This window comes from Streptomyces sp. NPDC004126 (assembly GCF_050275515.1).
GTDB lineage: Bacteria > Actinomycetota > Actinomycetes > Streptomycetales > Streptomycetaceae > Streptomyces.
In genome coordinates this window covers 1-110,484 of the sequence record NZ_JBNNPF010000022.1, presented here as the reverse complement: position 1 = coordinate 110,484, position 110,484 = coordinate 1, and the positions used below count along the sequence as shown (strand labels likewise).

Here is a 110,484-nt window from a genome sequence, read left to right as displayed (position 1 = left end):
ATGTGGTTCGGGATGTACGGGCGGGTGGGCAGCGCCCTGCCGCACGACAATCCGTACTGGCGCGCCCGCCACCCCGAACAGGCGGCGCGCGAGACGCGGGTCCGCGAGGGATTCCGGACCGGCCGCGGGACTGCGTAGCCTGTGCGCATGCCTCGTTACGAATACCGCTGCCGGACCTGCGACGACACCTTTGAGGTCAGCCGGCCGATGGCCGAGTCGTCCGCGCCCGCCGACTGCCCCGCGGGGCACGCCGACACCGTCAAGCTGCTCTCCGCCGTCGCCGTCGGCGGGACCAGCAGTGCCCCCGCGGCCATGCCCGCCGGCGGGGGCGGCTGCTGCGGCGGGGGCGGCTGCGGCTGAGCGGGCGGGCCGGACGGCTCAGCGCTTGCGCGAGAGGGTCAGGCCGTCCGAGATCGCCAGCAGGACGGAGTCCATGCGGGTGTCGGCCTTGGCGTGCTCGTTGAACGCGCGGACGCTCGCGCCCCGGCTCTGCGGCGACTCGTCGAGGACGGTGCCGTGGTACAGGGTGTTGTCGGTGACGATCAGCCCGCCCGGCCGCAGCCTCGGCACCAGCTCCTCCCAGTAGAGGATCTGGTTCTCCTTGTCCGCGTCGACGTACGCCATGTCGATGTGCGGCTCCGCCGGCATGGCGCGCAGGGTTTCCAGCGCCGGGGCGATGCGCAGGTCGATGCGGTCCGCGACGCCGGCCGCCGCCCAGGCCTCGCGGCCGTACGCGGTCCACTCCTGCGAGACGTCGCAGGCGATCAGGCGGCCGTCGGCGGGGAGGGCCTGGGCCATGGACAGGGTCGAGAAGCCGGTGAAGGTGCCGATCTCCACGATGTGGCGGGCGCCGGTCAGCCGGACCAGGAAGGCCAGCAGGGGGCCCTGTTCCTCCGCGGACTGCATGCCGGCCGATTCGGGGAACTTCTCCCAGGTGGTCCGCACGAGCCCCCGCTGGATCTCGTCCAGCGGGGGGTTGTGGGCCAGGACGTACTGGTAGAGCTCGTCGGTGATCTTGGTGCTGTTGCCCTTGGTCATGCGGCCAGTGTGCCAACCGCCCGCGGCGGCCCGGGGGTCATGCGGCGGGCGTGCCGACCGCCCGGACGAACTCCCGGACGATCTCCTCGCCCGCCAGGACGCCCGTCTCGTTCAGGGCGGTCACCGTGGGGGCGGTCCAGCCCGCGTCGGCCAGCTCCCCGTGCCCCGGCCGCCAGGCCCGGTCGGCGGCGAGCAGCAGGTCGGCGTCGAGCAGGGAGTCGCCGGCGGCGAGGGTGGTGGCAGCTCCCGTGCGGCGGGCGACCTCGCGCATCGCGGCGCTCTTGGTCAGCGGGCGCGGGACGGCGTAGATCTTGCGGCCCTGGAGGGAGACCGTCCAGCCCCGGGCCCCGGCCCACTCGGTCAGGGCCTTGAGCCATTCGTCGGGCACCAGCGCCCGTTCGACGACGAGGTACGCGAAGAGGTCCTCGGCGAGGCGCGCCTTGCGCAGCCACACGGGGTCGGACACGGCGAGCAGGTGCTGGTGCACCTCCTCCAGTGGGGCGCACTCCGCCGCGAGGCGTCCGGCCACCGCGCGCCGCCAGTCCCGGTCCGGGACGCCGTCCACCAGCAGCTGGCCGCCGTTGGCGCAGATGGCGTACGGGGCCGGGGGGCCGGGGAAGCGGATCCGCTGGTACTGCTTGCGGGTGCGGGTGGTGGTGGGGACGAAGACCGCCGACGGGTCTGCGGCCAGTCCGGCGAGCAGCGCCGCGGCCGTCTCCGTCATGTAGGACAGCGGCTTGCCCTCGTGCACCTCGACGCACAGCAGCCGGGGGGCCTCGGGATCGGGCATGGTCAGGCCGAGGGCGGCCGAGGAGTAGATGAGGGTCCGGTCGAGGTCACTGGCTACGAGGACGGTCTCTTGGCGGGTCACTGGGAGGCCACTGCCTTTCCGTCGGCGCCCGTGGCGCCGCGCGTGAAGCGGGGGTGGATGAGTCCTACACAGGTGTACGGGAGGTCGTCGACCTCCTCGACCGGCACTCCGCGCTGCTCGGCGAGCAGGCGTACGTGGTCCAGGTCGGAGCCGGCCCCGCGCTGGGCCAGGATCTTCCACGGCACGCGGCGCAGCAGCACGCGCGTGGTCTCGCCGACGCCGGGCTTGACGAGGTTCACGTCGTGGATGCCGTACTCCTCGCTGATCCGTTCCACCGCCGCCCAGCCCACCCAGGTCGGGGTGCGGTCGGCGGCGAGGAGTTCCTTGACCTCGGCGGCGACGGTGTCGGCGACCTCGTCGAAGCGGGCGGCGACGGTGTCGACGAAGGCGGCGGAGACGTCGGCTCCGGCCAGCTCGCGGTAGAACTTCGCGCCGTGGAAGTCGTGCGGGCCGACCAGGTCGGACCTGAGCACCGTACGCGAGACGAGTCCGGAAACGGTGGAGTTGAGGCAGGCAGAGGGGATCAGGAAGTCCTCGCGGGTGCCGTAGGTCTTGACGCAGGAGCCGGGGTCGGCGAGGACGACGATCTCCGGGTCGAAGCCCGGGCCCCCTTCTTCCCGCTGATGGGCGGCCAGGGCCTCGCGCAGCTCGCGGGTGATGGCGCCCTTGCCGGTCCAGCCGTCGACGAAGACGACGTCGGCGGGGTCGTGGTGGGCGGCGAGCCAGCGCAGGGCGTTGGCGTCGATGCCGCGGCCGCGGACGATGGAGACGGCGTAGTGCGGCAGGTCCAGGCCGTGCCGGGCGCGGGCCCAGCGGCGCATCAGTACGCCGACGGGCGTGCCGGCGCGGGCCAGGGAGACCAGTACGGGCGAGGGGGAGCGTTCGGCGAGCACGGTCTCGGTGACGGTGCCGACGGCGCGGGCGATCCGGGCGGCCGAGGCCTCCAGGGCGTCGCGGTAGAGCTCCTGGTACTGCGGTGAGGGCTGGTACTCGACGGGCAGGGACTCGGCGTAGTGGGCGCCGCCCGCCTGGATGGCCTCCTCGCGCTCCTCGGTCGGGGCCTCCAGCCGCACCTGGGAGAGGTCCTGGAGGAGCCAGCCGACGTCCTCGGGGGCGTACGAGGAGAAGGCCGGCCCCCGCAGCGGTTCGGGCAGCGGCGGCTGGGTCACGGTCGGCTCCTGCCGGTGGTCGGGTACGTAGGACGGAACGACGGCCAGGACGACCCGGCCGGTGTGCGGGGCGAGCCGGGCCAGCAGTCCGGCGTGCAGCTCGGGGGTGTCCCCGGCGGAGTCGACGACGGCGACGACGGTGTCGAAGCCGGCGCCGGCGACGTTGTAGGCGTAGCGGTCGCCGGGCCCGTCGGCGGGAGCGTCGTGGGCGGGGAAGACCAGCCGGGTGCGGATGGCGTAGCCGGGGTCGTCGACGGCGAGGACGGGCGAGCGGGTGGTGGTGGAGAACCGCACCTCGCGGGCCGTCCCGGACTCCTCCAGGGCCCGCGCGAGGCGCAGCGGCGCGTACATCAGCTCCTCGTTGCCGAGGACGAGGACCCTCCCCCCGGGCTCCGTCCGGGGGGACCCCCAGGGCCGCGTGCCGATCGCGTCGGCGAGACGCGCGGCCATGGCGGGGAGGGCGGCCTCCAGTTCCTCGCGGTGGGCGGCGGTGAAGCCGTGGCGGCCGCCGTCGGGCAGCCCGGCGGGCCACCCGAGCGCCACCCGGGTGACCACCGGAGCCGCGCCGTCCGCGCTGCCGCCGCCCGCGCCGCCCGCGGTGGGGGCCGTCGTCGGGTCGTGCTCCTCGACCAGGGCCCGCCCCTTCTCCAGGACCCCGTCCGGGAGGGAGACCGTCCCGGACGCCAGGGCGATCAGGTCCACCCGTGCGCCCAGCTCGGCGGCGAAGGCGGTGAGCCGGTCCCGGTCGGCGGCGGAACGCATGTCCACGAGGGCGACGACCACGTAGTGCGTGCGCGGGTGGCGGGCGTGCAGGTCGCGGATGGTGTTCAGGACGGTGTTTCCGGTGGAGAACTCGTCGTCGACGAGGACCAGCGGCCCCTCCCCCGCCAGCAGCGCGGGGTCCTCGGGCAGCAGGAGGTGCGAGGTGGCGTGCGAGTGGGCCTCCTCGAACCCGCCCGCGGGTCGCAGCCCGGGCACCGGGCGGCGCGTGGAGTGCAGGTAGGGGGCCGAGCCCAGGCCGTCGGCGACGCAGTGGCCGAGGCCGGTGGCGGTCTCCGCGTAGCCGAGGACGACCGCGTCGGCGGCCCGGTCGCCGAGCAGCTCGCGGACCCGGACGCCGAGCCCGTGCCCGGCCGCGTACACGGTCGCGGGCGACTGCGGGACGTGCTTGCCCAGCACCTGGGAGACCAGCAGGTGGGCCCGCTTCGGGTTGCGCCGCAGGGCCAGCCCGAGCAGCTCCTTCAGCCCGGGCGAGGGCGACGCATCGCCGTCGGCTCCGCTCAGGTCCACGCCCAGCCGCTCGGCGACCCAGGTTCCCGACCACACCGTGTCGATCGTCTTGCCCTTCCTCGTCATGGCCGGCCCGCTCACACCTGGAGCCCGGCCGTCAGGAGGTCGACGAAGCCGACCTCCTCCTTCGCCACACCGAAGACCTCGGCGCGCAGCATGGTGCGCTCGGCCCAGGCCCGGTGGGGCTTCACCTCGTTCATCTTGTTCGTGTAGGCGGAGCGCATCACTCCGCCGCCGCCGCGCTCGGGGCGCAGGATGTCCTGGGCGTCGCTGAACTCCTCGTGGGAGACCACCGACAGCGCGTGCACCGGCGTGACGTGGGCCGGGTGGATGCAGGTCTTGCCGGTCAGCCCGTTGGCGCGGTCGAGTTCGATCTCGCGCAGCAGGCCGTCCAGGTCGTGTTCGATCAGCGCGGTGCGCAGCTCCTCCACGCCCTCCTCCAGGAAGGGGCTGCGGCGCAGCTGCGGCTTGAAGAGGCGCTGCTGGCTGCGGAAGTACTCCCAGACGGGGCCGGTGACGGTGAAGCCGGTGCCGTCGGCGCGGCTGAGGACGTTGACCACGTCGGCGATGACGCCGGCGACGATCTGGACGTCGTAGGCGGTCATGTCGGGGGTGCGGCGCAGTCCGTAGACGGAGCAGAAGTCGGTGACGCCCAGGCGCAGGGCGAGGACCCGCTCGCGGTAGCGGTTGACGGTGCGCTTGATCCCGGCGAGTGCCTCGACGCGGGTCTCCAGGTGGAGGAGGTCGGGGGTCTCCAGGACGGGCATGGCATACAGGCGGGGCAGTCCGGCGGCGGCCTCGGCGTGGGCGACGGCGTCCAGGAAGGCCGTTCCGCGGCTTTCGGTGAACTTCGGTAGTACGAATCCGGCCAGGTTCCGGACCGAGGGTCCGAGCCGCCGGACGAGGTCCGGTATCTGCTCGGGGGTGCGCACGCGGATGAAGAGGAGCGGGAGCCCCTGGGGGCCGGGGTCCTCGGCGTCGAGGGCCGCGAACTGCCGGACGAGGTTCTCCTCGCCGTCCACGACCTCGGCGTCGCTGATGGAATCCTCCAGGCAGAGGACCATGGAGACGACGCCCCGCCCGGCCTGCTTGCGGATGTCCTCGGCCAGCCGGGGGCGGACGGCGGGGCTGTAGAGGGTGGCTCCGAGCGCGGCCGCGAGGGTGCGGGCCGGGGAGGCCAGGTCGAACTCCGCCGGCTCCTGGTGGAAGAGGTCCTTGCGGACGGTGGGCGATATGTGCCCGAAGTGACGCATGTGCTTCCCCCGTACTGCCTCGGCGGCCCAACTGGCGTGGCCGGTAATAGTACGTACGAACGTGAGTCAAGAGTTCCTCAAGCACATGAAGTTCAGGTAACCCTCTTGCACCATGCCCAGCTCTCGCCTTCGGGACAAGGCCCTACGGGGGGCCGCATTGTCCCGGTCGGCCCCGGGAGGGCAGGATGACGGGCATGACGCACGCGATGCAGAAGGGCTCCAACATCCCGGTGACCGCCACGGCGGTCCGGGCGGTGCTGCGCTGGACCACCGGACCGGAGGTGCCGGACGTGGACGCCTCCGCGCTGCTCGTGGGGGCGGACGGGCGCGTGCGCTCGGACGAGGACTTCGTCTTCTACAACCAGCCCCGGCACCCCTCGGGGTCCGTGTGGCGGCTGGGCAAGAAGCAGGTCGGCGACGCGGTCACCGACGCGGTCCAGGCGGACCTGCGGGCCGTGCCGCCGGTCGTGGACCGGGTCCTGGTGGTGGCCTCCGCCGAGGACGTGCCGTTCGAGCAGGTCCGCGACCTGCGGATCCAGCTGTACGACGCCACGCCGGGCGGCGCTCCCGAGCCGCTGGCCCACTTCGACGTCCGCCCGGAGACCGGCGCCGAGACGGCGCTGATCTGCGGGGAGCTGTACCGCCGGGGCGAGGGGTGGAAGTTCCGCGCCCTGGGCGAGGGCTACTCGGACGGCCTGGTGGGGCTGGCCACCGACCACGGGATCTCCGTCGACGAGAACGCCGCCGAGGCCGCGGAGCCGGCCCCGGCCGCCCCTGCCGCCCCCGCCGCCCCGGGGGACGACCGGACCGCCGCGATGCGGCCGCCGGCGCAGACCCCGGTCACCCAGGCCCCGCCGGCCGCCCAGCCCGCGTACGGGTACCCGCAGCCGGTGTCCCCGGTGCCGGTGCCGGCTCCGGGCGGGGACCCGTCCTTCCGGCTGCCGGTGCAGGGTCCGCAGTTCATCCGCCGCTGAGGCCGCCGACGGGAAGGGGGCTCAGGCCTTGGTGCTCTTGTAGCCCCGGCCCCACTGGAGCCCCCAGCCGTACAGCCGGTCCAGCTCGGCCTGGAACCCGTACACGAACTTCACCTCGCGGCGCACGATCAGCTCGCCCCTGACCTTCTCCATGGACAGCACCGCGCAGGAGCGGGCCTGCGGGTGCCGCTCGTCCAGCGGGATCTCGATCCGGGGCCCGGCGGTCGGGTAGAGGGTGACCAGGGCGTGGGTCCGGTCGAAGGCCGGGGTCTGGTCGTAGATGTAGACGAAGACCAGCAGCCGTTTGATCTCGTCGGCGTGGTCGAGGTTGATGTAGAGGGTCTCCCCCGAGGCCGAACCGAACCGGTCGTCGCCGCTGAGCTTCACGTACGGCGGGTCGTTGAGGTCGCCGAGCAGGTTGCCCAGGGGCTGGACGGCGCCGCGGGTGCCGTCGGTCAGCTCGTAGAGGCAGCCCATGTCCAGGTCCACGTTGACCATGCCCTGGGTGTGGGCCTGCACCATGTCGGGTTTGAAGAGTTTGAACGGGTGCCGGAAGAGCTGCCCGCTCTGGCCGGAGCGGCCGCCGAAGTCGGAGGTGCGCATCCGCCAGGAGAGGTTCACGCGCATGTTGCCGTGGACGGCCTGCTGTTTGGTGAGCGACACCGTCGGCTGCCGCCTGGTGAGCTCGATGGCGTTCGACGAGGCGTTGCCCGAGTCGAAGCCCATGGCGCGAGCGCCCCTGATCCCGTCGAAGAACCCCATGTTCCAACCCCCCAGGTCGGTCCGTGCAGCGGAGAATGCGGCGGGGCGGCCGCGCGGTCCAGTGGATCCGCGCGGCCGCCCCGTCGTTACTGGAAGCGTTCCGCAATCAGCGCCGGGTCACACCCCGGCACCGACCTCCGCGGGGCTGGGGCCGCCCTCGGCCTCCAGCCGCTTGTTGCGGCGCACGGAGGACCAGAAGGACCAGGCGATGAGCAGGACGCCGACGAGGCCGGTGATGACCTCGTGGATCTCGTACTGGATGGTGACGAGCAGGATCACGGCGAGGGCGCCGATCGCGTAGTGCGCGCCGTGTTCCAGGTAGACGTAGTCGTCGAGGGTGCCCTGGCGGACCAGGTAGACCGTGAGCGACCGGACGTACATGGCGCCGATGCCGAGGCCGAGGGCCATCAGCACGATGTCGTTGGTGATGGCGAAGGCGCCGATGACGCCGTCGAAGGAGAAGGAGGCGTCGAGGACCTCCAGGTAGAGGAACATGAAGAACGCGGCCTTGCCGGCCATGGCGACGGCCGAGACGGGCTTGCCGCTCTTCTTGGCCGCTTCCTCCGCCTCGTGCTCGGCCTCTTCCTCCTCTTCGAGCTTGTTCTCGAAGTAGCCGGAGAGACCGCCGACGATCATGTAGGTGATCAGGCCGAGGACGCCGGAGATCAGGACGGTCTGCGCCTTGTCCACGTGGAGGCCGCCGTGCTGGTGGGCGTTGGCGCCGACGGTCATCGAGGCGATGACCAGGACGATCAGCGCGATGCACGCGGACAGCATGTCGATCTTGCCGAGCTTGGCGAGCGGGCGCTCCAGCCAGGCGAGCCACTTGATGTCGCGGTCCTCGAAGATGAAGTCGAGGAAGATCATCAGCAGGAACATGCCGCCGAAGGCGGCGATGGACGGGTGGGCGTCCGTCACCAGCTGCTTGTACATGTCCTTGTCGGTCATCGCCAGGTCGACGGCCTCGATGGGCCCGATCTTGGCGCTGATCGCCACGATGACGACGGGGAAGACCAGGCGCATGCCGAACACCGCGATGAGCACGCCGACCGTGAGGAAGATCTTCTGCCAGAAGGCATTCATCTTCTTCAGGATTCCGGCGTTGACCACCGCGTTGTCGAAGGACAGCGAGATTTCGAGGATCGACAGGATCGCGACGATCCCAAAACCGGTCCATCCCCCGTAGAACACCGCTGCGACCAGACCGAGCGCAGTGACTGCGAACGACCAGCCGAAGGTTTTGAGAACCACTGGCACCCCATCGTCTTGTACGGCTTTACGAAACGTTGACCCCGAAGTCTAGAGCGATGCCCCGCAGCCCCGACGCGTACCCCTGCCCTACCGCACGGAACTTCCATTCACCCCCGTACCGGTAGACCTCGCCGAAGATCATCGCGGTCTCGCTGGAGGCGTCCTCGGTCAGGTCGTAGCGGGCGAGTTCCTGGTCGTCGGCCATGTTCACCACGCGAATGAAGGCGTTGCTCACCTGGCCGAAGCTCTGCCGGCGGGAGTCCGCCTCGTGGATCGAGACCGGGAAGACGATCTTGTCGACCTGGGCGGGGACCTTCGTGAGGTCGATGATGATCGACTCGTCGTCGCCTTCACCCTCGCCGGTGAGGTTGTCCCCGGTGTGTTCGACGGAGCCCTCGGGGCTCTTGAGGTTGTTGTAGAAGACGAAGTACTCGTCCCCCAGCACCCGGCCGCTGTTGCACAGCAGTGCGCTGGCGTCGAGGTCGAAGTCCGCCCCCGTGGTCGAGCGCGCGTCCCATCCGAGACCGATCAGAACCCGGGTGAGGTTCGGTGCGGCCTTGGACAGGGAGACGTTGCCCCCCTTGGCGAGTGTGACGCCCATGATGTGGTCCTCCCCGGACGACGTGATGGTGGTGGCCGAGCCACCCGCTGCTCATGGTGGCAAAGCCGGTCCGGCGCCGTACACAGGGGTGCACGGCGCCGGACGGACGAACTGCTCTGGGGTTTCGGCTCAGACGTTGACGCCGAAGTCCTGCGCGATGCCGCGCAGACCCGAGGCGTAGCCCTGGCCGATGGCGCGGAACTTCCACTCGGCGCCGTTGCGGTACAGCTCGCCGAAGACCATGGCGGTCTCGGTCGAGGCGTCCTCGGAGAGGTCGTAGCGGGCGAGCTCGGTGTTGTCGGCCTGGTTCACGACGCGGATGTAGGCGTTGCGGACCTGGCCGAAGCTCTGCTGGCGGCTCTCGGCCTCGTAGATCGAGACGGGGAAGACGATCTTGGCGACGTCGCCCGGGACGCCGGCGAGGTTGACCTTGATGGCCTCGTCGTCGCCCTCGCCCTCACCGGTGGTGTTGTCACCGGTGTGCTCGACCGACCCGTCCGGGCTCTTCAGGTTGTTGAAGAACACGAAGTTCGAGTCGTTGGCCACCTTGCCCTGGTCGTTGGTCAGGATCGCGCTGGCGTCGAGGTCGAAGTCGACACCGGTGGTGGTGCGAGCGTCCCAGCCCAGACCGACGATGACCGCCGTCAGGTTAGGCGCGGCCTTGGTCAGCGAGACGTTGCCGCCCTTGCTGAGGCTGACTCCCACGGGTCCTCCATTGGTATTCGTTGGGGCGGGGCCCCGTCGTGCGTTGCTACCGGATCAACGGTTCGATCCTAGTGACGGGTTCCCGCCCACAGGCGGTTTTCGTGCGGAAGCCGCGGACGGCTCCGGCTCAGAGGCTGTCGAGGGCCTTGATGTACTCGTTCAGGTCACGCGCGTCGGGCAGCCCGTTGACGACGGTCCAGCGCACGATGCCGTCCTTGTCGATGACGAAGGTGCCGCGGACGGCGCAGCCCTTGTCCTCGTCGAAGACGCCGTAGGCGCGGGAGGTCTCGCCGTGCGGCCAGAAGTCGGACAGCAGCGGGTACTCCAGGCCCTCCTGGTCCGCGAAGACGCGCAGGGTCGGCACCGAGTCGTTGGAGACGGCCAGCAGCTGCACGTCGTCGTTCTGGAAGCGGGGCAGCTGGTCGCGCAGCTCGCACAGCTCGCCCGTGCAGACGCCGGTGAAGGCGAAGGGGTAGAAGAGCAGCACCACGGCCTTCTCGCCGCGGAAGTCGGAGAGCCTCACGGTGGCGCCGTGATTGTCCTTCAGCTCGAAGTCCGGGGCCTTGTGTCCGACCTCGATCGCCATCTCTCGCATCCCTTCGTTTCCTGCGTCCCCGCACGGGGCCGTTCGGGTGAGACCCAGCCTACGGCCCGCCCCCGACGACCGGACCGGACCGGCGCGCCGGAAGCGCTCCCCGCGCCGCGGGCGGCGCGCGCGCCGGCGCGGGCACCGGCCCCGGAACGCGCACACCCCGCCGCCCGGGGAGTCCCGGTCGGCGGGGTGTGCTTTCCGCTTGGCTGCGGGGCGCAGATCAGCGCTTGGACTTGGCCGCCTTCGGCGTCACCAGCTTGGTGGAGACCCACTCCTTGCCGACGGGCCCGCCCTTGGCGAGCGACAGCCCGGCCGTCTCGGCGGCCTCGCTGATGTCGCTGGCGACGACGTAGCCGTCACGGCCCGTCTTGGGCGTCAGCAGCAGGATCAGTGCGCCGTCCTCGACCAGCTCGGTCGCGTCGACCAGGACGTCCGTCAGATCGCCGTCCTCGTCGCGGAACCACAACAGCACCGCGTCGGCGCCCTCGTCGTAGTCCTCGTCGACGAGCTCGCTGACGAGCGTCTCGACGACGTCACGGAATTCCTGATCGACGTCCTCGTCGTAGCCGATCTCCTGGACCACCTGTTCGGACTGGAAACCCAGCCGGGTGGCCAGGCTCTCCGCGTGGTCCGCGGTCGCGCTCACGGGGTGCCTCCTGCTCATGTTCGGTGAATGTCTTTCGGCGGCGCGCGTACGCGCAGCATTGGGCGTAGTCCACACGGGCGCGGCGGATCGCGCAAGTACCCGGCCGCCGAGACCGTCGAAACGGTGACGATTACGGCCGTCTCGCCGCAACTTTCAGGCTTCCCCGATGGACCACCGGTGATTCATCCCACACCATTCCAGCTCATTCGGCATCGCATGAGGACTTTCCTACCTGTTTGAGGGACGAACGTCCTTACGAACCGACTGATCGCCTTGGGCGTAAGGTTGCGATTTGGCCCGGCAACCGGCCGGGGCACACCGGTCGCTCCTACGCCGCTCCAGGTGTTACCCAGTGGTAGAGGTGAAGATTCGGGCCGGGCGTAAGACCATGGGAGGCGGCGACCCAGGGCACGACTCCCCCGACAGCGAAGGAACAGCGTGGCTTCCGCATCCGATCGCAACCCGATCATCATTGGCGGTCTTCCGAGCCAGGTCCCGGACTTCGATCCGGAGGAGACGAAGGAGTGGCTCGACTCCCTCGACGCCGCGGTCGACGAGCGGGGCCGCGAGCGCGCCCGCTACCTGATGCTGCGGCTGATCGAGCGGGCCCGCGAGAAGCGCGTGGCCGTGCCGGAGATGCGCAGCACGGACTACGTCAACACCATCGCCACCAAGGACGAGCCGTTCTTCCCCGGGAACGAGGAGATCGAGCGCAAGGTCCTCAACGCGACCCGCTGGAACGCCGCGGTCATGGTCTCCCGCGCCCAGCGCCCGGGGATCGGCGTCGGCGGCCACATCGCCACGTTCGCCTCCTCCGCCTCCCTCTACGACGTGGGCTTCAACCACTTCTTCCGGGGCAAGGACGAGGGCGACGGCGGCGACCAGATCTTCTTCCAGGGCCACGCCTCCCCGGGCATCTACGCCCGCGCCTACCTCCTGGACCGGCTCACCGAGCAGCAGCTCGACTCGTTCCGGCAGGAGAAGTCGAAGGCCCCGTACGGCCTGTCCAGCTACCCGCACCCGCGGCTCATGCCGGACTTCTGGGAGTTCCCGACGGTCTCGATGGGCCTCGGCCCGCTCGGGGCGATCTACCAGGCGCGGATGAACCGGTACATGGAGGCGCGCGGGATCGCGGACACCTCCAAGTCCCACGTTTGGGCGTACCTCGGCGACGGCGAGATGGACGAGCCGGAGTCGCTCGGCCAGCTCTCGCTGGCGGCGCGCGAGGGCCTGGACAACCTGACCTTCGTCGTGAACTGCAACCTCCAGCGCCTCGACGGCCCGGTGCGCGGCAACGGCAAGATCATCCAGGAGCTGGAGTCGATCTTCCGCGGGGCCGGCTGGAACGTCATCAAGCTGATCTGGGACCGCTCCTGGGACCCGCTGCTGGCGCAGGACCGCGACGGCATCCTGGTCAACAAGATGAACTCGACCCCCGACGGGCAGTTCCAGACGTACGCCACCGAGTCGGGCGCGTACATCCGCGAGCACTTCTTCGGCGGCGACCAGCGGCTGCGCGCCATGGTCGAGGGCATGTCCGACTACCAGATCCAGCACCTGGGCCGCGGCGGCCACGACCACAAGAAGGTCTACGCCGCGTACGCGGCGGCCAAGGCCCACAAGGGCCAGCCGACGGTGATCCTGGCGCAGACGGTCAAGGGCTGGACGCTCGGCCCGAACTTCGAGGGCCGCAACGCCACGCACCAGATGAAGAAGCTGACGGTCGACGACCTCAAGCGCTTCCGCGACCGCCTGCACATCCCCGTCACGGACGCCCAGCTGGAGAGCGGCGCGCCGCCGTACTACCACCCGGGCCGCAACTCGCCCGAGATCCAGTACATGCACGACCAGCGCAGCGCCCACGGCGGCTACGTGCCGACGCGCGTGGTGCGGGCCAAGCCGCTGCAGCTGCCGGACGACAAGGCGTACGCGACCGCCAAGAAGGGCTCCGGCCAGCAGTCGATCGCCACCACGATGGCCTTCGTCCGCGTCCTGAAGGACCTGATGCGGGACAAGGAGATCGGCAAGCGCTTCGTGCTGATCGCGCCCGACGAGTACCGCACCTTCGGCATGGACGCGTTCTTCCCGAGCGCCAAGATCTACAACCCGCTGGGTCAGCAGTACGAGGCGGTCGACCGCGACCTGCTCCTGGCGTACAAGGAGTCCCCGACCGGCCAGATGCTGCACGACGGCATCTCGGAGGCGGGCTGCACGGCCTCGCTGATCGCCGCGGGTTCGGCGTACGCGACGCACGGCGAGCCGCTGATCCCGGTCTACGTCTTCTACTCGATGTTCGGTTTCCAGCGCACCGGTGACCAGTTCTGGCAGATGGCCGACCAGCTGGCGCGCGGTTTCGTCCTGGGCGCGACCGCCGGCCGGACCACCCTGACGGGTGAGGGCCTCCAGCACGCCGACGGTCACTCCCTGCTGCTGGCGTCGACGAACCCGGGCTGCGTCGCGTACGACCCGGCCTACGGCTACGAGATCGCGCACATCGTCAAGGACGGTCTGCGGCGCATGTACGGGCCCGACGCCGAGGACGTCTTCTACTACCTGACGGTCTACAACGAGCCGATCCAGCACCCGGCCGAGCCGGCGGGCGTCGACGTGGACGGCATCCTCAAGGGCATCCACCGGGTCGCTCAGGGCACCTCCGGCGCCGTCGCGGCGCAGATCATGGCCTCGGGCGTGGCGGTGCCGTGGGCCCTGGAGGCCCAGCGGATCCTGGCGGCCGAGTGGAACGTCCGGGCGGACGTCTGGTCGGCGACCTCCTGGAACGAGCTGCGCCGCGAGGCCGTCGAGGTGGAGGAGCACAACCTGCTCCACCCGGAGGAGGAGCAGCGCGTCCCGTACGTGACCCGGAAGCTGTCGGGCGCGGAGGGGCCGTTCGTGGCGGTCTCGGACTGGATGCGCGCGGTGCCGGACCAGATCTCGCGCTGGGTGCCGGGTACGTACACCTCGCTGGGCGCGGACGGCTTCGGCTTCGCGGACACGCGCGGCGCGGCGCGGCGGTTCTTCCACATCGACGCCCAGTCGGTGGTCCTGGCCGTGCTCACCGAGCTGGCCCGGGAGGGCAAGGTCGACCGTTCGGTGCTGAAGCAGGCCGTCGACCGGTACCAGCTGCTGGACGTGGCGGCCGCCGACCCGGGCGCGGCGGGCGGCGACGCGTAGCGGTCACTCTTCCGAGGGGGCGTTGGGACACCTGTCCCAGCGCCCCCTCCGGGTTCCCTACGATGCCTGGCATGAAGGAACCCTCACGTCAGGCGCGGTGGGAGCGCCGTACGCAGCTGCCGCTACTGGTGCTCGCCGTGGCTTTCGCCGTCGCCTACGCCGTGCCCATCGTCGCGCCGGACGCGGGGGAGGACGTGCACCGGGCGTGCACCCACCTGGAGTGGGCGGTGTGGGGCGCCTTCGCCGTCGACTACCTCGTGCGGCTGGGTCTGACGCGGGACCGGCTGCACTTCGTGCGGACGCACTGGCTGGACCTGGCGGCGGTGGTGCTGCCGCTGGTGCAGCCGCTGCGGCTGCTGCGGCTGGTGGCGACCCTGCTGCTGGTGGGGCGGCGGGCGCGGATGGCTCCGCAGATCCGGCTGACCACCTATGTGGCCGGGGCCGTGGTGGGTCTGCTGATGTTCGGCTCGCTCGCGGTGCTGAGCGTGGAGCGGGACGCCCCCGACGGGAACATCAAGAACCTGGGCGACGCGGTGTGGTGGTCCTTCACCACGATGACCACGGTCGGGTACGGGGACCACTCCCCCACCACCGGTCTGGGCCGGGTGCTGGCGGTCGGGCTGATGCTGTCGGGGATCGCGCTGCTCGGTGTGGTGACGGCCAACATCGCCGCCTGGTTCATCGCCCGCTTCGAACGGGACGACCAGGCGGAACGGCTCCAGCTGGCGGCGATCCGGGAGCTCCAGGAGGAGGTACGGGCGCTGCGCGCCGAGGTCGCGCAGCTGGGCGGCGGCGGCCAGGGCGCGATGCCCGCCCAGGCCGCCTCCGCCGTGTCCGCTGCCTCCGGAGTCTCGGCCGTCTCGGCCGCCTCCGCCGAGGAGCAGGCCGCGGCTACCGCTCCCAGATCTTGAACGCCTTGATCTGGAAGGCGGACTGCGGCAGCCAGGTGCCGTCGCCCGGGTAGGTCTGGAACTCGCCGGTCTCCGCACACTCGGCCGACTGGTACGTGGTGACCGGGCGCCCGGTCCGGTTGACCAGCGACTGGTAGGCGGGGCCGGCGGGCAGGGCGGTGCAGCTGTTGATGTCGAGGGTGCTCAGGTCGTACACCTGCTTGGTGCCCTTGAAGTCGGGTTTCGCCCACAGGCACAGCTGCCCGGTGGCGCAGGGCGGGCCGGCCGCGTGGGCTTCGCCGGCCGTGCCGGGGACTAGGGTGGCGGCAGCCAGCAGGGCGGCCGCGAGGATGGTGGCGCGTGCGGTGCTCCACGTACGCATGACGGGGTCAACTCCTCCTTGACGGACGGGCTCCGGACTCCTTCCGGTGCTCCGTCGACACCACGCTGACCTGCGGCGACGGTCGGGCGGAAGGGGCTGCGGGCGGGTCCACCCGGATAGGCGACAGCCCCGCCGGAACCGTCCGGCGGGGCTGTGGCGGGCGCGGGGTTGACGTACCCGTAACGCGTGGGCGGGCTGCTCAGATGTGGGCCGCGGCGCCCGCGCCGGCCTCGGCGTTCTGCCCGCGCTTGGTGAAGCAGGCCACGACCGCGGCGAGGACGGCGACGACCGCGGCGCAGGTGAAGGCCGTGTTCATGCCGGACACGAAGGTGTCGTGCGCGACGCCGGCGATGGTCTGCGCCACCGGCTCGGGCACGCCGGGCGGGACGGGGGCGATGCCGACCTGTACGCCCTTCTCCGCGAGTTCGAGCTGCTCGGGGGTGAGCGGGGGAAGGCCCGCGCCCTGCCAGTTGTCCCCGAACGTGTCACTGACCTCGGCCGCCATGACCGCTCCGAGGACGGCGGTGCCGAGGCTGCCGCCGACCTGCATGGCGGCCTGCTGGAGGCCGCCCGCCACACCGGACAGCTCCAGCGGGGCGTTGCCGACGATGACCTCGGTGGCGCCGACCATCACGGGGGCGAGGCCCAGGCCGAGCAGGGCGAACCAGAGCGACATGGTGAGCGTGCCGGTGTCCGGGGTGAGCCGGGCCATGCCGAAGCAGGCGACGGCGGTGGCGACCATGCCGGCGACGAGCGGGATCCGCGGGCCGGCCTTGGTGATGGCGGCGCCGGCCAGCGGCGATCCGACGATCATCATGCCGGTGAGGGGCAGCAGGTGCAGGCCGCTGTCGACCGGGCTCATGCCGTGCACGTTCTGCAGGTAGAAGGTGACGAAGAACAGGCCGCCCATGAAGGCGAACGCCATCAGCACCATCAGCACCGTGCCCGCGGACAGCGGCAGCGAGCGGAACATCCCGAGCGGGATCAGCGGCTCGGAGACCCTGGTCTCCCAGACGGCGAAGAGCGCGAAGCACAGCAGCGAGGCCCCGAGGAAGAGCAGGGTCTTCGTGTCTCCCCAGCCCCACTCGGCGGCCTTGATGAGCGCCCAGATCAGGGAGAACATCGCGGCCGACAGCAGCACGATGCCCGGCAGGTCGAAGGAGCGCGGAGCGTTCTCGGCGCGGTGGTCGAGCAGGATGACCAGGCCGAGGACCAGTGCGATCACGCCGACCGGCACGTTGATGAAGAACACGGACTGCCAGCTGACGTGCTCGACGAGCAGGCCGCCGACGATGGGGCCGGCGGCGGTGGAGGCGCCGATGACCATGCCCCAGATGCCGATGGCCATGTTCAGCTTCTCGGCGGGGAAGGTGGCGCGCAGCAGGCCGAGGGCGGCCGGCATCAGCAGGGCGCCGAAGAGGCCCTGCGCGACGCGGAAGCCGATGACGAGCCCGACGCCGGTGGACAGGCCGATCGCCGCCGAGGACAGCGCGAAGCCGGCGATGCCTATGAGGAAGGTCTGGCGGTGCCCGAAGCGGTCGCCGAGCTTGCCGGCGGTGATCAGGGAGACCGCGAGGGCCAGCAGGTAGCCGTTGGTGATCCACTGCACCTCGGCGAGGCTCGCGCCGAGGTCCTTCTGGATCGCGGGGTTGGCGACGGCGACGATCGTGCCGTCGAGGGTGACCATCATGACGCCGACTGCCACCGCGAACAGGGTGAGCCAGGGGTGGCCGCGCAGACCGGCGCGCGCCGCCGGATCCTGGCCCGTTTCCTTGGCGAGCGTGATCTGACTTGTCATGCGGACAGGCTAGTGACAGTCGCTGACACTTCACAAACGGCTTAACGCGACAGCGGCTGTCAGGTCCGTCACAGGTACCCTGACCGCTTACTCAGCGTCAGATCGAACACGTGCGGTCCAGGGACCCGGCGCGTGCGGTCGCAGGATCAGAGAGGACCCCGCGGCGATGACCGACCAGCGGCCCGCGCCGGCGGCCGGACTGCGCGAGCGCAAGAAGCGCCGCACCCGGGACGCGCTGCTGCGCGCCGCCCTGCTGCTGTTCGTCTCGCAGGGCTACGAGCGGACCACGGTCGACGAGATCACCGACACCGTCGAGGTCTCGCAGCGCACCTTCTTCCGGTACTTCGCCAACAAGGAGGAGGTCGCCTTCGCCGTGCAGGACGTGGTCGAGTCCCACTTCCTCGCGGCCCTGCGGACCCGGCCGGCCTCCGAGGCCCCGCTGGAGGCCATGCGCAACGCCGTGCTCACCTCCTGGGACACCGTCGAGGAAGCCATCTCCGACGTGGTGCCCGTCGACCTCTACATGCGCAGCTACCGGCTGATCGAGTCCACCCCGGCCCTGCTCGCCGTGCACCTGCGGCGCTCCACCGAGCTGGAGGAGGAGATCGCCCGGCTGATCGCCGCCCGGGAGGGGCTCGACCTGGACGCCGACCCGCGGCCCCGGGTGGCGGTGGCGGCGTTCAGCGGCGTGATGCGCGTCACGGGCCGGCTCTGGGGGCAGGGCGAGGACGCCACCGTGGCCGCGATCCGGCGGATGACCGTGGCCTACCTCGACCAGATCGGGCCGGCCCTGGCGGAGGACTGGCGCCGGGCACCCGCGGCGGGCTGACCGGAGCCCGGCCGGCGCGGTCCGGGGCGGCTGCGGACCGGTCCGGAAGGGGCGCCGCGGGAGTGGTTCCGGGGGCGGTTCCGGGAGTGGTTCCGAACACACCCGCCGCACCGCGAGGGCCCCGGAGCCGCAACAGAGCGTGATCGGCGGGGAGATGTGTCCCACGACCGGCCGTGAGCCCGGTCACCCGGCGCGCCGCAGCCTCCACCGGTCTCCTAGTCTGGCTCCAGTGAACCTGCCCGGCCGCCCCGCCCCCACCACCCCGGACGCTCCTGAGCGCCCCGCCGCCCTGCGCATGCTGCTCGCGCTCGGCGTCGTGTTCCTGATGCTGGCGACGACCGGCTGGACCGCCGTGCACCGACCCGACGCCGGGATCCAGGCGCGGGCCGCCGAGCTCGTCGCGTGGGCCTCGGCCCGGGTCGACGGCCGTCCGGTACCGCCCGCCGACGCCCCCGTACGGACGGTCGCCCGCTTCTTCGCCGACCTCGACGGCGCCCAGCGGGGCCACCTCGCCGACGGCTACCCGCTCGTGGTCGGCAACCTCGACGGGGTCCCCGCCGAGCTGCGCTACCGGGCCAACCGCCGCTCCCTGGCGCTGGCCGCGCGGCTGGAGGAGTCCCGGGGACGGGACGTCGCCCTGACCCCCGCCGACCGGAGCACCGCCGTCCGGCGCGCGCACCGCTTCGAGTCCCTCGCCGAGCCCGGCCGGCAGATCCTCGTCTTCGACCCCACCGGCAACGGCCTCGTGGCCGAGGTCTTCGGCGACCTCTCGGCGGCCCGCCGGGTCTCGGTGGTCGTCCCCGGCGTCGACACCGACGCGCTGACCTTCGAGCGCTCCCAGCGCCGCCTCACCGCGCCCGCCGGCATGGGCCGTTCCCTCTACGAGGCCGAGCAGTCGACCGCGCCGGCCGGCCGCACCGCCGTCATCGCCTGGGCCGGCTACACCGCCCCCACCGGCGTCGGCGTGGACGCCGCCACCGGCAGGCTCGCCGTCCAGGGCGCCGCACGGCTGGAGGCCCTGGCCGCGGCCCTGCCCGGGGACGCGAGCGTGGCCCTGTTCTGCCACAGCTACGGCTCGGTGGTGTGCGGCGTGGCCGCGCACCGGCTGCCCGGCCGGGTGACCGACCTGGTGGTCGCCGGCAGCCCCGGCATGCGCACCGAGAACGTCGCCGGGCTGCACACCTCGGCCCGGGTCTGGGCGATGCGCGACGAGGGCGACTGGATCTCCGGCGTACCGCACATGGAGGTCGGCGGGCTGGGCCACGGCGCGGACCCGGTCTCCCCGGCCTTCGGGTCGCGGCTGCTGTCCTCGGAGGGCGCCAGGAGCCACACCGGCTATTTCGAGCCAGGCACGGCCTCCCTGGACAACTTCGCCAAGATCGGAACCGGCACCTTCGGTTCCGTCGCGTGCGCGAACGGGAGCGACGACTGCCGCCTCGGAATTTCCGCCACGGACGGTGACTGACGGGGACATCCCCGCCGCGGACCCGTAGCAAGCTGAAAAATCGGGCCGGGAGACGAGGGGGACGCGCGGGGGCGCCTCCCTTTACCATGTGCCGCATGGGTGACGTACTGGCCGGAAATCATGCCGTCTGGGAGTTCGACTCGGACTCGGTGCTCATCCGCTTCGCACGGGGGATGCGAACTCCACGGCTCTGGCACGCGCTGGGCGAGCGCCGGATCCCCCTGGAAGCGTTGTCCGGGGTGGACGTGAGCGCCGCCGCCGGGGCGATGGGGCGACGGGACACGGTGGTGCTGCGCGCCGTCCCGCGCACGGGCGCCGATCCGCTGATGGAGGCTGCCGCCGGGCAGCTGAAGGAGGTCTGCGACCCGTACCGGCTGGTGCTGCCCGGGGACCGGGCGCCGCAGGCCGCCGCCTTCGCCGACGCCGTGCGCGAGCGGCTGGCGCCCGACCGCGCCGAGCCCGCCAACCGCTTCCTCGTCGAGGTGCCGCAGCCGCCGCTCCAGCTGAAGGCGTACGACGCCCGGCTGGGCTTCGACGGCTCCGCGGTCACCTTCCACTGGTCCCGTACGGGTGCCAGCAGCGCCAAGTGGCGGGCGGGCGACCAGCGTTTCGCGCTGGCCGACCTGTCCGGCGTCGAGTGGGCCTCCCCGGACCGCCCGGGCGGCGGGTACCTGCGGCTGCGGCCCCGGGACGCCGCCGCGGACCCCGCCCCGCCGGACCACGACCTCGCGGCAGCGGTGTTCGGGACGGGGTACGGGGCGGTGCACGAGTCGCTGCCGTTCGCGGCCGCCGTGCTCGCCGCGCTGCGCGAGCGGGCGCCGGTGGCCGCGGTCCCGCGCGCGCGGGCGTCCGACGACCGCCTGACCCACCTGAGCGAGCTGCACAGCACGGGCCTGCTGACGGACGCCGAGTACGCGATGCTCCGCGACCGCTTCGCCGCCGGGGCCTAGCCGGCCGGGCGGCGCGGTGCGGGGGCCCGGGTCGAGCCGGGGCTACACCTCGCGGGAGTCCGAGGTGAAGGCCATGTCCGGGTAGCGGGTGCCGGCCACCTGCCCGGCGAGCGGCTCCAGCAGGGCCAGTTCCGCGTCGGTCAGGGTGATCCGGGTCGCGGCGGTGTTCTCCAGCAGCCGGCCCGGCTTGCGCGTGCCGGGGATCGGGACGACCGTCAGGCCGTGCACCGCCGCCCGCTGCTGCACCCAGGCCAGCGCGACCTGCGCCGCCGTGGCCCCGTGCGCGGCCGCGATCTCCCGGACCGGGGCCAGCAGGGCCGCGTTGGTCCGGGCGTTCTCGCCCGTGAACCGGGGCTGGTACTTCCGGAAGTCGTCGGCCGACAGGTCCGCCGCCGCGTCCGCGAACGCTCCGGTCAGAAAACCCCGCCCGAGCGGGGAGTACGGCACGAAGGCCACGCCCAGCTCCGCCGCCGCGCCCACCGCGCTGCGCTCCACGTCCCGGCTGAACAGGGACCACTCCGACTGGATCGCCGCGATGGGGTGCACGGCGTGCGCCTCGCGCAGCTCGGGCCCGGTGACCTCGCTGAGGCCCAGGTGGCGCACCTTCCCCTCGCGCACCAGCTCGGCCATGGTGCCCACCGACTCGGCGAACGGGACCTGCGGGTCGCGGCGGTGCATGTAGTACAGGTCGATCACGTCGACGCCGAGCCGCCGCAGGCTGTCCTCGACGGCCTGGCGGATGTACGCCCGGTCGTTGCGGATGCCCCGGTACACCGGGTCGTCGTTGCGCTCGATGGCGAACTTCGTGGCGAGGGTGATCTCGTCCCGGTGGGCGGCCACGAAGGGCGCCAGGAACTCCTCGTTCGCACCGCGCCCGTAGACGTCGGCGGTGTCGAAGAGGGTGACCCCGGCGGCCAGGGCCGCGTCCAGGGTCTCGCGGGCGGCCGTCTCGTCGGTCGCCCCGTAGAACTCGCTCATGCCCATGCAGCCGAGGCCCTGGACGCCGACCACCGGTCCGCCCTTGCCCAGTTCGGCCCGCTCGATGGGGGTGGTGCCGTACTCCGTCATAACCGTGCCTTCCCCGCGACCGTTTCGGCGCTGGTCGTCTGTGTGCTGGTCGTGCTGGTCGTGTTCATCGCATACATGTCGATCTTGAAGTCGAGTACGCCGAGCGCGTCCGTCAGCTCCACGAGCCGCGCCCGTACCTCGCGGCGCGTCCGCTCCAGCAGCTCACGGCGCTCGCCGACGGTGTGATCCCCTTCGCGGACGAGCTCGGCGTAGCGGACCATGTCCGCCACCGACATCCCCGTCGCGCGCAGCTTGCCCACGAAGGACAGCCAGCCGAGGTCCTTGTCGGTGAACCTCCGCTGCCCCGAATGGGAGCGGTCCACGTGCGGCATCAGGCCGATCCGCTCGTACCAGCGCAGCGTGTGCTGGGTCAGACCGGTCCGCGCCTCGACCTCGCTGATCGTGTACCGCGTCTCCGTCAGGCTCATGGCCATACGCTAGAACCCTGGAGTGCACTCCAAGCAAGTAGGCTCGGCCGCATGGAGACCATGCACAGCCTGCGGACCATCGAGACCTGGCCGGTACCCGCCGCCGCGGCGGCCGTCGTACGCGCCGACGGGAGCATCGCTGGCTCCCACGGGGACACGGCCCGCCGCTTCCCGCTCGCCTCGGTCACCAAGCCGCTCGCCGCGTACGCCGTCCTCGTCGCGTACGAGGAGGGGGCGCTCGAACTGGACGAGCCGGCCGGCCCCGAGGGGTCGACGGTCCGTCACCTCCTCGCCCACACCAGCGGCCTGGCCTTCGACGAGCACCGCGCCACGGCCCCGCCCGGGCAGCGCCGCCTCTACTCCAACGCCGGTTTCGAGGTGCTCGGCGACCACCTCGCCAAGGCCACCGGGATCCCCTTCGCGGAGTACCTGCACCAGGCCGTCTTCGAGCCGCTCGGCATGACCTCCTCCAGCCTGGAGGGCTCCCCCGCCAAGGACGGCGTCTCCACCGTCGCCGACCTCGTGCGCTTCGCCGCAGAGCTCCAGGCGCCCCGGCTGCTCGACGTGCGCACCGTCGCCGAGGCCACCTCCGTGGTCCACCCCGGCCTCAAGGGCGTCCTGCCGGGCTACGGGCACCAGTCCCCCAACGACTGGGGCCTCGGCCTGGAGATCCGCGACGGGAAGTCCCCGCACTGGACGGGCCTGACCTCCTCCCCGCGCGCCTTCGGCCACTTCGGCCAGTCCGGCACCTTCCTGTGGGTGGACCCCGACGTCCGCGCCGCCTGCGTGGCGCTGACCGACCGCGCCTTCGGGCCCTGGGCCGTCGAGGCCTGGCCCCCCTTCACCGACGCGGTCCTCGCGGAGCTGCGCACGGCGCAGGCCTAGGCGGGCAGCTCCCAGATCAGCAGCTCCCCCGGGGACCCGGCGGTGATCTCCAGGCCCTTCTCGCCGGTGATCCGCGCCGAGTCCCCCGGGCCCAGCTCCTGCCCGTCGATCCGCAGGTCCCCGCGCACCACGTGCAGGTAGACCCGCTCCGCCTCCGGTACCGGGACCCGCTCGCCCGCGCCCGGCCGCCGCACGTGCAGCACCGCGCCCGCCGCCGGGACCTCGTACGGGGTGCCGTCCGCGATGTCCCGCACGACCTCGTACGACGGCTCCCCACCCGCCGTCAGCGGCGCGAGCCACATCTGCACGAACCGCAGTGGAACCCCGGCGTCGTTGCGCTCGACGTGCCGCGCCCCGGATCCGGCGCCCAGCCGCTGGACGTCCCCGGGCCGGACGGCGGCCGTGTGCCCGCCGGTGCTGTCCTCGTGGGTGAGCTCGCCCTCCACCACCCAGGTGACGATCTCGGTGTGGCTGTGCGGGTGCTCGTCGAAGCCCGCGCCGGGCGCGAGGCTCTCCTCGTTGCAGGCCAGAACCGGACCGAACCGGATGTTGTCGGGGTCGTAGAAGGACCCGAAGGAGAAGGCGTGGCGGGTGGTGATCCCGGCGTCCGGATCCCCGCCCGCGTACCGGTCGGCGGCGCGGCGTACATCGATCATGTGGGCCACCGTAGCCGCCGCCCGGGGGCCGCGGCGCGGACCCGAGTCCGAGCCGGGCCGCCGATAAGGCAGTCTTGTCCCGTGCCCCAACCCGAACGTGAGCAGTCCCCCGAGGTGCGTCCCGCGCATCCGGTCCACCCGCACGCCGCGACGCTGCGCCGGCTGGAGAAGTCCTCCGGCAGGCTCGCCGCCAACGCCATCGCGCGGATGGACGAGAACCTGCCCTGGTACCGGGCGATGCCGCCGGAGAACCGGTCGTGGATCGGCCTGGTGGCGCAGGCCGGCATCGCGGCCTTCACGGAGTGGTTCCGGCACCCGGAGACCCCGCAGGCCATCTCCACCGACGTCTTCGGGACGGCTCCGCGCGAGCTGACCCGGGCGATCACGCTGCGCCAGACCGTCGAGATGGTGCGTACGACGATCGAGGTCATGGAGGCCGCGATCGACGAGGTGGCCGCCCCCGGCGACGAGTCGATCCTGCGCGAGGCGCTCCTGGTGTACGCCCGGGAGATCGCCTTCGCGACCGCCCAGGTCTACGCGCAGGCCGCCGAGGCGCGCGGCGCGTGGGACGCCCGGCTGGAGTCCCTGGTCGTGAACGCCGTGCTGTCGGGCGAGGCCGACGAGGGCGCGCTGTCGCGGGCGGCGGCGCTCGGCTGGAACTCCCCGGAGCACGTGTGCGTGGTCCTGGGCACCGCCCCGGAGGGGGACAGCGAGCTGACGGTGGAGGCGATCCGCCGCGCGGCCCGCCACCACAAGCTCCAGGTGCTGACCGGGGTGCTCGGCGACCGCCTGGTGGTGATCGCGGGCGGCAGCGACAACCCGATGCAGGTGGCCAAGTCCCTGATCGGGCCGTTCGCCGCCGGTCCGGTGGTGGCGGGGCCGGTGGTCCCCGACCTGCTGAACGCCACGAAGTCGGCGCAGGCCGCGGCCGCCGGGCTGAAGGCCTGCACGGCCTGGCAGGACGCGCCCCGCCCGGTGCTGGCGGACGATCTCCTGCCGGAGCGCGCGATCGCCTCGGATCCCTCGGCCAGGGAGCAGCTGGTGGAGGAGATCTACAGACCTCTGGAGGAGGCGGGCTCGGCGCTGCTGGAGACGCTGAGCGTCTACCTGGAGCAGGCCAGCAGCCTGGAGGGGGCGGCGCGAATGCTGTTCGTCCACCCCAACACGGTGCGCTACCGGCTCCGACGTGTGACCGACGTCACCGGCTGGTCGCCGTCCGATGTCCGTTCGGCGTTCACGCTGCGGATCGCCCTGATCCTCGGGCGTCTGGCCGACGGAGATCAGCAGCCCTAGACTTTTGTCGGACATCAACAATTAGCCCGACGGTTCTTCGTCCCTGTCCCCACGGGCGGCGGAGACCATCAACAAGAGAGAGTGTGAGGGTGCTCGTACTCGTCGCTCCCGGCCAAGGCGCTCAGACGCCCGGCTTCCTGACTCCCTGGCTCGAACTCCCCGGCGCCGCCGAACGCGTCGCGGGCTGGTCCGACGCCATCGGGCTCGACCTCGCCCACTACGGCACGAACGCCGACGCGGACGAGATCCGCGACACGGCGGTGGCCCAGCCGCTGCTGGTCGCGGCCGGCCTGCTGTCCGCTTCCGCGCTCGGTTCGCCGGCGGCCTTCGGTGCCGTCGCGGGCCACAGCGTGGGTGAGATCACCGCCGCCGCCGTCGCCGGTGTGCTGAGCGAGGGCGACGCCCTGTCCTTCGTCCGCACCCGCGGTCTGGGCATGGCCGAGGCCGCCGCCGTCACCGAGACGGGCATGGCCGCGGTGCTGGGCGGTGACCAGGACGTGGTCGTCGCGCACCTGGAGAAGCTCGGCCTGACCCCGGCCAACATCAACGGCGCGGGCCAGATCGTGGCCGCCGGCACCGCGGAGCAGATCGAGGCCCTGGTCGCCGAGAAGCCCGAGGGCTCGATGAAGGTCGTGCCGCTCAAGGTCGCCGGCGCGTTCCACACGCACCACATGGCCCCGGCGGTCGCCACGCTGGAGAAGGCCGCCGAGGCCCTCGCTCCGGCCGACCCGGCGCTGAAGTACGTTTCGAACAGGGACGGCCTCGTCGTCGCCTCGGGTGCCGACGTCGTCGCCCGCCTGGTCGGCCAGGTCGCGAACCCGGTCCGCTGGGACCTGTGCATGGAGAAGTTCGCCGAGCTGGGCGTCACCGGGATCATCGAGCTGTCCCCGGGCGGCACCCTGACGGGTCTGGCGAAGCGCGCGCTCAAGGGCGTGCCCAGCGTGGCCCTGAAGACGCCGGACGATCTCGACAAGGCCAAGGCGCTCATCGCCGAGCAGACGGCCTGAGAGAAGGAGCCCACACAGCATGTCCAAGATCAAGCCGGCCAAGGGCTCCCCTTACGCCCGCATCCTCGGTGTCGGCGGCTACCGCCCGACCCGGGTGGTGCCCAACGAGGTCATCCTCGAGACGATCGACTCCTCCGACGAGTGGATCCGCTCCCGTTCGGGCATCGCGTCCCGGCACTGGGCCTCGCCGCAGGAGACGGTCGCCGCGATGTCGGTGGAGGCCTCCGGGAAGGCGCTCGCCGACGCCGGCGTGTCCCCCGAGCAGATCGGTGCGGTGATCGTCTCGACGGTCTCGCACTTCAAGCAGACCCCGGCGGTCGCGACGGAGATCGCGCACCGGATCGGCGCGGGCAAGCCCGCCGCGTTCGACATCTCGGCGGGCTGTGCCGGCTTCGGCTACGGCCTGACGCTCGCCAAGGGCATGGTGGTGGAAGGTTCCGCCGAGTACGTGCTCGTCATCGGTGTCGAGCGGCTCTCGGACCTGACCGACCTGGAGGACCGCGCGACGGCCTTCCTGTTCGGCGACGGCGCCGGTGCCGTGGTCGTCGGCCCCTCGGACGAGCCGGCCATCGGCCCCACGGTGTGGGGTTCGGAGGGCGACAAGTCCGAGACCATCAAGCAGACCGTGCCGTGGGACGAGTACCTCGGCAAGGACGGCGGCGAGAAGTTCCCGGCCATCACGCAGGAGGGCCAGGCGGTCTTCCGCTGGGCCGTCTTCGAGATGGCCAAGGTGGCCCAGCAGGCGCTCGACGCCGCCGGGATCACCCCGGACGACCTGGACGTCTTCATCCCGCACCAGGCCAACATGCGGATCATCGACTCGATGGTGAAGACTCTCAAGCTGCCGGAGCACGTCACGGTCGCCCGTGACGTGGAAACCACCGGCAACACGTCGGCCGCCTCGATCCCGCTCGCCATGGAGCGGCTCCTGGCGACCGGAGCGGCGAAGAGCGGCGACACCGCGCTCGTCATCGGCTTCGGGGCGGGGCTCGTCTACGCCGCGACGGTCGTTACCCTCCCCTAGGGCCGGGATCACTTCCCGCCCTGATCCACCAGTTAGCTACAGAAGGAGCGCCACATGGCCGCCACGCAGGAAGAAATCGTCGCGGGTCTCGCGGAGATCGTCAACGAGATCGCGGGCATCCCGGTCGAGGACGTCGAGATCGACAAGTCCTTCACCGATGACCTGGACGTCGACTCGCTGTCCATGGTCGAGGTCGTCGTCGCCGCCGAAGAGCGCTTCGACGTCAAGATCCCGGACGAGGACGTCAAGAACCTCAAGACGGTCGGCGACGCCGCCGACTACATCCTGAAGCACCAGGCCTGAGCCTGACGAGCGTTTGTCGCCACCCGGCGGTGGCGCCGTGACAATTCAGCACCCCCTTAGACGTGGAGAAAGAATTCCTGTGAGCCCGACCAATCGCACCGTGGTCGTCACCGGTATCGGCGCAACCACTCCGCTGGGTGGCGACAGCGCTTCGACCTGGGAAGGTCTGCTCGCCGGCCGGTCCGGCGTCTCGCCCCTGGAGGGCGAGCGCTTCGCCGAACTGCCGGTCCGCATCGCCGCCCAGGCCGCCGTGGACCCGAGCGAGGTACTCCCCCGCCCGCTGGCCCGCAAGCTCGACCGCTCGGCGCAGTTCGCCCTCATCGCGGCCCGCGAGGCCTGGGCCGACGCGGGTTACGAAGGCCCGGCCGGCGAGGACGAGACCGTCGTCCCCGAGCGCCTGGGCACCGTGATCGCCTCCGGCATCGGCGGTGTCACCACCCTGCTCGACCAGTACGACGTACTGAAGGAGAAGGGTGTGCGCCGGGTCTCCCCGCACACCGTTCCCATGCTCATGCCGAACGGCCCCTCCGCCAACGTCGGCCTGGAGGTCAACGCCCGCGCCGGTGTGCACACCCCGGTCAGCGCGTGCGCTTCGGGCGCCGAGGCCATCGGCTACGCCGTCGAGATGATCCGTACCGGCCGTGCCGACGTGGTCGTCGCCGGCGGTACCGAGGCGGCGATCCACCCGCTGCCGATCGCGGCGTTCGCCAACATGATGGCGATGTCCAAGAACAACGAGAGCCCGACCACGGCCTCCCGCCCGTACGACAAGGCCCGCGACGGCTTCGTCCTCGGCGAGGGTGCCGGCGTCGTGGTGCTGGAGTCCGCCGAGCACGCGGCCAAGCGCGGCGCCCGCGTCTACTGCGAGGTGCTGGGCCAGGGCCTGTCCGCGGACAGCCACCACATCGCGCAGCCGGAGCCGACGGGCCGCGGTGTCGCCGCCGCCCTGCAGAACCTGCTCGACAACACGCAGCTGGACCCGGCCGAGCTGGTCCACGTCAACGCGCACGCCACGTCCACCCCGCAGGGTGACACGGCTGAGGTGAAGGCCCTGCGCAAGGTCCTGGGCGACGACCTCGACCACATCGCGATCTCCGCGACCAAGTCGATGACTGGTCACCTGCTGGGCGGCGCGGGCGGCATCGAGACCGTCGCGACCGTGCTGGCGCTGTACCACCGCATCGCCCCGCCGACGATCAACATCGACGAGCTGGACGACGACATCGACGCGGACATCGTGATCGGCGAGCCCCGCAAGCTGCCGGTCGACGGCCCGATCTCCGCGATCAACAACTCCTTCGGCTTCGGCGGCCACAACGTCTCCCTGGCGTTCCGCACTGTTTAGTGCGCCTAAACCGGCGCCGCTCTCGCGGACGTGGTTGCTCGCCGTCTCGGCTGCTCAATTGATGGTTGCGGTGTTCGTCGCCTCGAACACCGCAACCGGTACGACGAAGGCCCACCCGGGATCCGGGTGGGCCTTCGTCGTACCGGGCCGCTAGACGACCTGGTGGAGCCAGCGGACCGGGGCACCCTCGCCGGCGTAGCGGAAGGGCTCCAGTTCGTCGTCCCAGGGCTTGCCGAGCAGCTTGGCGATCTCCGCTTCCAGGTCGGTCTCGCCGCGCGCGGACCGGGCCAGCGCCGCGCGCAGCCGGTCCTCGGGGATCAGGATGTCCCCGTGCATGCCGGTGACGGCGTGGTAGATGCCCAGCTCCGGGGTGGAGCTGTAGCGCTCGCCCTCGGCGGTGGGGCAGGGTTCGGCGGTCACCTCGAAGCGGAGCAGGTGCCAGCCGCGCAGGGCGGAGGCGAGTTTCGAGGCGGTGCCCGCCTCGGCCTGCCAGGAGAACTCGGCTCTCCAGGTACCGGGGGAGGCGGGCTGCCTGATCCAGTCGAGGTTCACCCGCACCCCGAGCACGCCCGCAACAGCCCATTCCACGTGCGGGCAGAGCGCACGCGGTGCGGAATGCACGTACAGAACTCCACGTGTCGTCACCGGGACCTCCAGTGTGGGACGAGGTCGGGAATAAACTCCAGAAAACGGACAGTATGTGACGTGATGTAATGTAACGGAAATTATTTGACATTGCGCTACGGCACCTGCGGCCGAAACGCCACGGGAAAAAGCTACCGTGCGCCAGGGGTCCTGGTGTGACGTACGGTCGCTCAGAGGCCCGTAAACACAGAGCATTCACTCAGCAGGACGCCCCCGGAAGCGCGGGGGCGACGAGGGAGGACCACCCGATGCGCACCACCGCCGTCCGCCGTCGCGCACGCCGGACGTCCGCGGGCCTGGCGGTGGCCCTCCTGGCCGCGACGGTCACGGGCTGCGACTCCCCCGCCCCGCCGGCCGGCGGTGACCGGGGGGCGCAGGCCGCGCCCCGCTGGAACACCGCACCCGCCTCGGTCGCCGCCGTCGGCGACTCCATCACCCGTGGCTTCGACGCCTGTTCCGTGCTGGCCGACTGCCCGGAGGTCTCCTGGGCCACCGGCAGCGACCCCGCCGTCCGCTCGCTGGCCGCCCGGCTGCTGGGCGACGCCGAGGTGCCCGCGCGCAGCTGGAACTACGCGGTGACCGGTTCGCGCATGGCGGACCTCCCGGGGCAGGTGACCACGGCCGCGCAGCACAAGCCCGGCCTGGTCACGGTCATGGTGGGCTCGAACGACGCCTGCCGGCCCACGCCTTCGTCGATGACCCCGGTGGCGGAGTTCCGCACCGATTTCGAGCGCGCCCTGAAGGACCTGCGGAGCACGTCGCCCGAGTCCCAGGTGTACGTGTCCTCCGTGCCGGACCTCCAGCGGCTGTGGCAGCAGGGCAAGGACGACCCGCTCGTCCGGCAGATCTGGAAGCTGGGGATCTGTCAGTCCATGCTGGCCGAACCGCTGTCGGCCGAACCGGGGGCCACCGCCCGCCGGGAGAAGGTGCGGGCGCGCGTGGTCGAGTACAACGAGGTGCTGCGCGAGGTGTGTGCGGCCGACGCGCTGTGCCGCTACGACGGCGGGGCCGTCTTCCAGTACCCGTTCGGGGCGGACCAGCTGAGCCACTGGGACTGGTTCCACCCGGGCCGGGACGGGCAGGCGCGGCTCGCGGAACTCGCGCACCGACAGGTGACGGCGGCGGCGCCGCCGCGTTGACGCGCGGAGACACGGCCTAGGGGCCGGGAGCGGTGTCAGGGGTCGCTCCCGGCCCGGTTCACGGGTTGTTTCCGGCCAATTCCGCGCTACGGCGTGTCGCGGCGGGCCGCCGTCACAGGTCGAGGGTGGCGGTCAGCCGGGTGTCGGCGTGCGAGTGGCTCGCGCGGACCTCGTAGGTGCCGCCGATCCGCCGCCAGCCGTGCGCCTCCTCGTCCCAGATCTCGAAGGCGCGGGCGGGCAGCCCGATCTCCGCCTCGACGCTCTCGCCGGGGCCGGCCTCCACGCCCGCGAAGCCGGCCAGCCAGCTCGCCGGGCGCGCGTCGCGGTCGTCGGCGGGCGCCAGGTAGACCTGGACCACCTCGCGGCCCGGCCGGGTCCCGGTGTTGGTGAGCCGGACCCGCACCCGGTCGGGGCCCGCCTCCAGGGACTCGTACGCCCAGTCCGTGTAGCCGAGGCCGTGCCCGAAGGGGTAGGCGGGCTCGACCCCCCGCGCCTCGTAGGCCCGGTAGCCGATGAACAGCCCCTCGCGGTAGTCCAGCCGCCCCCCTTCGGGGACGACCTCGGTGACGGGCGCGTCGGCGAGCGCGGCGGGCCAGGTGGTGGGCAGCCGCCCGCCCGGCTCCGCCCGGCCCAGGAGCACGTCGGCCAGCGCGGCCCCGCCCTCCTGCCCGGGGAACCAGGTCAGCAGCACGGCGGCGACGTCCCCGCGCCAGGGCAGCTCCACCGGGGAGCCGGCGTTGACGACGACCACCGTGTTCGGGTTGGCGGCGGCGACGGCCCGCACCAGGTCGTCCTGGCGGCCGGGCAGGGCCAGGTCCCCCCGGTCGAAGCCCTCGGACTCCACCCGCTCGGTGGTGGCGACGACCACGACGGCCGTGTCGGCGGCACGCGCGGCCTCCACCGCCTCGGCGATCAGCTCGTCGGCGTCGCGCCGCGGCCCGAGGTGGAGCAGGGAGAACATGACCGCCCGCAGCGGTAGCGCGCTCATGTCGGGGACCTGGTAGGTCAGCGACACCTCGACCGGCTCGCCCGCGGTGAGGACGGCCCGGGCGCGCTCGCTGGGCGCCCCGAAGAAGGCCTCGAAGGGGTCGGCCTCGTCGCCCATCTCCTGGACGCCCTCCCACAGGACGCGGCCGCCGACGGCGAGGGTGAAGGCGCCGAGGCCGCGGGTGCCGAAGGTGTGCTCGCCGCTCTCGCGCGGCACGTACGTCCCGGTGACCTCGATGGACGCCATCGTCTCGTACGAGGCGCCCTCGGGCAGGTCGTCGCCGATCCACTGGACCTGCCCGCTGGGCAGGCCGCCCTCGCCGACGACGGCCCCGGAGGCGTCGCGGCAGACGGCGCGCAGCTCGAAGCCCTGCCCGGCGGGGACGGGTTCGTCGCTCGGGTCGGCGCCGACGGCGAAGGTGAGCGCGCCCTCGGGCAGCGCGGCGGTGAGCCCGTCGAGCGGGGACAGCACCCGCTCGGGGAAGACGGTCGCGGACCCGCCCCCGAGGACGCGGGCGTCGCGGGCGGCGGCGCCGATCAGGGCGACGGTGCGGCCGGGGCCGGCGTCCAGCGGGAGGGCGCCGGCTTCGTTGCGTACGAGGACGAACCCGCGGGCGGCCAGCTCGCGGGCCAGCGCCTGCCCGTCGACCGGGGCGGGCGGCCGCGGGACGGCGGCGGGCGCGCCCTCCAGGAGGCCCACGCGGGCGGCGAGCCGCAGGACGTTGCGCACGGCCGTGTCGACGGCGGACTCGGGGACCTCCCCGGCGCGGACGGCGGCGGCGAGCGCGGGCCCGTAGACGGTCTGCGGGCCGGGCATGGCCACGTCGAGGCCGCCGAGGATGTCGCCGGTGGTGGAGCGGGCGGCCATCCAGTCGGAGACGTTGTAGCCGTCGAAGCCCCACTCGGCGCGCAGGACCTCGTTCACCAGGTGGTGGTGCTCGGTCATGGTCGTGCCGTTGACCCGGTTGTAGGCGGTCATGATGCCCCACGGGCGGGCGTTCTTGACGATGGCCTCGAAGGGGGCGAGGTAGACCTCGCGCAGCGGGCGGGGGGCGATGACGCTGTCGACGGTGAAGCGCTCGGTCTCGGCGTCGTTGCCGACGAAGTGCTTGACGGTGGCGCCGACGCCGCCGTCCTGGACGCCGTTGACGTAGCCGCTGCCGATGGCGCCGGTGAGGTACGGGTCCTCGGAGTAGCACTCGAAGTGGCGGCCGCCGAGCGGGGAGCGGTGCAGGTTGACGGTGGGCGCGAGGAGGACGTGGACGCCCTTGCGGCGGGCTTCCTGGGCGAGCAGCCGGCCGGCGCGGCGGGCGAGGTCCGGGTCCCAGGAGGCGGCGAGGGCGGTCGGGGAGGGCAGGGCGACGGAGGGGTCGTCGGCGGTCCAGCGCACGCCGCGGACCCCGATGGGCCCGTCGGACATGACCAGGGAGCCGAGTCCGATCCCGGGGAGGGCGGGGAGCGTCCACATGTCCTGGCCGGAGAGCAGGCGGGCCTTGGTGTCGAGGTCCAGCTTGCCCAGCGCGGCGTCCACGGCGTCCTCGCGGGCCTGCTCGTCGCTGCCTTCTTCGCGTACCTGATCGGCATCGGTCACGGCCGTGCCTCCTCGTCGATTGCGTGCGGTGCGGTGCGGATGGCCCCCATCGTGGACCCGTTACCTGTAGAGCGGTAGGTCTTGTAATCTTTTCGTGATGTCATCATGCCGTACGGTCCTGCTGGCAGGTGTGAGCGGAAGGGGTGCCGGGCGATGGCCAGAGCGAAGAGCGAGGAGCGGCGCGGCGAGATCGTCCGCGCGGCGGTCGAGGTGATCGCCGAGCGCGGCTACCGGGGCGCCTCCCTGGGCTCCGTCGCCGAACGCGTGGGCCTCACCCAACAGGGGCTGCTGCACTACTTCCCCACCAAGGAGGCCCTGCTCGTCGCCGTCCTGGAGGAACGCGACCGCTGGGACACCGGGGGCGGCTCGCGCGCCGCCGCCGGCACCTGGCGCCTGGACCTGCTGGAGTCGCTGGTCGAGTACAACGCCATGCGCCCCGGCATCGTGCAGACCTTCTCCGCCCTGCTCGGCGAGAGCGTCACCGACGGCCACCCGGCCCGTGAGTTCTTCACCGACCGGTACGCGCAGGTGCGCGCCGAGATGGGGGCGCTGCTGCGCGCCGAGTTCGGCGACCGGCTGCCCTCCGGCCTCACCCCGGAGCAGGCCGCTCCGCTGCTGACGGCGGTGATGGACGGCCTCCAGTACCAGTGGCTGCTCGCCCCGGAATCGGTGGACATGCCCGCCGCGTTCCGCTCGTTCATCACCCTGCTGAGGGGCCCCGGCGCATAGCCGCGCCGCCCGACCGGGCATCCTTTCCCCGAACTTCTAGTGGGGGGACACGAGATGGAGTCACGCGAACCGACCGGACACGCGACGGCCGAGGCGCACGAGCAGCCCGAGAAGAAGGTCGCCTGGTCGGAGCTGTTCTTCGACCTGGTGCTCGTCTTCGCCGTCACCCAGGTGTCCGCCCTGCTGCACCACGACCACGGCTGGGCCGGCACCGGCCGCGCCCTGATCGTCTTCGTGCCCGTCTACTGGGTGTGGGTCGGCAACACCGTCCACGCCAACACCCACGACGCCGACCGGCCGCTGAACCGGATCGCCCTCTTCGCGGCCGGGCTGTGCGGCCTGCTGATGGCCCTCGCCCTGCCGGAGGCCTTCGGGGACCGGGGAATCCTCCTCGCAGGCGCCTACTTCTGCGCCCGCCTGGTCCTCGCCGCGCTCGCCCACGGCCGCAGCCGCCACCTCAGGCTCACCCCGGTGACCCTGTCCGTGCTGATCAGCGGACCGCTGCTGCTGGCCGGCGCCTTCCTCGACGGCGGGCTCCGCATCGGCCTGTGGGCGCTGGCCGCCGCCGTGGACCTGGCCGCGCCCCGGCTGACGCGCGCCAACATGGTCCGGCTGAACTTCGACTCGGGCCACCTCGCCGAGCGGTTCGGCCTGTTCGTGATGATCGCGCTGGGCGAGTCCATCGTCGCGGTCGGCGCCCCCGTCGCCACCGCCCCCGAGCTCGACGCGGGCTCGCTGACGGCCGTCGCCGTGGCCTTCGTCCTCGTCTGCAGCCTGTGGTGGGTGTACTTCCACCTGGCCGCCGGAGCAGTCCGGCACGGTCTGGAGACCGCCGCCGTACGGGCCGACGTGGCCCGGCAGGTCCTGTCGTACGGGCACCTCTCCCTGATCGCCTCGGTCATCGCGGTGGCCGTCGGCATGGCCGAGGCCGTCGCCCACCCCGGGGCCCGGCTCCCGGTCGGCGTCGCCGCCCTGCTGTACGGCGGCTGCGCCCTCTTCCTCGCCACCTTCGGCTACACCCGCTGGCACCTGTTCCGCTCCTGGTCGGTGACCCGGCTGGCGGCCGCGGCGGCCGTGCTGGCCCTGCTGCCCGTCGCCGCGCTGCTGCCCTCCCTCGGGGCGCTCGCGCTGCTGACCCTCGTCGTCACCGCCCTGAACCTGGTGGAGCTGGCCCTGGTGCGCCGGCTGGGGCAGCTTCCCGGAGGCCGGGACGAGGCGGCCGCGCAGGCCTTGGCATCCTGAACCCATGAAGATCGCCGCCGCCCAGCTGACCTGCGTCCCCGCCGACGTCGCCGCCAACTCCGCGAACGCCGCGGCCCTCGCAGCCCGGGCCCGCGGCCAGGGCGCGGAGCTGGTGGTGTTCCCGGAGTTCACGCTCACCGGGTACGAGCTGGAGCCCCTGGCCGCCGACCCCGGCCTGTGGCTGGCCGACGCCGAGGACCCCCGCCTGAACGGGCTGCGCTCCGCCGGCCTCGCCGTGGCCGTCAACGCCGCCCTGCGCACCGACGGGCCGCTGCCCGCCATCGCGACCCTGGTGTACGACGCGGAGGGCGCGCACGTGACCACGTACGCGAAGCAGCACCTCTACCAGCACGAACAGGGCGCCTTCGCCCCGGGCACCGTCGACGGCCGCTTCGAGCTCGGCGGCGTCCGCTTCTCGCTGGGGGTCTGCTTCGACCAGCACTTCCCCGAACTGGCCCGCCGGGCCGCCGCCGACGGCTGCACGGTGCACCTGGCCAGCTCCCTGTACGGCACGGGCGACGGCATCGCCGAGCGGGCGACCGTACACCCCGGGATCGCGAAGGAGCACGGCCTGTACGTGGTCCTCGCCAACCACGTCGGCCCGGCGGGCCCCTGGACGGGCTGCGGCGGCGCGGCGGTCTGGGCCCCGGACGGCACCCTCCTCGCCGAGGCCGGCGCCGACGGCCCGGACGTGGTCACGGCGGACGTCCCCGCGGCCGCCTGAGCCGCCCCTACTCGGAATCCGGGATGAGGTGCTTCCTGCCCCACTCCCCCAGCGCCTCCAGGGCCCCGTTCAGCTCCTCGCCGAGCGGGGTCAGGGAGTACTCGACGCGCGGCGGGACCTCGTCGTACACCTCGCGGTGGACGATGCCGTCCGTCTCCAGCTCGCGCAGCTGCGCCGCGAGCACCTTCTCCGACACCCCCGGGACCAGCCGGCGCAGCTCCCCGAAGCGGCGGTGCGGACTGCGCTCCAGCTCCCACAAGAGGGAGACCTTCCACTTGCCGTCGATCACCGCCATCGCCGCGGCGATCCCGCAGTGATCCGCCCCCGGCCGCCGTGCCACCGCCATCGCGCACACCCCTCCCACCTGCTCGCTCACCTCGGGGTAACCACCCACTCCGAAGTGCGTACTTGAGCGCGTCACCGCCCGCCACCAGGCTAAACGGCATGACCGACACACACGTGACGAACCGTCCGCTCACCCTGCTCGGCCTCGGCGACATGGGCACCGCCCTGGCCCGCACCTGGCTCGCCGCCGGGCACCCCCTGACCGTCTGGAACCGCACCGCCGCCAAGGCCGACGCGCTGGCCGCCGAGGGCGCGGCCGTCGCCGCGAGCCCCGCCGAGGCCGTCGCCGCGAACACCCTCGTCGTGCTCTGCCTGCTCGACGACGCCAGCGTCGGGACCGCCCTCGACGGCATCGACCTGACCGGCAAGGACCTGGTCAACCTCACCACCGGAACCCCCGCCGAGGGCCGCGCCCGGGCCGCCTGGGCCGAGGCCCGCGGAGCCCGCTTCCTGGACTCGGGGATCATGGCCACGCCCGCGATGATCGGCGTCCCCGAAGCCGGCGGGTACGTCTTCCACAGCGGCTCACGCGCCCTCTTCGACGCCCACCGGGCCACCCTGGAGGTCCCGGCGGGGGCCCGCTTCGTCGGCGAGGACCCCGGCCACGCGGCCCTGCACGACGTGGCGCTGCTCAGCGCGATGTACGGGCTGTTCGCCGGGGTCTCGCACGCCTACGCGCTGATCGAGGACGAGGGGATCGCCCCCGGGTCCCTGGCGCCCCTGCTGTCGGAGTGGCTGGGCGCGATGGGCTTCTTCGTCGGCAACGCCGCCGGCCGGCTGGCCTCCCGGGACTTCACCACCGGGGTGGTGTCCAACCTGGCCATGCAGGTCGCGGGCAGCGGCACCCTGCTGCGCGCCTCCGCCGAGCAGGGGGTCAGCGCCGAGCTGCTCCGCCCGTACCTGGACCTGATGCGGGAGCGGCTGGAGGCCGACCCGGCGGCCCACGCGGGCGAGGACACCACCGGGGCGATCACCCTGCTGCGGCGCCGGTAGCCGCGGTCAGCCCTGGCTGTAGGGGTTGGGCGCCTGACCGTAGGGGCCGGGGCCCGGGGCGTACGGGTTGGGGGCCTGGCCGTAGGGGCCCTGCGCCTGGGACTGCCCGTGCTGCTGCTGGCCGTACGGCTGGTGGGCGTACTGCTGCTGTTGCCCGTACTGCTGCTGGCCGTGCTGCTGCCCGTACGGCTGCTGGCCATGCTGCTGGCCGTGGTTCTGTCCGCCGTGCTGGTACCCGTACGGCTGCTGCCCGGGCTGCTGCTGCCCGTACGGACCCTGGGGAGCCGCCGGGACCGCGCCGTGCTGCTGCGGCCCGCCGTCCCCGCCCGCCTCGTCCTCGTCCCCGTCCCCGCCCTCGGAGGAATCCGCTCCGACCAGCTCCCGCGCCATCAGGGTCGCCCCCGCCACCGCGCCGGGCATCAGGAACACCGCGACGAACGGGATCAGGAACGCCAGCACCAGCGGCACGCCGAAGCCCAGCGCCTGCGCCCGCCGCGCGCGCAGCAGGACCAGCTGCTCGGCCAGGTCCACCCGGCGCCGCTGGAGGGCGACGGAGGTGAGCTCCTGGGTGAGGAAGAAGCCGGACACGCAGAACCCGATCGCCGGCACCACGGTCTGCCCGATCACCGGGATGAAGCCGAGGGCGAAGAGCAGGATCCCGTACAGCATCACCCGCACCAGCAGCCGCGCGCTGTCCCGGGCCGAGATCCACAGGTCCTCCCAGAACGAGCGCCCCGACTCGGGGACCTCGCCGCCCTCGCTCCGGTCGACCTGCTCGGAGAGGGACTCGTAGAAGGGCTGCCCGACCAGCAGGGTCACGGCGGTGAAGGTGATCACCGAGAGGAAGAGCCCGAGGGAGACGACCACGGCCGTCAGGAAGCCCCGGAACACCTTCAGCCAGCCCGAGGACCAGTCCGAGGCGAAGGGCGTGGCCCACCGGACGAAGTCGTCGGCCCCGTAGAGGAGGCCGACGAGCGCGGCGGCGTACAGCGCCAGCGCGACGAGGCCCGGCAGCAGGCCGAAGCCCAGCCAGCGGCCGTTCCTGAACACCCATCTCTGTCCGGCCAGCAAGTACCGGAAGCCCCCCGCAAGATCACGCATGGGGCCAGTTTATGGGCCGGGTACGGCGAAGGCCGCACCCCCTGGGGGGTGCGGCCTTCACCAGGCGTGCGACGCGGTCGGACGACGTCAGGCGACGTTGAGCTCGACCGAGATGTTGCCGCGGGTGGCCTTGGAGTACGGGCAGATCTGGTGGGCCTTCTCGACCAGGTCCTTGGCGGTGGCGGCGTCCACGGTCGGGATCGAGGCCGTCAGCTTGACGATGATGCCGAAGCCCTCGTCGTTCTTGCCGATGCCGACCTCGGCGGTCACCGTGGAGCCGGCGACGTCGAGGTTCTCGTTGCGGGCGGCGACGGTGAGGGCGCCCTGGAAGCAGGCGCTGTAGCCGGCCGCGAACAGCTGCTCCGGGTTGGTGCCGGCGCCGCTGCCGCCGAGCTCCTTCGGCGGGTTCACGACGACGTCGAGCTGGCCGTCGTTGGTGGCGACGCGGCCGTCACGGCCGTTCTCGGCGGTGGCGACGGCCGTGTACGCGACGTCGGTCTGCGTGATGGACATGAAGCAGTTCCTCCAGATGAATCGCCGCGATGCGCGCCCACGATCGCGACGGTCGTGGAGTGAGCCTAACCCGAGAAGGAAACGATCATCTTTCCGGTGTTCTCACCGCGCAGCATTCCGAGGAAGGCGGCGGTGGCGTTCTCGACGCCCTCGACGACCGTCTCGTCGTAGCGGAGCTCGCCGGATGCCAGCCAGCCGGCCACGTCCTTGACGAACTGCTGCTGCAGTCCGTAGTGGTCGCCGACGAGGATGCCCTGGAGGCGCAGGCGCTTGCCGATGACCATCATCAGGTTGCGCGGGCCCGGGGCGGGCTCGGTGTCGTTGTATCCGGCGATGGCGCCGCAGAGGGTGGCGCGGCCGTGGACGTTCATGGCGGTGATGGCCGCTTCCAGGTGGTCGCCGCCGACGTTGTCGAAGTAGACGTCGACGCCGCCGGGGGCCGCCGCGGGGAGCTGCTCGGCGACGGGGGCGTTCTTGTAGTTGAAGGCGGCGTCGAAGCCGTACTTCTCCGTGAGGAGCGTCACCTTCTCGTCCGAGCCGGCGGAGCCGATCACCCGGGAGGCGCCCTTGATCTTCGCGAACTGGCCGACGAGGCTGCCGACGGCGCCCGCCGCGCCGGAGACGAAGACGGAGTCGCCCTCCTTGAAGGAGGCCACCTCGAAGAGGCCCGCGTAGGCGGTCAGGCCCGGCATGCCGAGGACGCCGAGGTAGGCGGAGAGCGGGGCGAGGGAGGCGTCGACCTTGGTGGCGTGCTGGGCGTCCACGTCGGCGTACTCGCGCCAGCCCAGCGGGTGCAGGACGTGGTCGCCGGCCTGGAAGCCCTCGGCGGCGGAGGCGACGACCTCGCCGACCGCGCCGCCCTGCATCGGCTGGTCGAGCTCGAAGGGCGGGACGTAGGACTTGCCCTTGTTCATCCGGCCGCGCATGTAGGGGTCCACCGACATGTGCAGGTTGCGCACCAGGATCCGGCCGGGGGCGGGCTCGGCGGAAACGGGTACCTCGCGCAGGGCGAAGTCCTCGGCCACGGGCCAGCCCTGCGGACGGCGGACGAGGTGCCACTCGCGGCTGACGGCGGGGATCTGAGACATGAGGGACTCCTGGGGAACGAAGATTTACTTCAGAACGTGAAACAACCATGCGCCTGGATATTTCATGTTGTCAAGTAACCGGGTACCCTGGAGCCATGCCCAGTCGTCGCGCAGACCCAGTGACCGTCGAGGTCGTCGAGCTCATCGGCGATGTCGTGGCCCGCTACCACATGGAGTACGAGGAGGCGGCCGCCCGCCACCAGCTCACCGGGGCCCAGGCCAAGGTGCTGAACCTGCTCTCCCTGGAACCGCTGCCCATGCGGCGCATCGCGCAGAAGCTGCGCTGCGAGCCCTCGAACGTGACCGGCATCATCGACCGGCTGGAGACCCGCGGCCTGGTCGAACGCCGCCCGGACCCGGCCGACCGCCGGGTGAAGCTGGCCGCCCCCACGGAGGAGGGCGTGGAGACCGCGGAGCGGCTGCGCGAGTCCCTGGATTTCGCGCGCGAGCCGCTGGCCGGGCTCTCGGAGGAGGAGCGCACGGCGCTGCGCGACCTGCTCAGGCGGATGCTGGCCTGAGACGGGGGCTCCCGCCCCTAAGGGATGAAACGTTTCCGCCCGGCAGGAGCCGCGATGCGGCCCCGGCCGGGCGGGATGCTCACCAACAGAACAGCCAGCAGTCGTCGTCCTCGGTCGGCTTCGGCTTGGGCTTCGGCTTGGAGGTGGGCGGCTTGGACGTCCCGGAAGCGCTGGGCGACGGCTTGCCCGATGCCGTCGGACGTACGGACGTCCCCCCGCCGGAACCTTTCTGCGAGGGTGTCGACGCCGAGGCGGAGCCGCTCGCGCTCGGCGAAGGCGTCGCGGAGCCGCTCGGGCTCCCGCTGGGCCGGGCCGTCTTCGTCGCCCCGCCGGAGGCCTTCGGCAGGACCGCCGGCACGGACGGCCCCACCACGCTCGGCACCGCGTCCGGCTGCTTGGGCCCGCTGTCGGTCAGCACCACCTTGTCGGCCCGGTCCACGCCCTCGTCGTCGCCGACGATCCGGGCCACGGCGATCGAGCCCCCGGCCGCCAGCACCACCCCCAGGCCGAGCGCCAGCACCCCCCGGCCGCGCCTGCGGCGGGTGGCGGCCCGCTTGCGGGTGCCCGCGCGGCCCTCGTGGGGGCTCGACAGCACGACGAGCGAATCGGCGAACACCTCGGCCAGCGCGGGCTGCGGCTCGGGGCCCCGGGCCGCCGCGCTGGGCGCGGCGACCACCAGGTGCTCGGCCGGGGTTCCGCACCCGGCGCAGGCGAGCGCGCCGTTGAGGTGCCTCTGACATGCGGGGCAGAAGTAGTTCATGGCGCCCACAAACTATGCGGTCCCCGGCAACATAAGCATTCCGGGATCGTAAGGATCCTGTGTGGAATCGTTACGTCCATGACGGCGACCCCGTATCCGGGACGGCCGGGCCCCTTCGGGCCGGCCGCCTTCCAGCTGGTGCTGCTGCGCAGGATGGCGGACTTCCAGCCCGGCCTCGCCGAGGAGGCCCGGCTGCGCCTGGGCGCCTCGCTCGCGGAGCAGCGGGAGGCGAACCGGCGCTGGCAGGCCATGGTGCGGTCGCCGCGCTCCCGCGGGGCCCTGGCGCGCTACCGGTCGGTGCTCGGCCCGCCGGAGTCCGCGGAGCGGCGCCGGATCGGGGACCTGGAGTGCGAGGCCCTGCTGTGGCCGGTGCCGCTCTGGCCGGAGCTGCGGTTCGAGGTGCTGGCCGCGCCGGACGGGGCGGTGTGGAACGAGTGGCTGGTCCGGGCCCCGGGCGCGCGGGGGCCCGTACTGGAGGCGGCCGGGGACCTGCTGCCCTGGTCGGCGACGGTGGACGAGGTGGCCCGGGCCTTCGCGCCGGCCCGGCCGATGGAGGGCACGGCGCCGACGCGCTGGCGCCTCGCGTTCACCGCGTCGGGCCGGCCGCTGGTCGCGGAGTTCACGTACGGGCTGCTCCAGCGGGTGGAGCCGGGTTAGGCGCGGCCTAGGAGCGCAGGAAGGCCCGGACCCCGGCCGAGGTGGCGTCGTCGCCGAGCAGGTCGTTGTGCTTCAGGCAGCCGACCGGCGTGTTGAGGGCACCGGAGAGCGGGACGCTGCTGTCGGGGTTGACCACCTCGTCGCACTCCGACCAGAAGGTGGCGTACTTGACCGCGCCCGGCGTCTCGTCGCCCGCCGCCAGGTTCTTCACCACGTACGACCCCGGCGTCATGTCGCGGCACGCCTGATCCCACAGGGCGCACGCCCAGGCGGTGGACGTGCCGTGGTTGGGGCCGGCCAGCGAGACCCAGTGGTCCACGGCCGCGGCGCCGCCGCCGTATTTGACGTACCAGCGGCTGACGAGCGATCCGAAGGAGTGCCCCACGACGTCCACGCGCGCGGCGCCGGTCTGCTGCCGCACCTGGTCCACGTAGGCGGCGAGGCGGCCGGAGAGCATCTCGTTGACGGACTGGTGGGTGTCGTAGCCGAAGGAGAAGAGCTGCGAGTCGGCGTACCCGTCGGCCCTCAGGTCCTCGCGCAGGGAACCCCAGACCCCCGGGTCGGCGTTGTAGCCGTGGACGAAGACCACCGGATTGCGGGCGGTCGGCGTGTCGGCCGGCGTGTCGGCCGCCCGGGCGGCGGCCGCCTGGGCCGGGAACGGCGCCAGGAGTGCGAGGCAGAGCGTCAGGAACGCCAGGATTCTCTGGCGGGGCGTCAGCATCGGGTCCCCTTTACCTTGTTACGCGTGAGTAGCGCGGGTGGTCCGCGCATGCTGCTGCCTGTCGGTACAGAAATCCACCCCCGTGCAGCACCCCTCACCCGTACGACACGCCCCACCCGGAGCATTTCAACGGGCGATATGTCCTATTTATCCGAGAAGATATGGAATGCGATCGGCAGCCGCCGGTCTCATCCTTCGTCAGCGCTCTCGGGAGGATCTGCCGTGACCGTCAGTCTTGAGCAGTTGCGCCGTTGCCACGTCGCCGTCGACCTGGGAGCCGCGAGGACCCGCGTCTACGTCAAGGGAGCCGGACTGGTCGTCGACGAGCCCAGCGTCGCCGCGGTCAACACCCGCACCGGCGCCCTCATCGCCGTCGGCACCTTCGCCGAACGGATGACCGGACGCACCCCCGACTACATCCGCGTCGTGCGCCCCGTCTCCGGCGGCACCGTCGTCGACATCGAGATGGCCCAGCGGATGCTGCGTCACCTGCTCGGCGAGAAGCTGCGCCGCGCCCTGCGCCGCAAGCCCCGGCTGCGCGCCGCCTGCTGCACCCCGCACGACGCCGACCCGCTCGCCCAGCGGGCGGCCGTGGAGACCATGGTCGGCCTCGGCGCCCGGCGCGTCGAACTCGTCGACACCCTGATCGCCGCCGCCGTCGGCTGCGGCCTGCCCGTGGAACAGCCGACCGCCACCATGATCATGGTGTGCGGAGCGGCAGCCACCCAGATCGCCGTCCTCTCCCTCGGCTCGATCGTCACCGCCGAACGCATCCCCGTCGGCGGCGAGGCCATCGACCACGCCGTGGTCCAGCACCTGCGCCACACCCACGAGCTGATGCTGCCGAGCCAGGCCGTACGCCCCCTCCAGCTGGCCCTCCACGGCAACGGCATCACCCCCGAGGGACCCCCCTCCACCCTGATCCACGGCCTCGACGTGGCCACCGGACTCGCCCGCTCCGTCCACGTCGACACCGCCGCCGTCCGGGACGCCATCCACACCCCGCTGACGGCCGTCCTGGACGGCATCGGCAAGGTGCTCCGGGACTGCCCGCCCGACCTGGTCGCCGACCTGACGGACCGGGGGATCATGATGGTGGGCGGCAGCGCCCTGCTGCCGGGCCTCGACCAGATGCTGCGGGACTCCACCGGAATGCCCGTCGCCATCGCCGAACGGCCCGACGTGTGCGCCGTGCTGGGACTCGGCGCAATGCTGGAAGGAAAGATCGCCCCCATGGTCCTCAACCCGCTGGCCGGATGACCCTGGACGGACCCGCCGGAGCCGACACCGACGCCGGCTCCGGCTCCGGCTCCGGCGGGGCCGGTGCGCCGTCGAGCAGCCTCCCGGTACTGCTGGAGGCGGTGCTCAGCGTCGGCTCCGAACTGGAGCTGCACACCACCCTCCAGCACGTCGTGGACTCCGCCACCGACCTGTGCGGGGCCCGGTACGGAGCGCTCGGGGTCGTCGACCCCGAGCGCGTCCGGCTGACCCAGCTGTTCACCTCCGGGATGACCGAAGCCGAACGGGCCGCGATCCCCCGCCTCCCCGACGGCCGCGCCGGCGTGCTCGGAGCCCTGATCGGCGACCCCCGGCCACTCCTGCTCGACGACCTCACGAAGGACCCCCGCGCGGCCGGCTTCCCGCCCGGCCACCCGCCCATGCGCAGCTTCCTCGGCGTGCCCATCCGGGTGCACACCGAGGTCTTCGGCAACCTCTACCTCACCGAGAAGCGCGGCGGCGGCCCCTTCACGGACGAGGACCTCGCACTGATGCGCGTACTGGCCTCGCAGGCCGGGATAGCGATCGGCAACGCCCGGCTGTACGAGACCGCGCGCCGGCGCGAACGCTGGATCGAGGGCGCCGCCGCCGTCACCACCACCCTGCTGGCGGGCCGGCCCGCGGCCGACGCCCTGATGTGCGTGGCCGAACGCGCCCGGCTGCTCGCGGACGCGGCGGCCGGCGTCGTCCTGCAGCCCACCCCCGAGGGCGGCATGGAGATCGTCGCCGCCTCCACCCACGGCGACCCCGGCGACCTGATCGGCACCGCCATCGCACCCGGCTCACCGGTACTGGTCCAACTTCTGGGCGGGGAACCCGTCTTCATAGAGGACTCCGCCACCGACCCCCGCATGACCACCCACGTGCGCGAACGCTTCGGGCCGAGCATGATGCTGCCGCTGCAGAGCGGCGGACAGCTGATCGGCACCCTCGCCCTGCCCAGGGCCCGGGGCGGACAGCCGTACGACGCGGTGGACCGGCTGCTGGCCTCCCAGTTCGCCTCCCAGGCCGCACTGGCCCTGGTCCTCGCGGACGCACAGCACGACCGCGAGCAGCTGGCCGTCTACGAGGACCGCGACCGCATCGCACGCGACCTGCACGACCTGGTGGTGCAGCGGCTGTTCGCCACCGAGATGATGCTGGAGAGCACGCGGCGGCGCTCGGCCAACGCCGCCGCTGCCGACGACGACGAGGCCGGGGACGAGGTCGGCGAGGAGCTGGGCCGCGCGGTGGACGAGCTGGACTCCACCATCCAGGAGGTCCGCACGGCCATCTTCGCCCTCCAGCAACCCCCGAGCGACGCCCCCACCACCTTCCGGGGACGCGTGCTCCGCGAAACCGGCGGAGCCGCCGTCCTCCTCGGCTTCCAGCCGTCGGTCCACTTCGCGGGCGCCGTCGACGCCCTCCTCCCGGACCCCGTCACCACGGCCCTCCTCTCCACCCTCCGCAGCGCCCTGGCAGCGGCCCACCGCCGCGCCGAGGTCACGTCGATCGAGGTCGAGGTCGACGCCACCCCCTCCCGCGTCCGCCTCACGGTCTCCGACGACGGCCGCACGGAAGCGGGCACGCACGGCACGACGGTGGTGTGGGAGGCGGGGCTGTAGGGGCGGGGCGTAGGGGGCGGCATTCCCCTGGACGGAAGCAGGGAGGGTTTGGGGGTTTCCCGTCAGTCCCATCGTCCTTCCGTGCCGGGCCGCCCTGTCAGGCCCCCAGGCGCAGCAGATCGCTACGCGCTCCTGATGTCTCAGCGGCCGGCGGCCGCTTGTGGCTTCTGTACTGGCGGGCTGTCAGACGCCGATGATGTGCACGCGATTGCCGCAGAGCTTCGTCATGTCGTCGACATCAGAGGTGAGCAGGGCAACGGGCCGCGGTTGCCGCGAGGCGGCCTCCGCCACAGCCGCATCGATCGCGTACTTGTGGCCGTGAAGGCCCGCCTCCATCAGCAGTCTGGAAGCCGCCCTGGCTTCCTCTTCTCCGACTGGGATCACACGGACACCGGAAAGGATCCAGTTCAGCCGAGTCTTATTGGTACGTGCGTGCACTGCCTCAACGATCGTCAAGGCGCTGATCACGACTTCCATGCCGCGGTTGCGCGCTTCGGCAACGAGAGACACCACGGGCTCGTCATCGTTCAGCAGCTTTGACAGCCCCTCGCTGTCCAGAACGAGGGTGCCCTCGCGGCTCAGCTTGCGGCGGGCCATTCCTTGCCCTCCGCGAAGATCTCATCGAAGACCTGACGGGCTGCGTGCTGGGATTCGTCCGAGAGGGGGCCGCGCCGCTGCTCGTAGTCGGCCAGGTACTCATCGAGGATCTGACCGCGCAGCTCACGCTCCACAGCCGCCGTCACGAATGCCGAGAACTCGCGCTTGCCCACACGCGCGCGAATCGCCTCCGCTGTCCCCTCGGGCAGCGAGAGACTCACTCTGGCGGCCGGCCCCTCGCCGATTCCGTACGTCGTCTCAGACACCCTCCCAAAGTATCAAAGATGTAGGAAAGCATCCCTGTAGTCGTCGGGTGCGGATATCAGCCCCAGACGGCCGTCGGGCGCTGAGACGGGAGGAGCGCGTAGCGATCTGCTGCGCCTGGAGGCTCCGCAGGTCGCTCTGGTCAACCTCTCGTGCGGGTAGCCGACCCCCGGCCCCTCGCCTCGTCTCCGACGGGCCCGCTTCTCGCTCGTCTCCCCCTGTGACCGTTCCTTTTGGGGGTTTCCCGGCAGTCTTTCGGCTTTCCGGGGCGGGTCGGCCTGTCAAGGGTCGCCGAAGGCGATCGCGAAGCGACGCGACGAAGGAGCGCCCTTGACAGGGCGGCCCGAACCGGAAGGACGATGGGACTGACGGGAAACCCCCAAACCCTCCCCGACCACCGCCCAAGGAGATCCCGCCCCCAACCCCCGCCGCCCCGTACCGCCGGTAGTGGATGGCCGCGCGAGCGGGCTCCGCCTAGGGTGGCCGGGTGACGACCCGCCTCTCGGCCCGTGCCGCCATCGCCGCCCTCATCGACCCCGACTCGTTCGCCGAACTCCCCGCCCCGCGCGCGGAGTCGCCCGCCGACGGGCCCATCGGCTGGGCCGGGTACGACGCCTCGCGGGCGCGGGCGGCCGCGCGGACCGGTGAGGCGGAGTCGGTGGTCGTCGGGACCGCCCTCGTCGGGGGGCGGCCGGCGACCGTGATCTCGTTCGAGTTCGGCTTCCTCGGCGGGTCCCTGGGGCAGCGCACCGGAGACCGGCTCGAAGCCGCGTACACGCACGCTCGGGAGCAGCGGCTGCCGCTGGTGTCGCTGATCGCGACCGGCGGCTCGCGGATGCAGGAGGGGATGCTCGCGCTGACGCAGCTCCAGCGGGTGGCGCGGCAGTGCGTGCTCACCCGGGCCGCCGGGCTGCCGCAGATCGCGGTGCTGCGCGACCCCACCACCGGCGGCGGGTGGGCCACCCTCGGGGCGGGCGCCGATGTCGTGCTGGCGCTGCCGGGGGCGCAGGTCGGCTTCGCCGGGTCCCGGGTGCGGCCGGCGGACGCCGATCCGGCGGCGTACACCGCCGAGGGGCAGTACGGGGCCGGGCACGTCGACGCCGTCGTGCCCGCGGCGGAGCTCCCGGGGACGGTGGCGGACTGGCTGCGGGTGCTGGCCGCGCCCCGGGCCGCCGAGGCCGTCGAGCCCCCGGCCGCGCTGGCCGGCGTGACGCCCCCGGAGACCGGCTGGGACGCCGTCCGGCAGGCCCGGCGCCCGGACCGCCCGCGGGCGCAGGCGTACCTGGACGCGTACTTCGAGCTGCGGCTGCCGCTGCGCGGGGACCGGGCCGGGGCCGCCGACCCGGGGATGCTGTGCGGGTTCGGGCTGCGCGAGGGGCGGGCGGTCGCGTACGCCGCCCAGTGCGGCACGGCCACCCGTCCGGCGGGCTACCGTACGGCGGCCCGGGTGATCCGGCTCGCGGACCGGCTCGGGATCCCGGTGCTCACCCTGGTGGACACCCCGGGTGCGGCCAACGACGCGGCCGCCGAGCACGCCGGGGCCGGCCCGGCCATCGCCGACACCTTCGCGGCGCTCGCGGAGGCCTCCGTACCGGTGACCACGCTGCTGATCGGGGAGGGCGGCTCCGGCGGGGCGCTGGCCCTGGCCGCGCCCGGGAACACCTGGGTGACCCCGGACAGCTACTTCTCGGTGATCGCCCCGGAGCTGGCGGCCGCCATCCTCAAGCGCCCCGTCGAGGAGGCCCCGGCCACGGCGGACCAGCTGCGCATCCGGCCGCAGGACCTGGTCGCGCTGGGCGTGGCCCGGGGAATCGTTCCTCCCCCGGACTGATCCCGCCCGCCGGTCTCACCCACCGAACGCCGTTTCCGGCCGCCAGAGTTGGGGACGTACGCTGCGCCGCATGCCACAGCCCGTGCAGCTCGTCGTCCTGATCACCACCCTCCCCGGCCGCGGGTCCGAGCAGGTGGAGGCGTACCAGCGCCTCGCGCCGGTCGTCCGGGCCGAGGAGGGCTGCCTGCGCTACGACCTGCACCGGGTGAGCGACGACCCCGACCGCTTCGTCCTGATCGAGCGGTGGGCGTCGCAGGCGGCTCTCGACGCCCACGACGCCGCCCCGCACATGGTCGAGTCCGACGCCGTGTGCGCCGCGTTCCGGGCGGGCCCGGCGGAGGTGGTCCGGCTGGACGCCGATCCGCCGGCCTGAGGGGTCAGCCGAAGCGGCGGGCCGGCAGCCGCAGGTCGACCGTGTACAGCCGGGTGATCTGCTGCGGGAACTCGTTGTCGTCGCTGGCCAGCAGCAGCCGTACGCGGCCGTGGCCGTCGTGGCCCTCCTGGTCGGTGACGACCATGCCCTCGATGTTGTCCACCAGCGGGTGGTTCTGCGGCAGCTTCGAGGGGGCGCCCAGCGTCAGGCAGCCGTCGAAGTCGCCGAGCGGCGTCTTGCGGGCGGTCCGCAGTCCCGGGCCCCCGGCCAGCACCTCCGTCTTCGAGGTGTCGCTCGCCCCGAGCGGGTCGGCGAGGTACAGCCTGGCCGTGATCTTGAACTCCCGGGTGAAGCCGCGCTCCAGCACGATCAGCCGTCCGTCGCGGGTCGCCGCGAGCTCGGCGAGGCCGTGGCCCGGGTCGACGGGGTAGGCGTACTGCCTGCCGAGGACGAACTCCCCGTTCGCGCGCCGCTCCCAGGTCTGGATCCGCTGGAGGGTGCGGCCCTCGGCGTCCTTGCCGTCGCCCGCGAGCGGCCCCTCCACGCCGGCGACGAGGGTCCGGCCGCCGGGGAGGAGGGTGAGCGACTCGAAGGTCTGGTTCGCCGTGGCCCGGCCCTGGGGCGCGAGGGCGAAGGCGGGCGGGACGGGCAGGGTGGCGAGCACCTGGCCGGTCCGGCTGTAGCGGCGGATGACCGGGGCGGTCTCGTCGGTGACGAGGTAGGTGCCGTCCCGGTCGACGACCACGCCCTCGGAGTCGGTGGTCTTCCCGGCGCCGTCGGTGAGCGGGAGCCGGGCGGTGGCCTTGGCGGTGGGGGTGTTGCCGCGGGCCACGTCCAGGCGGTAGAGCGCCGACTTGTCGGAGACGGCGGCGACGCTCCCGTCCCGGTCGAGGGCGAGGCCGGAGATGCCGCCGACGAGCTTCCCGTCGAGCAGGGCCTTGTCGAGCGAGTCGGAGAAGCCGGCGACGGACATGTACGGGGAGCAGGCGGCGGGCTTGGCCGCGCCCTGGGCGGGGACCTTGGCAGGGGCCTGTCCGGCGGCGGTGGCCGTCGGGGCGAGCGCCCCGGTGAGCGTTGCGGTGGCCACCGCGGTGGTGACGAGCGTACGAAGGCGCATGCGGCCTTCCTCCTGGACGGTTCGGGGTTCGGAGCTGGACCGGGACCGGACGGGGACCCTGCCGAACTGTCATATGCCTGACCGAAACAAAAAGGAAGGGCAGGGGGCGCGGCGGCAACGAACTCGCCAACTCCCGTTCACACGGGGGTGCCGGGGGGGGAACCGCTGCGCCGGGCCTGCCCCTCCCCCTCCCCGCGGCCCGGCGGGCGGCCCTACGCCTCGGGCGTGCGGGCGTCGTAGCGGGCGAAGGAGCGCCAGCGGGCGGCGAGCAGGGCCAGGACGAGGACGCACGTGATCCCGCCGCCCGTGATGGCCACGGTCGGGGAGGTGAGGTCGGCGACGGTGCCGGCCAGGAAGTCCCCGAGCCGCGGTCCGCCCGCGACGACCACGATGAACACGCCCTGGAGCCGGCCCCGCATCCCGTCCGGGGTGGCGGTCTGCATCATCGTGGAGCGGAACACCATCGAGATGGTGTCGGCGCACCCGGCGAGGGCCAGGAAGAACAGCCCGAGCCAGAGGTTGCGGGTCAGGCCGAACACGGCGATGGCCAGCCCCCACGCCGCGACGGACAGCAGGATCGCCAGCCCGTGCCGCCGGATCCGCCCCTGCCAGCCGGAGAACAGCCCGCCCAGCAGCGCGCCGACGGCGGGGGCGGCGACCAGCAGGCCGACGGTCCTGGCGTCGCCGCCGTACCAGAGGACGGCGACGGCCGGGAACAGCGCCGTCGGCTTCGCGAAGACCATCGCGGCCATGTCGGAGAAGAAGGTCATCCGGATGTTGGGCGTGGTCGCCAGGAAGCGCAGTCCGTCCATCACCGAGGCCCGCCCGCCCGTGCGGCCCTCGGGCAGCATCGAGGGCAGCCGCCACATGGCGTACAGGGCCGCGACGAAGGTCACCGCGTCGATCAGGTACGCCGCCTGGTAGCCCCACCAGCCGACGATCACGCCGCCGAGCACCGGGCCCAGCATCGTGCCGGAGGTCATGGTGACGGAGTTCAGCGCGTTGGCGGCGGGCAGCTGCTCGGGCGGCAGCAGTTTCGGGATCATGGCCGAGCGGGCGGGTCCGTTCAGCGCCCCGCAGACGGCCTGGAGGGCGACGACGGTGTAGAGCAGCCAGACCCGGTGGTAGCCGAGCAGGGCGGCGGCGGCCAGGCCGACGGAGAGGACGGTGAGCCCGGTCTGGCTGTGCAGGCCGAGCTTGCGCCGGTCGACGGTGTCGGCGATGGCGCCGCCGTACAGGCCGAAGGCGACGAGCGGGACGAGCGAGAACAGCCCGACGAGGCCGACGGAGAAGCTGGAGCCGGTGATCTCGTAGACCTGGAGCGATATCGCGAGGGCGGTCATCGCCTGGCCCATCCAGGAGATGGTGCCGCCCACCCACAGCCGCCGGTAGTCGGCGGAGGTGCGCAGCGGGGTCAGGTCGGCGAATACGCGACGCTTCTGTCGGGGCGGGGAGGCGGTTCCGGTCACACGGGATGCTAACCAGGCCCTGCTGGGGCGGCTCTGGAGACCGGGGAGCGTTCACACACCCGCAACGCCCTCACCACGCGGATCCGGGGCCCCAGAGGGTGGCCGGCCTTGCCGCTAACCCGCCACTGTCACCAGACATTTGACCAAATCGGCGTACCCTCCACGCCCCCTGTCCGCTCATGATGAAAAGACTCGTATGTCCAGGGAGGCGTAGTGATCGAACCTGGCAACAGCACAACGAGCACCACCGTGAGCAGCATTCCCACCCCCCTCACGGTCGGCGTCGAGGAGGAGTTCCTGCTCGTCGACGCCACCACCTTGCGGGTGGTCCCGGCCGCACCGCTCGTCCTGGCCACCGCCGCCGGACTCCCGCAGCAGCTGCACGCCGAGGGGACCCGGTACCAGGTGGAGATCTCCACCCCGGTCGCGGATTCGGCGGTGACCCTCCGCGAGGAGCTGGCCGTCCTGCGGCGTGCGCTGTCCGCGGCGGCCCGTGCGCACGGCTGCCGGCTGCTGGCCGCTCCCTCGCCCGTCGTGGCGGTGGAGGGGCCCCTGCACCTGACCGACGACGAGCCGCGCCAGCGGGAGCAGCACCGGCGGTTCGGCGCGCTGACGGACACCCTGGTGAGCTGCGGCCGCCACATCCACATCGGCACCCTCGACGTGGACACCGCGGTGGCCGTGTCCAACCGGGTCAGACCATGGCTGCCCACGCTGATCGCGCTGGCCGCCAATTCCCCCTTCTGGGGCGGCCGGGACACCGGGCACTCCAGCTGGCGGGCGATGGCCTGGTCGGGCTGGCCCTCGGCGGGGCCGCCCCCGCACTTCACGTCCACGGCCCATTTCCGGCACTCGGTGGAGACCCTGCTCGGCTCCGGTGCGGCCCTGGACACCAAGATGGTCTATTGGGACCTCCGTCCCTCCGGGAACTGGCCCACGCTCGAGATCCGGGCGCCCGACATGTCCCCGGACATCGACACGGCCGTGCTCCAGGCGGAGCTGGGACGCGCCCTGGTGGCGTCGGCGCTGCGCGCCATCGCGGAAGGGCGGCCGGATCCGCCCGCGCGGGACGACGTACTGCGTCTCGCCCGGTGGCGGGCGGCGCACGACGGCCTGGAGGGCTTCGGCCTGGACCCGTACACGGGTGCCGAGGTGCCGGCGGCCGACCTGGCGGAGGCGCTGCTCGACCTGGTCGCCCCCGACCTGGCCGCGGTGGGCGACCTGGACCACGCGGCGAAGACCCTGGGCAGGCTGCTGCGCGACGGATCGGGGGCCGCGCGGCAGCGTACGGCCTTCGGCCGCCGCGGGGACCTCACGGACGTGCTGCGCCATCTGGTGGAGGAGACGGAGAACTTCTAGCCGGTCCAGCCGGACCGTCCGGCGGCCGCGGCCGCGGGTGCCCCGCTCCGGGCGTCCGCGGCCGCGGCGCGTCTCAGAGCCAGCCGCGCTGGGCGGCGCGCAGTCCGGCCTCGAAGCGGCTGGTGGCGTCGAGGCGTTCCATCAGTGCGGACATCTGGCGGCGGACGGTGCGCAGGGAGACCCCGAGCCGCTTGCCGGCGGCCTCGTCGGTCAGGCCGGAGGCCAGCAGCTTGAGGAGTTCGCGTTCGCCGGCGGTGATCCCGTCCTCGGCGGCCTGTTCGCGGGCGGCGCCGAGCGGGACGGCCTGCTCCCAGGTCTGCTCGAAGAGGCTGACCAGGGAGGCGACGATGCCGGGGGAAGTGGTGCAGAGGGCGCCGAGCCGGGAGTTCGCGGGGTCGATGGGGACCACGGCGGTCTTCCGGTCGAAGATCACCAGGCGGGGCGGCAGCACCGGGCTGGTGCGGACCTGCCCCCCGAGATCGGTCGACCACTGCACGTAGGCCAGGGTGACGGGGTCGTTGCGGACGCTGTCCTGGTAGACCGAGCGCAGCTGGATCCCGCGGCCCAGGGCGTCCTCGTCCAGCGGCCGTGAGGCGTCCAGGCTGGCCTGGGACTGGGCGCCGCCCGGCATGATCGAGAGGCATTCGACGCTGAGGTCCCGGGCGAGGACCTCCAGCCGGGACTGGATGGCGTCGAGGCCCACCAGCCGTTCCGCGCCGTCGGACTCGGTGTTGGGCCGCAGGCCCGCGAACTCCGCGACGGCGCGGGCCGCCGCCGCCTTGCTGGCTGCCAGCTCTTGCTGCCGGCGTATCAGGTCCTCTTCCTGGCGGCGCAGTATCTGCTCCAGCCCGGCCTCGGGACTGACCGCCCGCAGCCCGCCCGCGTGGTCGCGCGAGGGGGTGAGCAGGTCGAGGTCGACGAGCCGGTCGAGCCCCTCGCGCACCTCCGCCTCGGTCATGCCCAGCCGTGCGCCCAATTCGGCCACGCCGCCGGTCGGATCGGCGAGCATCTCCCGGTAGACAGCCTCTACGAGAGTGTCAAGTCCCAATGCTTCCAGCATGCTTGTGCCCCCCGGCCTGTCGGTACGACGGATGACTTCCCGCCGATTGTCTTGATCCTAAAGGTGCGCAGGTCGGGCCATAGGCAGTCTCTTTCGATCTTCCTTCGGCGGCACCTTGGTGCCTGTCACCTTGGTGCCATCCGATTCCTCTTCTGCGTCTATACGCGGGCCAGCAGGATGGTGTTCACCGGGACGGCGGGGCACGGAGCCCCGCCCCAGGCCAGGGCCGAGAGGCCGGACCGGTGCAGCGCGTCCCAGCCACACCACGCCGAAGCCGCTCGCTCGTGTTCCAGGGGGATCACATGTCTCGCACCGCTCGCCTGATCGCCGCCGCCGGCCTGACCGCCCTGCTGTCCTGCACCGCCGCCGTCGCGGTCACCACCGGTCCCGGCCGCATCGGCTGGGACTCGGTCCAGGCCGCCACCGCCCCCGGCGAGATCGGCTGGGACTCGGTGCGGGCCGCCGACCCGCAGGGGATCGGCTGGGACTCCGCCGCCGCCGACAAGCGTCGAATCGGCTGGGACTGATCCTCCGTCCGGCGCCGGACGGAGGGCGGCGCCGGACGGGCGAAGACCGGCAGCGGGGCCGACCACTCCGACCCTGCCGTGACGTACGCCACACACTCGCCCGCGCACTCCACCCCTGGAACGCCGAAGCCGCAGGTGCAATCGTTTCTGCACCTGCGGCTTGCGGTGGGGCGGGTGGGACTCGAACCCACGGCCGACGGATTATGAGTCCGCTGCTCTAACCGGCTGAGCTACCGCCCCTTTACGGCGTGGCGCGTACATGTGTGCGCGCCGTCTGCCGCAGCATAGCCGCTCATACGATCTCCTGCCTCGGATGCCCCGCATGATCGGCTGCGCTTGTTCAGAGAGACCGCGCCGAGGGCTGCCCGGTTCCCGGATCAGGGCAAAAAGAAAGAGGACCCTCCCGGGTCCTCTCCTCTTCACTGCTCCCCCGACTGGACTCGAACCAGTAACCTGCCGGTTAACAGCCGGCTGCTCTGCCAATTGAGCTACAGGGGACCGCGCTCCCCCGACTGGACTCGAACCAGTAACCTGCCGGTTAACAGCCGGCTGCTCTGCCAATTGAGCTACAGGGGATTGCTGCGGTGCACCGAACAGCCCACCTCCGGCCTTGCCGGGGGGCGAGCGCCCGTTGCGAGTCATAGATTAGCGCAAGCAGGGGGGTGCTCCGCCAATCGGTATCGCAGCAGGCCGGGCACCGAGACAACGAAGGGTGGCAGGCATGCGCTACAAGGTCACGTTCCTCGCCGGAGTAGCCCTCGGATACGTGGTGGGCGCGGCGGCGGGACGCGAGCGGTACGAGGAGATGAAGAAGTCCGCCCGGCGCATCGCGCAGAACCCGGCGGTGCGCAACGCCGCCGAGACCGCCGGGCACACCGGACGGCAGTTCGCGGGCAAGGCGTTCGCGGCGGTGGGCCACACGGTCGGCGGCGCCGTTCCCGACTCCGTGGCGAAGCACGTGCGGTCGCTGCGCGAGCGGGGGCAGGGCGCCGATGACGAGTGGGGCACGAGCAACACCTGAGACGGATGGTTCCGGCCCGGCGTGCGGCAGAATTCTCCGCATGGGGATAGTCGCCGGGCTGGACAGCTCTTCCACCTTCACTCGCATCGTCGTCTGCGACACGGACACGGGGGCCGTGCTGCGCCAGGGCTACGCGCCCCATCCGCAGCCCGCCGGTGAGACCGTCCCCCACGAGACCGATCCGCAGGCCTGGCTGCTCTCCCTCGGCGAAGCCGCCGGGGGCGGGCTGCTGGAAGGCGTCCAGGCCATCGGCGTCTCCGCGCAGCAGCACGGCCTGCTGCCGCTGGACGCGCAGGGCGCGCTGGTCCGCCCGGCCATGATCGGCAACGACAAGCGCGGCCAGGTCGCCGCCGCCGACCTCATCGGGGCGCTCGGCGGCAAGGCCGCCTGGGTGGCCGCCGTCGGCGCCGTCCCGCACGCCGCGCAGCCGGTCACGAAGCTCGCCTGGCTGGCCCGCAACGAACCCGAGGTGGCGCGCAGGGTGGCCGTGGTGCTGTCCCCGCACGACTGGCTCGTCTGGCAGCTGCTCGGCCGGCCCGCGCGCCGCACCACCGACCGGGCCGCCGCCTCGGGCACCGGGTACTGGTCGGCGGCCACCGGCTCCTACCGTCCCGACCTGGTCGAGCTGGCGCTCGGGCACCAGGCGCTGCTGCCCGAGGTGCTCGGCCCCGCCGACGCCGCCGGGATGACCCCCGAGGGCCTGCTGATCTCCGCGGGGACCGGGGAGACCACGGCCGCCGCGCTGGGGCTCGGCATCGGCCCGGGCGACGCGGTGGTCTCGCTGGGCGCCTCCGGTTCGGTGATGGCCGTGCACCACGAGGCCCTGTCGGACCCGGGCGGCCTGATCACCTCCCTCGCCGACGCGAGCGGCATGCACCTGCCCGTGGTGAACACCTCCAACGCCGTACGGGCCCTGCGCGGCACCGCCGACATGCTGGGCACCGACCTGGAGGGGCTGAGCGCGCTCGCGCTGAAGTCGACCCCCGGTGCACACGGGCTCGTGCTCCTGCCGTACCTGGAGGGAGAGCGGACCCCGAACCTGCCGCACACCGCCGGCACCCTTTCGGGGCTGCGCCGGGACTCGATGAAGCCCGAGCACCTCGCGCGGGCCGCCTTCGAGGGCATGCTGTGCGGGCTGGTCGACGCCCTCGACGTGCTGCGGCACCGGGGCGTGGGGATCCGCCGGGTGTTCCTGCTCGGGGCCGCCGCCGAGCTGCCGGCCGTACAGGCCGCCGCGCCCGGGCTGTTCGGGACGCAGGTCGTCGTGCCTGCTCCGGCGGACTACGCGGCGCTGGGCGCGGCCCGTCAGGCGGCCTGGGCGCTCGGGGTGCGGCAGGGCACGCTGGCCCCGCACGTCCCGCCGCTGTGGCCGGCCCCGCCGGCCCAGGTGTTCGAGCCGGGCGAGGACTACCCGGCCTGGCAGGCCGTCCGCCAGCAGTACGTCACCACGCGGGAGCAGATGCACCCGGGGGCGTTCGGGTTCTAGGGCGGGGGCCGCAGGCTCCTGGTCCTTTTGACCGGGCTTTGCGAAATCCGGTGGGGTTCGGGCACTCCGTTGGCAGAAGATGGAGTGAACCCCCTCGATCTTGCCTACCGGAGCCTGCGCGTGCTCATACGACTGCTGCGGACCCACCTGGGTCCGTACAAGAAAGCCATCGCCGCACTGGTGCTGCTGCAACTCCTGCAGACCAGTGCGAGCCTCTACCTGCCCACCCTCAACGCGGACATCATTGACAACGGTGTCATCAACGGGGACACCGGCTACATCCTGCGCTTCGGCGCGCTGATGCTCGGGGTCTCCCTCGTCCAGCTCGTCTGCAATGTCGGGGCCGTCTACTACGGTGCCCGCACCGCGGCCGCGCTCGGCCGCGACGTCCGCGCCTCCGTCTTCGACCGGGTGCAGAGCTTCTCGGCGCGGGAGCTGGGCCAGTTCGGCGCCCCCTCGCTGATCACCCGTACGACGAACGACGTCCAGCAGGTCCAGATGCTGGTGCTGATGACCTTCACCCTGATGGTCTCGGCGCCGATCATGTGCGTCGGCGGCATCGCCATGGCCCTCTCGCTCGACGTGAAGCTGTCGGGCGTCCTGCTCGCGGTGGTGCCCGTGCTGGGCGTCTCGGTCGGCGCGATCGTCTGGAAGACGCGGCCGCTGTTCCGCCTGATGCAGGAACGCCTCGACGTCGTCAACCGGGTGCTGCGCGAGCAGATCACCGGCAACCGCGTGATCCGCGCCTTCGTCCGCGACGGCTACGAGGAGGAGCGCTTCCGCCGGGCGAACTCCGAGCTGACCGCGGTCTCGCTGGCCTCCGGCAAGCTGCTCGCGCTGATGTTCCCGGTCGTCATCCTGGTCGTGAACATCTCCAGCGTCGCCGTCATCTGGTTCGGTGCGATGCGGGTGGACGGGGGCGGCATGGAGATCGGCCAGCTGACCGCCTTCCTCGCCTACCTGATGCAGATCGTCATGGCCGTGATGATGGCCACCTTCATGTTCATGATGGTGCCGCGCGCCGAGGTCTGCGCCGAGCGCATCCAGGAGGTCCTGGACACCGAGTCCAGCGTGGTCCCGCCCGCCGACCCGGTGCGTACGCTCACCCGGCGGGGGCAGCTGGAGCTGCGCGGCGCCGACTTCCGCTACCCGGGTGCCGAGGCCCCGGTGCTGCGCGGGGTGGACCTGGTGGCCCGCCCCGGCGAGACCACCGCGGTGATCGGCTCCACCGGCAGCGGCAAGTCGACGCTGCTGGGCCTGGTGCCCCGGCTCTTCGACGCGACCGGCGGTGACGTGCTGGTCGACGGGGAGGACGTGCGCCGGATCGACCCGGAGCTGCTGGCCCGGACGGTCGGCATGGTCCCGCAGAAGCCGTACCTGTTCTCCGGGACGGTCGCCTCCAACCTGCGCTACGGGCGCCCGGACGCGACCGACGAGGAGCTGTGGCGGGCCCTGGAGGTGGCCCAGGCCAAGGACTTCGTGTCCGAGCTGGAGGGCGGCCTCGAAGCGCCGGTCACCCAGGGCGGGACGAACGTCTCCGGCGGCCAGCGCCAGCGTCTGGCGATCGCCCGCACGCTCGTGCAGCGCCCGGAGATCTACCTGTTCGACGACTCCTTCTCGGCCCTGGACTACGCGACGGACGCGGCGCTGCGCGCGGCGCTCTCCCGGGAGACCGAGGACGCGACGGTCGTCATCGTGGCCCAGCGGGTCTCCACGATCCGCGACGCCGACCGGATCATCGTCCTCGACGAGGGCCAGGTGGTGGGCGAGGGCCGCCACCACGAGCTGATGGCCGGCAACGAGACCTACCGGGAGATCGTGCTCTCCCAGCTGACGGAGGCGGAGGCCGCATGAGCGGGCCCGGAGGACGGATGATGATGGGGCCGGGCCAGCGGTCCCTGGACTTCAAGGGGTCCGGAAAGCGGCTGCTGCGCCAGCTGGCGCAGGACCGGGCCAAGCTGTGGGGCATGGTCGCGGCCGTGGTCGGCAGCGTCGGCTGTGCGGTGGTCGGGCCGAAGATCCTCGGCGAGGCCACCGACCTGGTGTTCGCGGGGATCGTCGGCCGGCAGATGCCGGACGGCCTGACCAAGCAGCAGGCGCTGGACGGGCTGCGCGCCAGGGGCCAGGACGGCATGGCGGACATGCTGTCCGGCACCGACTTCACTCCCGGGCGGGGCATCGACTTCGGCGCCGTCGGGGTGACGGCGCTGTGGGCACTGCTGGTGTTCACCCTGGCGGGCCTGCTGATGCTGGTCGCCACGCGGCTGTCGAACCACGTGATGAACGGCACCGTCTACCGGATGCGCGAGGAGCTGCAGGCGAAGCTGTCGCGGCTGCCGCTGTCGTACTTCGACCAGCAGAAGCGCGGTGAGGTGCTGAGCCGGGCGACGAACGACATCGACAACATCGGCCAGACCCTCCAGCAGACGATGGGACAGCTGCTGAACTCGCTGCTGACGATCGTCGGCGTGCTGGTGATGATGTTCTGGATCTCGCCGCTGCTGGCGCTGGTCGCGCTGCTGACCGTACCGGTGTCGGTGGTGGTCGCGGCGAAGATCGGCAAGAGGTCGCAGCCGCAGTTCGTGGCGCAGTGGAAGACCACGGGCACGCTGAACGCCCACGTCGAGGAGATGTACTCCGGGCACTCGCTGGTGAAGGTCTTCGGGCGGCAGAAGGAGTCGGCGGCGGTCTTCGCCGAGCAGAACGAGGAGCTGTACCGGGCCTCGTTCAAGGCGCAGCTGGTCAGCGGCATCATGCAGCCGGTGATGTTCTTCATCTCGAACATCAACTACGTGCTGGTCGCGGTCGTCGGCGGTCTGCGGGTGGCCTCGGGCACCCTGTCGATCGGTGACGTGCAGGCGTTCATCCAGTACTCGCGCCAGTTCTCGATGCCGCTGTCGCAGGTGGCGTCGATGGCGAACCTGGTGCAGTCGGGCGTCGCCTCGGCGGAGCGGGTGTACGAGCTGCTGGACGCGCCGGAGCAGGAGCCGGACGCGGAGGTCCCGGAGCGTCCCGAGGAGCTGCGCGGTCAGGTGACCCTGGACAAGGTGGCCTTCCGCTACGAGCCGGACAAGCCGCTCATCGAGAACCTCTCGCTGACGGTGGAGCCGGGCCAGACGGTCGCCATCGTCGGCCCGACGGGCGCCGGCAAGACCACGCTGGTCAACCTGCTGATGCGGTTCTACGAGGTCACGGGCGGGGAGATCGCCCTGGACGGGGTGGACATCGCGAAGATGACCCGCGAGGAGCTGCGCGGCGGGATCGGCATGGTGCTGCAGGACACCTGGCTGTTCGGCGGCACGATCGCGGAGAACATCGCGTACGGCGCGTCCCGCGAGGTGACGCGGGCCGAGATCGAGGAGGCCGCGCGGGCGGCGCACGCGGACCGTTTCATCCGCACCCTGCCGGACGGCTACGACACGGTGCTGGACGACGAGGGCGCGGGTGTCAGCGCGGGCGAGAAGCAGCTGATCACCATCGCGCGGGCGTTCCTGTCGGACCCGGTGATCCTGGTGCTCGACGAGGCGACGAGTTCGGTGGACACCCGTACCGAGGTGCTGATCCAGAAGGCGATGGCGCGGCTGGCGCACGGCCGTACGTCCTTCGTGATCGCGCACCGGCTGTCGACGATCCGCGACGCCGACGTGATCCTGGTGATGGAGAGCGGTTCGATCGTGGAGCAGGGCACGCACGGGGAGCTGCTGGCGGCGGAGGGCGCGTACGCGCGGCTGTACGCGGCGCAGTTCGCGCAGGCGGTGGCCGAGGTCGACTGACCGGCCGGCGGTGAGCGGGTGGGGGCGTCCTGGGGGCGCCCCCTTCCCCGTTCCCCGGCTCGCGCGGGTCAGTCGAGGTAGCCGCGCAGCTGGTCGGCGAAGGCGTGGTCGCGCAGCTTGTTGAGGGTCTTGGACTCGATCTGGCGGATCCGTTCGCGGGTGACGCCGAAGATGCGGCCGATCTCCTCCAGGGTGCGGGGGCGGCCGTCGGCGAGGCCGTAGCGGAGCTGGACGACCTTGCGTTCGCGTTCGCCGAGGGTGGAGAGGACGGCTTCGAGGTGTTCGCGCAGCAGGAAGAAGGCGGCGGACTCCATGGGGGAGGCGGCGTCGCCGTCCTCGATCAGGTCGCCGAGGGCGACGTCGTCCTCCTCGCCGACCGGGGCGTGCAGGGAGACGGGCTCCTGGGCGAGGCGGAGCACTTCCAGGACCCGCTCGGGCGTCAGTTCCAGGTGGACGGCGACTTCTTCGGCGGTGGGTTCGTAGCCGCGTTCCTGGAGCATGCGGCGCTGGACGCGGACGACGCGGTTGATGAGTTCGACGACGTGGACGGGGACGCGGATGGTGCGGGCCTGGTCGGCGAGGGCCCGTGACATCGCCTGCCGGATCCACCAGGTGGCGTAGGTGGAGAACTTGTAGCCGCGGGCGTAGTCGAACTTCTCGACGGCCCTGATCAGGCCGAGGTTGCCCTCCTGGACCAGGTCGAGCATGGTCAGTCCGCGGCCGACGTAGCGTTTGGCGACGGAGACGACGAGCCGCAGGTTCGACTCGATGAGGCGGCGTTTGGCCATCCGGCCCATGACGACGAGTTTGTCGAGGTCGACGGCGAGCTGGGAGTCGAGGTCGGTGGCGCCGGCGAGTTTCTCCTCGGCGAAGAGTCCCGCTTCCACGCGCCGGGCGAGTTCGACCTCGTCGGCGGCGGTGAGCAGCGGGATCCTGCCTATCTCGCGCAGGTACTGGCGGAAGAGGTCGGCGGAGGGCCCGGTCCCGGCGCCGTTGTCGCGGCCGCGCTGCGGGGGGGCCGGTTCGATGAGTTCGAGGACCTCGGGTTCCTCGTCGCCGGCGTCCTCCACCGTGTCGGCCTCGGCCTCGGGATCCGGATCGGAGGCGTCTGCGGCGGGGCGGCTCGCGTTCACGGTCAGGGTCTGGGTCTGCACGGGGGCGACCTCCAGGGCTCCGAGGACGGTGGCACCGCACCTCAGTGTGGGGTACGACACATCGCTGCCACGAGGGGCGTGCGGGCACTTTCTGAGCCCGCTGCGTGACGGATGGTTACCCCCTGGCGGGAATCCCGATGCGGATCGGACTCATGTCCGACCGGAGTTACGCGGGTTCCACGCGGACCGCGCAGACCTTGAACTCGGGCATGCGCGAGACGGGGTCCAGGGCCGGGTTGGTGAGGGTGTTGGCGCGGCCCTCGCCGTACCAGTGGAACGGCATGAACACGGTGTCGGCGCGGACGGCGTCGGTGACGCGGGCCGGGGCGACGGCCCGCCCGCGGCGGGAGGTGACGGCGAGGGGGGTGCCGTCGGTGACGCCGAGGCGGGCGGCGAGGCGCGGGTGGAGTTCCACGAAGGGGCCGGGGGCGGCGGCGTTGAGTTCGGGCACGCGGCGGGTCTGGGCGCCGGACTGGTACTGGGCGACGACCCGGCCGGTGGTGAGCAGCAGGGGGTAGTCGGCGTCGGGGGTCTCGGCGGCGTCGCGGTGGGAGACGGGCGTGAAGCGGGCGCGGCCGTCGTCGGTGGCGAAGCGGTCGAGGAAGAGGCGGGGCTGTCCCGGGGAGCCTTCGGGGCAGGGCCAGAAGACGCCCTGTTCGGCTTCGATGCGGGCGTAGGAGATGCCGGAGTAGTCGGCGGGGCCGCCTTCGGAGGCGCGCCGCAGCTCGTCGAAGACCTCTTCGGGGTCGGTGGGGAAGCCCTTCTCCACGCCGAGGCGGGCGGCGAGCCCGTGCAGGACGTCGAGGTCGCCGCGGACGCCGGGGGGCGGGGTGAGGGCGCGGCGGCGCAGCAGGACGCGGCCCTCCAGGTTGGTGGTGGTGCCGGTCTCCTCCGCCCACTGGGTGACGGGCAGGACGACGTCGGCGAGGGCGGCCGTCTCGGAGAGGACGACGTCGGCGACGGCCAGGAAGTCCAGGGAGCGGATGCGGTCTTCGACGTGGGCGGCGCGGGGGGCGGAGACCACCGGGTTGGAGCCCATGAGGAGGAGGGCCTTGAGGTCGCCGCCGAGGGCGTCGAGGAGTTCGTAGGCGCTGCGGCCGGGGCCGGGCAGGCTCTGCGGGTCGACGCCCCAGACGCGGGCGACGTGTGCGCGGGCGGCGGGGTCGGCGAGCTTGCGGTAGCCGGGAAGCTGGTCGGCCTTCTGGCCGTGTTCGCGGCCGCCCTGGCCGTTGCCCTGGCCGGTGAGGCAGCCGTAGCCGGAGTGCGGGCGGCCGGCGCGGCCGGTGGCGAGGCAGAGGTTGATCCACGCGCCGACGGTGTCGGTGCCCTTGGACTGCTGCTCGGGTCCGCGGGCGGTGAGGACCATGGCGGCGGCGGGGGTGCAGAACAGTTCGACGGCGCGCCGGAGTTCCGGGAGGGCGATCCCGGTGATCCGCTCGACGAGTTCGGGCCAGTGGGCCATGGCGGCGGCGCGGGCGTCCTCCCAGCCGGTGGTGCGTTCGGCGATGAACTCCTCGTCGGTGCGGCCCTCGGCGACCACGAGGTGCAGCAGGCCGAGGGCGAGGGCGAGGTCGGTGCCGGGGCGCGGCGCGAGGTGCAGGTCGGCCAGTTCGGCGGTGCGGGTGCGGCGGGGGTCGACGACGATCAGGGTGCCGCCGTTCGCCTTGAGTTCGGTGAGGTAGCGCACGAAGGGGGGCATGGTCTCGGCGGGGTTGGAGCCGACGAGGACGACGCAGCCGGTGCGGGGGATGTCCTCCAGCGGGAAGGGCAGTCCGCGGTCGAGGCCGAAGGCCTTCTGGTGCGCGGCGGCGGCCGAGGACATGCAGAAGCGGCCGTTGTAGTCGATCTGGGAGGTGCCGAGGGCGACGCGGGCGAACTTGCCGAGGGAGTAGGCCTTCTCGTTGGTGAGGCCGCCGCCGCCGAAGACGGCGACGGCGTCGGGGCCGTGGGCGCGGCGCGTGCGGGCGAGGCCGGCGGCGACGGCGTCGAGGGCCTCCTCCCAGGTGGCCGGGACGAGCGGGCCGCCGGCGTGGGTGCGGATGAGCGGCTCGGTCAGGCGCACCCGGGAGGAGAGCACGGCGGGGGCGGTGCGGCCCTTGCCGCACAGCGCGCCCCGGTTGACGGGGAAGCCGGTGCGCTCCTCGACGGTCACCGCGTCGCCCGCGGGGTCGGGGCGCAGGTTCATGCCGCACTGCAGGGCGCAGTAGGGGCAGTGGGTGGCGGTGGCTTCCGGGGAGCTGTGCATGCGGCCCAGGGTGCGGTCGGGGTGTTACGCCGGCCGCGCTCCCGCGTTACGGGCGGGGGTGTTCGCCCTCATCCCGGCCCTGCGGTGACGGTGAGGGCGGGAGCCGCAGGTCGGGGCGGTCGATGACCTCGACGTACTCGATCCGGCCGTGGAGCACGTCGAGGTTGATCATGCCTCGGTCGGGGAGGAGGTGGACGTAGCGCGCCCCCGGACCGTAGGGGGTGCCCTGCTGGTGGGTGCCGGTGCGGATGCTCTGGCAGAAGTCGTCCCCGCAGCCGCACTCCGCGTACAGGCGCAGGTCGTACGCGCATGTGGCGAGGTCCGGCTCACCTTCCTCTTCCAGGAGGCGGACCAGCTCGGCCGTCAGGGCGGGCAGGGCTTCGCGGACCAGGGGTGGTGCGGTCGGCTGCATGGCCCGGACCGTAGCCCGGCGGGCGGGCCGGGGGCACGCAGATATCCGCCGGGCTCGGCTCCGCACGGTGATCCGGCCCTGATCCAGCCCCGGCAGCGGCGGGCGTGGCTAGGCTGGCCGGGTCAGGACTGGCCGACGGCCTCGACCGCATCCCGAACCCGCCCCGCAACACCGAGCTGAACGACGGAGCGCTGATCCTCATGCTGTCGCCCCAGCGGGCCTGGCACTCCCGGGTCGTCCGCCGCCTGGCCGACGCGTTGGAGGATCGGGCCCCGGAGGAGAGCACGGTCGCGGCGCGGATGACCGTCCGGCTGGGCGTGGAGAGCCGTCCCGAGCCGGATGTCATCGCCGCGTCCGTCGCCTACGACCCGGACCTGTTTCCTGCCCGAGGACGTGGCGCTGGTCGTCGAGGTGGTCTCCGAGGAGTCTCAGGAGCGGGACCGGGAGACGAAGCCCTTCACGTACGCCCGCGCCGGGATCCGGCACTTCTGGCGCGTCGAGGAGGAGCACGGCCTCCCGGTGGTCCACGCGTACGAGCTCGACGACACGACCCGCACCTACGTCCCCACCGGTATCCACCGGGAGCGCCTCAAGACGAGCGTGCCCTTCGGCATCGAGATCGATCTGGCACGTCTGACCCGGTAGGCGGCCCGGCCTACTGGCCGGTGAGGTACTTGACCGTCAGGCCTGCCGTCCAGCCGCCGTCGACGGCGAGTTCGGCGCCGGTCATGTAGCCGGCGGCGTCGGAGAGGAGGAAGGCGACGGCGGCCGCGATCTCCTCGGGGACGCCGACGCGGCCCAGGGGGGCGCCGGGGTAGTTGCCCTCGCCGGCCTGGATGCCGACGGGGGCGGTCATCGGGGTCAGGGTCATGCCGGGGTGGACGGAGTTGACGCGGATCTTCGCCTCGGCGAGTTCGACGGCGCCGATCTTGGACAGGCCGCGCACGCCCCACTTGGAGGCTCCGTACCCGGCGGTGAGGGCGAGTCCGGTGAGGCCGGCCGCGGAGGAGATGTTGACGACGGATCCGCCGCCACCCGCCCGCAGCAGGGGTATCGCGGTCTTGATGCCGATGAACACGCCGACCAGGTTGACCTCGATGACCTGGCGGAAGTGCTCGACGCTCTCGTGCTCCAGGAACTGGCCGGTGGAGATGCCGGCGTTGTTGACGAGCCCGTCGATCCGGCCGAACTCGGCGACCGCGTACTCCAGCACCGCCGTCCAGTCGGCCTCGCTGGTCACGTCGTGCCGCAGGAAGCGGGCCGCGTCGCCGAGCTTGGCGGCGGTCTCGGCGCCCTCGGCCTCCAGCAGGTCGGTGATCAGCACCCGGCCGCCGCCGTCGACGACCGCCTGCGCGGCCGCCGCTCCCAGGCCGCGGGCCCCACCGGTGATGACGACGACCTTGCCGCTCAGATCCACCACAGCCACGATCCACACCCCTGACGCAGACAGACACATAGGTATATGACTAATCGGCATACGCCGACGCGGCGTCAGTCTGCCAGAGCGGCCAGGACCCGCGACACCCCCTCTTCCTTCGGGCCGAGGAACCTCGGCTCCGGCCGGAAGGCCGCGTCCAGGGCCGCCTTCCCGGCCGCGAGGACCTCGCGGGCGCCACCGTAGTACCAGGTGGAGTCGTGCTCGTCGTCCACGCCGACGCCGTAGGAGTCCACGCCCGCCGCCCGGCACAGGGCCACCGCCCGGTGGATGTGGAAGTGCTGGCTGATCAGGACCGCCCGGCGCACCCCGAATATCTCGCGGACCCGCACGCAGGAGTCCCAGGTGTCGAATCCGGCGTAGTCGCTGACGATCCGGTCGTCGGGTATGCCGTGCTCCCGGAGGTACGTCCGCATCGCGCCCGGCTCGTCGTACTCGGTGCGGCTGTTGTCCCCGGTCACCAGGACCACCTTCACCTTGCCCGCCCGGTACAGCTCCACGGCCGCGTCGAGCCGGTACGCCAGGTACGGGGTCGGACGGCCCTTCCACAGGCCGGCCCCGAAGACCACCGCCACCCCGGCGTCGGGCGCGGCGGCGGTGGTCCGCAGCCGGTCGGCGGCCGCGGCGTGCGTCCACGTCGAGGGCAAGAGGGCCAGCACGCACAGCGCCATCACCGCCTGCACGGCCCGCCGCCGCCCCCGCACCGTCCGCACCGCCCGCGCCATCCGCACCGCCGGCAGCCATGTCCTCCACCGGCCGACGCCGAACCGGCGAGCCCGTCCCTGCTTCCGCCCCCGCTCCTGCCCCTGCCCCTGCCCCTGCCCCTGCCCCTGCTCCTGCTCCTGCTCCTGCTCCCCCATGACCGGTTCCCCTCGTCCCGTACGCCTTTCGCACGTCTTTCGCACGGATTGACGAACCGCCCCCGTCCCCCAGTTCCACCCGCCCCGCCTTTCACTCGTACGAATGACCGAGTGAGCAGCAGGAAACCACCCGTCACCCCCGCGCAACGCCCACGCAATCCGGGCCCCGCAGGATCGGTCCATGACGGAGCCGGTGCACCCTCCCGCCACCCAGTCCTTCCCCTTCGGCAGCGCGGCCGAGCTGCTGACGCGGATCACCGACCAGCTCGGCACCCAGCTCAGCGGCCTGCGCCCGCCACGCGCCCGGCACCACGGAGTCCCCACATGCACCCCACCCTCGTCGCCGTGGCCCACGGCAGCCGCGACCCGCGCGCCCCGCACACCGTCCTCGCCCTGCTCGAACGGGTCCGCGAGCTCCGCCCCGCCCTCGACGTCCGCCTCGGCCACATCGAACTGAACCGGCCGCTGCTGGCCGACACCCTGCGGGACACCGCCGGAGCGGCCGTCCTCGTGCCGCTGCTGCTCGGACGCGGCACCCACGTCAAGCGGGACCTGCCCGCCGCCGCGGCCCGCGCCGGGCACCTGCGGATCCGGATCGCCGCCCCGCTCGGCCCCCACCCGCTGCTCGTGGAGGCCCTGTTCGAGCGGCTCCTGGAGGCCGGCTGGACCCCGGGCACGGCCGTCGTGCTGGCCTCGGCCGGGTCCCTCGACCCCGACTCCGCCGCCGACACCCGCCGCGCCGCCGACCTGCTCTCCGAACGGCTCGGCGGGGTCCCCGTCGTCCCCGCGTACGCCTCGGCGGCCGCGCCGGGCGTGCCGGACGCCGTCCGGGCGCTGGCCGCCCGGGGGTACCACCGGGCGGCCGTGGCCTCGTACTTCGCCGCCCCCGGCCGGTTCGCGTCCGCGAGCGCTGCCGCCGCGACCGGCCCGGCGGCGGCCCCGCTCGGCGCGCACCCGGCACTCGCCCGGCTGGTGCTGCACCGCTACGACGAAGCGCTCGCCCGCAGCGCACGGGAGCCGGAACTGGCCACCGCGTAAAGGCCGCGTAGGTTCGGATTGCTCGGATTGTCGGTGACTCCGGTTAACGTCTCAGCATGGAAGGCACCGCGCACGTCCCCGCCTACGAGTCCTACGATCCGGCCGCCACCGAGCGATGGGCCGCCGAGCCGGACAAACGGCCCGGCCGCACCGCCTTCCAGCGCGACCGCGCCCGCGTGCTGCACTCGGCCGCGCTGCGCCGCCTGGCCGGGAAGACCCAGGTCGTCACCCCCGGCACGCGTTCCTTCGACTGGGACGCCAGCCCCCGCACCCGGCTGACGCACTCCCTGGAGTGCGCGCAGGTCGGCCGGGAGCTCGGCGCGGCCCTCGGCTGCGATCCGGACCTGGTCGAGGCGGCCTGCCTCTCCCACGACATGGGCCACCCTCCGTTCGGACACAACGGCGAGGAGGCGCTCAACGAGTTCGCCAAGGACTGCGGCGGCTTCGAGGGCAACGCCCAGTCGCTGCGCCTGCTGACCCGGCTGGAGCCCAAGCGCTTCGTGCCCGACCCGGCCACCGGCGATCCGGTCAGCGTCGGCCTCAACCTGACCCGCGCCTGCCTGGACGCGGCCACCAAGTACCCGTGGGCGCGCGGCGGCCACCCCACCGACCCGGACTCGGTGAAGTTCGGCGCCTACGAGGACGACCTGCCCGTCTTCGAGTGGCTCCGGCGGGGCGCGCCCGCCGACCGCAAGTGCTTCGAGGCCCAGGTCATGGACTGGGCGGACGACGTCGCGTACTCCGTGCACGACTTCGAGGACGGGCTGCACGCCGGGCACATCGACCCGAACCTCCTCTTCGCCGAGCCCGAGCGGGCCGCCATCTGGCAGGTCGCGATCGGCCGCTACGTGCCCGCCGACACCTCCCCGGAGGAGCTGCGCGAGGCACTGGACCGGCTGATGGAGGAGGACTGGTGGCCGCACGGCTACGACGGCTCCGCCGTGGCGCAGGCCCGCCTGAAGGACGCCACCAGCCAGCTGATCGGCCGGTTCTGCCTGGCCGCCGAGGGCGCCACCCGCGAGGCGTACGGCACCGGCCGGCTCACCCGCTACGCGGCGGAGCTGGTCGTACCGCGCGAGGCGCGCAACGAGTGCGCGGTCCTCAAGGCGGTGGCCGACCTGTACGTGATGCAGCGCGACGAGCAGGAACGGCTGCGGGCCGACCAGCGCATCGTCCTGGCCGAACTGGCGGAGGCGCTCAGCGCCCGCGCCCCGGAGGGCCTGGACCCGCAGTTCCGGGCGATCTTCGACGCGGCGGCGGACGACAAGGCCCGCAAACGCGCGGTCATCGACCAGATCGCCTGCCTGACCGACGCGGCCGCCCGTTCACTGCACGCACGCCTCACCCGGCACGGGCGGCGCGCCGAAGGGTGAGCCGATCGGGCCATTCCCCCTTCACGGGGCAGGCTGGGTGCGGGACTCTCGCAAGGTGGCCGCAAGTGGCCGACAGGTTATGAGGAGGCATCAGGTGGTCGACGCAAACCAGACGTTCATCATCGTCGGCGCGGGGCTGGCCGGGGCCAAGGCCGCCGAAACGCTGAGGGCGGAGGGGTTCACGGGCCGGGTGATCCTGATCGGCGACGAGCGCGACCATCCCTACGAGCGGCCCCCGCTGTCCAAGGGCTACCTGCTGGGCAAGGAGGAGCGCGACAGCGTCTTCGTGCACAAGCCGTCCTGGTACGCGGGCGCCGACATCGAGCTGCACCTCGGCCAGCCCGCCGTGCACCTGGACCGGGAGGCCAAGACGGTGCGCCTGGGCGACGGCACCCTGATGCACTACGACAAGCTGCTGCTGGCCACCGGTGCCGAGCCGCGCCGCCTGGACATCCCGGGCACCGGTCTGGCCGGGGTGCACCACTTGCGCCGGCTCGCCCACGCCGATCTGCTGCGCCAGGCGCTGGCCTCGCTGGGCCGGGACAACGGCCACCTGCTGATCGCGGGCGCGGGCTGGATCGGCCTGGAGGTCGCGGCGGCGGCGCGCGGCTACGGCGCCGAGGTGACCGTGGTCGAGCCGCTGGCCACGCCGCTGCACGCGGTGCTCGGACCGGAGGTCGGCCGGCTCTTCACCGACCTGCACACCGAGCACGGGGTGCGGTTCCACTTCGGGGCGCGGCTGACGGAGATCGTCGGCCAGGACGGCATGGTCATGGCCGCCCGCACCGACGACGGGGAGGAGCACCCGGCGCACGCGGTGCTCGCCGCGATCGGGGCCGCGCCGCGCACCGCGCTCGCCGAGACCTCGGGGCTGGCCCTGGTGGACCGGGAGCACGGCGGCGGCATCGCCGTGGACGCCTCGCTGCGCACCTCCGACCCGGACGTGTTCGCCGTCGGGGACGTGGCCGCCGCCCACCATCCGGCGCTGGGCGCCCGGCTGCGCGTGGAGCACTGGGCCAACGCCCTCAACGGCGGCCCGGCGGCCGCGCGGGCGATGCTGGGGCAGGAGGTCTCGTACGAGCGGGTGCCGTACTTCTTCTCCGACCAGTACGACGTGGGCCTGGAGTACTCGGGGTACGCCCCGGCGGGCGGCTACGACCAGGTGCTGGTGCGCGGGGACGCGGGCAAGCGGGAGTTCATCGCGTTCTGGCTGTCGGACGGCCGGGTGCTGGCCGGAATGAACGTGAACGTGTGGGACGTCGTCGAGCCCATCCAGGCCCTGATCAGGTCGAAGGCGCCGGTGGACCGCGAACGACTGGCGGATCCCTCGGTTCCGCTTGAGTCGCTGGTGGCGGCGGAGGGGGCCTGACGGGTTTGCCGCCGCCCGGCCGTAGAATTCACGGGTGGCAGGACGGATCAACGACGACGACGTGAAGGCGGTACGGGACGCGGTCCCGATCGACGCCGTGGTCTCGGAGTACCTCCAGCTGCGCAACGCCGGCGGCGGCAACCTCAAGGGCCTGTGCCCCTTCCACGACGAGAAGTCCCCGTCCTTCCAGGTCAGCCCCAGCAAGGGCTTCTACCACTGCTTCGGCTGCCAGGCCGGCGGGGACACCCTCGACTTCATCATGAAGATCGACCACCTCTCCTTCTCGGAGGCGGTCGAGCGGCTGGCGGGGCAGGCCGGCATCACCCTGCGGTACGAGGAGGGCGGCTACACCGCCGGCACCAGCGGCCGCGGCGAGCGGATCCGCCTGGTCGAGGCCCACAAGGCCGCCGCCCTCTTCTACGCGGACCAGCTCGGCGGCGCCGAGGCGGAGATCGCCCGCCGCTTCCTGGCGGAGCGCGGCTTCGACCAGGCGGCGGCCCAGCACTTCGGCGTGGGCTACAGCCCGGCCGGCTGGGACCACCTGACCCGGTTCCTGCGCGGCAAGGGCTTCACCGACAAGGAGCTGATCCTCTCCGGGCTGGCCCAGGACAGCCGCAGCGGCAAGCCCATCGACCGCTTCCGGGGCCGGCTCATGTGGCCGATCCGGGACATCAGCGGCGAGGTGGTCGGCTTCGGCGCGCGCAAGCTGCGCGAGGACGACAACGGGCCGAAGTACCTGAACACCCCCGAGACGGCGATCTACAAGAAGTCCCAGGTGCTGTACGGCATCGACCTGGCGAAGAAGGAGATCGCGAAGACCTCCCGGGCGGTGGTCGTCGAGGGCTACACCGACGTCATGGCCTGTCACCTGGCCGGGGTCACCACCGCCATCGCCACCTGCGGCACCGCCTTCGGCGGGGACCACATCAAGATCCTGCGGCGGCTGCTGATGGACAACGCCACCGCCGAGGTGATCTTCACCTTCGACGGCGACGCCGCCGGGCAGAAGGCCGCGCTGCGGGCCTTCGAGGACGACCAGAAGTTCGCGGCGGAGACCTCCATCACCATCGCCCCGGGCGGCATGGACCCCTGCGACCTGCGCCTCGCGCAGGGCGACGCGGCGGTGGCCGGGCTGGTGGACGCCCGCACTCCGCTGTTCGAGTTCGCCCTGCGGCACATCGTGGCCCGGCACAACCTGGAGAACCCGGCGGGGCGGGCGGCCGCGCTGGCCGAGGCCGCGCCGGTCGTCGCCAGCATCAAGGACCTCTCGATCCAGCACGAGTCGGCCGTCCAGCTGGCCGGGATGCTGGGCATCCTGGACGAGCAGTTCGTGGTCAAGCGGGTGGCGCAGCTGGCGCGCTGGGCGCGCGAGCGCGGCAACCAGCCGCAGCAGCAGGGCCGGGGCCGCCCCCAGGAGCCGGCCCCCGCGGCGCCGCCGGCGGCCGTCGGCGGCGGGCCCGCGCTGAACCTGCGCAGCCCCGCCCACCGCACCGAGCGCGAGCTGCTCAAGCTGGCGCTCCAGCGGCCGGCCCTGGTCTCCCCCACCTTCGACGCGTACGGGATCGACGAGTTCACCGCCCCGCCCTACGCGGCGGTCCGCCAGGCCATCCAGGACGCCGGCGGCGCCGCGCAGGGCACCGAGGACTACCTGGTCCGGGTGCGCGAGGCCGCGCCGAACGACACCGTCCGGGCGATGGTCACGGAGCTGGCGGTGGAGGCCATCCACACCAAGACGGTGGACGAGGTCTACGCGGGCGTCCAGCTCGTGCAGGTCCGGCTGCGCGCCGTCGACCGGCGGGTCCTGGAGATCCAGGGCGCCATGACCCGGCTGAGCCCGCAGGCCCCGCCGGAGCAGCACGCGGCGATCCAGCAGGAGCTGTGGGTGCTCCAGCAGTACGGGCAGCGCCTGCGCAACCGCGGCGCCGAAGGGCTCTGACCGCCGGGGATCGGTTGCGGGGGCGGCCCGCGCGCGACCGCACCCGGCGGACCTGCCCCGCCGACCGGCCCCCACCGGCCCGGCCGGCCCGGCGCAGGCTAGCGCCGCAGCCAGTCCCCGCCCGGGATCTCGGTGCCCGCCTCCGCGAGGCGGCGGGCCAGCGGGGCGGCCGCCAGGTAGACCCAGGCCCGGACCCGGCTGCCGTCGGGGCGCACGGCCTCGCGGGCGACGCGGTCGTACACGTTCCCCGGGCGCCCCGGGCCCGCGTACTCCTCCAGCAGGTCCAGCGCGACCAGCAGCCGCGCGTACTCCCCCGGCGCGGCGGTGACCAGCTCCCCGGCTATGGCGGAGCCGGGGCGGTCGACGGCGTACGGGTAGCCGGGCCCCTCGTACAGCACCGCGTCCGGCAGCCGGGCGGGCTCCTCGGCCGCCGTCCGGCCCTTCAGGAACAGGTCGTGGTTGACCTCCCCCGGCCGCAGCGTCCCGTACACGAAGAACGGCAGCACGCCCGGCCCGGTTCCCGCTCCGGATCCCGGCCGATCGACCGATGCCACAGGTCCCTCCCTCGACTACTACTGGACGGTGCGCGTCCGGGCCCAAAGGCCCCTCTTCACCGCGCACCACCACCGTACGCACCGCTGTTACACAATCTCCCGGCTCCCGTGACGAGCGCCCCATAACGTCTGGTTCCGTCCGTTTCCCGACCCCACCCCGCCCCCCATGACGCGATCTCCCCACCGCTCCCGCGGCACCGCCGCCACCGCCGTCGCCCTGCTGCTCTGCGCCGCCGCGTCGGCGTCGGCGGGCTGCGCCGCACCCGGCGGACTCGCCGAGGGCGAGCCGGTGGCCCCGGTCTCCCCGCAGCCGCAGCCGGAGGCGCTGTGGCCGGCCTGGTCCGAGGACTCCCCGCGCGCGCCGGGGGTGGCCACCGGCACCCGCCAGCCGCCGCCCGCGCCGCTGCCGGACGGGCCCGAGGTCGGTCCCGGGGGGCTGGCCGCGGTGGACGTGACGGCCGTGGTGAAGGCGGACAAGCGGATGAAGCTCCTCGCCGGCAAGGGGACGATCAACACCCCGGGCCGCGCCGGGATCCGCCCGCCGGTCTTCCTCGACCTGACCGGGGACGGGCAGAAGGAGATGGTCGTCGCCGCCGACACCGAGAGCGGCCGCACCGCGCTCAGCGTGTACGCCGCCCGGGGGAAGCGGATCGTCCCCATCCTGTTCTCCATAGGACGGCGGATGGCCGCCGAGTCCATCGGCGGGGACCTGCTGCTGCGCACCGCCCCCGACGACGGCTCCGAGCAGGCCGTCCGCTACCACTGGGACGGCACCCGGATGACGGTGGTCAACGACGAGCGCCGCTACACCAAGCCCCGGGACCCCTCGTGAGGGCCCGGTTCCCGGCCTCGCCCGCCGACTTCCGCCGCCGGCTGCGCGCCCTCGGCCTGCGCTGGAAGATCGCCGCCCTGCTGGCGGCCGGCTGCTCGCTGGTCGCCGTCACCATCGGCGTCCTGATCCACGAGGCCCGGGCCCGCCAGGTGTCCGACGCCGCCCGCAAGAGCGCGGTCGAACAGCTGGTCCGCGTACGGCAGATCTACGAGATCACCGGCCGGCTCGACTTCGACAAGGTCGGGGAGGCCGACGCCCGGGTCGACTGCCCCTCCACCCCGCCGGAGCTGCGCCGGGCGGCCCTGGACGGCCGCCGCACCACCTACCTCGACCTGACCGGACCGGACCCGGCGGTGTGGGCGGCCCGGCCGGTGGGCAGCGGGCACGTGCTGACGGTGCGGCAGTCGCTGGCGGCCGAACAGGCCGAGCTGGAGGAGCTGGACGCTCAGCTGGTCGCCTCCGGGACGGGCGTGGTGGCGCTGGCGGCGGTCGGCGGGGCACTGCTGGCCAGCCGGCTCAGCAAGGACCTGCGGACGGCCGCCGAGACCGCCCGGCGGATCAGCGCGGGCGACCTGGACGCCCGGATCGGCCCGTCGGGGCCGCCGGGGACCCGGGACGAGGTGGCCGAACTGTCCTCGGCGGTGGACACCATGGCGGCCAGCCTCCAGCAGCGCCTGGAGGCCGAGCAGCGGTTCACGGCGGACGTGGCGCACGAGCTGCGCACCCCGCTGACGGGCCTGCACACGGCGGCCGAGCTGCTGCCCGCCGGGCGGCCGACGGAGCTGGTCCGGGACCGGGTCGCGGCGCTGCGGACGCTGACGGAGGACCTGCTGGAGGTGGCCCGGCTGGACGCCAACCGGGAGGAGGCGCGGCTGGAGGAGCACGTGCTGGGACCGCTGGTGGCATCGATCGCGGAGCGGTCGGGGGTGGCGGCGGAGGTGGTCGGCGCGGACGGGACCGCCGGTGCGCCGGGCGGGGTGCGGGTGCGCACCGATGCCCGGCGTCTGGAGCGGATCCTGACGAACCTGCTGGTCAACGCCCGGCGGCACGGGAGCGGCCCGATCACGGTGACGGTGTCGGGGACGTCGGTGACCGTCCGGGACCAGGACGGTCCGGGTTATCCCCCGGCCCTGCTGCGCGAGGGGCCGCGGCGGTTCGTGACGGGGACGCCGGAGCGGGGCCAGGGCACCGGGCTGGGGCTGACGATCGCGTTCGGGCAGGCCCAGGTGATCGGCGCCGGGGTGGCCCTGTCGAACCCCCGGCCGGCGGGCGCGGCAGCCGTCGTGACCCTGCCGCCGGCCTGACGCCACCCGGACGTCACCCGGACGGCGTGGGCGGACACGGATGCCCCCGCACGGCCCTGACCTGCACGGATGTGGTCCGGCGGGGCGCCGGCGGCGGGATCCGGCGCAGGCTCGGCAGGCGGTGGGCGGGCGGGCCGGTTTTCCTCGGAACACGACCCCGTGTCCCCTGGAGTACCCATGCGCCGCAGCACCGCCCACGTGCTCACCGCCACCGCGCTGACCGCCGTCGCCTTCGCCGGGCCGGTCGCCGGGGCGGTGGCCGCCGCGGAGCTCGGCATGGCGCCCTTCGCGCCCGGGGACTTCGCCGTGCTGGAGGTCCGGCCGGAATCCGCCGCCCCGGGCGCCACCGTCACCGTGCACACCAAGGCCTGCGGCCGGGGCAGCCGGGCCGAGGGCGACGCCAGCACGGTGGCGGGCGGCCGCTTCGAACTGGCCTCGGGCGGCCGCGAGGACGTGGTCACGGGCCGGTTCCGGATCGGCGAGGGCCTGCGGCCGGGCACCTACGGAATCGGCGCCACCTGCGCGAACGGCAAGTTCGCCACCGGCGACCTGGTCGTCACCGGACGCGGCCCGCAGGGCCACGTCCGGACCGGGGTGGGTGGTGGCACGACCACCGCCACCGACCCCGCCAAGATCGCGGCGGGAGCGGCAGTGCTGGCCGCGGCCGCCGTCGGCGGTACCTGGCTCCTGCGTCGCCGGGCGAGCGGCACGCGGAGCTGACGGGCGCCCACCGCGGCTGCGGCCGCGGTCCGACCGGTACCGCCCCCCGTCGCCCGCCCCGCGAGGTCCCCCCGTTCGCGGGGACGGGCGACGGCCACACCAGGAACGGCGAGACGAGGGGGTACGGCGCATGCGTGGCGGCTTCCCGGGTCTGCGGGGACGCCCCCGGGCCCGGAGGAGCGGACGCCCCGGAGCCTGCACGAGGGGCCCCGCCGGGGCGCTCGCGGCGCGGGCCGGGCTGGTCGCGGCGGCCGTCTGCGTCGGCGTCTGGCTCATCGGCAGCGGCTCGGCCGTGCCCGTGCGGCCCCCGCTGCCCTCCGCCGCCGAGGCGCTGAGCGCGCAGCCCCTCTACCCCGGGAGCATCGACCCGCTCCCCGGGTCGCCGCCCGTGCGGATCAGGATCCCGTCGATCCGGGTGGACGCCCCGCTGACCGGGCTGGGCCTGGACCGCGACGGCAGCCTCGAAGTGCCCCCGCCGGCCCGCCGGGAGCTCGCCGGCTGGTACCGGGACGGGACCGCGCCGGGTGCGACCGGCACCGCGGTGATCGCGGGGCACGTCGACCACGCCAGCGGCCCGGCGGTCTTCTACCACCTGGGCGCGCTGCGCCGGGGGGCCCTGGTGGAGGTCGACCGGGCGGACGGGCGGACGGCCGTGTTCACCGTGCACGCGGTCGAGGTGTACGACGCCGGGGCGTTCCCGGACCGGCGCGTGTACGGGCCCTCGCCGCGCGCGGAGCTGCGGGTGATCACCTGTGGCGGTGCGTTCTCCCCGCGCACCGGCTACCAGGGCAACGTGGTCGTCTTCGCCCACCTCACGGGGACGTCGCCGTGAGACCTTCTAGCCCCACTGTTCGAGGCCGAGCTTGACGACCAGGGCGCCGACCACGGTGAGCAGTACGCCGCGGACGAAGCCGCTGCCCTTCTTCAGGGCCATCCGGGCGCCGACCATGCCGCCGGCCAGGTTGAAGACCGCCATCAGGGCGGCCAGTTGCCAGAACACCATGCCCTGGTAGGCGAACATCGCGAGCGCGCCGGCGTTGGTGCAGCAGTTGACGATCTTGGCCGTGGCGGAGGCGGTGACCAGGTCGAGGTGGAGCAGGGCGGTCAGGGCCAGCACGAGGAAGGTGCCGGTGCCGGGGCCGATGAGGCCGTCGTAGCAGCCGATGCCGAGGCCGGCGAGGGCGATGGTGAGGAGCACGCGGCCGCGGGAGACGGGTGAGGCGGCGGGGGCGGCGCCGAAGCCCGGCTTGAAGATGACCACGGCGGCGACCACCACCAGCACCCCCATGATCAGCGGCCGCATGGCGTCCTTGCTGATCCCGCCGGCGAGCGCGGCCCCGCCCATCGACCCGGCGAGCGCGGCCAGCCCGATGCGGACGGCGAGCTTCACGTCGACGGTGGTCTTGCGCGCGTAGGTGACGGCCGCTCCGGCGGTGCCGACGATGGCCACCGCCTTGTTGGTCCCGAGGACGGCGGCGGGCTGGGCGGTCGGCAGGCCGAGCAGCAGGGCCGGCAGGAGCAGCAGTCCGCCACCGCCGACCACCGCGTCGATCCAGCCGGCCGCGGCGGCGGCCACGCACAGCACGATGATCATGGTCGTTGATATGTCAGGCACGGCCACGACCCTAGGTACCGCATCGGTGCAGGGACCATCGATCTCCGGAAACTTGCGCAAAGGTTGAGGTTTCCCGGCCTCACGAACCCCCGGCACGGGCGCTGAGGTCGGTGTTCCGTCCGGGTAACAGGGGCGATGCGGCGGGGAAACAGCCCGCCCGCACGCTCGTGCCATGACCTCGGAACAGCGTGTGGTGGTGATCGGCGGCGGCCTGGCGGGCCTGCGGCTCGCTGCGCGGCTGGGCCCCGGTGCGGCGGTGACCGTACTCGGGGAGGAAACCCACGCCCCCTACAACCGGGTCCTGCTGGCCGAGGTACTGGCGGGCCGGTACGCCCCCGAGGTCACCGCGCTCCCGGCCCCCGGCCCGGCGCTGCGCCGGGGCGTCCGGGCGGTGCGGATCGACCGCGCGGACCGGGCCGTGCACTGCGACGACGGTTCGGTGGAGCGGTACGACACCCTGGTGCTGGCCACCGGATCGAACCCGGTGCTGCCGCCGCTGCGCGGGCTGTTCGCCCCCGACGGGCGGGAACTCCCCGAGGGCGTGCACGCGTTCCGCACCATGGACGACTGCCTGGCCCTCGCGGCGGCCGTACGCCCGGGCCTGCGGGCGGTGGTGATCGGCGGCGGGCTGCTGGGCGTCTCGGCGACCCGTGCGCTGGCCGCGCGGGGTGCGCAGGTGGTCCTCGCCCAGCAGGCGGAGCGCCTGATGGAGCGCCAGCTGGACGCCGACGCCTCGGCGCTGCTGCGGGACCACCTGACCGCGCTCGGAGTGGAGATCCACACCGAGTGCCGTGTCAGGGGCCTGACCACGACGGACACCCCGCCGCCCGGGGCCTCCTCCGCCCCGGACCCCGTGACCGGGTCGGAGCCGCGGCTCCCGGCCGCGCCGGCGGGCCGGGCCGACGGCGGCGCGCCGGGCCGGGTCCCGCCCGGCCCCCGGCTCCCCCGTACCGCGCCCGCCCGGGGCCCCCGGCGGGTGACCGGGGTGGAGCTGGCCGACGGGTACCGGCTCGACGCCGACGTCGTCGTCCTCGCCTGCGGGGTCCGTCCGCGCGTCGGGCTCGCCCAGGCGGCCGGGCTGGAGGTCCGCAAGGGCGTCGTGGTCGACGGCCGGCTGCGCACGAGCGACCCGTACGTCCACGCCGTCGGCGACTGCGCCGAGCACGACGGCCGGGTGTACGGACTGGCCGGACCCGCCCTGGAGCAGGCCGACGCCCTCGCGGCGGTGCTGCGCGGGGACGACGCCGAGTACACCGGCACCCGCGCCCTCACCCGCCTCACCCTCCCCACGGCCGGCGGCCCCGGCCCCTTCGACCTCGCCGCGTTCGGCGACCCCGTCCCGCTCCCCGGCGACGACGTGCTCCGCCTCGCGGACGCCACCCGCCGCACCTACCGCAAGGTCGTCCTGCGCGGCGACCGGCTGGTCGGCGGGGTGCTGCTCGGGGAGCTCTCCACGGTGGGGGCCCTCGCCCGCACCTGGGAGGGCGACGAGTTCCTGACCGCCCCGCACGACCCGTTCCACCTGCTCACCGACGACGGAGGCCACTGATGACCGTGCCCGAGCCCCTGCCCGCGATCGTGCTCATCGGACACGGCATGGTCGGCCAGCGCTACCTGGAGGCCCTCGCCGAGCGCGGGGCCACCGCGACGCACCGGATCACCGTGCTCTGCGAGGAGCCCCGGCCCGCCTACGACCGGGTCCACCTCACCTCGTACTTCTCCGGGAGCACCCCCGAGGACCTCTCCCTGACCCCGGCCGGCTTCATGGAGCAGCACGGCATCGAGCTGCACCTCGACGACCCCGCCGAGCACGTCGACACCGCCGCCCGTACCGTCACCGCCCGCTCCGGGCTGGTCGTCCCGTACGACGTGCTGGTGCTGGCGACCGGCAGCTACCCCTTCGTGCCGCCCGTCCCCGGCAAGGACGCCCCGGGCTGCTTCGTGTACCGCACCGTCGAGGACCTCCTCGCGATCGAGGAGTACGCCAAGACCCGGTCGGCCGGGGCCGTCGTCGGCGGCGGCCTGCTCGGACTGGAGGCGGCCGGCGCCCTCCAGGGGCTCGGGCTCGCCACCCGCATCGTGGAGTTCGCCCCGCGCCTGATGCCCGTCCAGGTGGACGAGGGCGGCGGGGCCGCCCTGCTGCGCACCATCGAGTCCATGGGGCTGACCGTGCACACCGGTGTCGGCACGCAGGAGGTGCTGACCGGCGAGGACGGCTCGGTGTGCGGGATGAGCCTGTCGGACGGCTCCGCCGTCGAGACCGAGCTGGTGGTGTTCTCGGCCGGGGTCCGCCCCCGCGACCAGCTGGCCCGCGCGGCCGGCCTGGCCGTCGGCGAGCGCGGCGGCATCACCGTCGACGCCCGCTGCCGCACCTCCGACCCGCACGTGTACGCCATCGGCGAGTGCGCGCAGGCCGTCGACGGCCGCGTCTACGGGCTGGTCGCGCCCGGCTACGAGATGGCCGAGACCGCCGCCGAGGACCTGCTGGGCCGGGAGAAGGAGTTCACCGGGGCCGACCTGTCCACCAAGCTCAAGCTGCTCGGCGTGGACGTGGCCTCCTTCGGCGACGCGCACGGCACCGCCGAGGGCAGCCTGGACGTGGTCTGGTCGGACTCCCGCTCCGGCGTCTACAAGAAGCTGGTCGTCTCCCCCGACGGGGTCCTGCTGGGCGGCGTGCTGGTCGGCGACGCCGACTCGTACGGGCTGCTGCGCCCGCTGACCGGCAGCGTCCTGCCGGTCGCCCCCGAGCAGCTGGTGCTGCCCGCCGGGGCCGGCGCGCCCGTCGCGCTCGGCCCGTCCGCGCTGCCGGACACGGCGGTCATCTGCTCCTGCCACAACGTCACCAAGAAGGCCATCACCGCCTGCGCCACCCTGCCCGAGGTCAAGAAGTGCACCAAGGCCGGCACCGGCTGCGGAAGCTGCCTGAAGGTGATCGGGCAGCTGCTGCCGGCGGCCGCCGACAAGGGGCTGTGCGGCTGCTTCCCGTACACCCGGGCCGAGCTGTACGAGATCGTCCGCACCCGGCGCCTGACCTCGTACCAGGACATCCTGGACGGACACGGCCGCGAGGAGGCGCGCGGCGGCGACGGCTGCGAGGTCTGCAAGCCCGCCGTCGGCTCGATCATCGCCTCCCTGGCCCCGACCCTGGGTGCCAGCGGCTACGTGCTGGACGGCGAGCAGGCGGCCCTCCAGGACACCAACGACCACTTCCTCGCCAACCTGCAGCGCAACGGCTCGTACTCGGTCGTCCCGCGCATCCCGGGCGGTGAGATCACCCCCGACAAGCTGATCGTGATCGGCGAGGTGGCCCGCGACTTCGGCCTCTACACGAAGATCACGGGCGGTCAGCGCATCGACCTGTTCGGTGCGAGCGTGGACCAGCTCCCGCGGATCTGGGCGCGGCTGGTCGCCGCCGGCTTCGAGTCCGGGCACGCGTACGGCAAGGCCCTTCGGACGGTGAAGTCCTGCGTGGGGCAGACCTGGTGCCGCTACGGGGTGCAGGACAGCGTCCGGATGGCCATCGACCTGGAGCTGCGCTACCGGGGCCTGCGCGCCCCGCACAAGCTGAAGTCGGCGGTGTCCGGCTGCGCCCGCGAGTGCGCGGAGGCGCAGAGCAAGGACTTCGGGGTCATCGCGACGGCGAGCGGCTGGAACCTGTACGTCGGCGGGAACGGCGGGGCCACCCCGCGCCACGCGGACCTGCTGGCGCAGGACCTGTCGGACGCCGAACTGGTGCGGCTCATCGACCGGTTCCTGATGTTCTACATCCGCACCGCCGACCGGCTGGAGCGGACGTCCACCTGGCTGGACCGGCTGGAGGGCGGCCTGGACCACCTGCGGGACGTGGTGGTGCACGACTCGCTGGGGCTGTGCGACGAGCTGGAGGCGCTGATGGCCGACCACGTGGCGCACTACCGCGACGAGTGGGCCGAGACCCTGTCGGACCCGGAGCGGCTGCGCCGGTTCGTGTCCTTCGTCAACGCGCCCGGCGCGCCCGACCCGACCGTGAAGTTCGTTCCCGAGCGCGACCAGGTCAAGCCCGACCTGGCCGTCCTGACCATTGGAGGACCGGCCCGATGACCGTGGAACTGAAGGTGGCCGAAGGCTGGCTGACGGTGTGCCCGCTGTCGGCGCTCACCCCGGGGCGCGGGGTCGCGGCCCTGCTGCCCGACGGGAGCCAGGCCGCGGTCTTCCTCGACCGCGCGGGGCGCCCGTACGCGATCGGCAACCAGGACCCCTTCACCGGGGCGCACGTCCTGTCGCGCGGGCTGGTGGGGCGTGCGCAGGGGCGGCCCTTCGTTGCCTCGCCGCTGCTGAAGCAGCGCTTCGACCTGGAGTCGGGGCGCTGCCTGGACGACGAGGAGGTGGCGGTCCGGACGTACCAGGTGCGGACCGCCTCCGCCCCGTAGGGCATCAGCCCTGGACCGCGGCCGGGTCCATCCAGACGAACTCCCACACGTGGTGGTCCAGGTCCTCGAAGGCGCGGCCGTACATGAAGCCGAGGTCCATGACCGGGCGGGGTTCGACGGCGCCGGCCGCGAGGGCGGCGTCGACGACCTCGTCGACCTTCTCCCGGCTGTCGGCGCTGAGCGCGACCATGACCTCGGTGGTCTTCGAGGCGTCGGCCACCGGCTTGGTGGCGAACTCCTTGAACTTCTCCTCGGTCAGCAGCATCGCGAAGATGCTGTCGCTGACGACCATGCAGGCGGCGGTCTGGTCGGTGAACTGCGGGTTGAAGGAGTAGCCGAGCTTCTCCCAGAAGGCCTTCGCGGCGTCCAGGTCCTTCACCGGCAGGTTGACGAAGATCATCTGGGTCATCTCGGTTCCTCTTCTCTGGTGCGGCGTGGTGCGCGGTACGCGGTACGCGGTGCGTTGTCGAAGGGGTAGACCCGGGGCACCGGCAGAACTCATCGCTGTCCGGCCAAGTTTTTTTCAGGTATCTCGTTTCCGCAGGTCAGATGCGCTGGAAGGGCAGAGTCCGGCAGCCCGGCGGGCAGGGACGACTGCCCGTGTACCGGTCGCTCCGGCGTCATGGGGAGTTGGCGTCCCGTCCATGCTGCGCCCCTAGGTTCCTCCACGCATGCGACCCCGCGCCCGGCCGGGTGCGGAGGCCCTCCTCCCACAGGAGTGACCGTGGAACGTCGTACCTTCCTGCGCGGTGCCGTGATCGGCACCTCCGCCGCCGCCTTCGCCGGAACCCTCAGCCACGGGGCCGCGTACGCCGCTCCGGCCCAGCCGGGCGCCGGCCCCTACGGAGCCCTCGGCGCGGCGGACGCCAACGGGATCATGCTCCCCTCCGGGTTCACCAGCCGGGTCATAGCCCGCTCCTCGCAGACGGTGAGCGGCACCTCGTACACCTGGCACAGCGCCCCCGACGGCGGCGCGTGTTTCGCGGACGGCAGCGGCTGGATCTACGTGTCGAACTCGGAGATCAACCCGAGCGGCGGCGCGAGCGCGGTGAAGTTCAACTCCTCGGGCACGGTCACCGGGGCCTACCGGATCCTCTCGAACACCCGGCAGAACTGCGCGGGCGGCAAGACCCCGTGGAACACCTGGCTGTCGTGCGAGGAGGTCAGCCTCGGCTACGTCTACGAGACCGACCCGTACGGGGTGAACGCGGCCGTGCAGCGGCCCGCGATGGGCCGTTTCAAACACGAGGCGGCGGCGGCCGACCCGGTCCGCCAGGTGGTCTACCTGACCGAGGACGAGACGAACGGCTGCTTCTACCGCTTCGTGCCCACCACCTGGGGCAACCTGTCCGCCGGCACGCTCCAGGTCATGGTCGCCGGGAGCGGCACCTCCGGCTCCTTCAGCTGGCAGAACGTGCCGGACCCGGACGGCTCCCCGACCACGACCCGCACCCAGGTGTCCGGCGCCAAGCACTTCAACGGCGGCGAGGGCTGCCACTACGCGAGCGACACCGTGTGGTTCACCACCAAGGGCGACAACCGGGTCTGGCAGCTCAACCTGGCGAACAGCACCTACGAGCTGGCCTACGACGACTCCCTGGTCCCCGGCGGCGCGGCGCCGCTGACCGGCGTCGACAACGTCACCGGGTCGACGTACGGGGACCTGTACGTCGCCGAGGACGGCGGCAACATGGAGATCTGCGTGATCACCCCGGACGACGTGGTGGCGCCCTTCCTGCGGATCACCGGCCAGTCCTCCTCGGAGATCACCGGCCCGGCCTTCTCGCCCGACGGCAGCCGGCTGTACTTCAGCAGCCAGCGCGGTACGAGCGGCTCCTCGACCGGCGGCATCACCTACGAGGTGACGGGGCCGTTCCGCGTCTGACGCCCGCGCCCCGGGCACCCGGCCCGGCGGGGAGGAGCCGACCTCCCCGCCGGGCCGCGGCGCGTCCGGAGAACCGATCCTTCAGGAGACCACCGCGCCGCCCTTGAGCAGGGCCGCGCCCAGCGGGGTCACCGTGTGCAGGACCGCGTTGCCGTGGCGCAGGGTCGTCACCAGGCCCGCCTCGCGCATCACGCAGGCGTGCTGGCTCGCCGAGGCCAGGGAGACCCCGGCCCGGCGGGCCAGTTCACTGGTGGTGGCCCCGTCGCCGATGGCCCGCAGCACCACCGAGCGGGTGTGGCCGACCAGCTTGCCCAGGGTGCGCTGGCGCTGCTCCTCGGCCGGCCGGGCGGCCTCCCCGCCCGCCGCCGCGGAGGCCAGCTGGGCGGCGGCCGGGTAGACCAGCACCGGCGGCAGTTCCGGGTCGTGCAGGGTCACGGCCGTCCGGCGGCAGAAGAAGGACGGCTGGAGCAGCAGCCCGCGCCCGCGCAGCCGTACGTCCCGGTCCACCGGGTACTCGCACTCCAGCACCGGGGCCCGCCAGCGCAGCATCGGCGGCAGGGAGGCGAGCAGCTCGTCCGCGCCCCCGTCGAGGAGCGCGCGGCCGCGTGCCGCCCGCTCGGCCTCTATCTGGGCCTGGATGTGGGTCCAGTACGGCTCCACGGCAGCCCGGTGGTACGCGCGCAGCTCGCCCAGCAGCCGGGGCAGGTGCTTGGTGCCGCCGTCCATGAACTCCCGCAGCCGGGTCGGCGGCGGGGTCCCGAAGGCGGCCCCGAAGCCCGTCCCGGCGCCGGCGCCCACGAGGGACAGCTCCCGGCGCAGCCGCTCGGGGCGCAGCGCGCGCAGCGCGTCGAGCCCGAGGTCCCACCCGTACTGGCCCTCGGCCGGGGTCAGGAAATCGGGGAAATAGCCGCGAGCCGGTATGAGCGCACCCAGCAGCCTTGTTTCACCATTCAACCTGCTCCGGGTTTCCGTGCGCCATTCGCCGAAGAACCGGGCGTCACGCCGGTCTCTTAAGCGATGAAAACTAAGAATCGTTTCCCACAACGCATCGGGACGCCCTGCCATCCGTACGCGTGCCAGGTCCACTCCAGTGAAATGGATACGAAGCACCGAACCCCCACCTGTGCAACCGCAATCCCCCCGCCCCATGAGTATGCATGCCGTCACACGTGGTCACCACGCCCTTTCGGCCACAGTTGAAACCCCTTTCGGCAGAGGCGTGACAAGCGAAATCCTGTACTCCGCCAGGCACACTCCGGTGCGACCGAAACGCTCCGTGAAGGCCGTGGGGGGCTTTGCGGGGCCTGGCGGTCGGTCGCACCGGGAAGCGCCGACGTGCCTGGCAGATAGGCGGCAGGCGGTGGACGGGTGGGGATCCGTCCACCGCCTGGCGCCGTAATGACATTGTTGAAAATTTCGCGATACGGGCCGTCTCGCGCCCCGGCCCCCGAAATGGGATGCGCCCTCCCCCGGCAGTCAGGGAACCGGGGGAGGGCGCAGTCGGTGGGGGCTCGGGGAGCCCCGGGGCCCTCACGGGCCCGAGCAGGGCCCCGAAGGGCCCCTGGAGGGTCTCAGCGGCTGTCGGAGCCCTTGGCCTCGGCGGCGGCGCGGCCGGCCTCCAGGCGCGCCACCGGGATCCGGAACGGCGAGCAGGAGACGTAGTCGAGGCCGACCTCGTGGAAGAAGTGCACCGACTCCGGGTCGCCGCCGTGCTCGCCGCAGACGCCGAGCTTGAGGTCGGGGCGGGTGGCCCGGCCCAGCTTGGCCGCGTGGCGCACGAGGGAGCCGACGCCGTCCCTGTCGATGGTCTCGAAGGGCGAGACCCCGAAGATGCCCTTCTCCAGGTAGGCCGTGAAGAAGCTGGCCTCGACATCGTCGCGGGAGAAGCCCCACACCGTCTGGGTCAGGTCGTTCGTGCCGAAGGAGAAGAACTGCGCGGCCTCGGCGATCTGGTCGGCGGTCAGCGCGGCGCGCGGCAGCTCGATCATCGTGCCGACCGAGAGCTTGAGGCTGGTGCCGGTGGCGGCCTCGACCTCGGCGATGATCGCGTCGGCCTCCTCGCGGACGATCTCCAGCTCCTGGACGGTGCCCACCAGCGGGACCATGATCTCGGCGCGCGGGTCGCCCTTGGCGTTCTTGCGCTCGGCCGCTGCCTCGGCGATCGCCCGGACCTGCATGGCGAACAGGCCGGGGATGACCAGGCCGAGGCGGACGCCGCGCAGACCCAGCATCGGGTTCTGCTCGTGCAGCTTGTGCACGGCCTGGAGCAGGCGCAGGTCGTTCTCGTTGGCGTCCTTGCGGGACTCGGCGAGGGCGACGCGCACCGACAGCTCGGTGATGTCGGGCAGGAACTCGTGCAGCGGCGGGTCGAGCAGGCGGACGGTGACGGGCAGGCCGTCCATCGCCTCGAACAGCTCGATGAAGTCCTGCTTCTGCAGCGGCAGGAGGGCACTGAGTGCCTCCTCGCGCTCGCCGTCGGTGTCCGCGAGGATCAGGCGCTCGACCATCTCGCGGCGCTCGCCGAGGAACATGTGCTCGGTGCGGCACAGGCCGATGCCCTGGGCGCCGAAGCGGCGGGCGCGCAGCGCGTCCTCGGCGTTGTCGGCGTTGGCGCGGACCCGCAGGCGGCGGACGCGGTCCGCGTACGCCATGATCCGGTGCACGGCGGCGACCAGCTCGTCGGCGTCGTCGGCGCCGGCGTGCATGCGGCCCTCGAAGTACTCGACGACCGGGGACGGCACGACGGGTACCTCACCGAGGTACACCTTGCCGGTGGAGCCGTCGATGGAGACGACGTCGCCCTCTTCGATGACCGTCTCGCCGACCGTCATCCGGCGCCGCTTGGTGTCGACGTCGAGCTCCTCGGCGCCGCAGACGCAGGTCTTGCCCATGCCGCGGGCCACGACGGCGGCGTGCGAGGTCTTGCCGCCGCGCGAGGTCAGGATGCCCTCGGAGGCGATCATGCCGTCGAGGTCGTCGGGGTTGGTCTCGCGGCGGATCAGGATGACCTTCTCGCCGGAGCGGGACCACTTGACGGCCGTGTACGAGTCGAAGACGGCCTTGCCGACCGCCGCGCCCGGGGAGGCGGCGATGCCGCGGCCCAGCATGGTGGTCTTCGCGCCCTCGTCGAAGCGCGGGAACATCAGCTGGGCCAGCTGGTGGCCGGTGACGCGCTGGAGCGCCTCGGCCTCGGAGATCAGGCCCTGGTCGACGAGCTGGGTGGCGATGCGGAAGGCGGCGCCGGCGGTGCGCTTGCCGACACGGGTCTGGAGCATCCACAGCTGACCGCGCTCGATGGTGAACTCGATGTCGCAGAGGTCCTTGTAGTGGGTCTCCAGCGTCGTCATGATCGCCATGAGCTGGTCGTACGAGGCCTTGTCGATGGCCTCCAGGTCCGCGAGCGGGACCGTGTTGCGGATGCCCGCGACGACGTCCTCGCCCTGGGCGTTCTGGAGGTAGTCGCCGTAGACGCCGGCGTGGCCGCTGGCGGGGTCGCGGGTGAAGGCGACGCCGGTGCCCGAGTCGGGGCCGAGGTTGCCGAAGACCATGGAGCAGACGTTGACCGCGGTGCCCAGGTCGCTCGGGATGCGCTCCTGGCGGCGGTAGAGCTTCGCGCGGTCGGTGTTCCAGGAGTTGAAGACGGCCTCGACGGCGAGGTCGAGCTGCTCGCGGGCGTCCTGCGGGAACTCCCGGCCGGCCTCCTTGGAGACGATCTTCTTGAAGACCTTGACCAGCTTCTTGAGGTCGGCGGCGTCGAGGTCGGTGTCGACGGTGACCTTCTTGGCGGCCTTGGCCTCGTCGAGGGCGTCCTCGAAGAGCTCGCCCTCGACGCCGAGGACGGTCTTGCCGAACATCTGGATGAGGCGGCGGTACGAGTCCCACGCGAAGCGCTCGTTGTCGGCCTGGGCGGCGAGGCCCACGACGGACTCGTCGGAGAGGCCGATGTTGAGGACCGTGTCCATCATGCCCGGCATGGAGAACTTGGCTCCGGAGCGGACGGAGACCAGCAGCGGGTCGTCCGACTGGCCGAGCTTCTTGCCCATCTTCGCCTCGAGGGCGGCGAGGTGCGCGCTGACCTCGTCGCGGAGCTCGGCCGGGGCCGAACCGCTGTCGAGGTAGACCTTGCAGGCCTCGGTGGTGATGGTGAAGCCGGGAGGGACGGGGAGACCCAGGTTGGTCATCTCGGCGAGGTTGGCCCCCTTGCCGCCGAGAAGGTCCTTGAGGTCCCGGTTGCCCTCGGTGAAGTCGTAGACGAACTTCTGATCTTTGTTTTCCGACACGGGTCTCGACTCCTCGAGGACTCGGGTGGCTGCCCTGACGGCCAGGAACATACCCAGATCGAAGGCTTATCGGTACGTCCACTTGGCGGTCATGAGGCTGTAACCACCCGTGCGCCACCGTATCGAAAGTAACCGATGAGTAATGTGATCGTACGAAGAGCCTTCAGAAGCCGAAGCCCGAGTGGTCGTTTGAGGCTTGATCCCGCTCGGATGAGCGATCATCGATACATTTGCGTTCAACTCTTGAACGAACAAAGGGTGGCACCCAGTGCCACCCTTTGAAAGTCTTACCCGTGACTTACGCGCTCATCTGAGCGAAACCTCTCCCATGCGTGGCGTATATCACGCGGCACGGAGGGCGATTTCTCAGCCTCCGGACGTGTCCAGCTCGGCGTCCTCGCTCACACCGGCACAGTCGTAGGGATCCTTCAGCCAGCCGTCCGGCAGGACAACTCGGTTGTTTCCGGACGTCCTGCCCCGCGGGCCGTCCGCACCGTCGGGCCAGGGCTGGTCCAGGTCCAGCTCGCTCAGATGAGCATCCAGTTCGGCCAGGGAGGAGGTGACGGCGAGCTTGCCCCGCATCTCGGAACCGACGGCGAAGCCCTTGAGGTACCAGGCGACGTGCTTACGGAAATCGATCACACCGCGCGCCTCGTCGCCGATCCACTCCCCCAGCAGCTGCGCGTGCCGCAGCATCGTGGCCGCGACCTCCCGCAGGTTCGGCTTGTGGAAGTCCTCGGGGCGGCCCTCGAAGGCGGCGACCAGGTCGTTGAACAGCCAGGGCCGCCCCAGGCAGCCGCGTCCGACCACCACGCCGTCGCAGCCGGTCTCGCGGACCATGCGCAGCGCGTCCTCGGCGCACCAGATGTCGCCGTTGCCGAGCACCGGGATCTCCGGGACGTGCTCCTTGAGCCGGGCGATGGCCTCCCAGTCGGCGGTGCCGCCGTAGTGCTGGGCGGTGGTGCGCCCGTGCAGGGCGATGGCGGTGATCCCCTCCTCGACGGCGATCCGGCCGGCGTCGAGGTAGGTGAGGTGCTCGTCGGTGATGCCCTTGCGCATCTTCATCGTCACCGGCAGGCCGCCGGCGCCCGCGACCGCCTCGCGCAGGATCGCGCGCAGCAGGTTGCGCTTGTAGGGCAGGGCCGAGCCGCCGCCCTTGCGGGTGACCTTGGGGACCGGACAGCCGAAGTTGAGGTCGATGTGGTCGGCGCGGTCCTCTTCCACGATCATGCGGACGGCCTTGCCGACGGTCACCGGGTCCACCCCGTACAGCTGAATCGAGCGCGGCTTTTCCGTCGCGTCGAAGTGGATCAGCTGCATGGTCTTCTCGTTGCGCTCGACCAGGGCGCGTGTCGTGATCATCTCGCTCACGAACAGCCCCTTGCCGCCCGAGAACTCGCGGCAGAGCGTACGGAACGGGGCGTTGGTGATGCCGGCCATGGGCGCCAGCACCACGGGGGGCTGCACGGTGTGCGGGCCGATCGCGAGGGGCGGGGGGAGCGTGCTCATCCCTCCATTCTCGCCCAAGCGGCGTTCGTTAGTTAGCCGTACTATCGGCGGTATGCATCACACGAGTGTCGTGGATCACATGAGCCGCAGGCACCGCCTGCTGGTGCTGGCGATCTGCTGCATGAGCCTGCTGATCGTCAGCCTGGACAACACCGTCCTGAACGTGGCGCTGCCCGCGATGCGCCGCGAGTTCCACGCCTCGGTCTCGGGCATGCAGTGGACCATCGACGCCTACACCCTGGTCATCGCCTCGCTGCTGATACTGGCCGGGTCCACCGCCGACCGGATCGGGCGCCGCAGGGTGTTCGCCTGGGGGCTGGTCCTCTTCACGGCGGGGTCGGTGCTGTGCTCGCTGGCGCCCGGCCTGGAATGGCTGATCGCCTTCCGGATGATCCAGGCCGTCGGCGGGGCGATGCTCAACCCCGTCGCCATGTCGATCATCACCAACACCTTCACCGACCCGAAGGAACGCGCCCGGGCCATCGGCGTCTGGGGCGCGGTGGTCGGCATCTCGATGGCCGCCGGCCCGCTCGTCGGCGGGCTGCTGGTGGACTCCGTGGGGTGGCGGTCCATCTTCTGGGTCAACGTGCCGGTGGGGCTGCTCGCCCTGGTGCTGACCCTGCGGCACGTCCCCGAGTCCCGGTCCGAGCGGCCGCGCCGGGCGGACCCGGTGGGGCAGCTGCTGGTGATGGTGCTGCTGGGCGGGGTGACGTACGCGATCATCGAGGCGCCGGCCGAGGGCTGGAGCTCGCCGCCGATCCTCGGGTGCGCGCTGGGCGCGGCGGCCGCGCTGGCCGGGCTCCTGTACTACGAGTCCCGCCGGGCGGACCCGCTCATCGACCCCCGGTTCTTCCGCAGCGCCCCCTTCAGCGGGGCGACCGTGATCGCGGTGAGCACCTTCGCCTCGCTGTCCGGCTTCCTCTTCCTGACCACCCTGTACCTCCAGGAGGTGCGGGGGCTGGACGCCCTGGACGCCGGGCTGCACATGCTGCCGATGGCCGCGTTCGCCTTCCTGTGCGCGCCGGTGTCGGGGCGGCTGGTCGCCAGCCACGGGCCGCGGCCGTCGCTGCTGATCTCGGGGGTGGCCATGGGGGCGAGCGGGCTGCTGTTCGCGGCGTTCTCGGCGGAGACCTCCACGCCGTTGATGTTCACCGGGTACGTGCTCTTCGGCATCGGCTTCGGGCTGGTCAACGCGCCGATCACCAATACGGCGGTGTCCGGGATGCCGCGCGCCCAGGCGGGGGTGGCGGCCGCGGTGGCCTCCACCAGCCGGCAGACCGGCGGGGCGCTGGGCGTGGCCGTGATCGGGGCGGTGCTGGCGGCCGGCACGGCGGGCGGCGCGGACTTCGCGACGGCGACCCGGCCGGCCTGGTGGATCATCACCGGCTGCGCGTTCCTGGTCCTCGTGGTGGGGGCGGTCACCACCGGCCCGTGGGCCCACGCCACGGCACTGCGCACGGCGCAGTCCTTCGAACCGTCCTCCGCGGCACCTTCCGCTCCCCCGACGGGACAGGCCTCCGGCCCGGGCCCCGGCCCCCGGATGGACGGCGGGATGCCCCCTGCGGCGGGCCCGGCCCCGGCGGGCTGACCTCCCGCGACGAGCGCGTTCCCGTGCGGCCGGACCCCCTTGCCGGGTCCGGCCGCACTCGTGTGTCCACTCCCTTCCAGGGCCGGCCCCTCACACTTGCGGATGACAGATATTGAAATCTGTCATCCGTCATGCCATTCTCGTTCCATGACGACGAACGAGAACACCACCGCCACCACCGCCACCACCGCCACCACCCGCCGGCTGGGCGCCACCGGCCCCGCCGTCTTCTCCCTGGGGCTGGGCTGCATGGGCATGTCCGCCCTCTACGGCGAGGCCGACCGGGCCGAGTCCCTCGCGACCATCCACGCCTACCTGGAGGCCGCCCCGGAGGGCGCGAACACGCTGCTCGACACGGGCGACTTCTACGGCATGGGCCACAACGAACTGCTGATCAACGAGGCCCTGCGCACGGCGCCGACGGCGGCCCGCGAGCAGGCGCTGACCAGCGTCAAGTTCGGTGCGCTGCGCACGGTCGAGGGCGGCTTCACCGGCTACGACGGCCGGCCCGAGGCCGTGAAGAACTTCCTGGCCTACTCGCTCCAGCGGCTCGGCCGGGACCACATCGACATCTACCGGATCGCCCGGGTCGACGAGAACGTCCCGATCGAGGAGACGGTCGGCGCCATCGCCGAGGCCGTCCAGGCCGGGCACGTCCGGCACATCGGCCTCTCGGAGGTCGGCGCGGACACCCTGCGCCGGGCCGCTGCCGTCGCCCCGATCTCGGACCTCCAGATCGAGTACTCCCTGATCTCGCGCGGCATCGAGGACGAGATCCTGCCGACCGCCCGCGAGCTCGGCATCGGTGTCACGGCGTACGGGGTGCTCTCCCGCGGCCTGATCAGCGGGCACTTCACCCGTGACCGCGCCCTGGCCCCCGGCGACTTCCGCGGGATGAGCCCCCGCTTCCAGGGCGACAACCTGCACCGCAACCTCGACCTGGTCGAGGCCCTGCGCAAGGTCGCGGAGGAGAAGGGGGTCACCGTCGCGCAGACCGCCATCGCCTGGGTGCTCGCGCGGGGCGAGGACATCGTGCCGCTGGTCGGCGCCCGACGCCGGGACCGCCTCACCGAGGCACTGGGTGCCATGCGGGTGGAGCTGACCGCCGCCGACCTCGCCGCCATCGAGGAGGCCGTCCCCGCGGGAGCGGCCGCCGGCGAGCGCTACCCGGCGGCGCAGATGGCCCACCTCGACAGCGAGCACTGAGCTGGCGGTACGGTCGTACCCATGCCCTCCGCTGCCGCCGAGCCCCTGACCCCCGAGCGCATCCTCGAAACCACCGAGGAGGTACTGCGCCGCTTCGGCCCCACCAAGGCGACCGTCGTGGACGTCGCGCGCGCCCTGGGCGTGAGCCACGGCAGCGTCTACCGGCACTTCCCCTCGAAGGCGGCGCTGCGCGAGGCGGTCACGGACCGCTGGCTCGCCAAGAGCGTGGTCATGCTGGAGAAGATCGCCTCGGCGCCCGGGGAGCCCGCGCCCTCCAAGCTGGAGGCCTGGCTGGGGGCCCTCTTCGAGGCCAAGCGGCACAAGGCGGGCGACGACCCCGAGCTGTTCGCGACGTACACGGTGCTGCTCGGCGAGAACAGCGGGGTGGTCGACGCGCACCTCGGCGAGCTGATCGACCAGCTGACGCGGATCATCGCCGAAGGCGTGGCCGCCGGCACCCTGGACGCGCCCGACGTCCCGGCGGCCGCCCGCGCCGTCTTCGACGCCACGGGCCGGTTCCACGACCCGCAGTACGTGGCGGACTGGCTCTCCCCCACCATCCTCACGGAGTTCGAGGCCGTCACGGCGCTACTCATCCGGGGTCTGCGCCCCTGAACGGGCACCGCCACGGGCCCAGTTGACCGGAATCATTCCTTCCGGACAGCTTGGCGATCATTTTGGGGCATGTCGGCTTGTACATGTCAGTGACGTTTCCTTACGGTCCCCTTACCGCACTCATCAGGTACGTCCAGGGGGACCCCTTGTCCACAGCAGCAGTACAGCCGTCGACGCCACCCGCACGGTCCGGCGGGGCCGCCGCGATCGGCTTGATCGTCACCATCGTCTTCAGCGTGGTCGCGCCGATCCTCACCTTCAACATCCTCACCGAGGACCACGGCTGGAGCGAGGCCTCGGCGCTGCTGGTCAGCGGCGTCTGGCCGGTGCTCGACACCGTCATCATGGTGGCCTGGCGGCGCAAGCTCGACGAGTTCGCCATCATCGCGCTGGTGTTCCTCGCGATCACCGCCGTGGTCTCGCTCGTCGGAGCCCAGTCCGCCCGGGCCCTGCTGGTCAAGGACTCCGCCGTGACCGGGCTGTTCGGCCTGCTGTGCCTGGCCACGCTGCTCGCGCCGCGTCCGCTGATGTTCTACTTCGGCCGCAAGTTCGGCACGGACGGCACCCCGGCGGGCGTGGCCTACTACAACGGCCTGTGGCAGTACGAGGGCTTCCGCAACGCCCAGCGCCGCATGACCCTGGTGTGGGGCGTGGTCTACCTCATCGAGGCGGCGGTCCGGGTCGCCCTGTCGTACCTGCTGGACACCTCCACCATGGTGACCCTCAGCCCGTTCCTGATCTACGGGACGCTCGGCGGCCTGGCCCTCTGGACGGTCCGCTTCGTCAAGCGCACCAAGGCGGAGGGCGAGAAGCGCGCGGCTGCCGCGGCTGCCGCGGCCGCGGAGGGCTCCGCGGCCTGACGTCGCCCGGAGCGGATGCACGAAGACCGGTGGCCCGGTGCGCGGATCGCGCACCGGGCCACCGGCCTTTCGAGCGGGAACTAGCAGCCGAGCAGACGGCTGCCGAGGTAGCTCTGGATCTGGTCCAGGGAGACGCGCTCCTGCTTCATGGTGTCGCGCTCGCGCACGGTCACCGCGTTGTCGTCGAGGGTGTCGAAGTCGACGGTGACGCAGAACGGCGTACCGATCTCGTCCTGGCGGCGGTAGCGGCGGCCGATGGCGCCCGCGTCGTCGAACTCGATGTTCCAGTTCTTGCGCAGGTCGGCGGCGAGGCCCTTGGCCTTCGGCGACAGGTTCGCGTTGCGCGAGAGCGGGAGGACGGCGACCTTGACCGGCGCGAGGCGCGGGTCGAAGCGCATGACCGTGCGCTTCTCCATGGCGCCCTTGGCGTTGGGGGCCTCGTCCTCGATGTACGCGTCGAGCATGAAGGCGAGCATGGCGCGGTTGACGCCGGCCGCCGGCTCGATGACGTACGGGGTGTACTTCTCCTGGGCCTCCTGGTCGTAGTAGACCAGGTCGGTGCCGGAGGCCGCGGAGTGCGCCTTCAGGTCGTAGTCGGTGCGGTTGGCCACGCCCTCCAGCTCGGAGAACTCGCTGCCGCCGAAGTTGAAGCGGTACTCGATGTCGGCGGTGCGCTTCGAGTAGTGGGACAGCTTCTCCGCCGGGTGGTCGTACCAGCGCATGTTCTCCTCACGGAGACCCAGGCCGCGGTACCAGTTCCACCGCTCCTGCATCCAGTATTCCTGCCACTGGTCGTCCTCGCCCGGCTTGACGAAGAACTCCATCTCCATCTGCTCGAACTCGCGGGTGCGGAAGATGAAGTTGCCGGGCGTGATCTCGTTGCGGAAGGACTTGCCCATCTGCGCGATGCCGAACGGGGGCTTCTTGCGCGACGAGGTCTGCACCATGGCGAAGTTGGTGAAGATGCCCTGGGCGGTCTCGGGGCGCAGGTACGCCTTCGAGCCGGTGTCCTGGGTCGGGCCGAGGTGGGTCTCCAGCATGCCGGAGAACTGCTTCGGCTCGGTGAACTGGCCCTTCACACCGCAGTGCGGGCAGTTGATGTCGGCCAGGCCGTTCTCGGGGAGACGGCCGTGCTTGGCCTCGTACGCCTCTTCCAGGTGGTCGGCGCGCTGGCGCTTGTGACAGGAGGTGCACTCGGTCAGCGGGTCGGAGAACGTGGCGACGTGGCCCGAGGCCACCCAGACCTCGGGGGCCAGGATCACGGAGGAGTCGAGGCCGACGACGTCCTCACGCCCGGTGACCATGGCCTTCCACCACTGGCGCTTGATGTTCTCCTTGAGCTCGACACCGAGCGGGCCGTAGTCCCAGGCAGCCCTGGAGCCGCCGTAGATGTCACTGCACGGGTAAACGAAGCCACGGCGCTTGCTCAGGCTGACGATGGTTTCGATCTTGTCGGCGGCCACGGTGCTCTCTTCATTACGAGGACGAACGCGAATGCCTCAGGTTACCGGCGCCCGCACCCCCCCTTTCAAATCGGGTATGCCCTTCCGCGGCCCCCGCTACCCCTCCCACCAGGGTTTTTGACAACGGTTTCCATCTTTGATGAAAATGGATGTCATGAACGTACGACGCCTCATACCCACGACCGCCCTCGCCGCCGCCGTCGCCCTGGGCGCGACCGCCCTCACCGCCTGCTCCGGCACGGCCGGCGCGGCGGGCACGGCGGACGGAAAACTGCACGTCACGGCGTCGTTCTACCCCCTGCAGTTCCTCGCCGAGCAGATAGGCGGGGACCACGTGAAGGTCGACACCCTGACCAAGCCGGGCGTCGAACCGCACGACCTGGAGATCACCCCGAAGCAGACCGGTCAGCTCGCCGAGTCGGACGTGGTCCTCTACCTCAAGTCGCTCCAGCCCGCCGTGGACAAGGCCATCGCCCAGTCCGGCGTGAAGAACATCGTGGACGCGGCCACCCTCACCAAGCTCGAAGTGCACGGCACCTCCGGCGAGGAGGACCACGACCACGCCGCCGAGGGCCACGACCACGATCACGGCCACTCCCACGGCGAGGCCGGCGAGGACCCGCACGTCTGGCTCGACCCCGCCAAGTACGCGGAGATCGCCAAGGGGTTCGGCGCCGCCCTGGAGAAGGCCGACCCCGGCCACGCGGCGGACTACAAGAAGAACACCGACGACCTGGTCGCCAAACTGGGCGCACTGGACACCGAGTTCAAGGACGGCCTGAAGAACACGGCCTCCAGGACCTTCATCACCACCCACTCCGCCTTCGGCTACCTCGCCGAGCGCTACGGCCTCGACCAGGAGGGCATCTCCGGCGTCGACCCCGAGTCCGAGCCGAGCCCGGCCCGGATGAAGGAGCTCCAGGCCGTCGCGAAGAAGGACAATGTGACGACCGTGTTCTTCGAGACCCTGGCCAGCGACAAGACGGCCAAGACCCTCGCCCGGGACACGGGCCTGCAGACCGACGTCCTCGACCCGCTCGAGGGCATCACCGACAAGTCGCAGGGCGCCGACTACTTCGAGGTCATGCGGTCCAACCTGAAGAACCTCCAGAAGGCGCTCGGAACCAAGTGACGACAGCAGCAACGGAGGCGCGAGCCATGCAGTCAACGCCCCGGCCGGCGGACGACGACCAGGCCGTCATATCCCTGCGCGGGGCCACGGCCTCGCTCGGCTCGCGCCCCGTGCTGCGCGGGGTCGACCTCACCGTCCGCCGCGGCGAGGTCGTCGCCCTCCTCGGCGCCAACGGCTCCGGCAAGTCCACGGCCGTCCGCGCCGTGGTCGGCCAGGTCCCGCTCACCGACGGCGCCCTGACCCTCTTCGGCACCGACTTCAAGCGGTTCCGCCAGTGGTCGCGCATCGGGTACGTCCCCCAGCGCACCACCGCCGCCAGCGGCGTCCCGGCCACCGTCCGGGAGGTCGTCTCCTCCGGCCGTCTCGCCCGCTCCCGCTTCGGGATCCTGCGCAGGGCCGACAAGGCCGCCGTCGAGCGGGCCCTGGCCCTGGTCGACATGGACGGCTACGCCGACGCCTCGGTCAACGCCCTCTCCGGCGGGCAGCACCAGCGCGTGCTGATCGCCCGGGCCCTCGCCGTCGAACCCGAACTGCTGATCATGGACGAGCCGATGGCCGGCGTGGACCTGGCCAACCAGGAGGTCCTCGCCGGCGCCCTGCGCGAGCAGGTCGCCGCCGGGACCACCGTCCTCCTCGTCCTGCACGAGCTGGGCCCGCTGGAGCCCCTGATCGGCCGCGCCGTCGTGCTGCGCGACGGCTGCGTCGTCCACGACGGCCCGCCCCCGGAGGCCGTCGGACAGCACGCCCTCCCCGGCCACGACCACGTACACCCCCACGCGGCGCACGACGCCGAGCCCCTGCGGACGGGACTGCTGACCTGATGGACCTCCTGCACTACGCCTTCATGCAGCGCGCGCTGATCGCCGCCGCACTGGTCGGCATCACCGCGCCCGCGATCGGCACGTACCTCGTCCAGCGCCGCCAGGCCGTCATGGGCGACGGCATCGGCCACGTCGCCATGACCGGTGTCGCCCTGGGCTTCGCGTTCAACACCAGCCCCGTCTGGATGGCCACCCTGGTCGCGGTCGTCGGCGCGGTCGGCATGGAGCTGATCCGCTCGCGCGGCAAGACCAGCGGCGACATCGCGCTCGCCATGCTCTTCTACGGCGGCCTGGCCGGCGGCGTCATGATCATCAATCTGGCGCCCGGCGGCTCCACCGCCAACCTGAGCAGCTACCTCTTCGGCTCGATCACCACCGTGTCGGCCGAGGACATCACCGCCGTGGTGATCCTCGCGGCCTTCGTCGTCGCCGTCACCATCGGCCTGCGCCGCCAGCTGTTCGCGATCAGCCAGGACGAGGAGTTCGCCCGCGTCACCGGCCTCCCGGTGCGCGCGCTGAACCTGCTGATGGCCGTCACCGCCGCCGTCACCGTCACCGTGGCCATGCGCATCGTGGGCCTGCTGCTGGTCAGCGCCATGATGGTGATCCCCGTCGCCGCCGCCCAGCGGGTCACCCGCGGCTTCGCCGCGACCCTGTCGCTGGCGATGGCGATCGGCGTGGTGGTCTCCCTGAGCGGCACCGCCGCCACCTACTACATCGACGCGCCGTCCGGCGCCACGATCGTGCTGCTCGCGATCGCGGTCTTCATCGTCACGACGGCCCTGTCCACGCCCATGGCCAGGCGCCGCGCCAAGGCCGCCCGCGCCGCCCGGGAGGTCTGCGTCCAGGACGACGTGAAGGTCTAGGGTCCTCGGCCGCCTGGCACAATGGCGGCAGGCCGAAACGAGGAGGAACCGGTGGCGACTGCGCCTGGCGAGACGGGTACCGCGCCAGTACGAGGGCGATCCACCCGGCAGCGGGCAGCCGTGGCGGCGGCGCTGGACGAGGTGGACGAGTTCCGCAGCGCCCAGGAGCTGCACGACATGCTCAAGCACCGCGGTGACTCCGTGGGCCTGACCACCGTGTACCGCACCCTGCAGTCCCTCGCGGACGCCGGTGAGGTCGACGTGCTGCGCACCAGCGACGGCGAGTCCGTCTACCGGCGCTGCTCCACCGGCGAGCACCACCACCACCTGGTCTGCCGCAAGTGCGGCAAGGCCGTCGAGGTGGAGGGTCCGGCCGTGGAGAAGTGGGCCGAGTCGATCGCGGCCGAGCACGGCTACGTGAACGTGGCGCACACCGTGGAGATCTTCGGCACCTGCGCCGACTGCGCGGCCGCCGGCTAGCCGATCCGGGTCAGGTTCCGGTCGAAGAACGATCGGATCCGGTCGAGGTGCTCGGGGGCCGGGGCGGCCCGCTTCGGCAGCCAGCCCAGGTCCCCGTTGAAGAACACGAGGACGAACAGGCCCCGGGTCTCGGCCCAGCCCCGGTACTTGTCCCACTTGTAGGCCACCGCCGTCCCGTCGGGACGGTGGTTCTGCGTCCCGAGCGCCGTGACCACGAACGTGTACTCGGGGTGCTCCGCGGCCCAACGGTGCATCCGCCGCGCCCGCCGCCGCAGGTCCAGGCAGTGCCAGACCGCCCCCAGGACCATTCCCACCCCGCCCGCGAAGGCCAGGCCGGCCGGGTCCACCGCACGGCCGTGCTGGGCCGCGACCAGCGCGACCGGCACGGCGGGGAGGGCCACCAGCCACAGCAGCAGCTCCCTGCGGCCCGCGGGCGTCCTCAGGGCGCGCCACCGCAGCACCTGCCACGCGTCGCGGGGGGCCGCGCCGTACCGCAGCTCCACCGCCCGGTCAGTCATGTCCATGACGGCGGAGCCTAGCGGAGGCTTCAGTTCCCGGTGCCCTCGGGCTGGTTCGGGACCGCGCCGCCGAAACGCCGGTCGCGCTGCGCGTACTCCAGGCAGGCGTCCCACAGGTTGCGGCGGTCGAAGTCCGGCCACAGCACGTCCTGGAAGACCATCTCGGCGTACGCGCTCTGCCAGATCAGGTAGTTCGAGGTGCGCTGCTCGCCGCTGGGGCGCAGGAACAGGTCCACGTCCGGCATGTCCGGGTAGTAGATGTACTTGGCGAAGGTCTTCTCGTTGACCTTCGACGGGTCCAGCTTGCCGGCGGCCACGTCGCGGGCGATCGCCTGCGCCGCGTCCGCGATCTCGGCGCGGCCGCCGTAGTTGACGCAGAAGTACAGGGTCATGGCGTCGTTGTCGACGGTCTGCTCCTGTGCGATCTGGAGCTCCTGGACGACGGACTTCCACATCTTCGGCATCCGGCCGACCCAGCGGATCCGGATGCCGAGCTCGTTCATCTCGTCGCGGCGGCGCCGGATGACGTCGCGGTTGAAGTTCATGAGGAAGCGGACCTCGTCGGGCGTGCGCTTCCAGTTCTCCGTCGAGAAGGCGTAGAGGGAGAGGTTCTTGACGCCCATCTCCAGGCAGCCCTTGAGCACGTCGAGGACGACGCCCTCGCCGACCTTGTGGCCCTCGGTGCGGGGCAGGCCGCGCTCCTTGGCCCAGCGGCCGTTGCCGTCCATCACGATGGCGACGTGGTTCGGGACCAGCTCGCCGGGGATCTTCGGCGGACGCGCACCGGACGGGTGCGGCTCGGGAACCTTGTACTCGCGGCGAGAGCGTCCCAGAATCCCGCGTCGTGCCATGTGTCCAGCTCCTATTTCTCGACGTATCGGAGGGAGCGTAGCCCGCGCTCCAGATGCCAGTGCAAATAGGCCGAGACCAGCCCGCTGCCCTCCCGCGCGTGACGGGCCTCGCAGGCGTCCGCGTGCTTCCAGTCGCCCGTCAGCAGGGCGCTGAGCAGGGCGATGGCCTCCGACGAGGGTACGACGGAGCCCGGCACCCGGCAGTCCCCGCATATGACCCCGCCGGCGGCGACGGAGAAGTGCCGGTTGGGGCCGTGGATCCCGCACTTCGCGCAGTCCTCGAAGCTGGGGGCGTAGCCGTTGACGGCGAGGGAGCGCAGCAGGAAGGCGTCGAGGATCAGGTGGGGCTCGTGCTCGCCCCGGGAGAGCGTGCGCAGGGCTCCGACCAGCAGCAGGTACTGCTGTACGGCGGGCTCGCCCTCGTTCTCGGTGAAGCGCTCGGCGGTCTCCAGCATGGCCGTGCCGGCGGTGTAGCGGGCGTAGTCGGTGGCGATGCCGTTGCCGTAGGGGGCGATGATCTCGGTCTGGGTGCACAGCGGCAGGCTGCGGCCGATCAGCTCGCTGCCGCGCGCGAAGAACTGCACGTCGGCGTGGGAGAAAGGTTCCAGCCCGGCGCCGAACTTGGACTTGGTGCGCCGGACACCGCGGGCGACGGCCCGGACGCGGCCGTGGCCGCGGGTGAGGAGCGTGATGATGCGGTCCGCCTCACCCAGCTTCTGGGTGCGCAGCACGATGCCGTCGTCGCGGAACAGACTCATGGCCCCATTGTCCCCCGGGTGCGGACAGCGCCGACCCCCGCCCGGACCGTGTCCGGACGGGGGTCGGCACCCCTTGGGAGGATCAGGAGGCGGGCGCGCCCGCGTCGTCGGCCTTCTCGGCCGCCTTCTCCGAGGCCGCGGCCTTCTCCGCGCCGGCCGGGGCCGCCGCGGGCTGGGCGGGCAGCTCGACCCCGGCGGGAGCCTTGGCGGCGGTCTGGGCGTCGTCCTTGGCCAGGCCGTTGAAGATCAGGTTGAGGACGATCGCGGCCGTGGCACCGAGGGTGACACCGCTGTCGAGCAGCGAGGCGACGTCCGGGCTGACGTGCTTGTCGAAGAAGAGCGGGGCGGTGTCGGGGAAGAGCGCGAGGGCGATCGAGACGCCGACGATCAGCGCGTTCTTCTCCTCCTTGAGGTCCACCTTGGCGAGGGTCTGGATGCCGGCCAGGGCGACCATGCCGAACATGACGGTGGCGGCACCGCCGAGGACGCCCGGCGGGACGGAGGCGACGATCGCGGCGGCCTTCGGGATGAGACCGAGGACGATCATGAACACACCGGCGGCCACGACCACGAAGCGGCTCTTGACCTTGGTCATCCGGACCAGGCCGACGTTCTCGGCGAAGGCGACGTATGGGAAGGAGTTCAGGATGCCGCCGAGGGCGGTCGCGGCGCCGTCGGCGCGCAGGGCGCGGGCCACGGTCTCGCTGTCGACCTCCTTGCCGACGATGTCGCCGACCGCGTAGGTGTCACCGGTGGTCTCGACCATGGTGATCAGCATGACGATCAGCATCAGGAAGATCGGGAACCATTCGAACTTCGGGACGCCGAAGTGGAAGGGCGTGGTGACGCCGATCCAGTCGGACTGGCCGACGTTGCCGAACTTGGCGTCGCCGAGCGCGAAGGCCGCGGCGGTGCCTCCGACCAGGCCGAGCAGGATGCTGATGCTGCGCAGGAACGGTCCGCCGAACTTCATCAGGACGAGGATGAAGAGCATGGTGCCGCCGGCGTAGGCCAGCTGTGTCGGCACACCGCCGTCGGCGAGGGTGGGAACGCCGCCGACCGCGTCCCGGAGGCCGACCGGGATCAGCACGATGCCGAGGACGGTGATCACCGAGCCGGTGACCACCGGCGGGAAGAGCCGCATGACCGCCCGGAACGCGTTGGCGGGCAGCCAGGCGAAGGCGAAGGTGGCGATACCGGCGGTGATGACCGCGCCGTAGATGACCAGCAGCGCGGCGGTGCCGCCGCCGGCGCCGAGGCCGATGGCGATCATCGGGGAGACGGCGGTGAAGGTGACGCCCTGGATGAGCGGCAGTCTGGCGCCGATCCTGCCGATGCCGAAGGCCTGGATGATCGAGGCGATACCGCAGGTGAAGAGGTCCGCGTTGATCAGGTAGACCAGCTGTTCAGGGCTCAGCTTGAGTGCGCTGCCCACGATGATCGGGACGATCACCGCGCCGGCGTAGAAGGCGAGTACGTGCTGGAAGCCGTACAGCGCGAGCTTGGGGAGGGGGAGCACCTCGTCGACCGGGTGCGTGCTCTGCTCTCCGCTTGCGGAAAGCCGGGCGGCGACACGTGCCATCTCTGCCTTGCCCTTCAAGGTAGGTAACTGAGAGGAATCTGGTTGTCCCTGGACGGAGTGGGTCGCTAACCCGTTGATCCGCCGGGGTTGTCAGTGGGAACACGCGAATCTCGTCGTCGTGTGACCGGAATTGAACGCCTGTGGGAGTGCTCACAGATATCGTCGACTTCGACAAAGTGTTGACGTTTCGGGACGTTCGATCTGGAGGTTCCTCCAGTGGCGGACGCCCGCCCGCAGGAGTATGGGACGACGGGCCCCGGACGCCCACTTCCCGCTGCACACCTGCGAAGTTCCCAGCCTTGACAGGCCATTACCCGGTTCGCAAGTATTCGGTCACGCAAATCAGAGGGCCTAATTCCGGCCGTTCGGAATGCGGAATTCTTGTACGGAAGTAGGGAATCCACCTCTTCCACGGAACAAGCTACCTGCCGGTTCACGCCCGCGAGGCCGGATCGTTACCTCCAGGAACTCCGCATGCCGGAATTCCGCCCCGGAACGCCGCCGGGCCCGGCGGAAATCCGCCGGGCCCGGACCCTCGTACGCGCTCCTCCTACGGGGCTCTGACCGCCGAGAGCAGCCCGGCCACCTCGTCCGTGCCCATCCGCAGCGCCGCGCCGACGGTGGCGAGCACCTCGCGCTCGGCCGGGATGTAGGGCCCGTCCGCGAGCGCGATCCGCGCGCCCTGGAGCAGGATCGACTCCCGCCCCGGCCCCGCCAGGTGCGGGGCGAGCGGCTCCAGCGCCTCGTGGAGCTCGATCGACAGCGCGGCCCCGCAGCACTCGGGCCCGTCGTACAGCCCCAGCCGGCCCTCGTCGGTGGCCAGCGCGTCCACGAGGGACTCCAACTGCTCCGCGGTGCAGTCCTGGAACCCGGCGGCCCGTACGGCCGACACGGCGGCCTCCAGGGCGCTGCGCGAGGCGGTCCCGCCCGCCGCGAGGACGGCCAGCGCCACGGTGTGCTGGGCGTCGCGCAGCAGGGCCGAGAAGCGGGTGGTGGTCAGGTGGTCCAGCACGTCGGTGTCGAAGCGCTGCCGGCAGCCCTGGCACTCGACGACCGGCCCGGCCTGGCCGCGCGGCAGCAGCGGCACGCCGAGCACGGTGAAGCGCCGGCGTCCGGTGCGCCGGCGGTAGTTGCGGTCACCGCCGCAGTCGGGGCAGAAGAACTCCCCGTCTCCCACGGTGTTCCAGGTGGTGCGGATGCCCCAGACGGTCAGCTTCCGGCCGTCCCCACCCCGAACTGGCAGCACGTCGCACCTCCATAACCTTCCGGCGGCACCGCCGGGTTGGCGTGATGTTAGCCACATCGGTGAGGCTGCGTCAGTCGTGCGACAAGACAACATCGCGCGGGGCCGGGAGTTGGCCGAAGTGCGCCCCCGCCGCTCCGCTTTCCCTACCCTCTGCGGCATGAACGAGAAGTCCTGTCTGGTGACCGGAGCCGCGAGCGGCATCGGCCGGGCCACGGCCCTGCTCCTGGCCCGCTCCGGGGCCCGGGTCACCGCGTCCGACGTCAACGGCCCCGGCCTGGAGTCCCTGCGCGCGCTGCTCGCCGGGGAGGGGCACGGGATCACGACCGTGACCGGTGACGTGTCCGATCCCGAGGCCAACCACGCGATGGTCGCGGCCGCCGTCGCCGCGTACGGGCGGCTCGACGTCGCCGTGGCGAACGCCGGGGTGCTCCCCCTTTCGGACGTGCGCGAGACCACCCCCGAGGACTGGGACCACGTCATGGCGGTTGACGGCCGGGGCATGTTCCTGACCTGCAAGTACGCCATCGAGGCGATGACCGCGCAGCGGCCGGCCGGCGGGGCGCTGGTCTGCGTGTCCTCGATCTCGGGGGTGGCCGGGCAGGCCCGCCAGGCCGCGTACGGGCCGGCGAAGTTCGTCGCGTCGGGGCTGGCCAAGCACCTGGCGGTGGAGTGGGCGGCGCGCGGGATCCGCGTCAACGCGGTGGCGCCCGGAACCATCCGCACGGAGCGGGTACTGGCGCTGGACGACGAGCCGGGCGGCCCGGAGTACCTCGCGGAGGTCACGGCGGCCCACCCGATGGGCCGGCTCGGCGAGCCGGAGGAGGTGGCCCGCGCCATCGCCTTCCTGGCCTCCGACGCGGCCTCGTTCGTGACCGGTGTGGTCCTTCCGGTGGACGGCGGCTACCTGGCCCGCTGAGCGGCCCCGGGCACGACGGAGCCCCCGCCCCTCCACGAGGGGGGACGGGGGCTCCGTACGGGTGGACTAGCGGCCCGCGCGGTTGACGGCGGAGATGACCGCCTTCAGGGAGGCGCGGGTGGTGTTGGCGTCGATGCCGATGCCCCACAGGACCCGGCCGTCGATCGCGCACTCGATGTACGAGGCGGCCACGGCGGAGGCGCCCTCGCTCATCGTGTGCTCGGTGTAGTCCAGCAGGCGGGCGTCGACGCCGATGCCGGCCAGCGCGTCGAAGAAGGCCGAGATCGGGCCGTTGCCGGTGCCGTTCAGGACCGTCTCGACGCCGTCCACGACCGCCTCGACGGTCAGGGTGTCGGTGCCGTCCTTGTCGGTGGCGGTGGAGCCGGAGCGCAGCTGGATGCGGCCCCACGGGTTCTCGGGGTTGGGCAGGTACTCGTCCGAGAAGACGTCCCAGATCGCCTTCGGCGTGACCTCGCCGCCCTCGGAGTCGGTCTTGGCCTGGATGATCCGCGAGAACTCGATCTGCATGCGGCGCGGCAGGTCCAGCTTGTGGTCGTTCTTCAGGACGTAGGCGATGCCGCCCTTGCCGGACTGCGAGTTGACCCGGATGACCGCCTCGTAGGAGCGGCCGACGTCCTTCGGGTCGATCGGCAGGTACGGGACCGCCCACTCGATGTCGTCCACGGTCTTGCCCTGGGAGGCCGCGTCGGCCTCCATGGCGTCGAAGCCCTTCTTGATGGCGTCCTGGTGGGAGCCGGAGAAGGCGGTGTAGACCAGGTCGCCCGCGTAGGGGTGGCGCGGGTGGACCTCCATCTGGTTGCAGTACTCGCTGGTGCGGCGGATCTCGTCGATCTGGGAGAAGTCGATCTGCGGGTCGATGCCCTGCGAGAACAGGTTCATGCCCAGGGTGATCAGGTCGACGTTGCCGGTGCGCTCGCCCTGCCCGAACAGGCAGCCCTCGATGCGGTCGGCGCCGGCCATCAGAGCCAGCTCGGCGGCGGCGACGGCGGTGCCGCGGTCGTTGTGCGGGTGCACGGAGATGCAGACGTGCTCGCGGCGGGTCAGGTTGCGGGCCATCCACTCGAAGCGGTCCGCGTGGGTGGAGGGCGTCGAGCGCTCCACGGTGGCGGGCAGGTTCAGGATGATCTCGCGGCCCTCGCCGGGCTGCCAGACGTCGCAGACGGCCTCGCAGACCTCCAGGGCGAAGTCCAGCTCGGTGTCGGTGAAGATCTCCGGGCTGTACTGGTAGCCGAAGGTGGTCTCGGGGCCCAGCAGCTTCTCGGCGTACTCCATGACCAGGCGGGTGCCGTCGACGGCGATCTGCTTGATCTGCTCCTTGGAGCCGCGGAAGACGACCCGGCGGAAGGTCGGGGCGGTCGCGTTGTACAGGTGCACGGTGGCGCGCTTGGCGCCGACCAGCGACTCGACGGTCCGCTCGATCAGGTCCTCGCGGGCCTGGGTCAGTACGGAGATGGTGACGTCGTCCGGGATCGCGCCCTCTTCGATGATGGAGCGCACGAAGGCGAAGTCGGTCTCGCCGGAGGACGGGAAGCCGACCTCGATCTCCTTGTAGCCCATGCGCACCAGCAGGTCGAACATCTCGCGCTTGCGGGCGGGGGTCATCGGGTCGATCAGCGACTGGTTGCCGTCGCGCAGGTCCGTGGAGAGCCAGCGGGGAGCCTTGGTGACGCGGGCGTCCGGCCAGGTGCGGTCGGGGATGTCCACCTGCTCGTACCGGCCGTACTTGTGGATCGGCATCCCGGAGGGCTTCTGGGTGTGGGTCGCGTTCGTGATGGGCGTGGGGCGACCGACAAAAGTGTGCTGGCTCATGGCGTTGGGCTCCTCGCGTGTCCGCGTGTAGTTCGCTGAACGGCCGACGGCGGTCGTAAAAACCGCAACACCAAACTCCGCGGGGAGGGGGCCGGCCTACGACTACAGACCCTCGCCGCGGCAGCTAAGGAGAAGCAGCCCGAAACGCATGATGGGCCGAGCCTAACCGAGCCGCGCCGTATCGCGAGGACCTGTTTCAGTATGCAAGACCCGGGTGCCCGATTTGCACCCTTTGTGAGCTACGACTCCTTCCACGCGCCCAGGTCAGGGTGATCCGTCAACACGGCGCGTCAGGTTTGAGACAACCGAATGAATCATGGTCGCCGGTAGTGACAGCGTCATGACCCACTGCCACATTGCCGTGCATGGATGCCTTCGTTTCCCCTGTCCACGCCCTCCGCACCCCCCACCACCCCGTCTTCTGCACGGTCGTGCCGCCGCACCTGCTCCGCAAGGCCGCCCAGTCCGCGGACAGCGCGCGGGCCGACGCCGCCCTGCGCACCCTCGAACACGACAGCGGCCTGCGCGAGCGGCGCCAGGTCAACGCCCTCAGGGGCATCGCCCCCTCGCTGGCCGACACGCCCGCCGAAGGGCCCGCCCGGACGATCTACGACGCCCAGCACCGCACCCGGCTGCCCGGCAAGAAGGTCCGCGCGGAGGGCTCCGAACCGGTCAAGGACGCCACCGCCAACCGCGCCTACGCCGGGCTCGGCGCGACCTACGAACTGTTCCTCAAGGCCTTCGGACGGCACTCCATCGACGACTCCGGGCTGCCGCTGGACGCCACCGTCCACTACGGCCAGGACTACAACAACGCCTTCTGGGACGGCCGCCAGATGGTCTTCGGCGACGGCGACGGCGACCTCTTCCTCGACTTCACGGTGTCGGTGGACGTCATCGGGCACGAGCTGGCCCACGGCGTCACCCAGTACACGGCCAACCTCGACTACCACGGGCAGTCCGGGGCGCTCAACGAGTCCATGTCGGACGTCTTCGGCTCGCTGATCAAGCAGTACTCCCTGGACCAGACCGCCGACCAGGCGGACTGGCTGATCGGCGCCGGGCTGCTGGGGCCGAACGTCACCGGGGTCGCGCTGCGCTCCATGAAGGCGCCGGGCACCGCGTACGACGACGACGAGCTCGGCAAGGACCCGCAGCCCGCGACCATGGACGACTACGTCAACACCTCGCGCGACAACGGCGGCGTCCACATCAACTCCGGGATCCCCAACCACGCCTTCTACATCGCGGCCACCGAGCTGGGCGGCAAGGCCTGGGAGCGGGCCGGACGGATCTGGTACGACACGCTGACCGGCGGCCGGCTGGGCGAGAAGGCCTCCTTCAAGGACTTCGCCCGGCTGTCGACGGCCGCGGCCGTCGCCCGGTACGGCGAGGGCGGCGCGGAGCACCAGGCCCTCCAGAAGGCCTGGTCGGCCGTCGGCCTGGCCTAGGCCGTCCCGCTCCGATAGAAGGGGCACCATGCGGATCGAAGTGGTGCGGACGGGCGGTTTCGCGGGGATCGAGCGCCGGGCCGAGGTGGACACCTCGGGCCGGCCCGACGAGGAGGAGTGGCAGGCGCTCGCCCTGCTGGCGCTGCGCCCGGACCCCCGGGCCGGCCAGGGGCCGGGCGGGGTGCGGGACGGGTTCTCGTACCGGATCACGGTGGACGGGCGGACGGTGTCCTGCCAGGACCCCCACCTGTCGGACGCCCAGCGCAGCCTGGTCTCCCGCGTGCTCAAGGAGGGCGCGTAGCCACGGCCCCGGGAAAGGGGATGCCCGGGTCATGGCGGTCCTGCTTGGATGACGGGATGACTGAAACGATCTTGGCCGCCCTGGAGCAGTACTACGACGCCGTCCCCCGCCGGGGCGGCGCGCGGGGCGAGGACTTCGGGCCGCTGACCCTGTTCGTGCAGGAGGGACAGGGCTGGCAGTACTACGCACGGCCCGCGCTCGGCGGCGCCGACGCGACCGCCGCCGACGTACTCACGGTGCTGGAGAGGCAGCGGGAGCTGAAGGTGCCGGAGTCCTTCGAATGGGTGGCCGAAACCACCCCCTCGCTGCGGGCCGCGGTGGAAGCCGCCGGGCTGCACGTCCACGCCCACCCCCTGATGGCACTGGACGCCGACGCCGAGCCGCTCCCGCCGCATCCCGAGGTCCGGCTGCTCGGCGCCGACGACCCGCTGCTCCAGGCCGCCGTGACCGTACCGGCGCTGGCCTTCGGCGAGCCGGGCACGGCCCTGGGCACGGCGGGCCCGGCGGAGCTGGCGGCGGCCGTGGCGGACCCGGGGTCCGAGGAGCGACGGGCCCGCGTCTCGACGATGCTCGCGGACGGGCGCACCACGATGGCCGCGGCCGTGCGCGACGGGCTGGTGCTCTGCTCCGGCCAGTACAACCCGGTCGGCGACGTCGCCGAGGTCGTCGGCGTCGGCACCCTGCCCACCGCCCGGCGCCAGGGGCTCGCCCTCGGGGTGACCGCGGCCCTGGTCGCCGAGGCCCGCGCCCGGGGCGCCCGTACGGTCTTCCTGTCGGCCGGGGACGAGGACGTGGCCCGGATCTACGCCCGCGCCGGGTTCCGGCGGGTGGGCACGGCCCTGATCGCGGAGCCGGCGGCGGGCTGATCCCGGGGGTCCCCCCAGCGGTAGCTGGGGGGACGGTTTGCCGGTTCGGCAACGGAAGTTGCCCGGGCGGTGGCCCCGGCGCAGCATCGGCCGTACCGGCAGACCCTCCCCCGGCCACCACTGGGGGACCTCACGGAAGAGGCCCCGCATGACCGAGCACCAGCACCACCAGCACCACCGGCACCAGGAGCAGCACCCCGACGGCGCGGGCGAGGGCTGGTGGGACGCCCGCTACCGCGAGAGCGACCGCGTCTGGAGCGGCAGGGCCAACGAGGTACTGGTCCGCGAGGCCTCCGGCCTCACCCCGGGCCGCGCCCTCGACCTGGGCTGCGGCGAGGGCGCCGACGCCGTGTGGCTGGCCCGGCAGGGCTGGCGGGTCACCGGCACCGACATCTCCGGGGTGGCCCTCGCGCGGGCGGCCGGGCACGCCGCGGAGGCGGGGCTCGGGGACCGCGTCGACTGGCAGCGGCACGACCTTGCCGATTCCTTCCCCGACGGGGAGTTCGACCTGGTCTCCGCGTGCTTCCTGCACTCGTACGGGGACTTCCCGCGCGAGCGGATCCTGCGCACGGCCGCCTCCGCCGTGGCTCCCGGCGGGATCCTGCTCATCGCCGGCCACGCGGGCGGGCCGTCCTGGGACCCCGACGCGCACGCCGACATCCGCTTCCCGACCCCGGACGAGGTGCTGGCGGACCTGGAGCTGCCGGAGGGCGCCTGGGAGGTGCTGCTCTCGGCCGAGCACGAGCAGGCCCTGACGGCCCCCGACGGCCGGCCGGGGACCCGCAGGGACAACGCGCTGAAGCTGCGGCGGCGCGCCGCCCGGGACGCCGGCTAGAAGCCGAGCTTGCGGAGCTGCTTCGGGTCGCGCTGCCAGTCCTTGGCGACCTTCACGTGCAGGTCGAGGAAGACCGGCGTGCCGAGCAGCGCCTCGATGTGCTTGCGCGACTTCATGCCGACCTCCTTCAGGCGCGAGCCCTTGGGGCCGATGATGATGCCCTTCTGGCTGGGGCGCTCGATGTAGACGTTGGCGTGGATGTCCAGCAGCGGCCGGTCCGCGGGCCGGTTCTCGCGCGGGATCATCTCCTCGACGACGACGGCGATGGAGTGCGGCAGCTCGTCGCGCACGCCCTCCAGGGCGGCCTCGCGGATCAGCTCCGCGACCATCACCATCTCGGGCTCGTCGGTGAGGTCGCCCTCCGGGTACAGCGGGGGGCTCTCGGGCAGCAGCGGCGCGATCAGGTCGGCCAGCAGCTGCACCTGGGTGTCGCCGACCGCCGAGACGGGGACGATCTCGGCCCACTCGAAACCGAGCTCCTCGGCCAGCCGGTGGACGGCGATGAGCTGCTCGCCCACCTGCTTGGACTCGACCAGGTCCGTCTTGGTGATGATGGCGATCTTGGGGGTCTTCTTGATCCCCGCGAGCTCCTTGGCGATGAACTTGTCGCCGGGGCCGAGCTTCTGGTCGGCGGGCAGGCAGAAGCCGATGACGTCGACCTCGGCCCAGGTGGTGCGCACGACGTCGTTGAGGCGCTCGCCGAGCAGCGTGCGCGGCTTGTGCAGACCGGGGGTGTCGACCAGCACCAGCTGCGCGTCCGGGCGGTGCACGATGCCGCGGACGGTGTGGCGGGTGGTCTGCGGCCGGTTGGAGGTGATCGCGACCTTGGTGCCCACGAGCGCGTTGGTCAGGGTCGACTTGCCCGCGTTGGGGCGGCCGACGAAGCAGGCGAAGCCCGCGCGGTGCGGGGCGGTGGGCTCGGGGGAACGATCGCTCATACGGGCCATTCTCCCCGATGCGGCCCCCCGCGCCGACCAGACCACCCCCGAGACGCCCACACCCTGCCCCGCGCCGCGGCCCCCGGGGCCCGTACCCTGCCCCGCGCCGCGACCCTTGGGGCCCGCGCCCTACCCCGCGCTGCGGCCCCCGGGGCCCGAAGCCGCTGCCCGTGCGGGGCGGCGGCCCGTGCCCGGCGGGCCCGGGCCGGAGGGTCTTCTCCCCTACCCGCCCTTCCACCGTTCCCTGGGGCGGTGCCCCTGACCCCGTTGCGC

103 protein-coding genes, 3 tRNA genes and 2 pseudogenes (1 of these 108 only partly in view) are annotated in these 110,484 nt (G+C 72.4%); 58 read left to right on the top strand and 50 right to left on the bottom strand.

What is annotated here, in order from left to right; translation table 11 throughout:
- Together ACQKM2_RS21960 and ACQKM2_RS21955 are read left to right on the top strand one after the other, a co-directional pair.
- Positions 1–138, top strand: partial view of a DUF4383 domain-containing protein gene (locus tag ACQKM2_RS21960; RefSeq protein WP_427712103.1) — the 3' portion only. 399 nt of this gene lie to the left of the window's left edge; 138 of the gene's 537 nt are visible here — the last part of the coding sequence; the start codon falls outside the window, past its left edge; the stop codon is at positions 136–138.
- Positions 139–147: 9 nt separating this feature from the next.
- Positions 148–360 (top strand): FmdB family zinc ribbon protein, encoded by a 213-nt coding sequence (locus ACQKM2_RS21955; RefSeq protein WP_125595438.1) that lies wholly within the window; start codon positions 148–150, stop codon positions 358–360.
- A gap of 18 nt (positions 361–378) precedes the next feature.
- Here the strand turns inward: ACQKM2_RS21955 and ACQKM2_RS21950 are convergent, their stop codons facing one another.
- From ACQKM2_RS21950 to ACQKM2_RS21935, 4 genes are read right to left on the bottom strand one after another with little or no spacing between them, the layout of a single operon-like run.
- Positions 379–1,038, bottom strand: coding sequence for an O-methyltransferase (locus ACQKM2_RS21950; RefSeq protein ID WP_427712043.1), 660 nt, complete (start codon positions 1,036–1,038; stop codon positions 379–381).
- 37 nt (positions 1,039–1,075) lie between these two features.
- Complete coding sequence (locus ACQKM2_RS21945) at positions 1,076–1,909, bottom strand: HAD family hydrolase (RefSeq protein ID WP_427712042.1); 834 nt, start codon at positions 1,907–1,909, stop codon at positions 1,076–1,078.
- On the bottom strand, positions 1,906–4,434 hold the full coding sequence (locus ACQKM2_RS21940; RefSeq protein WP_427712040.1) for a phosphoribosyltransferase: 2,529 nt from the start codon (positions 4,432–4,434) through the stop codon (positions 1,906–1,908). The genes ACQKM2_RS21945 and ACQKM2_RS21940 overlap by 4 nt, the downstream gene beginning before the upstream one ends.
- 11 nt (positions 4,435–4,445) lie before the next feature.
- Positions 4,446–5,621 carry an HpcH/HpaI aldolase/citrate lyase family protein gene (locus ACQKM2_RS21935; protein WP_427712038.1) on the bottom strand — a complete coding sequence of 392 codons (1,176 nt, stop codon included), beginning with the start codon at positions 5,619–5,621 and terminating at the stop codon, positions 4,446–4,448.
- Positions 5,622–5,815: 194 nt separating this feature from the next.
- Between ACQKM2_RS21935 and ACQKM2_RS21930 the strand changes: the two genes are divergently transcribed.
- Positions 5,816–6,595, top strand: coding sequence for a TerD family protein (locus tag ACQKM2_RS21930; RefSeq protein WP_427712036.1), 780 nt, complete (start codon positions 5,816–5,818; stop codon positions 6,593–6,595).
- A gap of 21 nt (positions 6,596–6,616) precedes the next feature.
- Here the strand turns inward: ACQKM2_RS21930 and ACQKM2_RS21925 are convergent, their stop codons facing one another.
- From ACQKM2_RS21925 to ACQKM2_RS21900, 6 genes are all read right to left on the bottom strand, one after another.
- On the bottom strand, positions 6,617–7,357 hold the full coding sequence (locus ACQKM2_RS21925; RefSeq protein ID WP_427712034.1) for a TerD family protein: 741 nt from the start codon (positions 7,355–7,357) through the stop codon (positions 6,617–6,619).
- A 117-nt stretch (positions 7,358–7,474) separates the two neighbouring features.
- Positions 7,475–8,608, bottom strand: a complete 1,134-nt coding sequence (locus tag ACQKM2_RS21920; protein WP_427712032.1) for a DUF475 domain-containing protein — start codon at positions 8,606–8,608, stop codon at positions 7,475–7,477.
- A 25-nt stretch (positions 8,609–8,633) separates the two neighbouring features.
- Positions 8,634–9,209: a TerD family protein gene (locus tag ACQKM2_RS21915; protein WP_362461002.1), complete on the bottom strand. Its 576-nt coding sequence runs from the start codon at positions 9,207–9,209 to the stop codon at positions 8,634–8,636.
- Positions 9,210–9,338: 129 nt separating this feature from the next.
- A complete protein-coding gene (locus ACQKM2_RS21910) occupies positions 9,339–9,914 on the bottom strand; it encodes a TerD family protein (protein WP_385769365.1) in 576 nt (191 codons plus the stop codon).
- Between the two features lie 127 nt (positions 9,915–10,041).
- Complete coding sequence (locus tag ACQKM2_RS21905; RefSeq protein WP_427712029.1) at positions 10,042–10,500, bottom strand: peroxiredoxin; 459 nt, start codon at positions 10,498–10,500, stop codon at positions 10,042–10,044.
- 226 nt (positions 10,501–10,726) lie between these two features.
- A complete protein-coding gene (locus ACQKM2_RS21900; protein WP_405980833.1) occupies positions 10,727–11,152 on the bottom strand; it encodes a DUF3052 domain-containing protein in 426 nt (141 codons plus the stop codon).
- A 438-nt stretch (positions 11,153–11,590) separates the two neighbouring features.
- Between ACQKM2_RS21900 and aceE the strand changes: the two genes are divergently transcribed.
- Both aceE and ACQKM2_RS21890 read left to right on the top strand, forming a co-directional pair.
- On the top strand, positions 11,591–14,323 hold the full coding sequence (gene aceE / locus ACQKM2_RS21895) for a pyruvate dehydrogenase (acetyl-transferring), homodimeric type (RefSeq protein WP_427712027.1): 2,733 nt from the start codon (positions 11,591–11,593) through the stop codon (positions 14,321–14,323).
- 71 nt (positions 14,324–14,394) lie between these two features.
- The gene (locus tag ACQKM2_RS21890) at positions 14,395–15,234 is read left to right on the top strand and encodes a potassium channel family protein (protein WP_427712026.1); all 840 of its coding nucleotides are present in this window, start codon (positions 14,395–14,397) and stop codon (positions 15,232–15,234) included.
- Here the strand turns inward: ACQKM2_RS21890 and ACQKM2_RS21885 are convergent.
- On the bottom strand, positions 15,215–15,595 hold the full coding sequence (locus tag ACQKM2_RS21885; protein ID WP_427712024.1) for a peptidase inhibitor family I36 protein: 381 nt from the start codon (positions 15,593–15,595) through the stop codon (positions 15,215–15,217). The genes ACQKM2_RS21890 and ACQKM2_RS21885 overlap by 20 nt on opposite strands.
- A 199-nt stretch (positions 15,596–15,794) precedes the next feature.
- Positions 15,795–17,393: an MFS transporter gene (locus ACQKM2_RS21880; RefSeq protein WP_427712022.1), complete on the bottom strand. Its 1,599-nt coding sequence runs from the start codon at positions 17,391–17,393 to the stop codon at positions 15,795–15,797.
- A 166-nt stretch (positions 17,394–17,559) separates the two neighbouring features.
- On the opposite strand from ACQKM2_RS21880, the gene ACQKM2_RS21875 reads away from it, so the two are divergent.
- The 3 genes from ACQKM2_RS21875 to ACQKM2_RS21865 all read left to right on the top strand — a co-directional run bounded on the left by ACQKM2_RS21875 (position 17,560) and on the right by ACQKM2_RS21865 (position 20,637).
- Positions 17,560–18,222: a TetR/AcrR family transcriptional regulator gene (locus ACQKM2_RS21875; protein ID WP_427712021.1), complete on the top strand. Its 663-nt coding sequence runs from the start codon at positions 17,560–17,562 to the stop codon at positions 18,220–18,222.
- A 295-nt stretch (positions 18,223–18,517) separates the two neighbouring features.
- Positions 18,518–19,687, top strand: coding sequence for an alpha/beta hydrolase (locus ACQKM2_RS21870; protein ID WP_427712101.1), 1,170 nt, complete (start codon positions 18,518–18,520; stop codon positions 19,685–19,687).
- An 86-nt stretch (positions 19,688–19,773) separates the two neighbouring features.
- Positions 19,774–20,637, top strand: coding sequence for a DUF4429 domain-containing protein (locus tag ACQKM2_RS21865; RefSeq protein ID WP_427712019.1), 864 nt, complete (start codon positions 19,774–19,776; stop codon positions 20,635–20,637).
- A 42-nt stretch (positions 20,638–20,679) separates the two neighbouring features.
- On the opposite strand, the gene ACQKM2_RS21860 is transcribed toward ACQKM2_RS21865, so the two are convergent.
- Together ACQKM2_RS21860 and ACQKM2_RS21855 are read right to left on the bottom strand one after the other, a co-directional pair.
- Entirely contained in the window at positions 20,680–21,705 is a 1,026-nt protein-coding gene (locus tag ACQKM2_RS21860) for an aldo/keto reductase (protein WP_427712017.1), read from the bottom strand.
- Entirely contained in the window at positions 21,702–22,139 is a 438-nt protein-coding gene (locus ACQKM2_RS21855) for a MerR family transcriptional regulator (RefSeq protein ID WP_427712016.1), read from the bottom strand. The genes ACQKM2_RS21860 and ACQKM2_RS21855 overlap by 4 nt, the downstream gene beginning before the upstream one ends.
- A 54-nt stretch (positions 22,140–22,193) precedes the next feature.
- Here ACQKM2_RS21855 and ACQKM2_RS21850 point away from each other — a divergent pair, with 54 nt between their 5' ends.
- Positions 22,194–23,018 carry a serine hydrolase domain-containing protein gene (locus ACQKM2_RS21850; RefSeq protein WP_427712099.1) on the top strand — a complete coding sequence of 275 codons (825 nt, stop codon included), beginning with the start codon at positions 22,194–22,196 and terminating at the stop codon, positions 23,016–23,018.
- Here the strand turns inward: ACQKM2_RS21850 and ACQKM2_RS21845 are convergent.
- The gene (locus ACQKM2_RS21845; protein WP_427712014.1) at positions 23,015–23,674 is read right to left on the bottom strand and encodes a pirin family protein; all 660 of its coding nucleotides are present in this window, start codon (positions 23,672–23,674) and stop codon (positions 23,015–23,017) included. The two genes, ACQKM2_RS21850 and ACQKM2_RS21845, sit on opposite strands and share 4 nt — an antisense overlap.
- 81 nt (positions 23,675–23,755) lie before the next feature.
- Between ACQKM2_RS21845 and ACQKM2_RS21840 the strand changes: the two genes are divergently transcribed.
- The 5 genes from ACQKM2_RS21840 to fabF all read left to right on the top strand — a co-directional run bounded on the left by ACQKM2_RS21840 (position 23,756) and on the right by fabF (position 28,646).
- The gene (locus ACQKM2_RS21840; protein WP_125595165.1) at positions 23,756–24,967 is read left to right on the top strand and encodes a PucR family transcriptional regulator; all 1,212 of its coding nucleotides are present in this window, start codon (positions 23,756–23,758) and stop codon (positions 24,965–24,967) included.
- An 89-nt stretch (positions 24,968–25,056) separates the two neighbouring features.
- Positions 25,057–25,974: an ACP S-malonyltransferase gene (locus ACQKM2_RS21835; RefSeq protein WP_427712012.1), complete on the top strand. Its 918-nt coding sequence runs from the start codon at positions 25,057–25,059 to the stop codon at positions 25,972–25,974.
- A gap of 19 nt (positions 25,975–25,993) precedes the next feature.
- Positions 25,994–26,998, top strand: coding sequence for a ketoacyl-ACP synthase III (locus ACQKM2_RS21830; protein WP_125816521.1), 1,005 nt, complete (start codon positions 25,994–25,996; stop codon positions 26,996–26,998).
- Positions 26,999–27,052: 54 nt separating this feature from the next.
- Positions 27,053–27,301, top strand: a complete 249-nt coding sequence (locus ACQKM2_RS21825; protein ID WP_427712010.1) for an acyl carrier protein — start codon at positions 27,053–27,055, stop codon at positions 27,299–27,301.
- A 79-nt stretch (positions 27,302–27,380) separates the two neighbouring features.
- A complete protein-coding gene (gene fabF, locus ACQKM2_RS21820; RefSeq protein WP_427712008.1) occupies positions 27,381–28,646 on the top strand; it encodes a beta-ketoacyl-ACP synthase II in 1,266 nt (421 codons plus the stop codon).
- 150 nt (positions 28,647–28,796) lie between these two features.
- Here the strand turns inward: fabF and ACQKM2_RS21815 are convergent, their stop codons facing one another.
- Positions 28,797–29,291, bottom strand: a complete 495-nt coding sequence (locus ACQKM2_RS21815) for a DUF3145 domain-containing protein (RefSeq protein ID WP_007263912.1) — start codon at positions 29,289–29,291, stop codon at positions 28,797–28,799.
- A gap of 248 nt (positions 29,292–29,539) precedes the next feature.
- On the opposite strand from ACQKM2_RS21815, the gene ACQKM2_RS21810 reads away from it, so the two are divergent.
- Positions 29,540–30,430, top strand: coding sequence for an SGNH/GDSL hydrolase family protein (locus tag ACQKM2_RS21810; RefSeq protein ID WP_427712006.1), 891 nt, complete (start codon positions 29,540–29,542; stop codon positions 30,428–30,430).
- Positions 30,431–30,542: 112 nt separating this feature from the next.
- On the opposite strand, the gene ACQKM2_RS21805 is transcribed toward ACQKM2_RS21810, so the two are convergent.
- Positions 30,543–33,008 carry a glycoside hydrolase family 3 protein gene (locus ACQKM2_RS21805; RefSeq protein WP_427712004.1) on the bottom strand — a complete coding sequence of 822 codons (2,466 nt, stop codon included), beginning with the start codon at positions 33,006–33,008 and terminating at the stop codon, positions 30,543–30,545.
- Between the two features lie 153 nt (positions 33,009–33,161).
- Here ACQKM2_RS21805 and ACQKM2_RS21800 point away from each other — a divergent pair, with 153 nt between their 5' ends.
- From ACQKM2_RS21800 to ACQKM2_RS21790, 3 genes are read left to right on the top strand one after another with little or no spacing between them, the layout of a single operon-like run.
- Entirely contained in the window at positions 33,162–33,737 is a 576-nt protein-coding gene (locus ACQKM2_RS21800; protein WP_427712002.1) for a TetR/AcrR family transcriptional regulator, read from the top strand.
- Positions 33,738–33,791: 54 nt separating this feature from the next.
- Complete coding sequence (locus ACQKM2_RS21795) at positions 33,792–34,979, top strand: low temperature requirement protein A (protein WP_427712000.1); 1,188 nt, start codon at positions 33,792–33,794, stop codon at positions 34,977–34,979.
- A 4-nt stretch (positions 34,980–34,983) separates the two neighbouring features.
- Entirely contained in the window at positions 34,984–35,703 is a 720-nt protein-coding gene (locus tag ACQKM2_RS21790; RefSeq protein ID WP_427711998.1) for a carbon-nitrogen hydrolase family protein, read from the top strand.
- A 7-nt stretch (positions 35,704–35,710) separates the two neighbouring features.
- Here the strand turns inward: ACQKM2_RS21790 and ACQKM2_RS21785 are convergent, their stop codons facing one another.
- Positions 35,711–36,049 (bottom strand): winged helix-turn-helix transcriptional regulator, encoded by a 339-nt coding sequence (locus ACQKM2_RS21785; protein WP_427712097.1) that lies wholly within the window; start codon positions 36,047–36,049, stop codon positions 35,711–35,713.
- 98 nt (positions 36,050–36,147) lie between these two features.
- Here ACQKM2_RS21785 and ACQKM2_RS21780 point away from each other — a divergent pair, with 98 nt between their 5' ends.
- Complete coding sequence (locus ACQKM2_RS21780) at positions 36,148–37,041, top strand: NAD(P)-binding domain-containing protein (RefSeq protein WP_427711996.1); 894 nt, start codon at positions 36,148–36,150, stop codon at positions 37,039–37,041.
- A 222-nt stretch (positions 37,042–37,263) separates the two neighbouring features.
- On the opposite strand, the pseudogene ACQKM2_RS21775 reads toward ACQKM2_RS21780, so the two are convergent.
- The 3 genes and pseudogenes from ACQKM2_RS21775 to ACQKM2_RS21765 form a co-directional block, all read right to left on the bottom strand.
- Positions 37,264–38,142, bottom strand: a pseudogene (locus ACQKM2_RS21775) (EI24 domain-containing protein); the annotation flags it as partial.
- Positions 38,143–38,229: 87 nt separating this feature from the next.
- Positions 38,230–38,655 carry an organic hydroperoxide resistance protein gene (locus tag ACQKM2_RS21770; protein ID WP_405980811.1) on the bottom strand — a complete coding sequence of 142 codons (426 nt, stop codon included), beginning with the start codon at positions 38,653–38,655 and terminating at the stop codon, positions 38,230–38,232.
- Positions 38,656–38,720: 65 nt separating this feature from the next.
- Positions 38,721–39,743, bottom strand: a complete 1,023-nt coding sequence (locus ACQKM2_RS21765; protein ID WP_427711993.1) for an NADP-dependent oxidoreductase — start codon at positions 39,741–39,743, stop codon at positions 38,721–38,723.
- 95 nt (positions 39,744–39,838) lie between these two features.
- Here ACQKM2_RS21765 and ACQKM2_RS21760 point away from each other — a divergent pair, with 95 nt between their 5' ends.
- A complete protein-coding gene (locus ACQKM2_RS21760) occupies positions 39,839–40,261 on the top strand; it encodes a MarR family winged helix-turn-helix transcriptional regulator (RefSeq protein WP_427711991.1) in 423 nt (140 codons plus the stop codon).
- Between the two features lie 79 nt (positions 40,262–40,340).
- Here the strand turns inward: ACQKM2_RS21760 and ACQKM2_RS21755 are convergent, their stop codons facing one another.
- Complete coding sequence (locus tag ACQKM2_RS21755) at positions 40,341–41,021, bottom strand: SCO2400 family protein (protein WP_427711989.1); 681 nt, start codon at positions 41,019–41,021, stop codon at positions 40,341–40,343.
- A 78-nt stretch (positions 41,022–41,099) separates the two neighbouring features.
- Here ACQKM2_RS21755 and ACQKM2_RS21750 point away from each other — a divergent pair, with 78 nt between their 5' ends.
- A complete protein-coding gene (locus ACQKM2_RS21750) occupies positions 41,100–41,678 on the top strand; it encodes a hypothetical protein (protein WP_427711987.1) in 579 nt (192 codons plus the stop codon).
- A gap of 7 nt (positions 41,679–41,685) precedes the next feature.
- On the opposite strand, the gene ACQKM2_RS21745 is transcribed toward ACQKM2_RS21750, so the two are convergent.
- Positions 41,686–42,399, bottom strand: a complete 714-nt coding sequence (locus ACQKM2_RS21745) for an esterase/lipase family protein (protein ID WP_427711985.1) — start codon at positions 42,397–42,399, stop codon at positions 41,686–41,688.
- A gap of 222 nt (positions 42,400–42,621) precedes the next feature.
- On the opposite strand from ACQKM2_RS21745, the gene ACQKM2_RS21740 reads away from it, so the two are divergent.
- Positions 42,622–43,659, top strand: a complete 1,038-nt coding sequence (locus tag ACQKM2_RS21740) for a rod shape-determining protein (protein WP_125816505.1) — start codon at positions 42,622–42,624, stop codon at positions 43,657–43,659.
- The gene (locus ACQKM2_RS21735; protein WP_427711983.1) at positions 43,656–45,281 is read left to right on the top strand and encodes a GAF domain-containing protein; all 1,626 of its coding nucleotides are present in this window, start codon (positions 43,656–43,658) and stop codon (positions 45,279–45,281) included. Before ACQKM2_RS21740 ends, ACQKM2_RS21735 begins: the two co-directional genes overlap by 4 nt.
- A 183-nt stretch (positions 45,282–45,464) precedes the next feature.
- On the opposite strand, the gene ACQKM2_RS21730 is transcribed toward ACQKM2_RS21735, so the two are convergent.
- Together ACQKM2_RS21730 and ACQKM2_RS21725 are read right to left on the bottom strand one after the other, a co-directional pair.
- Positions 45,465–45,878 carry a DNA-binding protein gene (locus ACQKM2_RS21730; RefSeq protein WP_427711981.1) on the bottom strand — a complete coding sequence of 138 codons (414 nt, stop codon included), beginning with the start codon at positions 45,876–45,878 and terminating at the stop codon, positions 45,465–45,467.
- Entirely contained in the window at positions 45,860–46,144 is a 285-nt protein-coding gene (locus ACQKM2_RS21725) for a hypothetical protein (RefSeq protein WP_427711979.1), read from the bottom strand. Before ACQKM2_RS21725 ends, ACQKM2_RS21730 begins: the two co-directional genes overlap by 19 nt.
- Before the next feature lie 485 nt (positions 46,145–46,629).
- Between ACQKM2_RS21725 and ACQKM2_RS21720 the strand changes: the two genes are divergently transcribed.
- Both ACQKM2_RS21720 and ACQKM2_RS21715 read left to right on the top strand, forming a co-directional pair.
- Positions 46,630–47,973, top strand: a complete 1,344-nt coding sequence (locus ACQKM2_RS21720; protein ID WP_427711977.1) for a carboxyl transferase domain-containing protein — start codon at positions 46,630–46,632, stop codon at positions 47,971–47,973.
- A 70-nt stretch (positions 47,974–48,043) separates the two neighbouring features.
- Positions 48,044–48,346 carry a putative quinol monooxygenase gene (locus tag ACQKM2_RS21715; RefSeq protein WP_427711975.1) on the top strand — a complete coding sequence of 101 codons (303 nt, stop codon included), beginning with the start codon at positions 48,044–48,046 and terminating at the stop codon, positions 48,344–48,346.
- Positions 48,347–48,350: 4 nt separating this feature from the next.
- Here the strand turns inward: ACQKM2_RS21715 and ACQKM2_RS21710 are convergent, their stop codons facing one another.
- Positions 48,351–49,463, bottom strand: a complete 1,113-nt coding sequence (locus ACQKM2_RS21710) for an esterase-like activity of phytase family protein (RefSeq protein WP_427711973.1) — start codon at positions 49,461–49,463, stop codon at positions 48,351–48,353.
- Positions 49,464–49,675: 212 nt separating this feature from the next.
- Positions 49,676–50,932: an MFS transporter gene (locus ACQKM2_RS21705; protein ID WP_427711971.1), complete on the bottom strand. Its 1,257-nt coding sequence runs from the start codon at positions 50,930–50,932 to the stop codon at positions 49,676–49,678.
- Positions 50,933–51,181: 249 nt separating this feature from the next.
- Here ACQKM2_RS21705 and ACQKM2_RS21700 point away from each other — a divergent pair, with 249 nt between their 5' ends.
- Positions 51,182–52,291, top strand: coding sequence for a carboxylate-amine ligase (locus ACQKM2_RS21700; protein WP_427711969.1), 1,110 nt, complete (start codon positions 51,182–51,184; stop codon positions 52,289–52,291).
- Positions 52,292–52,364: 73 nt separating this feature from the next.
- On the opposite strand, the gene ACQKM2_RS21695 is transcribed toward ACQKM2_RS21700, so the two are convergent.
- Positions 52,365–53,351 carry a helix-turn-helix transcriptional regulator gene (locus tag ACQKM2_RS21695; RefSeq protein WP_427711968.1) on the bottom strand — a complete coding sequence of 329 codons (987 nt, stop codon included), beginning with the start codon at positions 53,349–53,351 and terminating at the stop codon, positions 52,365–52,367.
- Between the two features lie 302 nt (positions 53,352–53,653).
- On the opposite strand from ACQKM2_RS21695, the gene ACQKM2_RS21690 reads away from it, so the two are divergent.
- Complete coding sequence (locus ACQKM2_RS21690; protein WP_427711966.1) at positions 53,654–53,878, top strand: hypothetical protein; 225 nt, start codon at positions 53,654–53,656, stop codon at positions 53,876–53,878.
- 166 nt (positions 53,879–54,044) lie between these two features.
- Here the strand turns inward: ACQKM2_RS21690 and ACQKM2_RS21685 are convergent.
- The 3 genes from ACQKM2_RS21685 to ACQKM2_RS21675 all read right to left on the bottom strand — a co-directional run bounded on the left by ACQKM2_RS21685 (position 54,045) and on the right by ACQKM2_RS21675 (position 54,454).
- Positions 54,045–54,118: transfer RNA gene (locus ACQKM2_RS21685), tRNA-Ile, on the bottom strand.
- A gap of 185 nt (positions 54,119–54,303) precedes the next feature.
- Positions 54,304–54,376: transfer RNA gene (locus ACQKM2_RS21680), tRNA-Asn, on the bottom strand.
- A gap of 5 nt (positions 54,377–54,381) precedes the next feature.
- A tRNA-Asn gene (locus tag ACQKM2_RS21675) sits at positions 54,382–54,454 on the bottom strand.
- Positions 54,455–54,599: 145 nt separating this feature from the next.
- Between ACQKM2_RS21675 and ACQKM2_RS21670 the strand changes: the two genes are divergently transcribed.
- The 4 genes from ACQKM2_RS21670 to ACQKM2_RS21655 all read left to right on the top strand — a co-directional run bounded on the left by ACQKM2_RS21670 (position 54,600) and on the right by ACQKM2_RS21655 (position 60,158).
- Entirely contained in the window at positions 54,600–54,899 is a 300-nt protein-coding gene (locus ACQKM2_RS21670) for a YtxH domain-containing protein (RefSeq protein ID WP_427711964.1), read from the top strand.
- A gap of 40 nt (positions 54,900–54,939) precedes the next feature.
- The gene (locus ACQKM2_RS21665) at positions 54,940–56,385 is read left to right on the top strand and encodes an FGGY family carbohydrate kinase (RefSeq protein ID WP_427711962.1); all 1,446 of its coding nucleotides are present in this window, start codon (positions 54,940–54,942) and stop codon (positions 56,383–56,385) included.
- A gap of 120 nt (positions 56,386–56,505) precedes the next feature.
- The gene (locus tag ACQKM2_RS21660) at positions 56,506–58,239 is read left to right on the top strand and encodes an ABC transporter ATP-binding protein (RefSeq protein ID WP_427712095.1); all 1,734 of its coding nucleotides are present in this window, start codon (positions 56,506–56,508) and stop codon (positions 58,237–58,239) included.
- Complete coding sequence (locus ACQKM2_RS21655; RefSeq protein ID WP_427711960.1) at positions 58,236–60,158, top strand: ABC transporter ATP-binding protein; 1,923 nt, start codon at positions 58,236–58,238, stop codon at positions 60,156–60,158. The genes ACQKM2_RS21660 and ACQKM2_RS21655 overlap by 4 nt, the downstream gene beginning before the upstream one ends.
- Positions 60,159–60,226: 68 nt before the next feature.
- Here the strand turns inward: ACQKM2_RS21655 and ACQKM2_RS21650 are convergent, their stop codons facing one another.
- The 3 genes from ACQKM2_RS21650 to ACQKM2_RS21640 all read right to left on the bottom strand — a co-directional run bounded on the left by ACQKM2_RS21650 (position 60,227) and on the right by ACQKM2_RS21640 (position 63,969).
- Positions 60,227–61,372 carry an RNA polymerase sigma factor gene (locus ACQKM2_RS21650; RefSeq protein WP_427711958.1) on the bottom strand — a complete coding sequence of 382 codons (1,146 nt, stop codon included), beginning with the start codon at positions 61,370–61,372 and terminating at the stop codon, positions 60,227–60,229.
- 106 nt (positions 61,373–61,478) lie between these two features.
- The gene (locus ACQKM2_RS21645) at positions 61,479–63,557 is read right to left on the bottom strand and encodes a molybdopterin oxidoreductase family protein (protein WP_427711956.1); all 2,079 of its coding nucleotides are present in this window, start codon (positions 63,555–63,557) and stop codon (positions 61,479–61,481) included.
- A gap of 46 nt (positions 63,558–63,603) precedes the next feature.
- The gene (locus ACQKM2_RS21640; protein WP_427711954.1) at positions 63,604–63,969 is read right to left on the bottom strand and encodes a hypothetical protein; all 366 of its coding nucleotides are present in this window, start codon (positions 63,967–63,969) and stop codon (positions 63,604–63,606) included.
- A 200-nt stretch (positions 63,970–64,169) separates the two neighbouring features.
- Between ACQKM2_RS21640 and ACQKM2_RS21635 the strand changes: the two are divergent.
- Positions 64,170–64,265 (top strand): annotated as a pseudogene (locus ACQKM2_RS21635) (Uma2 family endonuclease); the annotation flags it as partial.
- A gap of 43 nt (positions 64,266–64,308) precedes the next feature.
- Positions 64,309–64,614, top strand: coding sequence for a Uma2 family endonuclease (locus ACQKM2_RS21630; RefSeq protein ID WP_427711952.1), 306 nt, complete (start codon positions 64,309–64,311; stop codon positions 64,612–64,614).
- Positions 64,615–64,624: 10 nt separating this feature from the next.
- Here the strand turns inward: ACQKM2_RS21630 and ACQKM2_RS21625 are convergent, their stop codons facing one another.
- Positions 64,625–65,389 (bottom strand): glucose 1-dehydrogenase, encoded by a 765-nt coding sequence (locus ACQKM2_RS21625; RefSeq protein ID WP_427712093.1) that lies wholly within the window; start codon positions 65,387–65,389, stop codon positions 64,625–64,627.
- Positions 65,390–65,460: 71 nt separating this feature from the next.
- A complete protein-coding gene (locus tag ACQKM2_RS21620) occupies positions 65,461–66,129 on the bottom strand; it encodes a SanA/YdcF family protein (RefSeq protein ID WP_427712091.1) in 669 nt (222 codons plus the stop codon).
- A gap of 459 nt (positions 66,130–66,588) precedes the next feature.
- Here ACQKM2_RS21620 and ACQKM2_RS21615 point away from each other — a divergent pair, with 459 nt between their 5' ends.
- From ACQKM2_RS21615 to dnaG, 4 genes are all read left to right on the top strand, one after another.
- Entirely contained in the window at positions 66,589–67,302 is a 714-nt protein-coding gene (locus ACQKM2_RS21615) for a sirohydrochlorin chelatase (protein ID WP_427711950.1), read from the top strand.
- A 56-nt stretch (positions 67,303–67,358) separates the two neighbouring features.
- Complete coding sequence (locus ACQKM2_RS21610) at positions 67,359–68,675, top strand: deoxyguanosinetriphosphate triphosphohydrolase (RefSeq protein ID WP_427711948.1); 1,317 nt, start codon at positions 67,359–67,361, stop codon at positions 68,673–68,675.
- 94 nt (positions 68,676–68,769) lie between these two features.
- Positions 68,770–70,044: an NAD(P)/FAD-dependent oxidoreductase gene (locus ACQKM2_RS21605; RefSeq protein ID WP_427711946.1), complete on the top strand. Its 1,275-nt coding sequence runs from the start codon at positions 68,770–68,772 to the stop codon at positions 70,042–70,044.
- 34 nt (positions 70,045–70,078) lie between these two features.
- The gene (gene dnaG, locus ACQKM2_RS21600) at positions 70,079–71,980 is read left to right on the top strand and encodes a DNA primase (protein WP_427711944.1); all 1,902 of its coding nucleotides are present in this window, start codon (positions 70,079–70,081) and stop codon (positions 71,978–71,980) included.
- A gap of 98 nt (positions 71,981–72,078) precedes the next feature.
- Here dnaG and ACQKM2_RS21595 read toward each other — a convergent pair whose 3' ends face one another.
- Complete coding sequence (locus tag ACQKM2_RS21595; protein ID WP_427711942.1) at positions 72,079–72,534, bottom strand: gamma-glutamylcyclotransferase family protein; 456 nt, start codon at positions 72,532–72,534, stop codon at positions 72,079–72,081.
- Positions 72,535–72,700: 166 nt separating this feature from the next.
- Between ACQKM2_RS21595 and ACQKM2_RS21590 the strand changes: the two genes are divergently transcribed.
- From ACQKM2_RS21590 to ACQKM2_RS21575, 4 genes are all read left to right on the top strand, one after another.
- Entirely contained in the window at positions 72,701–73,366 is a 666-nt protein-coding gene (locus ACQKM2_RS21590; RefSeq protein WP_427711941.1) for a hypothetical protein, read from the top strand.
- Positions 73,363–74,670: an ATP-binding protein gene (locus tag ACQKM2_RS21585; RefSeq protein WP_427711939.1), complete on the top strand. Its 1,308-nt coding sequence runs from the start codon at positions 73,363–73,365 to the stop codon at positions 74,668–74,670. The genes ACQKM2_RS21590 and ACQKM2_RS21585 overlap by 4 nt, the downstream gene beginning before the upstream one ends.
- 177 nt (positions 74,671–74,847) lie before the next feature.
- Entirely contained in the window at positions 74,848–75,390 is a 543-nt protein-coding gene (locus tag ACQKM2_RS21580; protein WP_427711938.1) for a hypothetical protein, read from the top strand.
- Between the two features lie 130 nt (positions 75,391–75,520).
- On the top strand, positions 75,521–76,222 hold the full coding sequence (locus ACQKM2_RS21575) for a class F sortase (RefSeq protein ID WP_427711936.1): 702 nt from the start codon (positions 75,521–75,523) through the stop codon (positions 76,220–76,222).
- A 6-nt stretch (positions 76,223–76,228) separates the two neighbouring features.
- Here the strand turns inward: ACQKM2_RS21575 and ACQKM2_RS21570 are convergent, their stop codons facing one another.
- The gene (locus ACQKM2_RS21570) at positions 76,229–77,005 is read right to left on the bottom strand and encodes a sulfite exporter TauE/SafE family protein (RefSeq protein ID WP_427711934.1); all 777 of its coding nucleotides are present in this window, start codon (positions 77,003–77,005) and stop codon (positions 76,229–76,231) included.
- A gap of 172 nt (positions 77,006–77,177) precedes the next feature.
- Here ACQKM2_RS21570 and ACQKM2_RS21565 point away from each other — a divergent pair, with 172 nt between their 5' ends.
- Genes ACQKM2_RS21565 through nirD form a run of 3 tightly spaced genes read left to right on the top strand, consistent with a single transcriptional unit; the run spans position 77,178 to position 81,414 of the window.
- Positions 77,178–78,554, top strand: a complete 1,377-nt coding sequence (locus ACQKM2_RS21565; RefSeq protein WP_427711932.1) for an NAD(P)/FAD-dependent oxidoreductase — start codon at positions 77,178–77,180, stop codon at positions 78,552–78,554.
- Complete coding sequence (gene nirB, locus ACQKM2_RS21560) at positions 78,554–81,085, top strand: nitrite reductase large subunit NirB (RefSeq protein ID WP_427711930.1); 2,532 nt, start codon at positions 78,554–78,556, stop codon at positions 81,083–81,085. Before ACQKM2_RS21565 ends, nirB begins: the two co-directional genes overlap by 1 nt.
- Entirely contained in the window at positions 81,082–81,414 is a 333-nt protein-coding gene (nirD, locus tag ACQKM2_RS21555; protein ID WP_427711928.1) for a nitrite reductase small subunit NirD, read from the top strand. Before nirB ends, nirD begins: the two co-directional genes overlap by 4 nt.
- Before the next feature lie 4 nt (positions 81,415–81,418).
- Here the strand turns inward: nirD and ACQKM2_RS21550 are convergent, their stop codons facing one another.
- On the bottom strand, positions 81,419–81,823 hold the full coding sequence (locus ACQKM2_RS21550) for a VOC family protein (protein ID WP_427711926.1): 405 nt from the start codon (positions 81,821–81,823) through the stop codon (positions 81,419–81,421).
- Positions 81,824–82,138: 315 nt separating this feature from the next.
- On the opposite strand from ACQKM2_RS21550, the gene ACQKM2_RS21545 reads away from it, so the two are divergent.
- Positions 82,139–83,299, top strand: a complete 1,161-nt coding sequence (locus tag ACQKM2_RS21545; RefSeq protein WP_427711924.1) for an alkaline phosphatase PhoX — start codon at positions 82,139–82,141, stop codon at positions 83,297–83,299.
- Positions 83,300–83,380: 81 nt separating this feature from the next.
- On the opposite strand, the gene ACQKM2_RS21540 is transcribed toward ACQKM2_RS21545, so the two are convergent.
- From ACQKM2_RS21540 to dusB, 3 genes are all read right to left on the bottom strand, one after another.
- The gene (locus tag ACQKM2_RS21540; RefSeq protein WP_427711922.1) at positions 83,381–84,409 is read right to left on the bottom strand and encodes an ArsR/SmtB family transcription factor; all 1,029 of its coding nucleotides are present in this window, start codon (positions 84,407–84,409) and stop codon (positions 83,381–83,383) included.
- Between the two features lie 461 nt (positions 84,410–84,870).
- The gene (ppdK, locus tag ACQKM2_RS21535) at positions 84,871–87,579 is read right to left on the bottom strand and encodes a pyruvate, phosphate dikinase (RefSeq protein ID WP_427711920.1); all 2,709 of its coding nucleotides are present in this window, start codon (positions 87,577–87,579) and stop codon (positions 84,871–84,873) included.
- Between the two features lie 366 nt (positions 87,580–87,945).
- The gene (gene dusB, locus ACQKM2_RS21530; protein ID WP_125816474.1) at positions 87,946–89,088 is read right to left on the bottom strand and encodes a tRNA dihydrouridine synthase DusB; all 1,143 of its coding nucleotides are present in this window, start codon (positions 89,086–89,088) and stop codon (positions 87,946–87,948) included.
- A 52-nt stretch (positions 89,089–89,140) separates the two neighbouring features.
- Here dusB and ACQKM2_RS21525 point away from each other — a divergent pair, with 52 nt between their 5' ends.
- The 4 genes from ACQKM2_RS21525 (at position 89,141) to ACQKM2_RS21510 (ending at position 93,357) form a co-directional block, all read left to right on the top strand.
- The gene (locus ACQKM2_RS21525; RefSeq protein ID WP_427711917.1) at positions 89,141–90,676 is read left to right on the top strand and encodes an MFS transporter; all 1,536 of its coding nucleotides are present in this window, start codon (positions 89,141–89,143) and stop codon (positions 90,674–90,676) included.
- A 147-nt stretch (positions 90,677–90,823) separates the two neighbouring features.
- The gene (locus ACQKM2_RS21520; protein ID WP_427711916.1) at positions 90,824–91,882 is read left to right on the top strand and encodes an aldo/keto reductase; all 1,059 of its coding nucleotides are present in this window, start codon (positions 90,824–90,826) and stop codon (positions 91,880–91,882) included.
- Between the two features lie 21 nt (positions 91,883–91,903).
- Positions 91,904–92,497 carry a TetR family transcriptional regulator gene (locus ACQKM2_RS21515; RefSeq protein ID WP_427711914.1) on the top strand — a complete coding sequence of 198 codons (594 nt, stop codon included), beginning with the start codon at positions 91,904–91,906 and terminating at the stop codon, positions 92,495–92,497.
- 146 nt (positions 92,498–92,643) lie between these two features.
- A complete protein-coding gene (locus tag ACQKM2_RS21510) occupies positions 92,644–93,357 on the top strand; it encodes a VC0807 family protein (protein ID WP_427711912.1) in 714 nt (237 codons plus the stop codon).
- A gap of 80 nt (positions 93,358–93,437) precedes the next feature.
- Here ACQKM2_RS21510 and ACQKM2_RS21505 read toward each other — a convergent pair whose 3' ends face one another.
- Entirely contained in the window at positions 93,438–94,820 is a 1,383-nt protein-coding gene (locus ACQKM2_RS21505; protein ID WP_427711910.1) for a glycine--tRNA ligase, read from the bottom strand.
- Positions 94,821–94,974: 154 nt separating this feature from the next.
- Here ACQKM2_RS21505 and ACQKM2_RS21500 point away from each other — a divergent pair, with 154 nt between their 5' ends.
- The 4 genes from ACQKM2_RS21500 to ACQKM2_RS21485 are packed head-to-tail and all read left to right on the top strand — an operon-like array spanning position 94,975 to position 98,119.
- Positions 94,975–95,952: a metal ABC transporter substrate-binding protein gene (locus ACQKM2_RS21500; protein WP_427711908.1), complete on the top strand. Its 978-nt coding sequence runs from the start codon at positions 94,975–94,977 to the stop codon at positions 95,950–95,952.
- Positions 95,953–95,978: 26 nt separating this feature from the next.
- Positions 95,979–96,773 carry a metal ABC transporter ATP-binding protein gene (locus ACQKM2_RS21495; protein WP_427711906.1) on the top strand — a complete coding sequence of 265 codons (795 nt, stop codon included), beginning with the start codon at positions 95,979–95,981 and terminating at the stop codon, positions 96,771–96,773.
- Positions 96,773–97,639 (top strand): metal ABC transporter permease, encoded by an 867-nt coding sequence (locus tag ACQKM2_RS21490; RefSeq protein ID WP_427711904.1) that lies wholly within the window; start codon positions 96,773–96,775, stop codon positions 97,637–97,639. Before ACQKM2_RS21495 ends, ACQKM2_RS21490 begins: the two co-directional genes overlap by 1 nt.
- Before the next feature lie 51 nt (positions 97,640–97,690).
- Positions 97,691–98,119: a Fur family transcriptional regulator gene (locus ACQKM2_RS21485; RefSeq protein ID WP_007263971.1), complete on the top strand. Its 429-nt coding sequence runs from the start codon at positions 97,691–97,693 to the stop codon at positions 98,117–98,119.
- On the opposite strand, the gene ACQKM2_RS21480 is transcribed toward ACQKM2_RS21485, so the two are convergent.
- The 5 genes from ACQKM2_RS21480 to ACQKM2_RS21460 all read right to left on the bottom strand — a co-directional run bounded on the left by ACQKM2_RS21480 (position 98,116) and on the right by ACQKM2_RS21460 (position 103,074).
- Complete coding sequence (locus ACQKM2_RS21480) at positions 98,116–98,643, bottom strand: YcxB family protein (RefSeq protein WP_427711902.1); 528 nt, start codon at positions 98,641–98,643, stop codon at positions 98,116–98,118. The genes ACQKM2_RS21485 and ACQKM2_RS21480 overlap by 4 nt on opposite strands.
- Before the next feature lie 23 nt (positions 98,644–98,666).
- Complete coding sequence (locus tag ACQKM2_RS21475; RefSeq protein WP_362462019.1) at positions 98,667–99,488, bottom strand: isoprenyl transferase; 822 nt, start codon at positions 99,486–99,488, stop codon at positions 98,667–98,669.
- An 11-nt stretch (positions 99,489–99,499) separates the two neighbouring features.
- Complete coding sequence (recO, locus tag ACQKM2_RS21470; protein ID WP_385771248.1) at positions 99,500–100,246, bottom strand: DNA repair protein RecO; 747 nt, start codon at positions 100,244–100,246, stop codon at positions 99,500–99,502.
- A gap of 82 nt (positions 100,247–100,328) precedes the next feature.
- Positions 100,329–101,828, bottom strand: a complete 1,500-nt coding sequence (locus ACQKM2_RS21465; protein ID WP_427711900.1) for a nucleobase:cation symporter-2 family protein — start codon at positions 101,826–101,828, stop codon at positions 100,329–100,331.
- A gap of 550 nt (positions 101,829–102,378) precedes the next feature.
- Positions 102,379–103,074, bottom strand: a complete 696-nt coding sequence (locus ACQKM2_RS21460; RefSeq protein ID WP_427711898.1) for a TerB family tellurite resistance protein — start codon at positions 103,072–103,074, stop codon at positions 102,379–102,381.
- Between the two features lie 157 nt (positions 103,075–103,231).
- On the opposite strand from ACQKM2_RS21460, the gene ACQKM2_RS21455 reads away from it, so the two are divergent.
- On the top strand, positions 103,232–103,990 hold the full coding sequence (locus ACQKM2_RS21455) for an SDR family NAD(P)-dependent oxidoreductase (RefSeq protein WP_427711896.1): 759 nt from the start codon (positions 103,232–103,234) through the stop codon (positions 103,988–103,990).
- A gap of 66 nt (positions 103,991–104,056) precedes the next feature.
- Here ACQKM2_RS21455 and leuA read toward each other — a convergent pair whose 3' ends face one another.
- Positions 104,057–105,820 carry a 2-isopropylmalate synthase gene (gene leuA / locus ACQKM2_RS21450; protein ID WP_427711894.1) on the bottom strand — a complete coding sequence of 588 codons (1,764 nt, stop codon included), beginning with the start codon at positions 105,818–105,820 and terminating at the stop codon, positions 104,057–104,059.
- Between the two features lie 365 nt (positions 105,821–106,185).
- On the opposite strand from leuA, the gene ACQKM2_RS21445 reads away from it, so the two are divergent.
- From ACQKM2_RS21445 to ACQKM2_RS21430, 4 genes are all read left to right on the top strand, one after another.
- Positions 106,186–107,271: a M4 family metallopeptidase gene (locus ACQKM2_RS21445; RefSeq protein WP_427711892.1), complete on the top strand. Its 1,086-nt coding sequence runs from the start codon at positions 106,186–106,188 to the stop codon at positions 107,269–107,271.
- A 28-nt stretch (positions 107,272–107,299) separates the two neighbouring features.
- Positions 107,300–107,572 carry a protealysin inhibitor emfourin gene (locus ACQKM2_RS21440; protein ID WP_125816462.1) on the top strand — a complete coding sequence of 91 codons (273 nt, stop codon included), beginning with the start codon at positions 107,300–107,302 and terminating at the stop codon, positions 107,570–107,572.
- A 56-nt stretch (positions 107,573–107,628) separates the two neighbouring features.
- On the top strand, positions 107,629–108,438 hold the full coding sequence (locus ACQKM2_RS21435; RefSeq protein ID WP_427711890.1) for a GNAT family N-acetyltransferase: 810 nt from the start codon (positions 107,629–107,631) through the stop codon (positions 108,436–108,438).
- Between the two features lie 148 nt (positions 108,439–108,586).
- On the top strand, positions 108,587–109,273 hold the full coding sequence (locus ACQKM2_RS21430) for a class I SAM-dependent methyltransferase (RefSeq protein ID WP_427711888.1): 687 nt from the start codon (positions 108,587–108,589) through the stop codon (positions 109,271–109,273).
- Here the strand turns inward: ACQKM2_RS21430 and era are convergent.
- Complete coding sequence (gene era / locus ACQKM2_RS21425; protein ID WP_427711886.1) at positions 109,270–110,220, bottom strand: GTPase Era; 951 nt, start codon at positions 110,218–110,220, stop codon at positions 109,270–109,272. The genes ACQKM2_RS21430 and era overlap by 4 nt on opposite strands.
- Positions 110,221–110,484: the final 264 nt, after the last annotated feature.

Excerpts from the sequence above, each read along its gene's own strand:
- ACQKM2_RS21455 (WP_427711896.1), top strand. The coding sequence starts at position 103,232 with ATGAACGAGAAGTCCTGTCTGGTGACCGGAGCCGCGAGCGGCATCGGC.
- ACQKM2_RS21940 (WP_427712040.1), bottom strand. The coding sequence starts at position 4,434 with ATGACGAGGAAGGGCAAGACGATCGACACGGTGTGGTCGGGAACCTGG.
- ACQKM2_RS21880 (WP_427712022.1), bottom strand. The coding sequence starts at position 17,393 with ATGACAAGTCAGATCACGCTCGCCAAGGAAACGGGCCAGGATCCGGCG.
- ACQKM2_RS21825 (WP_427712010.1), top strand. The coding sequence starts at position 27,053 with ATGGCCGCCACGCAGGAAGAAATCGTCGCGGGTCTCGCGGAGATCGTC.
- ACQKM2_RS21950 (WP_427712043.1), bottom strand. The coding sequence starts at position 1,038 with ATGACCAAGGGCAACAGCACCAAGATCACCGACGAGCTCTACCAGTAC.
- ACQKM2_RS21765 (WP_427711993.1), bottom strand. The coding sequence starts at position 39,743 with ATGTCTCAGATCCCCGCCGTCAGCCGCGAGTGGCACCTCGTCCGCCGT.
- ACQKM2_RS21760 (WP_427711991.1), top strand. The coding sequence starts at position 39,839 with ATGCCCAGTCGTCGCGCAGACCCAGTGACCGTCGAGGTCGTCGAGCTC.
- ACQKM2_RS21490 (WP_427711904.1), top strand. The coding sequence starts at position 96,773 with ATGGACCTCCTGCACTACGCCTTCATGCAGCGCGCGCTGATCGCCGCC.
- ACQKM2_RS21885 (WP_427712024.1), bottom strand. The coding sequence starts at position 15,595 with ATGCGTACGTGGAGCACCGCACGCGCCACCATCCTCGCGGCCGCCCTG.
- ACQKM2_RS21620 (WP_427712091.1), bottom strand. The coding sequence starts at position 66,129 with ATGGCGCGGGCGGTGCGGACGGTGCGGGGGCGGCGGCGGGCCGTGCAG.
- ACQKM2_RS21795 (WP_427712000.1), top strand. The coding sequence starts at position 33,792 with ATGGAGTCACGCGAACCGACCGGACACGCGACGGCCGAGGCGCACGAG.
- ACQKM2_RS21610 (WP_427711948.1), top strand. The coding sequence starts at position 67,359 with ATGGAAGGCACCGCGCACGTCCCCGCCTACGAGTCCTACGATCCGGCC.
- nirD (WP_427711928.1), top strand. The coding sequence starts at position 81,082 with ATGACCGTGGAACTGAAGGTGGCCGAAGGCTGGCTGACGGTGTGCCCG.
- ACQKM2_RS21810 (WP_427712006.1), top strand. The coding sequence starts at position 29,540 with ATGCGCACCACCGCCGTCCGCCGTCGCGCACGCCGGACGTCCGCGGGC.
- ACQKM2_RS21640 (WP_427711954.1), bottom strand. The coding sequence starts at position 63,969 with ATGCAGCCGACCGCACCACCCCTGGTCCGCGAAGCCCTGCCCGCCCTG.
- ACQKM2_RS21925 (WP_427712034.1), bottom strand. The coding sequence starts at position 7,357 with ATGGGGTTCTTCGACGGGATCAGGGGCGCTCGCGCCATGGGCTTCGAC.
- ACQKM2_RS21870 (WP_427712101.1), top strand. The coding sequence starts at position 18,518 with ATGCTGCTCGCGCTCGGCGTCGTGTTCCTGATGCTGGCGACGACCGGC.
- ACQKM2_RS21480 (WP_427711902.1), bottom strand. The coding sequence starts at position 98,643 with ATGGACATGACTGACCGGGCGGTGGAGCTGCGGTACGGCGCGGCCCCC.
- ACQKM2_RS21615 (WP_427711950.1), top strand. The coding sequence starts at position 66,589 with ATGCACCCCACCCTCGTCGCCGTGGCCCACGGCAGCCGCGACCCGCGC.
- ACQKM2_RS21445 (WP_427711892.1), top strand. The coding sequence starts at position 106,186 with ATGGATGCCTTCGTTTCCCCTGTCCACGCCCTCCGCACCCCCCACCAC.
- ACQKM2_RS21955 (WP_125595438.1), top strand. The coding sequence starts at position 148 with ATGCCTCGTTACGAATACCGCTGCCGGACCTGCGACGACACCTTTGAG.
- ACQKM2_RS21710 (WP_427711973.1), bottom strand. The coding sequence starts at position 49,463 with ATGCGCCTTCGTACGCTCGTCACCACCGCGGTGGCCACCGCAACGCTC.
- ACQKM2_RS21435 (WP_427711890.1), top strand. The coding sequence starts at position 107,629 with ATGACTGAAACGATCTTGGCCGCCCTGGAGCAGTACTACGACGCCGTC.
- ACQKM2_RS21935 (WP_427712038.1), bottom strand. The coding sequence starts at position 5,621 with ATGCGTCACTTCGGGCACATATCGCCCACCGTCCGCAAGGACCTCTTC.
- ACQKM2_RS21730 (WP_427711981.1), bottom strand. The coding sequence starts at position 45,878 with ATGGCCCGCCGCAAGCTGAGCCGCGAGGGCACCCTCGTTCTGGACAGC.
- ACQKM2_RS21785 (WP_427712097.1), bottom strand. The coding sequence starts at position 36,049 with ATGGCGGTGGCACGGCGGCCGGGGGCGGATCACTGCGGGATCGCCGCG.
- ACQKM2_RS21525 (WP_427711917.1), top strand. The coding sequence starts at position 89,141 with ATGCATCACACGAGTGTCGTGGATCACATGAGCCGCAGGCACCGCCTG.
- ACQKM2_RS21860 (WP_427712017.1), bottom strand. The coding sequence starts at position 21,705 with ATGACGGAGTACGGCACCACCCCCATCGAGCGGGCCGAACTGGGCAAG.
- ACQKM2_RS21845 (WP_427712014.1), bottom strand. The coding sequence starts at position 23,674 with ATGATCGATGTACGCCGCGCCGCCGACCGGTACGCGGGCGGGGATCCG.
- ACQKM2_RS21930 (WP_427712036.1), top strand. The coding sequence starts at position 5,816 with ATGACGCACGCGATGCAGAAGGGCTCCAACATCCCGGTGACCGCCACG.
- ACQKM2_RS21550 (WP_427711926.1), bottom strand. The coding sequence starts at position 81,823 with ATGACCCAGATGATCTTCGTCAACCTGCCGGTGAAGGACCTGGACGCC.
- ACQKM2_RS21575 (WP_427711936.1), top strand. The coding sequence starts at position 75,521 with ATGCGTGGCGGCTTCCCGGGTCTGCGGGGACGCCCCCGGGCCCGGAGG.
- ACQKM2_RS21465 (WP_427711900.1), bottom strand. The coding sequence starts at position 101,828 with ATGGCACGTGTCGCCGCCCGGCTTTCCGCAAGCGGAGAGCAGAGCACG.
- ACQKM2_RS21890 (WP_427712026.1), top strand. The coding sequence starts at position 14,395 with ATGAAGGAACCCTCACGTCAGGCGCGGTGGGAGCGCCGTACGCAGCTG.
- ACQKM2_RS21830 (WP_125816521.1), top strand. The coding sequence starts at position 25,994 with ATGTCCAAGATCAAGCCGGCCAAGGGCTCCCCTTACGCCCGCATCCTC.
- ACQKM2_RS21670 (WP_427711964.1), top strand. The coding sequence starts at position 54,600 with ATGCGCTACAAGGTCACGTTCCTCGCCGGAGTAGCCCTCGGATACGTG.
- era (WP_427711886.1), bottom strand. The coding sequence starts at position 110,220 with ATGGCCCGTATGAGCGATCGTTCCCCCGAGCCCACCGCCCCGCACCGC.
- ACQKM2_RS21475 (WP_362462019.1), bottom strand. The coding sequence starts at position 99,488 with ATGGCACGACGCGGGATTCTGGGACGCTCTCGCCGCGAGTACAAGGTT.
- ACQKM2_RS21755 (WP_427711989.1), bottom strand. The coding sequence starts at position 41,021 with ATGAACTACTTCTGCCCCGCATGTCAGAGGCACCTCAACGGCGCGCTC.
- ACQKM2_RS21500 (WP_427711908.1), top strand. The coding sequence starts at position 94,975 with ATGAACGTACGACGCCTCATACCCACGACCGCCCTCGCCGCCGCCGTC.
- recO (WP_385771248.1), bottom strand. The coding sequence starts at position 100,246 with ATGAGTCTGTTCCGCGACGACGGCATCGTGCTGCGCACCCAGAAGCTG.
- ACQKM2_RS21495 (WP_427711906.1), top strand. The coding sequence starts at position 95,979 with ATGCAGTCAACGCCCCGGCCGGCGGACGACGACCAGGCCGTCATATCC.
- ACQKM2_RS21630 (WP_427711952.1), top strand. The coding sequence starts at position 64,309 with ATGTCATCGCCGCGTCCGTCGCCTACGACCCGGACCTGTTTCCTGCCC.
- ACQKM2_RS21915 (WP_362461002.1), bottom strand. The coding sequence starts at position 9,209 with ATGGGCGTCACACTCGCCAAGGGGGGCAACGTCTCCCTGTCCAAGGCC.
- ACQKM2_RS21750 (WP_427711987.1), top strand. The coding sequence starts at position 41,100 with ATGACGGCGACCCCGTATCCGGGACGGCCGGGCCCCTTCGGGCCGGCC.
- ACQKM2_RS21590 (WP_427711941.1), top strand. The coding sequence starts at position 72,701 with ATGACGCGATCTCCCCACCGCTCCCGCGGCACCGCCGCCACCGCCGTC.
- ACQKM2_RS21905 (WP_427712029.1), bottom strand. The coding sequence starts at position 10,500 with ATGGCGATCGAGGTCGGACACAAGGCCCCGGACTTCGAGCTGAAGGAC.
- ACQKM2_RS21515 (WP_427711914.1), top strand. The coding sequence starts at position 91,904 with ATGCCCTCCGCTGCCGCCGAGCCCCTGACCCCCGAGCGCATCCTCGAA.
- ACQKM2_RS21875 (WP_427712021.1), top strand. The coding sequence starts at position 17,560 with ATGACCGACCAGCGGCCCGCGCCGGCGGCCGGACTGCGCGAGCGCAAG.
- nirB (WP_427711930.1), top strand. The coding sequence starts at position 78,554 with ATGACCGTGCCCGAGCCCCTGCCCGCGATCGTGCTCATCGGACACGGC.
- ACQKM2_RS21780 (WP_427711996.1), top strand. The coding sequence starts at position 36,148 with ATGACCGACACACACGTGACGAACCGTCCGCTCACCCTGCTCGGCCTC.
- ACQKM2_RS21645 (WP_427711956.1), bottom strand. The coding sequence starts at position 63,557 with ATGCACAGCTCCCCGGAAGCCACCGCCACCCACTGCCCCTACTGCGCC.
- ACQKM2_RS21735 (WP_427711983.1), top strand. The coding sequence starts at position 43,656 with ATGACCCTGGACGGACCCGCCGGAGCCGACACCGACGCCGGCTCCGGC.
- ACQKM2_RS21580 (WP_427711938.1), top strand. The coding sequence starts at position 74,848 with ATGCGCCGCAGCACCGCCCACGTGCTCACCGCCACCGCGCTGACCGCC.
- ACQKM2_RS21855 (WP_427712016.1), bottom strand. The coding sequence starts at position 22,139 with ATGGCCATGAGCCTGACGGAGACGCGGTACACGATCAGCGAGGTCGAG.
- ACQKM2_RS21665 (WP_427711962.1), top strand. The coding sequence starts at position 54,940 with ATGGGGATAGTCGCCGGGCTGGACAGCTCTTCCACCTTCACTCGCATC.
- ACQKM2_RS21430 (WP_427711888.1), top strand. The coding sequence starts at position 108,587 with ATGACCGAGCACCAGCACCACCAGCACCACCGGCACCAGGAGCAGCAC.
- ACQKM2_RS21745 (WP_427711985.1), bottom strand. The coding sequence starts at position 42,399 with ATGCTGACGCCCCGCCAGAGAATCCTGGCGTTCCTGACGCTCTGCCTC.
- ACQKM2_RS21865 (WP_427712019.1), top strand. The coding sequence starts at position 19,774 with ATGTGCCGCATGGGTGACGTACTGGCCGGAAATCATGCCGTCTGGGAG.
- ACQKM2_RS21440 (WP_125816462.1), top strand. The coding sequence starts at position 107,300 with ATGCGGATCGAAGTGGTGCGGACGGGCGGTTTCGCGGGGATCGAGCGC.
- ACQKM2_RS21850 (WP_427712099.1), top strand. The coding sequence starts at position 22,194 with ATGCACAGCCTGCGGACCATCGAGACCTGGCCGGTACCCGCCGCCGCG.
- ACQKM2_RS21520 (WP_427711916.1), top strand. The coding sequence starts at position 90,824 with ATGACGACGAACGAGAACACCACCGCCACCACCGCCACCACCGCCACC.
- ACQKM2_RS21800 (WP_427712002.1), top strand. The coding sequence starts at position 33,162 with ATGGCCAGAGCGAAGAGCGAGGAGCGGCGCGGCGAGATCGTCCGCGCG.
- leuA (WP_427711894.1), bottom strand. The coding sequence starts at position 105,820 with ATGAGCCAGCACACTTTTGTCGGTCGCCCCACGCCCATCACGAACGCG.
- ACQKM2_RS21770 (WP_405980811.1), bottom strand. The coding sequence starts at position 38,655 with ATGTCCATCACGCAGACCGACGTCGCGTACACGGCCGTCGCCACCGCC.
- ACQKM2_RS21790 (WP_427711998.1), top strand. The coding sequence starts at position 34,984 with ATGAAGATCGCCGCCGCCCAGCTGACCTGCGTCCCCGCCGACGTCGCC.
- dusB (WP_125816474.1), bottom strand. The coding sequence starts at position 89,088 with ATGAGCACGCTCCCCCCGCCCCTCGCGATCGGCCCGCACACCGTGCAG.
- ACQKM2_RS21695 (WP_427711968.1), bottom strand. The coding sequence starts at position 53,351 with ATGCTGGAAGCATTGGGACTTGACACTCTCGTAGAGGCTGTCTACCGG.
- ACQKM2_RS21655 (WP_427711960.1), top strand. The coding sequence starts at position 58,236 with ATGAGCGGGCCCGGAGGACGGATGATGATGGGGCCGGGCCAGCGGTCC.
- ACQKM2_RS21565 (WP_427711932.1), top strand. The coding sequence starts at position 77,178 with ATGACCTCGGAACAGCGTGTGGTGGTGATCGGCGGCGGCCTGGCGGGC.
- ACQKM2_RS21715 (WP_427711975.1), top strand. The coding sequence starts at position 48,044 with ATGCCACAGCCCGTGCAGCTCGTCGTCCTGATCACCACCCTCCCCGGC.
- ACQKM2_RS21690 (WP_427711966.1), top strand. The coding sequence starts at position 53,654 with ATGTCTCGCACCGCTCGCCTGATCGCCGCCGCCGGCCTGACCGCCCTG.